This window comes from Dokdonella sp., assembly GCF_041395345.1.
In the GTDB taxonomy this organism is placed as follows: domain Bacteria; phylum Pseudomonadota; class Gammaproteobacteria; order Xanthomonadales; family Rhodanobacteraceae; genus Dokdonella.
Map to the genome: position 1 here is coordinate 1 of NZ_JAWLAR010000018.1, position 95,528 is coordinate 95,528.

Below are 95,528 nucleotides of genomic sequence, written 5' to 3' on the forward strand. Positions count from 1 at the left end.
AGATCGGGGCGGCGAAATTCGCCCGTGAGAATCGCGTGCCGTATTTCGGCATCTGCTACGGAATGCACGCGGCCGTGGTCGAATTCGCGCGCAACGTGGCCGGGCTCGAGGGCGCGAATTCGAGCGAGAACGATCGCGCCTGCAAGGACCCTGTCATTGCCCTGATCACCGAATGGACGACCAGCTCGGGGGATGTCGAGAAGCGCGACGAGAGTTCGGACCTCGGCGGCACCATGCGTCTCGGCGCGCAGGAGTGTCGGCTCAAGGCGGGAACGCTTGCGCGTGAACTGTACGGGCAGGATGTCGTGCGTGAGCGCCATCGTCATCGCTACGAATTCAACAACCGCTATCGGCAGAAGCTCGAGGATCTCGGTCTGGTCATTTCGGGCAAGTCGATGGACGACTTGCTGGTTGAAATGGTCGAGCTGGCCAATCATCCATGGTTCATCGCCTGCCAGGCGCATCCGGAATTCACTTCGACCCCGCGAGACGGGCATCCGCTGTTTGTCGGCTTCATTCGGGCCGCGCGTGAGTACAGGGCCGTACGCGAGGCGCCACCGGTGGACAGCGTTGTAGCGGCGAAGATCGGAGCCACCGCGTGAAACTTTGCGATTTCGAGGTTGGACTCGACAAGCCCCTGTTCCTGATCGCCGGTCCCTGCGTCATCGAATCCGAACAACTGGCTCTGGACACGGCCGGCACCCTCAAGGAGATCACGGCGCGTCTCGGCATTCCGTTCATCTACAAATCCAGTTTCGACAAGGCCAATCGAACCTCGATCAGTGGCCACCGCGGTCCCGGTTTCGAGGAAGGCCTGCGCATTCTTGCCGAGGTCAAGCGCCAGATCGGCGTGCCGGTGCTGACCGACGTGCACGAATACACGCCAATGGAGGAAGTCGCCGAAGTCGTTGACGTGCTGCAGACGCCCGCATTCCTCTGTCGGCAGACCGACTTCATCGTCAAGGCCTGCAGCGTCGGCCGTCCGGTCAACATCAAGAAGGGCCAGTTCCTTTCCCCGTGGGAGATGAAGCACGTCACCGAGAAGGCGAAGACGACCGGCAACCCGCAGCTCATGGTCTGCGAGCGCGGAGCCAGCTTCGGCTACAACAATCTCGTTTCGGACATGCGCTCTCTGGCGGTGATGCGCGACACCGGCTGTCCGGTCGTGTTCGACGTGACGCACTCCGTGCAGTTGCCGGGTGGAGCGGGTGGCAAATCCGGCGGCCAGCGCGAATTCGTGCCGGTACTGGCGCGCGCCGCAGTGGCCGTCGGCATCGCCGGGATCTTCATGGAAACCCATCCCGATCCGGACAAGGCGCTCAGCGATGGTCCGAATGCGTGGCCGCTTGGAAGGATGGAGGCCCTGCTTGAGTCCATCATCAGTCTGGATCGCGTGACGAAGAAGAACGGTTTCATCGAAGGCACCTGAAGATCCATCACATCGAACCGCGGAGAAAACAGCGACTCCATGAGCACGATCAGCAAGATTCACGCACGCGAGATTCTCGATTCACGGGGCAATCCGACTCTCGAAGCCGAAGTTACCCTGGCAGATGGTTCGTTTGGCCGGGCCATGGTTCCGTCCGGCGCATCGACCGGTTCGCGTGAAGCGGTCGAACTTCGCGACGGTGACAAGTCGCGCTATCTCGGCAAGGGCGTAAGGAATGCCGTAGCCAACGTCAACACGACGATTGCCCGAGCGCTGCAGGGCTTCGATGCCGCAGACCAACGCGGACTCGACGAGAAACTGGTCGCGCTGGATGGTTCGCCGAACAAGGGCAAGCTCGGGGCGAATGCACTGCTTGGCGTCTCGATGGCCAATGCGCACGCCGTTGCGGCCTCGCGCAAGCTGCCGCTGTGGAAGCACCTGGCTGGTGATCGCGCGCCGCAGTTGCCGGTGCCGATGATGAATATCGTCAATGGTGGCGCACATGCCGACAACAACGTCGACATGCAGGAGTTCATGGTGCTGCCAGTCGGATTGCCGAGCTTTGCCGAAGCCCTGCGTGCCGGCACCGAGATATTTCATGCGCTCAAGTCCGTGCTCAGGGGCCGCGGCCTGTCGACCGCCGTCGGTGACGAGGGTGGATTCGCGCCAAACCTCAAATCCAACGAGGAAGCGATCGAGACGATCCTCGAAGCCGTGAATCAGGCCGGCTATTCCTTGGGAAAGCACATCTGGCTCGGGCTCGACGTCGCAAGCTCGGAGTTCTTCAGGGATGGCGCCTATCACCTTGAAGGTGAAGGCAAGGTGTTCAGTCCGGAACAACTGATCGAGTTCTATGCAGACTGGTGTGCGAAGTATCCGATCATCACCATCGAGGATGGAATGGCCGAGGGCGACTGGGACGGCTGGAAGGCGTTGACCGAGCGCCTCGGCAAGACCGTGCAACTCGTGGGTGATGACCTGTTCGTGACCAATACCTCGATCTTCAGGGAAGGCATCGACAAGAACATTGCCAACGCGATCCTGATCAAGGTCAACCAGATCGGCACCCTGACCGAGACACTCGATGCGATCGCCATGGCCGAGGCCGCCCACTATGCCTCGGTGATATCGCATCGATCCGGCGAGACCGAAGATACGACCATTGCCGATCTCTCCGTGGCAAGCTCGGCGACGCAAATCAAGACGGGTTCGCTGTGTCGTTCGGATCGCGTGGCGAAGTACAACCAGCTGCTGCGCATCGAGGAGGCGCTTGGCGCTCAGGCGCGCTATGCCGGAGGCAAGGCTTTCCCGAACCTGCCCGACTTCAAGTGCTGATCAAGTCCTGAGCCGGATACCGCGATGCTGCGCTACGTCGCCCTCATTCTGCTGATCCTGCTCATCGCCTTGCAGGTCAAGCTCTGGGTCGGGCAAGGTGGCATGGCGGAAGTATGGCGCCTGGAAAAGGCTGTCGCGGCACAAAAGCGCGAGAACGACGAGCTGAGGGCACGCAACGACGCCCTGATCGCCGAAGTTGCCAACCTGAAGGACGGTGAGGAGGCCATTGAGGAACGCGCCCGATCAGAGCTCGGCTTGATCAAGCCTGGCGAGAAGTTCTACCAGGTCGTCGAACCGGCTGCAGCGAACGGGCAGAACGGCAACGATGAACACTGATGCCGGATTCTGGTGCGTCGTTCCCGCTGCCGGACGCGGCAGCCGCTTCGGTGCCGACCTGCCCAAGCAGTACATGCTCGTGGCCGGAAAGCCCCTGATTCAATGGACGCTGGAGCGACTTGCGGCGCATCCGCGCATCGCGGGCATTCTGGTAACACTTGCGCAATCCGATCCGTGTTGGGACGCCATGGGGCTTCGCTTGGACAAGCCGCTGTTGCGCGTCAACGGAGGCAATCAGCGTGCAGACTCCGTCTTGGCGGGATTGAGAGGCCTGCCCGAGAGCGTCGCCGACGGAGATTTCGTGCTCGTGCATGACGCTGCCCGACCTTGCATTCATCCGGGCGACATCGATGATCTGGTTGAGCGTGGCCTCGAGGCCGGCGGCGCGTTGCTCGCCGCGCCGCTGCGCGACACGTTGAAGCGCGCAGCCGAGGACTCTCGCGTGCAGGAAACCGAATCCCGCGATCACCGCTGGCGGGCAATGACGCCGCAGTTTTTCCGCAGAGGCGAGTTGCAGTCGGCACTCGAATCAGCGCAACGGCGTGGAGTCGCAATCAGCGATGAAGCCATGGCGATGGAGCAGGCAGGATTCAGGCCCATGCTGGTCGAAGGCAGGGAGGACAATATCAAGGTCACTACTCCTGCGGATTTGGCCATTGCGGAGTATCTTTTGCAACGAGAATAGGGAATGGAGAATGGGGAATGGGTCAACAGCCATGTCCCGTGATTTCCAATCTCCTTGCAGCATCGCTCGAGCCGATTTCAGTCAAGGCACAGAGTCGGCACGTAACATGTAATCTAATCATTCCCCATTCCCGGCTTTTCCCCCATGCGCATCGGTCAAGGTTTCGACGTACATGCTTTTGGTCCCGGCAACCATGTCGTGCTGGGTGGCGTGACGATCGCCCATGACCAGGGGCTGGTTGCGCATTCGGATGGTGACGTTGTCATCCATGCACTTTGCGATGCGCTGCTCGGCGCGATGGCGCTCGGCGACATCGGTCGTCATTTTCCGCCATCGGACGAGCGCTGGAGGAATGTCAGCAGTCGACATTTCCTGCTGCATTGCGCCGGATTGATGATCGAGAATGGCTATCTGCTGGCCAATGCGGATGTCACGGTGATCTGCGAGTCCCCAAAGATCGGTCCTCATGCCGTGGCCATGCGCGAAAATCTTGCAGCAGATCTGGGCTGTGTCCCGGGTGATGTCAACATCAAGGCAACAACAACGGAAAAGCTGGGATTCACGGGGCGCGGCGAGGGCATCGGCGCCATGGCCGTGGTACTGCTTGCGCGTCGCGGCAAGACGGCGCTCGAGACTCCCGAAAATCCCGACTTGCGCAGGCTTGTGGCGCGCATGGATCTGGACACGACGGAGTGAGCGAACCGGCTTTCGCACACGGTGGCCCACCGCTGCAGGGCTGCCTGCGCGCCACGGCCGAGGATTTCGAGGTAGAGGAGGTACTCGGATTCGAGCCGGATGGATCGGGCGAACACGTGTACCTGCGCATCGAGAAGCGCCTTGCCAACACCGAGTGGGTTGCTCGCCAGCTTGCCCATGCAGCATCGGTCCCGTTGATGTCGGTGGGATTCTCCGGACTGAAAGACCGTCACGCACTGACCCGGCAGACCTTTTCCGTCCACCTTCCCGGACGTGAGGGGCCGGACTGGACTGCGCTGGGCCTGGAAGGGGTGCGCGTACTCTCGGTCAGTCGACATTCGCGCAAGCTCAAGCGCGGGGTGCACCGGACCAATCGTTTTCGCATTCGTCTGACCGACTTGCAGGGAAGCCGCAGGGAGGCCTTAGCATGCCTGGACAGGATTGCCTTGCAGGGCGTACCCAACTATTTCGGCGAGCAGCGATTCGGTCACGATAATGGCAACCTGCGCGCTGCCACCGCGCTCTTCGCTGGCCAGCGCATGGGCCGCAGCCAGCGCGGTTTCGCCCTGTCCGCCGCGCGAGCCAGCATATTCAACGGCGTACTTTCGGAGAGAGTGGCCGAGGGTTCCTGGAACCGCGCGCTCGACGGCGACGTCTGGATGCTCGGTGGCACCCATTCGATATTCGGGCCTCAAGCCCTGGATCAGGCGCTGCAGCAGCGATTGCAGAGTTTCGACATCCACCCCACCGGCCCGCTTTGGGGGAAGGGACCGCTGCGCAGCACGGGCAAGGTGGCCGAAATCGAACGTGACGTGGCCATGGCGTCCGGCTTTGCCGCCGGTCTGGAGGCCGCCGAGCTACGACAGGAACGGCGCTCCCTGCGCCTCAGACCAGACCTATTCGACCCCAAATGGGAGTCTGACAATGCCCTGTGGTTGGCCTTTTCCCTGCCTTCAGGCTGTTTCGCCACTTCCGTGATCCGCGAGGTCTGCGCGACCTCGAGCCGAGTGAACATGCCCGGGAGTTGAACGCGCTGCAACGAATGCGCGGTCTGCTGCGTCCAATCCTCTGAGCAGACCGCTGGAACGGGTTCAGTGAGCTGACTCAGGGTTCAATTCTTGAGCGGGTGTCCCTGCGGTCCCCCGCTGGCATCTTCTGGAGGACAGCATGAAACAGATTCTCGTGTTGGGTTCAGTGGCCGTATCAGTGCTGTTAATGGCCGGATGTACGAGCAGCAGCAGTCGCTTCGTCAAACAGGACAAGTTCGAGATCGATCACGAATACGTGGCGGCGGTTTCCGAGGCCGGGCGCCAGATGGGCGTTCGCATCACGTGGGTCAATCCGCCGACCAAACGAGTCGTGGACGAGTCCGATATCAGTAACTAGGCATCGCCCGACGTGCTCGGGCAGATGGTCTCGGGATCAGGCAAGAACGGGCGCTCGGCCGGCCAAGGTTCAACCGTGGATCGATGAAGCACTGCCGTGGTTTCAGATCAGGGTTGCGTCTGGCAGGCCAGCGACAGACTCGGTTCGCCACCAACGAAGGGTGTGCAGACCTTCACGGGTAGGCCGCGAGTCCTGAACCTCTGGCTGATCACTTGCCGCGCAGAAGGACCAGGACCGCGCCGGTCCCGCCTTGTGCGGGCTTGGCTGAGGCGAAGGCGAGCACATCATCGCGCCTGCGCAGCAGTTGCTCGGTCATGCGTTTGACGACCGGGCCGCGTGCTGATGACCGTAGGCCCTTGCCGTGCACGATGCGGACGCAGAGTTCACGGTGATCGATCGCTTCGTCGAGGAATCCGGTGACGGCCTGGCGCGCAACGGCGACCGTCATCTGGTGCAGATCGATCTCTGATCGAATACTGAACTGTCCACGCCGAAGCTGTTTGAGCAGACCTTGCGGCTGACCCGGCTTGAGGTAGAGGATTTCATCGCCAAGCTCGACCAGCGCCGGATCGAAATCATGGCTGAGCAATTCATCGCGAACTCGGGCTTCGTCGAGTTCGAATTGATGCGCTCTGGGCAAAGGCCCGGGGATCCCCGGCGCCATTTCGGCCGCTTTCGCGAGCGGTCGCACCTTGCCAATCGCGCCCCTGAAGAGTTCGCGATCCCGATCTGCCACCTCAGCATCGGGTGGCTTGCGTCTGCGCGTAGAGCGCTGGCTGGCCATGGCGTCGTCTGGTCGTCTGGGCTTTCTGGCACGATTGCATGTGCCGCTCCAGCCTGCAAGTCCGCGCAGGCGGCCGTCCGTCCGCGCTGTATTCGACCGCAACTGCCTCAAGTTGTCGGGTCCTGCGCGTTCAGTGGATCGGTCCGATCCGGTATGATTTGCCATTCCCACTGGCTCAGAGCGCCAGCTGTTGCGCGTCGTGCGCGCGGCTTGCACCGGGTCACTCCGCAGGAAACAAGACATGCGTGTTCTGGTCAGCAATGACGACGGTGTCGAAGCGCCCGGCATTCTCGTGCTCGCGCGCCATCTGGCCGCAGTCGGCGAGGTCGTCGTGGTTGCTCCGGACAGGGACCGCTCCGGTGCAAGCAATTCCCTGACCCTGGATCAGCCGATCCGCGTAAAGCGTCTTGACGACGGCCGCTATCGGGTCACCGGCACGCCCAGCGACTGCGTCTACCTGGCCTTGACGGGCTTGCTTGATGCTGTCCCCGATATCGTGGTTTCCGGCATCAACAGCGCGGCCAACCTGGGCGACGATGTCATCTATTCCGGCACGGTATCAGCGGCCATGGAGGGTCGGTTTCTCGGTTTGCCTGCGATCGCCGTGTCGCTGGTCACGCGCGACCACAAGGGCGTCCACTACGAATCCGCCGCAAAGGCCGTCATGTTGCTGATGCGCAAGTTGCTGGTGGATCCGCTGCCTGCCGACACGATCCTCAACGTCAATGTTCCCGATCTGCCCTGGGAAGACATCAGGGGTCTGTCCGTTGCCCGCCTGGGGCGCCGCCATCGGGCACCGGGTTGCATCGAACAGATGGATCCTCGCGGAAGACCGATGTACTGGATTGGTCCGCCAGGGGAGTCCGAAGATGATGGCCCAGGTACCGATTTTCATGCGGTCCGCGACGGCTACGTTTCGATCACGCCCATCCATGTCGACCTCACGCGATACCAGGCGCTCGAGAAAGTCGGCGGCTGGGTCAGTTCGCTGAGCATGGAAAGTCACGCCGCATGAATCCGGGGCGCATATTTTCCAATACGGGTGGGAGTCGATGAGCAGGTTTGCAACCAAATTCCTGAGGCCGGGGTCTCGGCATGACTTCGCAGCGCGCGCGACCGCCTGATCGACCGGTTGGTGGAGGAAGGCATCAAGGACAGGCGCGTGCTTGATGTGTTGCGACAGTTGCCACGCCATCTTTTCATTGACGAGGCTTTGGCCACGCGCGCCTACGAAGACACGGCCTTGCCGATCGGGCAGGGTCAGACGATCTCCCAGCCTTATGTCGTCGCGCGCATGAGCGAAGTACTGATCGAGGGCACGCTGCCCAAACGCGTGCTCGAAGTCGGCACTGGCTCAGGCTACCAGTGCGCGGTTCTGGCCAGTCTGGTGGAGCAGGTCTACACCGTGGAGCGCATCGATGAATTGCTGCGCAATGCGCGCAGGCGCTTTCGCAAACTCGGCATGAGCAATATCCGTTCCCGGCACGACGATGGCCGGCTTGGCTGGCCGGATGAAGCGCCCTTCGACGCCATCATGGTCACGGCGGCTGGTGCGGATCTGGAAGATGCCCTGCTCGGTCAACTCGCGCCGAATGGCGTACTCGTGGCGCCGGTGGGTCCGCCGGGTCGCCAGCAACTCCTGCGCGTTCGCGCCAGTGAGGATGGCTGGCAGCGGGAAATTCTTGCAGCGGTGAGCTTCGTTCCACTTCTCGGAGGTGTTGCTTGATCGGATATCGCGGCAGCGCAGGGAGTACGCACGCTTGAAGTTGTTCAAACCGCTTTATGAGCGCGCACTCAAATGGTCGATGCATCCTCGCGCCGAACCCGTCCTCGCCGGCTTGAGTTTCATCGAGGCGATCATTTTCCCTGTGATGCCCGAGGTGATGCTCGGCCCGATGGTATTGGCGAGACCCGAAAGATGGTTTCGCTTCGCCACGGTCAGTCTCTTTTTTTCCGTGCTCGGAGCCCTGGTGGGCTATGCCCTGGGCCACTACGCGTTTGAACTGGCACGGCCCTTGCTGGATTCTCTGGGCTGGCTGGAGCGCATTGACCGACAGGTGGCCGAATTGCGCGAAATTGCCGCGCAGAGTCCATGGTCGGCATTCTGGTTGCTGGTACTGGCGGGATTCCTTCCGATTCCGCTGAAGATTTTCACCTGGGCGTCAGGCATCGTCGGTGTGCCACTGCTACCCTACGTGGCAAGCATGATCGTCGGACGTGGCAAGCGGGTATATCTGCTTGCAGGTGTCATTCGACTGGCCGGGCCGCGCGCCGAAGCGGCCCTGCATCGCTGGATCGAATGGATAGGCTGGGCTGTGGTCGGCGCCTTGATTCTTGCCATCATCTACTTCAAGTTCATACGATAAGTGATTGAATTAAAAGATACTATGTGCAGGCACGTTTTCCTTGCCCTGATGACCGTGCTGGTCCTTGGCGCCTGCGCATCCACGCCGCCTGCGCCCGTCGACGACCTCAGTGAGGGGCGACGGACGAGCACACATGGATCGACAGGGCGTTCCGTGCCGGCTGGCAGCTACAAGGTCCGACGTGGAGACACTCTGTACAGCATTGCCTTCCGCAATGGTCTGGACTACAGGGATGTCGCCCGTGCAAACGGCATTGGCCCGCCCTACACCATCTATGTTGGCCAGGTGATCCGTCTCGACGGCCGTTCCGGCGCAAGTCGGGCTTCGGCCTCGGCCAGCAAACCGCGCTCCGCTCCGAAATCGCCATCGCCGCAAAGGCCATCAACTTCACCGAAAAAGCCGGCGACATCGGCCGCGGCAGCCAGCAATCCTGCTCCGGCACCAACGCAGACTGCACCGGCACCGGCGGCCCAGGCGCCGAGACCCGTCTCCGCAAGCCCCGCCGCAACCGCGTCGAATGCAGGCATCAGCTGGCGCTGGCCGGCGAGCGGCAGCCTGATCACGGGTTACATCGCGGGAGACCAGACTCGCCAGGGTATCAATATCGCGGGCAAGGCCGGCGATCCGGTGCGTTCGGCCGCCGACGGCGAAGTCGTCTACAGTGGCAACGGACTGATCGGCTATGGTGAGCTCATCATCGTCAAGCACAGCACTACCATGCTGTCCGCCTATGGGCACAATCGGCGCCGCCTTGTGCAAGAGGGAGACACGGTCAAGGCAGGGCAGCAGATCGCCGAAATGGGTTCTTCCAGCGCCAGTCGCGACATGCTGCATTTTGAAATCCGCAAGAATGGAAAGCCTGTCGATCCGCTCGCCTACCTGCCAGGCAAGTAAGGTGGGCGACCGTACCGATCGAGGCGAGGCTCGGATCGCGCGGCACCGCCGTCCTGATGCCTGCCTGCGCGCGGATTCCGGCCGGAGATGTCCCGGGTCCGGTTCGCTGGTGGCTTGATTGACGACCATGAATCCTGAACAGACCACGCTCGCGACCGCCGCTGAACCTGAAGTCGAGGAGGTGCTTGAACTTCTCGATGCGATCGAACCGGTCGACGAGGAGGTTCGAAGCTCGACCGGCGCCTATCTCAACGAGATTGGGCTGATACCGCTGCTTTGCGCCGAAGAGGAATGGGCGCTGGCCGAGCGCATCCAGCGCGGCGACGCTGAGGCCAGGCGCAGCCTGATCGAGTCCAACCTGCGACTGGTAGTGACCGTGGCGCGTGGCTATGTCGGCAGGGGCGTACCGCTGATGGACCTGATAGAAGAGGGCAACATCGGTCTGATCCGTGCCGTGGAGAAATTCGAACCGGAACGCCGCCTGCGCTTCTCGACCTATGCCATGTGGTGGATTCGGCACGGTGTCCAGCATGCACTGTCGCACCAGGGGCGCACGGTGCGGATACCCGTTCATGTACTTCGCGAGCTTGCGCAGATCCTGAAGGCCAATCGCGAAATGACGGCCAGGCTGGGTCGCGCGCCGAGCCTGGACGAGCTGGCTGCGGCAGTCGACAAGCGGACTCAGGATGTCGCGGAACTGTTCCGCGTGAACGAGCACATCAGCTCGCTCGACGCGCCAATGTCGGAGGGAGACGATCGTTCGATGATCGACCAGCTTGTCGATGAAGACGAGCCCGGCACAGCCAGCCCGGCGGAAGGTTTCGGCAACGGCCAGTTGCAGGGTTGGCTGGAAGCGCTGATTCCGCGCCAGAGACTGGTGGTCGAACGTCGGTTCGGCCTGAACGGCGAGCCTGTCCACTCGCTGGCGGATATTGCAGCCGACTTCGGGGTTTCGCGGGAGCGGGTCCGCCAGATTCAGGAGGAAGCACTGAAGCGATTGCGTCAGCTTTCAAAACACGCTCAAGCGTCCTGACTGGCGCTAGGGCAACGCTGATCAAGTGGCGCAATCGTCACGACACCTGTCTGCGTGCAGATCGCGGCGCGCTGACGCAGATGGACTGGACGTCCTTCAAGGCAGCGCAACAAGGAGCTGCGCGCAGACAGGTGTCGCCCAACTGGTTGGTTTTCAATGGAAAGGGTGGTGTGCAGAAGGTCCGCCAGTCGCACCGCGCGGCTCGTCAAGGCCACCAGCCTTCACTTCGCCACGCAGCACGACTGGCGAACCTTCTGCACACCATGACGGTTGTGCCACTTGATCAGCGTTGCCCTAGGATGAAGGCGGCCACTACGCGGCGGCCTTCAGCGGCCAGCAGATTGTAGGTGCGGGCGGCGGCAGCGTTGTCCATCACTTCAACGCCAATACCGTCGCGCAGAAGCGGCAGCAGAACCTTCCGATCTGGGAATCGCTGGCGGTTGCCGGAGCCGAGAATCACGACTTCCGGCCCTGTTGCCCGAATAGCCTGAATGGCTGTCTCGTCGAGGCTGCCCACATCCGCTGCCGACCAGCACTCGATCACCTGATCGGGGGCCAGCACGAAGCTGCTGCGAAGTTCGCGGTCGATGACCACAATGGCGTCGGGCCTGACCGCCCGGACAAAGAAGTAGCCTTCGGGGCGGTCGTGAATCAGTTGCATGAGATGGCCAGGCTACCTGGGAAGTGGCAATTTCGGTTCTTTTTCATTGCGTCTCCAGAGTGTGGCGGTATGTCCGATGATCTGGACCACCTCGGCACTTGAATCCCTTGTCAGGGCGTCGATCTGGGCGGCGCGTTCCGCCTTGTCGCCGCCCGAGAGCCGGACCTTGATCAGCTCGTGATGGTCCAGTGCCTGGCCCAACTCGGTGAGGAGATTGGGTGTGACGCCCTTCTGGCCAAGCATGACCACGGGGCTCAGGGAATGGGCAAGACCGCGCAAATAGCGCTTCTGGAATGAGGTAAGAGGCATGAACGGAGTCCGAATGCGGATGGGTGGCCGGCGGCAATCAGCGGCTTTCAGGGTATTATGCGGTCATTCTCAACGCTGACAAACGCGCAATGCGCGTAGTGACTACGCCGTGGCGCGAAGCAAATCCAGTTCCCGCTGGCTCCAGGAGCATTTCAGCGACCCCTTTGTGAAGCGTGCCCAGGTCGAGGGCTGGCGCTCCAGAGCGGTGTTCAAGCTCGATGAGCTGATCGAGCGCGACAAGCTTCTGAAGCCGGGCATGCTGGTCGTCGACCTGGGCGCTGCTCCCGGCGGATGGTCGCAGATGGTTCGCGAACGACTCGGTGACGCAGGGCGAGTCGTGGCACTGGATATCCTGCCCATGCAGGGAATCGGTGGAGTGGAATTCGTTCTGGGCGATTTTCGCGAGAACAGCGTGCTTGAGCGGCTTGAGGAATTGCTTGCCGGAGCGGCCGTTGATCTTGTGCTTTCCGACATGGCCCCCAACATGAGCGGTGTGGCTGCTGTCGATCAGGACCGATCGATGGCACTGGCCGAACTGGCTGCCGATTTTGCCGGCAACCACCTGAGGCAAGGTGGGTCGTTCCTGACCAAGCTGTTCCAGGGTCAGGGACTCGACGAATACGTACGACGCTTGCGTGAACAGTACGCGCAGGTCAGCATCCGCAAGCCCAAGGCGTCACGGGCGCGCAGCAACGAGGTTTACGCATTGGCAACCGGCAAGAAGCCCTGACCGGACGGCGCATGCACGAGGAATCTGGATTACGATGAATGACATGGCAAAGACTCTGCTGCTCTGGGTGGTTATCGCCGTCGTATTGTTGACGGTGTTTCAGAGCTTCAACCCGCGCGCGGCATCCATAAAGGATGTGCCGTACTCGGAATTCATGCAGGCGGTGCGCGACAACCGCGTCGAGGAAGTCCTCGTGCACAACGATGGACGCACGGTCGAAGCCAAGCTTCAGGACGGCAGCAACGTACGCACGACCCTGATCGTCACCGAGCAATCGATGTCGGATATCGAGAAGGGCGTGACCAAGGTCAAGGTGGAGGCGACCGATCCACCGATGCCGCTGGTCCTGCGCCTGCTGTTCGACTGGCTGCCGATCATCATCTTCATCGGCATTCTCTTCTACTTCATGCGCCAGATGCAGGCCGGCGCAGGTGGCCGCGGGGCCATGTCGTTCGGGCGCTCGCGCGCCAAGCTGCAAGGTGAAGATCAGGTCAAGATCACCTTCGCCGACGTGGCCGGCTGCGACGAGGCCAAGGAGGAGGTCTCGGAACTGGTCGAGTTTCTGCGTGACCCGTCCAAATTCACCAAGCTGGGTGGAAAGATTCCGCGCGGCGTGCTCATGGTCGGTTCGCCCGGTACCGGCAAGACGCTGCTGGCCAAGGCCATCGCTGGCGAAGCCAAGGTGCCGTTCTTCTCGATTTCGGGTTCCGACTTCGTCGAAATGTTTGTCGGCGTTGGTGCAGCTCGCGTGCGCGACATGTTCGAGCAAGCCAAGAAGCATGCGCCCTGCATCATCTTCATCGACGAAATCGACGCCGTCGGTCGCCATCGCGGCGCCGGCCTCGGTGGCGGGCATGACGAGCGCGAGCAGACCCTCAACCAGCTGCTGGTCGAAATGGACGGTTTCGAAGGCAGTGAGGGTGTCATCGTCATCGCTGCCACCAACCGTCCTGACGTGCTCGACCCGGCCCTGCTGCGACCGGGCCGTTTCGATCGCCAGGTGGTCGTGCCCTTGCCGGACCTGAAAGGACGCGAGCAGATCCTCAAGGTGCACATGCGCAAGGTGCCGCTGTCGAGCAATGTCGAGCCGTTGACCATCGCCCGTGGAACCCCGGGTTTCTCGGGCGCCGATCTTGCCAACCTCGTCAACGAGGCGGCCCTGTTCGCTGCGCGAGGCAACTCGCGCGACGTCAGCATGCAGGATTTCGAGCGTGCCAAGGACAAGATCATGATGGGTGCCGAGCGCCGATCGATGATCATGAGCGACGAGGAAAAGAAACTGACTGCCTATCACGAGGCCGGTCATGCCATTGTCGGCTTGTCCGTGCCGGAACACGATCCCGTGCACAAGGTCACGATCATTCCGCGTGGCCGGGCGCTGGGCGTGACCATGTTTCTTCCAGAGACGGATCGCTACAGTCATTCCAAGAGTTCACTCGATAGCCGCCTCGCGAGCCTCTATGGCGGACGTGTCGCCGAGGAGCTGATATTCGGCGACGACAAGGTCACTACCGGTGCCTCGAACGATATCCAGCGTGCAACCCAGCTTGCGCGTGACATGGTGACCAAGTACGGACTGTCCGAGGAACTCGGGCCGATGACCTACACCGATGAGGAGGATGAAGTCTTCCTGGGTCGATCGGTGACCCAGCATAAACACGTATCGGAAGCGACCGCGCGGCGCATTGACGAGGTCGTTCGCGCGGTCATCGACCGTGCCTATGAACGCGCGCGCGAAATCCTTACCCGTGAGAGTTCCAAGCTTGAGTCCATGGCGCAGGCCTTGCTCCAGTACGAAACGATTGACCGCGAGATGATTGCAGCGATCATGGAAGGCCGCGAACCGGATCCGCCGAAGGACTGGACAAGTGATTCCGACAAGCGTGGCAGCGGTGGCGGCGCCAGCAGCGGCGGCAGTGGCGAGAGTCCGATTGGCGGACCGGCAACGCAGTCGCGCAGTACCCCCAATCCCTGACAAACCTGTTCGAACCCTGATAAAAAGGCCGCCTTGAGGGCGGCCTTTTTCTTGTCGGGAGCACGACGATGTTTTCTCCGGTACTCGATTGCAGGGGCAGGGAACTGGTCCTGGACCGCCCGCGCATCTGCGGCATCGTCAATATGACGCCGGACTCGTTCTCGGATGGCGGGAAATTTCTCGATCCGCAAGCCGCGATCGAGCACGCATTGCTGCTCGTGGAGCAGGGCGCCGACCTGATCGATTTCGGCGCGGAATCAACGCGGCCGGGTGCCGTTCCGGTGGCGGCGAAGGAACAGATCGAACGGATCGTTCCGGTCATTGAAGCGGTTGCTGCACGCACCCGTGTCCCCGTGTCGATTGATACTTCGGATGCCGACGTGATGCGCGCCGGCGTGGCCGCCGGCGCCGGCATGATCAACGACGTGCGCGCGTTGCGCGGCGAGGGCGCGCTGGAGGTTGCGGCAGAATCCGGTGCAGTCGTTTGCCTCATGCACATGCAGGGCGAGCCACGCAGCATGCAGGAGGCGCCGCAGTACGATGATGTGGTTGGCGAGGTCCATCGCTTTCTGTCGGACCGCGTATTCGCGTGTCAGTTGGCGGGCATCGACAAGAAGCGCATTGTCGTCGATCCCGGCTTCGGTTTCGGCAAGCTTCTGGCACACAATCTCGCGTTGCTGGCGAGCCTTGAGCGTTTTGCCGAGATCGCACCAGTACTGGCCGGTCTTTCGAGAAAGTCCATGATCGGCGAGATCACCGGTCGCAAGCGGGTGGGGGACCGCCTCCCCGGTTCAGTCGCAGCGGCCCTGATCTCCGTTCAGCGCGGTGCATCCATCGTGCGCGTCCATGACGTTGCCGAGACACGTGATGCGCTCGCTGTCTGGCAGGCGATGCCCGAACAGCCAGTACAAAGGGGCGCAGCCAGGACCCCGGCCAGTGTTTGGGACGATGATTGACCCCGGCCGGGTAGCCAACGCCTTGAAATATCACGAGTTCGAACATGGACGTGGGCACCGGCCGCCGGTTTGCGATTTAATGGGGGCTCGGAATTCTCCGATGGGCCGAGGCTTCGCCCATATTGAGCCGAGGACACAGCGATGAAACTGTTCAATCCATTCCTTGCGACGGTACTACTCGTGGTCGGTTCCGCAGGCAACGCCGCGGAGAACTGGCAACCCTACGTGCAGAACAACGGCACCCTGGCCGGCGTACAGCCGATCGACGCCATGATGGTGGTTGATTGCCTGCTTCCCGGTCAGATGCGTCGATCCGGCGCCATGTCCTACATGGGGCCGCGTCTGCCGGTGAAGACGACTGCCCAGCTCTGCGCGATGCGCGGTGGTGAATATGTCGCCTATGACCGCGCGAGCCTCGAGAACAGCCTTGCCGTGTGGATGGAGAAGGCCAAGGGTGGCGATGCGCAGGCACAGTTCTATGTTGGCCAGATTTACGAGAAGGGCATGGATACGGCGCCCGACTACGCGAAAGCGGCCGAGTGGTACAAGAAGGCCGCCGCTTCCGGATCGAACGAAGCCAAGCTGTCGCTGGCTGCGATGATGGAAAGCGGGCATGGCATGCCCGTCGATACCACGGCCGCCGTCAACCTCTACCGCGAAGCCATGGGTATCAAGGGACAGGACCTGATATCGCAAGAGGAGGCCGACGCGAGGGTCGCCGAGGTCGAACGACGCAATGCGCAGTTGCGCAGCGAGCTGGCCATGCAGCGTTCCGAAGCCGATGCGCAGGTGAACCAGCTGCAAGCGCAGGTGGCTGCGCTGAAGAGCGCCAACGCAAGTCAGCAGAGCGACGCGAAAAAGATGGCTGCGCTCGAACGCTCGCTCAAGGAGGCCATGCAGCAGCGCGCCGAAGTGGACAAGAAGCTCGCCGATGCGGAATCGAGCGTGCAGGACGGCACCGAAAATCTGGCCCAGACGCGCAGCGTTCCGGCGCCGCTTGTCTCCGGCACTTCGGCGGCGCCCATCGCCGCCAGGGGCGTCAAGTTCGGCAAGTACCATGCCCTGATCATCGGCGTTCAGAACTACATCAGCTACGACCCGCTGAAAACGCCGATCAGCGATGCCAAGGCTATCGCGAACGTGCTCGAAGACCGCTATGGATTCGAGACCACGACGCTGCTGGATGCGGATTTCTCTTCCATTGTCGGCGGCATTGTCGATCTGTCGACCAAGATTGGCCCTGACGACAACGTACTCATCTACTTTGCCGGGCACGGCATTCTCAATGCGGCGCAGCGCGGATTCTGGTTGCCGCTGGATGCCCAGCAGAGTGAGCGCAGCCCGGCCCTGCCAACCGAAACGCTGGCGGAATTTCTGGCCATGTTCAAGGCACGCAGTGTGCTGGTCATCGCCGATTCGTGCTTTGGCAGCGCATTGTCGGGTTCGGTGGGCAGCTATACCGGCGGCCCGGCCGAGTACAAGGAGGGCATTCCGAGCGGCTACATGAATCGCAAGGCCCGCTATGTGCTTTCATCCGGCGGCCTGAGCCCGGTGCTCGACCAGGCCGGCGACGGTCACTCGGTGTTCGCCTCGGCACTGCTCAAGGTGCTGCGCGAAAACGACCGCATCCTGACTCAGACCGGACTCGAACGCGCCCTGGTCGGCCCGGTACAGGCCAGTTCGAGAAAGATTGGCATCGCCCAGACACCCGACCTCAAGAAGGTCCGTGAGGCCGGTGATGCCGGCGGCGCCTTTTTCCTGGTACCGCGCAGCGTGCCCGACAAGGGCTAGGGGTATATCCTTCAGACCGACCTGAAAAGAGAGTTGGGTCGCACTATTCGACCAGGGAGCCGCTGACGTGCTCGCCCGTGCAAACCGGCCCACCTGGTCCGGATCCTGCGATCCGAGGCCCGGTTCAGATTGACAGAATGGCCCGGTGCCGAGCAGCGCAAGGCGCCGGGGCCAGACACTATTCACGAAAAGTACAGACGGGGAAAATCATGGAATCTGAGCTCAGGAATTTCAGGCCGACGGCATCGCCAGGCGCCAGAGTCGTCGGAGCGCTGACCACGATTGCGCTGCTTGCTTCCACGACCGCTCTCGCGCAGGTGCCGCCAGCGGCCCGGGTCGGCATCAGCATAAACGCGCCCGCCCGGCCCCTGCAGCCCGAGGGCTCCACCCAGCTTGTCGTCCGGGTTGAAAATTCCGGAGCGGGCCAGCCGGTCGGCAGTCGCCTGCTGGTTCCTGTCGCCAACGGATTGTCCACGCAGACCTGGACCTGCGTGGCCCACGCGGGCGCCAGCTGTGCTTCTCCCTCGGGTAGCGGTGCCGTGGACCAGTCGCTGGACGGACTGCAGGCCGGTGGCTGGATCGAGTACATCCTGGCTGCTGACGTCTCGAACAGCGCTCCGGCCTTCGTCACCATCGAGGCCAGCGCAACCGCTGCAGCCTCGAGCGGCTGTGCCGATGGTCAGACCCAGCCTTGCCGGTCGCTGCTGAGTCTGCCGACCGGTCCGAGCCTGTCGCTCGGGGTCGACTCGGAATCGCTGGCCCTTCAGCCTGGCGGTCAGGTCGGCTACACCATCACTGCGCGCAGCGAGGGCAGTCATTCCAGCACCAGTGGAAGCGTGCTGCGCGTACCGGTGCCGAATGGCCTCAGCAACAGCCGCTGGACTTGCAGCTCGAGTGTGGGGGCCTGCGCTGCCTCCAGTGGCAGTGGTCCGATCGCGCAGCTACTCGGCGATTTTTCGGGCGCCGAGGTCAGCTTTCGGGTCAACGCGACAGTTGCTTCTGCGCCTCCGGTCACGATTGTCCAGGCCGCCGCAATTACGCCTCCGTACGGAGGCAGTTGCGCGCGGACCGACACAGCCGTGCCGACGTTCTCCGCTGCACCCTGTGTTGCGCGCAAGTCGCTGGCCACGAGGGCACTGATCTTCGCCAGTCGTACAGCCGACTACAGTATCGATGGTCTGGCTGTCGAGAATCGATTCGTCCTCGAGAACCGCGGTGCCAACGCCAGTGGTAGCCGGATCATGCTCGACATGCCGAGTGGAGTTGCCGGCCTGACCTGGTCCTGCACCGGGTTCGGGGCGACCTGTCCACAAGCCACGGGCAGTGGTCCGATTGACCAGACGATTGCCTCCTGGCCGGCCTCGGGCATCCTGCACTATGACGTTGTTGCACATCGCCAAAGCACTCAGGAGATTCTTTCCGATCGACGCATTTCGATCATCCCTCCAGCGCTCGGACGCTGTGGCGCGGCCGAACTCGCGCCGCCATGTCAGGCAGTGGACAGAGCAAGAGTCGAGAATGGTTACCTGCGACTCTCGCAGGGCGCGGATCGGGTCGGCGCCTCGTCAGGCGATGAACTGAAACTCACGGTCGTTCTCGGGAATGCGTCGAGCGAGTCGACAGCCCGGGATCTCGTGCTGGACATCCCATTGCCCGTCGGTATCGAGGCGATCACGTCCTGGACCTGCGACGCGGCTGGAACGCCCGCGCAGTGCCCGATTGCATCTGGCAGCGGTGCCATTCATCAGCGCATCGCCGATCTGCCGCCCTCTTCGAGCCTGGTCTATTCGCTGCTGGCTCGTGTTGGCCAGTCGCCGCCAGTGACAATCATCAGCGAGGCGCGTGTTGCCGCGCCGGCCGCGGCGAGTCTTGGTTGCTCGGGTGAAAACGGATCGGCGGGGCCGTGCATTGCGACTGCGGAAATATCCAGCGTACCCGTCCTTGCGCTTGCCCAGTCGAAGCTGGCCGGCACCCTGGCCGCGGGCGGTGCTGCCGCCTACTCTCTGGAAATCTTCAATTTCGGCGCGGACGCGTCGAATGTACGCATCGACAATACTCTTCCGCCCGGATTCGCTTCGGCGTCATGGATCTGCACGGGTCTCGGCGTCGGCTGTCCCATGGCAAGTGGCGAAGGCAAGGTCGCTACGACACTCGCACGGATGCCGGCCAATTCCGGCCTGTCGTATCAGGTCGCCGGGCGCTTCTCCAACAGTCCCCCGGACACGGTTTCCAATTTGCTGATGGCAGCACCCACGTCGGCGGGTCGCTGCCACAACAACGCTTCGGCCCCACTTACCGCGATTCCCTGTGTTGACCGAACGGAAACCGGCACGTTGCCGCTGCTCCAGGTTACGCAGACCTCCGTGGAGCACCAGGGCCTGATCGGTGGGGTCGCCAATTTTCTGGTGACTCTCAAGAATCTGGGCAGTCTCGCCAGCGGCGCGCTGCTGGACTTGCCATTGCCAGCGGGCATCCAGCACTTCGATTGGACCTGCACGGGATTCGCCGGCGCAGTCTGCCCAAGAGAATCTGCAAGCGGTTCTCTCGAGGAGGCGATCGGCGCACTGCCGTCCAACGGTTCCTTGAGCTACGCGATCAGAGCCCAGGTCGAGCAGGGAGCAACGGGCAGCATCAACAGCATTGCCACGGTCACGCCACCGGCCGGCGGTCGCTGTGCCGGAGAGGAATGCGCCGCAGTTGCCGCGCTGCCACTCGCAGCCGTACCTGCCGCCCATCTGGACGTCTCGATGAGCTCGACCAGGGCCTGGGCACCGCCGGGTTCGGCGCCTGTCTGGATCATTGACATCCGCAACCTCGGCACGGAAATCGCCACCGCGTTCCATGTGGGCAATCCGATCCCGGCGGTGGGGCTTTCGATCATCGGCTGGACATGTGCCGGCGTCGAATGTCCGGCTGCCGAGGGCGCCGGTCCCATCAGCCAGGTTGTCGGTTCACTGGCTGTCTACGATCCGGCCAGCGATGACGAGCAAGTAGCACCCGGCCGCATCGTATTCACGGTTACAGGCCAGCTCGGCGGGAGTCCCGGGACCGAGGCGAAACTGGCCGCCGTGCTGACCCCGGCGGATGGCGATACCTGCGCACCCGTCAGCTGTCAGGCCGAGTTGCCCTTGCCGACCGATCTGCGCGGCGGAGCCGAGGTGATCATAGATTTGCAGGCCGATACCTTCACGGCAATACCGAACAGCACGATCAACTACACTTTTTCAATCTCCGTCAACAGCGGCCTCGGCCCGATCGACGTGCCGGCCTTCAGCATCGAATCACCGGAGATCGCCACTTCGACCTGGACCTGTCTGGCAACTGGCGGCGCGACATGTCCTTCGCCGAGTGGCTCGGGACCGATAAACGAACTCCTGACGGGGATGCCGGACGCATCGACGGTTACCTACTCGATCGCCGCGCAGACCGGCAGCAACGTGCAACCTTCGGTCGACTACCAGGTAGGAGTGAACATCACTTCACCGCTCTTGTGCTCGCCACTCAGTTGCACGATTCTGCTGTCCATTCCCGGCGAGGACCAGCTCACACTGACCATGGATGCGGATGTTTCCGCGGTACTACCCGGCTCCGCGGTGCAGTACACCTACCGCGTCGAGAACACCGGCGGTGGCGACCAGTTCGGCATCGAGCTGTTTACGCTTGAGCCACCCGAAGTCGTCTCGTCGACGTGGACCTGCGTGGCCACCGGCGGTGCCAACTGCAGCCCGTCTGGCAATGGCCCGGTGACCGACCTGATCAGTTCCATCCCGATCGGCTCGAGCATTACCTACACCATCGACGCCATCTTCGCTTCCACACTGCCTGCTTCCGTCGACTTCCAGGGTGGTGCGACATTCGGCGGCCAGGGGGACAATGTGGCGGCACCCCAGGGCGTGCTCGGTTGCGTGCCGGTCAGTTGCATCGTCACGCTCTCCCTGCCGACCGGTGGCGCGACACCACCGACCATCAGTTTGAGCAAGACAGCCAACCAGACCAGCCTCGAACCCGGGGGGACGGTCAGGTACAACATCGTCGTGGCGAATACAGGCAGTGTCGATGGCGGGAACTTCCAGCTGACCGATGCCATTCCTGCGGGACTGGATTCCTTCTCGTGGACCTGCACTTCGACCGGTCAGGGGGGGTGTTCGAACCCCGGCGGAACCGGAGCCATCGACGAATATGTCGAGTTCCTGCCGGCTGGCGGGTCGCTCAATTTCGTCGTCGATGCGGTCGTTTCGAACAATGCCTCGGGTACGGTCAGAAACCTCGCTTCGCTGGTTCCTTTCGACCCGATCATCTGCGTGCCGGTCAGTTGTTCGGTGGCATCCTCGCTGCCGGTCGGTCAGCCTGCGAGCCTGGATGTCAGCAAGACCGCCATGCCGGCTTCCGGCATTTCCGTCGGAGCCGGCTTGCCGATCAGCTGGACACTGCGTGCGAACAACTCAGGTGGCGCGACGCTCGGCGAAGTCACGCTCGTTGACCGGATTCCGACCAATGTGAGCAATGTCAGCGTAGTGCCCGGTACCGGAGCAAGCTGCAACTCGCTGAACCCGCAACCGGGTGCCAACCTGATATGCACGATCGCCGCAGGGTTCACCGGCGAGCGCACGGTCGATATCAGTGCGACTGTATCGGCCGACGCGACCGGGACCGTGACCAACACGGTCGATGCCAGTGGATCGGATGGACCCGTCTGCAGTTCCTGCACCGTGGTCAATCCAATCGCGACGGGTATCGATGCCGGCATCGCAAATGCCCGACCGTTCTCCGCGGGCGGTCTGTCGGGCACCCTGATCGACATCGTCAACATGGCAGAAGTCACCGCACAGGCCGCCACGGTCATCGTGACGCCGTCGTCATCGCTCAGCTTCCTGGCACCTTTCGCGAGCGGATGCACAGCCTCGGCGGGAACAGGCGACAGTGTCGTGGTCAACTGCCCGAATCCACCGAGCACGCAAGGCGTGCAGTGCTCGGCCAATCTCTGTGGAATCGACAGCCTGCCGCAGAACACGGCGGTGACGCTGTTCGTGGCAACAATCCCCGGTTCATCAGTGACGGTGCGACTCAGCGTGCCGGGTGACGCCGATCAATCCGACAACACCATTGTCCTTCCGATTGGGGGTACGCCATGAGCAATCTTCTCAATCAGCGCGCGCTGTCGCCGTGGAGTCCACGCCTTGGAGGGGTACTGTTGGCCTTCGCGATTGCGATGCCTGCGCAGGCCTGGGCCTACCAGGAGCTGGTTGTCGTTCGAAAATCCGGCCAGACATCCAGCTACGTCACTGCAGCCAAGAACACCGCCGCGGCCGGCGCTGCCTGCAGCGACCAGAGTGTGGCATTTGCGTTCACGGTAGAGCCGAGGGAAGGATCTACCCTGGAGCTCGAGCGTGGTGCGGACAATTCAGCCGATATTGTCCTCGACGTCACCGTGACCTGCTCGACCCTGGAAGGATCGGCGGTTGTTCCATTCGACGCCCAGGGCGGCACGGCGGTCAGCGGCGTCGATTACATCGCGACACCCGGCGTTGCCTTGCTCAATCTGGGCGACGCAGCGGGAGGCGGATCGGCGGCGCCGGTACCTGCAACCGTCCATGTCGAATTGATAGGCAGCGGTCAGACAGAATCCCAGACCCTGACCGTAGTCCGCACCGAAGGATCTTTCCAGGGAATCTTCCCGGACGGCACGCCGATCGTAGGTTCGATCCCGGGTAGTTCCGCTGCGATCGTGAACATCACGATTTCCGGGCAGGTCACGATCGAGGATGGAGAGAATACCTTGCCCCGTTCCGATACGGCGGCTGACCAGGTGGCGGGTCCAACCACCCAGTTCTGCGGTTCCGGTGGGGGTGGCTCGGGCAGTTCCGGATGTTCGGCAACCCAGGCTGCCGCGGATCTTGTGGCAAATCCCGATGCGCCGCTGGAAGTGCGAACGGCGGCCGGAATTGTCCTGCAGAACAACTTGCTTGCGATCGCGCCGGACGAGACTACCTCGATCGCCTTCGTCGCACCGCTCATGGCCAGCGGGCAGTCCAACAATCTGACCGAGCGCCTGGCGCAACTGCGCAGCTCGGATCAGGGCGGCACGATCAACGCTACCGGCCTCACCTTCATGAACAATGGCCTGCCGGTCTCGGTTGGCAATCTCGCCACGCTATTGACCGTGGATGACGAGGAATCGGCCAGGAACGAGGAGCGGCGCACACTGCTCGGTGGCACCCGGCTGGGGCTTTGGCTGAACGGTACGCTGGGGTCCAGTGAAACCGATCGACGCGAAGGCAACTCGGCATTCGATACCGACACGTGGAACCTGACCGGTGGTGTGGACTACCGATTCACCGATCAGTTCTTCGGTGGTGTCGCACTCGGCTACACGAGCCTCGAAGGGGACTACGCATTCAACCAGGGCAGTCTGGATGCGGACGCCACGACGGTCTATCTGTATTCGGGCTATTCGCTGCCGAACGGGCTCAGCTTTGATGGCTCGTTCAGCTACATGCGGACCGACTACAAGCAGAAGCGCGTGATCGAGCTGTACGAATTGAACGCTGCGGGAACCGGATTCCAGTCCCTGGGACGCGATATCGCCAGTGGTGACCAGACGGTGGACCAATACGGCGTCAATTTCGGCGTGACCTACACGATCATGCGAGGAGCATGGACCATTGCACCGCAAGCGCAGTTCTCGTACTTGCGTACCGAATACGATGCATTCCAGGAAACGGGACCGTCGGACTTCAATCTCAGCTACCTCAGCCGCAGCAACAGCGGCCAGATTTTCTCGATAGGCGGCTATTTCGATCGCACCTTCGCGACAAGTGTCGGTGCCTTCAGGCCCTATCTGCGGGCCTTCTACTACGCGGACAACAGCGGGTCGTCCAAGGATCTGCAAGGCTACTTCGTGGAAGCAGGTGCGGATGGAAGCCTGGTGCCGCTTTCCCTTTCGATGCTGGAGCCGGACACTCGCTACGGAACGGCCGAACTGGGACTCGGGTTCAGCCGACCGATCGGCACACGAACGGTTGATTTCAATTTTGGCTATATGCAGACCTTCAGTTTCCAGGACTTCAACCGCTGGCAGGTGCGACTCGACGTAAGGATTCCGTTGTGAGCCCACAAGTCAAATCGGTTGATTCAGCATGAGCAGCGACAAACCGATCAATCCCGAAGATCAGGAGCACCCTGAGGCCTCGAAAGAGGCGCAGGGGCCAGGCCGGGCAAAGCCATCCGGCGCCAGCGGCGACGAGCCAACCCGACTCATGCCGGAAAGAGGGAAGGGGCGCGATGCGGGGCAGGCCGACACTTCCGATGCGCCCACTCGCATTCTCGACCGTGAGGAGCCCAGGACCGTCCTGGTGGATCGCGCAGAGGCCGACAGGCAAGCGGCCGACGCAACCAGAGTTCTTGATTCCACGAAGTCATCCAAATCGGGCTCCAGCGGGGGTGCGGTTCCGGAGACCAATGTCTCCATGCCGCACTTGGCGCCGCCGGCTGCACCAGCGGAGACATCGGTTTCGGTACCGATGTCTCCCGTGGTCCAGGTGCGCGCGCCGCGCACCGGAGATTCGGCATCGCCTTCCTCGGCTCGCACAGCGGGCAGTGCCGCGGATCGCGACGAATTGCCGAAGGCGGGCGACTACATCAAGGATCGCTTCGAGCTGACCGAAGAACTCGGCCGGGGTGGCATGGGTGCCGTGTTCCGAGCGCGAGACGTGCGCAAGATGGAAGCGCTGGATCCGGATCCGTATGTCGCGATCAAGTTCATTTCCGGCAGCCTTATCGGGTTCGAGAGGGCGTTTGTCGCGCTTCAGAGGGAGGCGAAAAACGCCCAGTCACTCAATCATCCGAACATCGTCAAGGTGTTCGACTTCGATCGCGACCAGAATCTGGTCTACCTGACCATGGAAGTGGTCGAAGGCATCGCGCTGCACTCCAGGATGCGGGCGGCTGCGACCAATCCCATGAGTGCGGAAGAGCGCACCCGACTCGTGCATGGAATGCTGGCCGGCATGGCCTACGCCCATTCGCGCGATTTGTCGCATGCGGATCTCAAACCGTCGAACATGATGATCGACAGCGAAGGCACCTTGAAGATTCTCGACTTCGGAATTGCCCGTCGTCGCGAATACGACAAGGTGTTCGATGCTGATGACCTGTTCGCGCTGACTATCGACTACGCCAGTCCGGAAATGCTCAATCGGCAGCGGCCAACGCCGGCTGATGATGTTTACGCGCTGGGTTGCATCATCTACACGATGTACGCTGGCGCCCACCCGTTCAATCACGTACGAGCCGACCTCGCCAGAAGCGAGAAGATGCGGCCGGAGCGGCCGGCAAACATCAGTCGTGTGCAGTGGCAGGCATTGCGCAAGTCGCTGGCGTTCACGCGTGAGGAGCGCTTTGCCGACGCAGCCGAGTTCCAGCGCGCCTTTGAAGCGCCTGACTGGAGAAAGATCGGCGGTGTCGCGGCTGCGGTTCTTGCCGTACTGTTGGTTTTTGGCTGGTTTCTGGCCGATCCCGTGCAGAGCTGGATGACAGTCTCCGGACTGGATACGGAGCAGGCTGCATCCCTTCAGCGCAGCCTGGACGACGGATCCGAGTATCTTGACGCAGGCTATGCCGAGGATGCCGTGTATGCCTATGCCGAAGCGTTGACGTTGAACCCCTACAGTGCGGATGCGCGCAGCGGCGCGCGCAGTGCTCTGGGCAAGTTGCGCTCCCAGATGTCCACAGACCAGTATCGAAAATACCTGGCCTCACAGCAGCAGGAAGAGCGCAATCCGGCCTGGTTGAAAGATCTGGTCGAAGCAGAGCTGGCCTCGATTCCGCAGCCTTGAGCCGGGTTTCGGCATCGCTGGCTGCATATTCACATTGACGCGAACCAGTGGCGACATTACCATTCCGCGCCTCTCCGGTACGTTACCGAGACGGGCTTGCCCGTGGAGTCGAAGTCGGCGGGGTATAGCGCAGTCTGGTAGCGCGCCTGCTTTGGGAGCAGGATGTCGGGGGTTCGAATCCCTCTACCCCGACCAATCCGATTCCTCGCTGCAGGTTCAATAGTGCCAGTCGGATCGGAATGTCAGCTGGCTTCTGGCAAACTGCTGCAATGTCGATTGAAGATGCGCCCGTAGCTCAACCGGATAGAGCATCGGCCTTCTAAGCCGGCGGTTGCAGGTTCGATTCCTGTCGGGCGCGCCAATCCTGTTCCGTGCGCGGAATGGGTCTGGCAGGCATGGCAGCCGCGAAGTCTGGTTGGGTTGTGCGAATTGAGTGACGTGCGCGCGGCCGGTTGGATCGTTGTTTTTTTGAAATAGCTTCAATGGTGGGCGTAGCTCAGCTGGTTAGAGTCCCGGATTGTGATTCCGGATGTCGGGGGTTCGAGTCCCCTCGCTCACCCCATTTCCATCGCGTCGATGGTTTTCGATCGACGTGTGTTTTGCTAAACTTGTTCGTCTGTTTGGGGTCGTTAGCTCAGTTGGTAGAGCAGTTGACTCTTAATCAATAGGTCGAAGGTTCGAATCCTTCACGACCCACCAAACGGACCTTCATGTCCAACTGCGACAGCCGGTCGCATTCTGGCGCGATTCGGTGCCAGTCCGGGTGGATTCAGCGGCTTCCAGCGATGCGAATGTGGCGGAATTGGTAGACGCGCTGGATTTAGGTTCCAGTGGGGCAACCCGTGAGAGTTCGAGTCTCTCCTTTCGCACCAAATCGAAAGAGCCCGATGCCGAATCTTGAGCGGCAACGAGGGAAAGCGAGCCCGCTTTTCCGTCAGGCAATACTAGAGCCCGATGCCGAATCTTGAGCGGCAACGAGGGAAAGCGAGCCCGCTTTTCCGTCAGGCAATACAAGAGCCCGCTGCCGAATCTTGAGCGGCAACGAGGGGAAACTCCTCCCTTCGACAGCGCCAGCGCGGAGAAGCAGGCACACTTCGGAGACTCGTTCGCCGGATCCGCCAAGAATCGTTCCCGCATCACCCAGTCTCCCCAGCCTCCGGAAGGATGCTGTCAGCGCGCAAGGTGGCGCAAAAACCTGTCCAACCCCTGCGAAATCCTGCCCCGATGCTTTATGATAGCCGGCTAGCCACGCCCGGCATCAGCTCGGGCTCTGTCGTTTCAAGGAGCATCCATGCAAGTTTCGGTTGAGAACGTCGGCAAACTTGGACGCAAGCTGACGGTGCGCATTCCTGCCACTCGCCTCGAGGATACGGTCCGCAATCGGGTCCAGGAGATGGGCCGCAACGCCCGGATCAAGGGATTCCGACCCGGCAAAGTGCCGACCAAGGTCATCGAGCAGCGCTTCGGCGCGCAAATCCGCGGCGAAGCCTTGTCCGAGCTGATTGGCTCGACGTTTCAGGAAGCCGTCAATACGGAAAAACTGCGGCCAGCGATGCAGCCCTCGATTGCCACCAGCGGCAGACCCGAAGAGGGTCAGATCGAGTACGTAGCAACATTCGATGTCATGCCGGAAATCGGCCCAATCGACGTCAGCGGTCTTGAAATCGTGCGCCAGACCTCGGTCGTGGCGGATGCAGACATCGATTCGATGATCGAGACCCTACGCATGCAGCGCCGGACCTGGAACCCCGTGGATCGTGCCGCGATCAATGGCGACATGGTGCTGTTCGAATTCAGCGCGCAGGCTGCCGATTTCCGCTATCCGGAGACCGGTACGGACCGGGTCGGAACGATCGTAGGCTCGGACGCGCTGTTCAAGGACCTGGAGGATCGCCTACTCGGCCACGTGGTCGACGATGCCTTCGAGGCAGACCTCGACTTCCCTGCAGACTTCCGCATTGAAGGGCTCGCCGGCAAGTCGGCACGCGCCAGCTTCAAGATCGTGCGCGTACAGGAGCCCGTGCTACCCGATCTTGACGCCGCTTTCCTGGCCACCTTCGGAGTGGTTGACGGTGGCCTCGAGCAGTTTCGTGAGGATGTCCGTGCCAACCTCGAGCGCGAACTTTCGGCAGCGCTTGCTTCGCGCCTGAAGGCGTCGGCCGTCGAGAAACTGATCGATGCCCATGCCGAGCTGGAGATACCGCCGAGTCTGGTCGACAGCGAGGCGCGTGAACTGGCCCGTCAGGCGCAGGGCGACAAGGCCGGCCAGAAGGAGTCGATCTCGCATGAGCCGTACATGGCCTCGGCACGTCGGCGTGTGGCCGGCGGCATGTTGCTGGCAGAGATAGCCCGTCAAAACGAGATCAGGATCGACATGCGCCGCGTTTCCGAGGCGCTGTCGGCCATCGCGTCGACCTATGAGGAGCCGCAGCAGGTGGTTGAACTTTACTCGAAGGATGCCCAGATGATGAGTGGCCTGCAAAGCCGAGTCCTTGAAGATCAGGTCATCGACTGGATTGCGCAGAATGCCAAGGTCAGCGAAAAAAAGCTGAGCTTCAGTGAAGTGATGCGTCCCGTCGCCTGAGCGCCGGGCTCCAAGGAGATCCAGAATGTCCAGTCATGATCCAGTCCGGGGTCTCAACCTCGTTCCGATGGTTGTCGAGCAGACCTCCCGCGGAGAGCGCGCCTACGACATCTACTCGCGCCTGCTCAAGGAGCGGGTCGTGTTTCTGGTCGGGCCCATCGATGACTATGTCGCCAATGTGGTTGTTGCGCAGCTTCTCTTCCTTGAGTCGGAGAATCCGGACAAGGACATCAATCTGTACATCAACAGCCCCGGTGGATCGGTGACCGCCGGTCTGGCTATTTACGACACCATGCGATTCCTCAAGCCCGATGTCAGCACGATGGTCATCGGCCAGGCTGCGAGCATGGGTGCTTTCCTGCTGGCCGCGGGCCACAAGGGCAAGCGTTACGGGCTGCCGAATTCACGGGTGATGATCCATCAGCCCTCCGGTGGCGCCCAGGGCCAGGCCTCGGACATTGAAATCCAGGCCAAGGAAATCCTCTATCTGCGTCGGCGCCTGAACGAGGAGCTGGCCCAGAACACGGGGCAGGACCTGGAACGGATCGAGCGCGACGTCGAGCGCGATCTGTTCTTCAATGCCGTGGACGCCAAGACCTACGGCCTGATCGACGAAGTCCTCGACCGACGCCCGGCCGAGACCGTTCATCCGGTTTGAAACTCCTGAGGGCGAGCTGGCATCCTGCAATCCCCGACCTGGCCTCACTGGCCTGGATTGGCGAAATGCTGTGCTATGCTCGCCCGGCATCAAGCAAAACCACCCGAGGCGACGCATGACTGAAGAGCGACAAGGCCGATCGGGCGACGGCGGGAAGATCCTCTATTGCTCTTTCTGCGGCAAGAGCCAGCATGAGGTCCGCAAGCTCATTGCTGGTCCATCCGTATTCATCTGCGATGAATGCGTCGAGCTGTGCAATGACATCATCCGGGAAGAGCTCGAGGAGAAGGCCGCCTCGGCGCGCAGTCACCTGCCCAAACCCAGGGAAATTCTGGATGTACTGGATCAGTATGTCATTGGTCAGTCGCGCGCCAAGAAGGTTCTGGCCGTCGCGGTCTACAACCATTACAAGCGTCTTGAATCCCGCAGTCGAAACGACGAAGTCGAGCTGGCCAAGTCGAATATCCTGCTGGTCGGTCCGACCGGCTCGGGCAAGACCCTCCTCGCCGAAACCCTCGCACGGCTGCTCAATGTCCCGTTCACGATCGCTGACGCGACGACCCTGACCGAGGCCGGTTACGTCGGTGAGGATGTCGAGAACATCATCCAGAAGCTGCTGCAGAAGTGCGACTATGATGTCGACAAGGCCCAAAGCGGGATCGTCTATATTGACGAAATCGACAAGATCTCACGCAAGAGCGAGAACCCCTCGATCACGCGAGATGTATCGGGTGAAGGTGTGCAGCAGGCCCTGCTCAAGCTCATCGAGGGAACAGTGGCTTCCGTGCCCCCTCAGGGTGGGCGCAAGCATCCGCAGCAGGAATTCCTGCAAGTCGACACCAAGAACGTGCTGTTCATCGTCGGCGGTGCTTTTTCCGGTCTCGAGAAAATCATCCAGCAACGGTCGGAAACGACCGGAATCGGCTTCAAGTCCGAAATTCGCAGCACCGGCAGCAAGGCCGACACCGGCAAGTTGCTCGGTCAGGTGCAGCCGGGCGATCTGATCAAGTTCGGCCTGATTCCGGAATTCGTCGGTCGCTTGCCTGTGGTGGCCACGCTGGAGGAACTGGACGAGGAAGCGCTGGTCAAGATCTTGACCGAACCCAAGAATGCGATCACCAAGCAGTTCAGACGGCTCTTCGACATGGAAGGCGTCGAACTCGAATTCCGTCCCGATGCGCTGGCGGCCGTTGCCAGGAAGGCTCTGGAACGCAAGACCGGCGCGCGCGGTCTGCGCACCATTCTCGAGCAGGTCCTGCTTGACACGATGTTTGACCTTCCCTCGCTCGAGCATGTGAGCAAGGTTGTCATTGACGAAGCCGTGATCAATGGACAGGCCGAACCGTACCTGATCTACCAGGGCAATATGCAGGCGCGCGCCGCGGCTGCCGAATAGGGGCCCTCGAGCGGTGCCGGCAGCGGCTGCTGACCGGTCGGTCCCTTGCAATGCGGCCTGTCGCCCTCACTTGACCTGACGGCAGCGTGGATTCACGCTGCCGTTCGAGTTTGCCTGCCCCCGAAAGCCCGGATCCAAGAGATGGAAAAAACCAGCAAGTCCCCACCAGGCGCCGCGGATGACGTGATCGAACTGCCGATCCTGCCCCTGCGCGACGTTGTCGTCTATCCGCACATGGTCATCCCGCTGTTCGTAGGTCGGGAAAAGTCCGTGAGCGCGCTTGATGCTGCAATGGAAGACGACAAGCAAATACTTCTGGTGGCACAGCGCAGTCCGGATGTTGACGAACCCGAGGCTGGCGACTTGTACTCGATCGGTACGGTTGCATCGGTACTGCAATTGCTGAAGCTGCCCGACGGCACCATCAAGGTGCTTGTCGAAGGCACTTCACGAGCCGAAATTGCGGGCTTCTCCGAGCGCAACGCCCTGCTGACCGGACGCGCCCGCCGGCTTGAGCCGGTCTATACACGAACCGAACGCGAAGTCGAAGTGATTTCGCGTTCCCTGGTTTCCCTGTTCGAGCAGCTGGTGAAGCTGTCGAGGAAGATCCCGCCGGAGTTGATGGCAACCCTGGCGGGTCTGGAAGATCCGTCGCGCCTGGCCGACACGATCGCAGCACATTTGTCTGTCCGGTTGCAGGACAAGCAGCAGATCCTCGAGACACCCGACGTGGCCGACAGACTGGAGCGTCTGATCGCGCTGGTTGATGGCGAGATCGATGTCCAGCAAATCGAGAAGCGCATTCGCGGCCGGGTCAAGTCGCAAATGGAGAAGAGCCAGCGCGAGTATTACCTCAATGAGCAGATGAAGGCGATCCAGAAGGAGCTCGGTGATTCCGAGGATGCGCCCAGCGAACTCGAGGAACTTGCGCGCAAGATCGAAGCCGCAGGGATGCCCAAGGCGACCCTGAAAAAGGCCCGTGCGGAACTGGGCAAGCTCAAGCAGATGTCACCGATGTCTGCCGAAGCGACGGTGGTCCGCAACTACATCGACTGGATGGTTGCCGCACCGTGGAAGAAGCGGACCAAGGTACGCAAGGATCTTCGCCTTGCCCAGGAAGTGCTCGATGCCGATCACTTCGGCCTGGAGAAGGTCAAGGATCGCATTCTCGAATATCTTGCCGTGCAACAGCGCGTGCACAAGATGAAGGGGCCCATCCTCTGTCTGGTGGGACCGCCCGGTGTCGGCAAGACTTCGCTCGGACAATCCATCGCCAAGGCCACCAACCGCAAGTTCGTGCGCATGTCGCTGGGCGGTGTCAGAGACGAGGCCGAGATTCGCGGGCATCGGCGAACCTACATCGGATCGATGCCGGGAAGGATCATCCAGAACATGTCCAAGGCAGGCACGCGAAACCCGCTTTTCGTGCTCGATGAAATCGACAAGATGTCGATGGACTTTCGAGGCGATCCCGCCTCGGCGTTGCTTGAGGTGCTGGATCCCGAACAGAACAATGCATTCAGTGACCACTATCTGGAGGTCGATTTTGACCTCAGCGAGGTCATGTGGATAGCGACTGCCAATTCGTTGAACATTCCCGGACCCTTGCTGGACCGCATGGAAGTCATCCGCATCCCCGGTTATACCGAGGATGAAAAGGTCAACATTGCCGAGCGCTATCTCATTCCGAAGCAGCTCAAGGCGAACGGACTGAAATCCCATGAGCTGGATATCGAGGAAAGTGCGATCCGCGACGTGATCCGCTACTACACGCGTGAATCCGGCGTGCGAAATCTGGAGCGCGAAATTTCCAAGATTTGCCGCAAGGTCGTCAAGGAACTGAGCCTCGCGGAGCCGGCCAGGTCTGCCAAGGGCAAGGCCGTCGCCAAGAAGGCCGTGGCTCGCAAGTCCGTGCCCAAGCGCAAGCAGGTGCGTGTTTCAGGCAAGAATCTTGACCAGTATCTTGGCGTGCAGAAATTCAACTTCGGTCGCGCCGAGCTGCAAAATGAAGTGGGTCTGGTCACCGGCCTGGCCTGGACAGAGGTCGGAGGCGACCTTCTCAGCATCGAGGCGACCACGGTTCCGGGCAAGGGCAAACTTCAGCATACCGGACAACTTGGCGATGTCATGCAGGAATCCATCCAGGCTGCCCTGAGTGTCGTTCGAGCGCGCGTGGACCGGCTTGGCGTTGATCCCGAGTTCCATCAGAAACTCGACGTGCACATTCATGTTCCCGAAGGCGCAACACCCAAGGACGGGCCCAGTGCCGGTGTGGCGATGTGCACGGCCCTGGTATCCGCGCTGACGCGCATACCGGTGCGTTCGGATGTGGCCATGACCGGAGAAATCACCCTGCGTGGCAGGGTATTGCCGATTGGCGGGCTCAAGGAAAAGTTGCTTGCGGCACACCGGGGCGGTGTTGGAACCGTGATTATTCCCGAAGAAAACCGCAAGGATCTCGCAGACATACCGGCCAACGTTACCGAATCGCTGGAGATACGACCGGTCAAATGGATTGACGAGGTACTCGATATTGCACTGGAGCGTCCGCTCACGCCGGGTTCGCGTACCGAACCGCCAGCCGCTGCGGAAATTCCGGCCAAGGGCAAGCGAAGTTCCGCGGAATCTCCGGTTCGTCCGCATTGAGCCAGTGCCGCCGGATCCGGGCGCGAACCCCGTTCACGCCATGGTGACTCGGCCCCGGGATTGACGCATGCACTCTTTTTTGCGTGTGCCTTCGGGTGCTCAGAGTACTTAAAAATCCGCATAAAACCTTGTGTTGCGCGGTATCAGGGGCACTGGTATAAAGGTCAGGCCACGATTCGCCGATACAAAACGTATCCTGCGGATACGCGGGGGAACATGCATTGCGCGGGAGGTCAGCCCACCTCATTCATGCCGCGCGATCAGTTCGAACCAAACACATCCGGGTTGCTGCTCGAAAGGGAGTTGATAATGAACAAAGCTGAATTTATTGGTGCGGTTGCCGACAAGGCCAACATGTCCAAGGCGGACGCCGAGCGCGCTGTCGAGGCGGTTTTTGGCGTCGTCAAGAGTGCCCTCAAGGCAGGTGATAACATTTCTCTGGTTGGCTTCGGCACGTTTACGGTGCGCACGCGTGCCGCTCGTACCGGCCGCAATCCGCGGACCGGCGAAACGATCGAGATCAAGGCGTCCAATGTACCTGCATTCAAGGCAGGCAAGGGGCTCAAGGACGCGATCAACTGAGTCAAGGACAGGGGGTGCTTAGCTCAGCGGTAGAGCGTCGCCCTTACAAGGCGAGGGTCGGGGGTTCGAAACCCTCAGCACCCACCACTCCATGTTCTGAGCGTCCAGTCGGTTACAATACTGGACTGTCTCGCCGGGGGTAGCGGATCAGGATCCGTTCCGTTTGCTACCTCCCATGCAGGGCGCCCGAGTGGCGCCTTTGCTTTTTCATGCGTGGGTCGATAGCTGGCTCCACGTTGTTCATTGTCGACGGCCAGGCCTGCCGGTTGTCGGCTGCAAACCCACAACATTAGGCGGTTGCATGCTTCAGGATCTACGCGCAAAAACATCCGGTCTGATTGCGAAGATCATTCTTGGCGCGATTGTCGTCGCGTTTTCGTTCTTCGGCATTGAGTCCTATTTCATCGGACGGACGGATACCTTTGTAGCCCGAATCGGCGACAAGGAGATCTCGCAGCAGGAATTCCGTACTCGCTTTGACGAGTTCCGGCAGCAGCAATTGCAGCGTACCAACGGAGCCATCGATGCGCGCATTTTTGATCAGCCTGACATCAAGCGCCGTATTCTCGATCAGATGATCGACGAGCAGGTGCTGCTCAATGCCAACGAGAAATACGGCATAGCGATTCCTGCGGACCGCCTGCGCGAGGAAATCTCGAGTATTCCGGCATTCCAGCGCGACGGCGCATTCGATGCAGCCTTGTATCGCGCGCGTCTGTCGGCTCAGGGCATGACGCCCAACGCATTCGCCGAGCGTGTTGCCGAGGAGCTCGCCGCCAGGGAGATTCCGGTGGATGTTGCAAGCAGCGCGTTTGCAACGGACAAGGAGGTCGATGAACTGCTGCGGCTTCGCGGTCAGCTTCGCGATTTCAGCTTCGTGACCCTGACTGCGCCGGAACCTGCATCGACCGAAATCCCGGAACAGGAACTGACGGAATTCTATGAAGCGCACCAGCAGGACTACATGAACCCCGAGTTGGTTGCGCTGGAGTATGTCGAGGTCAATGCGCAGGATCTTGCCGTGCAGCTGGTTGCAGATGAGGCCACGCTCAAGGACAGGTACGAAAAGGAAAAGTTCCGATTCGTGACCACAGAGCAACGCCTCGCTTCGCATATCCTGATCAAGGTGCAAGGGGATGGCGGGCCTGACGAACAGAAAAAGGCGCTTGAAGCCGCAGAGGCCGTTTCTGCCAGAATCAAGGCCGGTGAAGACTTTGCCGAGCTCGCCAAGACCGAATCCGCGGACCTGGGTTCCCGCGCCCTTGGTGGCGACCTTGGCTGGATGGACAAGGGCATGACGGATCCGGCATTCGAGGAGGCGCTATACGCGCTGGAAAAGGGCCAGGTCTCCGATCCGGTTCTTTCTTCCGAGGGCTACCACATTATCGAGGTCCGGGATATTCGCCCGGGAGCGGCGCGCAGCTTCGAAGAAGTCCGCGAGGAACTGGCATCCGAATATGCCGAGTCTGAACGCGAGCGTGCCTACAACGAACTGTCCGGTCGCCTGATCGACCTGAGCTACGAGGATTCGACATCGCTGGCTCCGGCGGCTGCCGAGCTGGGCCTGAAGGTCGAGAAGACCGAGTTGTTCTCGCGCAGCGGCGGATCCGGTCTTGCCGGCAATCCTGAAGTCGTACGCGCCGCATTCTCGGATCCCGTACTGCTGCAGGGAAACAATTCGGATCAGGTTGAACTGGGTCCCAACCACATGGCTGTCGTTCGCGTCAGCGAACACAAGCCTGCAACGCCAAAGCCGATGGCCGAGGTCAAGGATCAGGTCGAACAGCGAGTTATCGCCGAACGCGTCAGCAAGCAAGCTCAGGAGCGTGCGGATGAACTGTTCGCACGCCTTGAAAAGGGCGAGTCCTTGCCCGCCCTGGCGCAGGAATTGACGCTTGAGGTGCAGGATCAGCAGGGTATCGGGCGCAGTGCCGTCAATGTCGACCAGGCACTCGTATCGGCTGCATTCGCGTTGCCCCGGCCAGCGGGCGGCAAGTCCGAGTTCAGTCTTGTCACGCTCGGTGGCGATTCCTTTGCGTTGCTTGAGCTCAAGGGCGTGACCGACGCTGACCCGGCGGCTGCGGATCAGCCCACGCGGGAGGCTGCCAGAAACACGATCAAGCAAGCCAATGCGGACGCGGCCGCCCGGGAATTCGTGGCAGCACTCAGGGCTGGAATGGAAATAGAGATTTCCGAAGAACGCTGGTAGCAGAAAAGGGCCGCGCTGCGGCCCTTTTCGATGATGACGCATGCAACTGGCGAATGCGTCTGGCGAGAGGCCTTATTCGATGCCGGTCATGCCTACCGTGCTGTAGCCGCAGTCGACATACATGATCTCGCCGGTCACGCCTGAAGCAAGGTCCGAGCACAGGAATGCGCCGACATTGCCGACTTCTTCCGGCGTCACGTTGCGGCGCAACGGTGCACTTGCTTCGACGTGATCGAGCATCTTGCGCAAATTGCCAACGCCCGAGGCGGCCAGAGTCTTGATCGGGCCTGCGGAAATCGCATTCACGCGGGTCCCTTCGGGACCGAGGTTGTAGGCGAGATAACGGACGTTGGACTCGAGGCTGGCCTTGGCGAGGCCCATCACGTTGTAGTTGGCCAGTGCCCGCTCGGCGCCAAGATAGCTCAAGGTGAGAATCGATCCATTGCGCCCCTGCATCATCGGCCTGGCGGCCTTGGCCAGCGCGGCGAGACTGTAGCTCGATATGTCGTGCGCAATGGCGAAACTTTCCCGCGTCAGGTTGTCCAGGAAACCGCCTTGCAGCGTTTCGCGAGGAGCGAACCCGACCGAATGCACGAGGATGTCCAGGCCATCCCAGCGTGCACCGAGATCACTGAAAACCTTTTCGATCTGTGCATCGTCAGCGACATCGAGCGACATGACAATGTCCGAGCCGAATGCCTGCGCAGCTTCATCGACGCGGCTCTTCAATTTTTCGCTCTGATACGTAAGGGCGAGTTGCGCGCCTTCCCGGTGCATCGCTTCAGCAATTCCCCAGGCGATTGAACGCTTGCTGGCGATGCCGATGATCAAGGCGCGCTTGCCGTGCAGAAATCCCATGCTTCCTCCAGTACACCGCGATGAATTGTCACGCGAATGTCCGCGTTGCCGCTTCCAGTCATTCGCGATCATTTCGCGCAGTGTAACCGAGTCACTGGCAAATGGACTTCAATACTGTGGCGCACGGACGCGCAACGGCATGTCCAGTTGCAGGATCGAATTCTTGTCGAGATTGTTCCAGCGAAGCAGCTGGGCAAGCTTGACGCCATGGCGACGTGCAATGGCTGACAGGGTGTCGCCTTGCCTGACCACGTATGTCGCGGGATTCCCGTCGACTTCCCTACCCTGGCCGGGAACGAGTAACCGGGTGCCGCTTGCAGCGAGGGAATCCGGGGCAAGGCCGTTGGCAGAAGCCAGGGCCTGGACGCTCAGACCGAAAGAGCCTGCAAGGGAATCCAGTGTTTCCCCCGGCGCCATGCGATGCGAGTGCCAGTCCGCTAGCAGGCTCTTCGGAAGCAGAACAACGTTCCTTTCAAATTCCGTCATTCGCGTAGCGGGTACGAGCAGGCTGCTGACAGGGCCGATTTGCCCGGGGGAAGCCGTATGTGCGGCATTGAACCTGCGCAGTGCATCGAACGACATGCCCAGCAAGTTTGCAGCCACGCGCATGTCGATCGGTGCTTCCGGGGTGAGCTGCACGAGGAAGTCGTCTTCTTCAGGGGCCGGAAGATCTGCGTCGAATTCTTCGGGTTGCTGGACGATACATGCCATTGCGAGCAGACGGCTGAGGTGCTGAAGAGTGGTCTTGCTGAGATTCAGTTGACTGAGCTCCATGGCATCCAGTTCAGCTATCGAGCGGTTGCCGAGTTGCCGCTTGACCCGAAACTCGCCCGCATTGAATGCCATGGTCGCCAGTCGCCAGTCGCCGAACTCGCGGTCGTAGCGTTCGATGAGATCCAGTGCCACCCGGGTCGATTCGATTGCGTCGAGCCTCTGGTCGTAGTCCTTGCCGATATGAAGCCCGCGGGCGGAGGCGGTCCGGCCCATCAATTGCCACATGCCTGCGGGTCCGCGCCCCTTGGCCGGCAGTGGTCGGTAGCCGCTCTCCACATAGGGCAGGAGCGCGAATTCGCCTGGAAGGTTGCGCCTCTCCAGTTCATCGACCACGAGCAACAGAAATGGCATGGCGTTCCGCAGTGAGCGGGTGAAAATGGCGCCCGACCGCGTATACGACCTGGCTTCCTTGAGAACCGCACTGCTGTGGTTGCAGCTGTCGAGCGCGAATCGGCTGCGCAATCGCGGCCAGGGTGAGAGGTCAGCGATAAGCGCTCTTTCGGGAGGGGCAGGCTGCACTTGTACGGCTGTTGCCGGAGGCTCTGCAATCACCTCTGCTTCGGCCTCGACCGGGGGCGGAGCCTGACGATGTTTTGGAGCCGCGCACGCGGCGAGCACAAGGCACAGGATAACCGATGCGTGCAGGCACGCGATCCGGATCCCGGTAAAACTCATGCGCGAAAGGAATCCTTGAGGGCACGCAACGCTGCGAAGCGTGCCACACGATCGCCATGCGTCGACGTTTTCTGGCCAAGCCCCGCTATGACGCTGTCGGCATCGATGCGCAGGAACGGATTGCAGGCCAGTTCCTCCGATAGGAGCGAAGGCACGCTGGATTGTCCCGATGCGCGCAGTCTTCGAACTTGCTCCATTCTGCTCAACAGGGAAGGATTCCCGGGCTCGATGGTGCATGCAAATGCGCAATTGGCTTGCGTGTATTCGTGTCCGCAGCAGACTCGAGTCTCTCCGGGCAGCCTTGCCAGCTTGTCCAGTGAGCTGAGCATCTGCTCAGGCGTGCCTTCGAACAGGCGCCCGCAGCCCACGCTGAAAAGGGTGTCGCCGCTGAACAGCAGGCCATTGCCGTGATAGGCAACATGACTGAGGGTGTGTCCAGGTACGGCAATGACTTCAAATGCGCATGCGGGCGCCTCCATGACGACACGGTCGCCATCGCCAACGCGATGGGTGGCCTGTTCGATGCGGGGATCCGCCGGCGCGTACACGCCTGTCTGGCCCAGCTTCAGCAACTCCGGTACGCCACCGACATGATCGGGGTGGTGGTGGGTAAGAAGAATCGCCCGCAGACGAAGTTTCTCGCGTGCCAGAACTTCGATCACTGGGCCAGCTTCTCCCGGATCCACCACGAGCGCATTGCCCATCGTATCGGCGAGCAGCCAGATGTAGTTGTCATTCAGTGCCGGTATCGGCTGCAGCCGCAAATTGCTCATGGGTGAACTATAGCCGCGGCATGGGTGGGCCGGGCAAGTGCATGTCCAGCAGCATTCGCAATCGAACTGCCCGGATGCCGGTCCCTTCCATCCATCGCGACGCGTTCACTCGGGCATGCTGTCCAGCCGTGCTTCGCGCGCGGAAGTGCGGAACAACCAGTGTCCTGTTCGATTCTCGCACATGCCCGCGATCGCTCCGCGCCAGCCCGGAACGGATGATCCTCTGCGCCCCTGATGTAAACTCCGAGTCCAGGCAAGAACAGCATTTGCAGGACCCCATTCTTCGTGCAGCACGAATCCATGCAGTTTTTCGAACTCGCCCAGATGCGCAGCCTCCTGTCCCAGGAATGGAGCTTCGCGAGCGAGCTGGCCCGCAAGGCCCCATCCGGGTCCGCTGTCTCGCTTGCTCCCTCCGCGATGGCCGAAGAAGCCGGGATTCGCAGCCATCCTTCAATGATTCGCCTGCATTTCGGAGAGGGCTGCCTGCGGGGTGATCTGCGCTGCCAGCCTGACGCCCTGCCGATCGAAAGCGACAGCATCCAGCTGCTGATTGCACGTCACGTGCTTGACCTGCTGGATCCGGACAGCGGGGTTGAGCAGGAACTGGCACGCGTGCTCGCGCCGGGCGGAACCCTTTGCGTTTTCGGCATGAACGCGCTGAGTCCCTGGCGAATCTGGACCGCGCTCGGTGCGCGAGATGCATCTCCAAGGCCTCGAATGCGCAGTCTTGGTCGCGTCCAGCGCGTGTTCACCAGAGCAAGCTTGCGGCCCGTCAAACGCGGATTTCTCGGCGGTGCCTGGCCAGCAGTTGCCGCAGATGCGGCCAATGTCGGATGTGGTGGCCGCCTCGATGGGGCGTGGATTCTGGTGCTGACCAAGCAGCGCTCCGAGGTTCGCGTGATTCCACTGCGGCGACGTGCGAGTGGCATGGCGCTGGGCCGCGGACTGGTCCAGATGCCAAGCCGGCGCGCCTGTCTGTGAGCGCAGTCGAGTTGTTCACCGATGGAGCGTGTCTGGGCAATCCGGGGCCGGGCGGCTGGGCTGCCCTGTTGCGCCATGCCGGGCGCGAACGGGAGTTGCACGGGGGTGCAGCCCACACGACCAACAACCGCATGGAACTGTTTGCCGTGATAGCCGGACTCGAGGCGCTGCGCAAGCCGTGCACGGTGACCCTGACCACTGATTCGCAATATGTGATGCGGGGAATCAGGGAGTGGATGCCTCGCTGGATCGCCAGGGGCTGGCGCACGGTCGGCGGTGACCCGGTCAAGAACCGCGACCTTTGGGAGCGCCTGGTTGAAGCCTTGAAGCCGCACGCGGTCGAATGGCATTGGGTACGCGGGCACGCTGGCCACGCGGAAAACGAGCGCGTCGACCAGCTCGCGCGCCGCGCAGCGGAAGCCGTGCGCGACAGTCAGGAGGAGGCCTTGTGAGACAAGTCGTCCTCGATACGGAAACGACCGGGCTCGAAGTCAAGAAGGGGCATCGGGTCATCGAGATCGGCTGCGTCGAGTTGCTCGAACGAAGACCCAGCGGGCGCACCTTTCACACATTTCTCAATCCAGACCGCGCCATCGACGAGGGCGCGCGTGCGGTCCATGGCATCGACGACGCCTTTCTGCACGACAAGCCGCGTTTCCGCGACATTGCCAACGAATTTCTCGAGTTTGTCGCCGGAGCGGAAATCATTGCCCACAACGCCGGCTTTGACGAGGGTTTTCTCGACGCGGAATTGCGACTCGCCGGGCCGGAGTTCGGCAGACTGGCTGATCGCTCACGCGTGCTTGATTCCCTGCAACTGGCCAGGGAGAGATTTCCCGGTCAGCAAAACAGTCTGAATGCCTTGTGCAAGCGATTGGGCGTCGACAATCGCCATCGGGAATTGCACGGGGCGTTGATCGACGCCCACCTGCTTGCAGATGTCTATCTGGCGATGACGGCGGGGCAGGGTGATCTGGGACTGGCGGTCGAAATGGTCGAGCAGCCGCAACGCGCCGTGACGACGGGCCCTCTGGCGGGCGACGGCCTCTGCGTACTGCGCGCCAACGAGGCGGAACTGTCTGCCCATGCCCGTCGTATCGAGGCCATTGATGCGGCCAGCAAGGGCGCTTGCGTGTGGAAAATTCCGGGGTAGGATTTGCCCGGGCGGGTTGTGCCGGATCCGTCGGAACGAACCCAGGAAGTCCCGTGCAGAAGGGGGGCAATCCAGCAAATCCGCTGGATAACGGGCATCGGATCGGGTGCCGGATGGATGCACCTTCGTGGGAACTGTCGGCGATGTGGTGCATAATCGATGCGGGGATGATGGCCCGATCGTGAGTCCAACCGGATAGCCACGGGGAGAAAAGCTATGAATCGTTGCAGTACTGCCTTGATCGCCATGCTGATGCTGGCGCTGTTTCCGGCTTTCGTGATCGCAGCGCCGTCGGCGGTCAGTGCGATCGAATCCCACAAGCACATGGGCGTGGCCAGTTGCAGCAACAGTGTCTGCCACGGCGCCTCGCAGCCGTTTCGCGATTCGAACGTGCTGCAGAATGAGTTCGCGATCTGGCAGGAATTCGACCCGCATGCCAAGGCCTGGCAGACCCTCGGAAGCGATGCGTCGAAAGCCATCGCCCGCAATCTCGGCATTGGTGACCCGGCTACCGCAAAGGTCTGCATTGATTGCCATGCCGACTCGATTCCAGAGTCCATGCAGGGCGATCGCTTCCAGCTCTCCGATGGCGTCGGTTGCGAATCCTGCCATGGCGGATCCGAGCTCTGGCTGAACGCCCACGCCGATCGCAGCGTCTCGCACGCGGACAACGTCAAGAACGGTCTCTATCCCACCGATCAGCCCATCGCACGCGCACGTCTGTGCCTCTCCTGCCATATGGGCACGCCGGACCGAATGATTACCCACCGCATCATGGGCGCCGGTCATCCAAGACTTTCCTTCGAGCTGGATACGTTTACCTGGCTCAATCCGCACTACAAGATCGGCGAGGCCTGGGTCGCTCGCAAGGGTGAATGGAATGGCGTGCGCGACTGGGCCGTCGGCCAGGGCGTTGCCTCGGAAAACCTGCTCGATATCCTGACCGACCCCAAGGCAGGCTGGAAAGGAATATTCCCGGAGCTGGTGCTGTTCGACTGCCATGCCTGCCACAAGTTGATGTCCGGCAGGAAATGGGGGCCGCGCCAGGGGACCGGTCTGGGGCCGGGCGTGGTTCGCCTGAATGACGCCAATGCCCTGATGTTCCGCCACGTGCTTGCGCCGGTCGACAAGGCTGCGGCGGCACGGATCCTCGAGCAGACGCGGGCCCTGCACAAGGCAACCACGCAGAGCCAGGATGCCACTCTGGCGGCTGCCCGACGCTTGCGTGCAAGCATCACCGAACTGCTGCCGGCCGTGGCCGCGTTCGACTACGGTCCGGATAGCCTTGATGCGATCCTGGCCAGTATCGAAGCGGATGCCAAGCGTGGCGAGTATCGCGACTACGCGTCGGCCGAACAGGTCGCGATGGCGGCACAGTCGGTCGTCGTGGCTTTCGAGAACGATGGTCAGATCAATGCCGACCAGGCTGCCCTGCTGCGCAGTCGACTCGATGACCTGTATGCCACGATCAAGGACGAGAACGCCTGGTCAGTGCAGCGTTTCAACACGGCACTGTCCGCGCTTCGTGCAGCGGCCCCCTGAGCCGCCCGGCACGCAGCTGGCGGCGATTGTTGTTAGGGAGAACCTTCAGAACCGCTGATTCAGGCCTGGCCTGAATCAGCGGTTGCGGACGAGGATGACGGTAACGTTGTCAGATCCGCCGCCGTCCAGCGCGGCAAGGATCAACTGGTCGACGCATTCCTGGGCCGAGAGTTCCTGGCGGGCCATCAACGCCGCGATTTCGGCGTCGCCCACTTCTTCCGTCAGGCCGTCGCTGCAGAGCAGGATCTGCATGCCGGCATTGAACTCGCCGCGCACCAGTTCCACGCGCAGGGATTGCGGGTCGGTCACTCCGAGTGCCTGGGTTACGACGTTGCGATGCGGGTGGTTGCGAGCCTGCTCGATGGTTATCGCCCCCTGGTCGATCAACTCCTGGACGTAGGAGTGATCCTGGGAAATCTGCTTGAGCGCGCCGTTCCAGAGATAGATGCGGCTGTCGCCGACCCATGCGATTTCGAACTCGTTGTCGCCGACAAGGCGCATTGCCGCGATGGTTGTTCCCATCGGCAAGGCTTCGCTGCGACGATTCGAGTGCCGGATGATCTCCTCGTCGGCAAGCTGTACTGCGCGAACCAGGGGCGTGCCCTTGTTGATTTCGGCGATCAGGGTATCGCGCGCAATCGCGCTGGCGACCTCCCCATGCTCATGTCCGCCCATGCCGTCGGCAACCAGCCATACGCCCATGTCGGCATCGGCATAGTAGGTATCTTCGTTGTGCTCGCGGCGCAAGCCGACGTGCGAACTGTGGCCGAATTCGATCATGCGCGGTCGACGAGCCTGTCTGGATGGTCCCTTTGGATTTTCACCTGTGCAACCTTCCCCTGTTGAGGTTGTCGTTTGACAGGCATGATGCCGCGCCGGTCATGCCGGGCGCAAGCTTGGGAATCCACAGATTTGGTGCCGAAGGCGAGAATCGAACTCGCACTCTGTCGCCAGAACCGGATTTTGAGTCCGGCGCGTCTACCAGTTCCGCCACTTCGGCGCGGGGGCGCGGAGTATACGACAGAACGACACCCCGGATTCAAGTGTGCTGCCTCAATGCGTTCTGTCCAGGGAAAGCTTGCGCTGATCGCGATCGTACCAGTTGTCCCTGACCTGACGAAATACCGAACAGGAAGTCATCGAGCCGCGATAGATGTGCAGGGACACGGCGACCGCGTCGTCGCTTGGATTGCGGATCGTGTGGTATTCATGTGGCGGAATCAGGCTGCCGGCGGATCCCGGCCCGGCCAGCATGGTGCCTCTGGACTCGAATCGATACAGATCGTTGTCGCGTTCGACGAGCTCGTAGGGAGTGACCTCGATCTGGCCGTGCCAGACGCCTTCGACGCACCACATGCCCGAATGGTCGTGAATCGAGGTGCCCTGTCCGGGGCCCCACGTCATTGCGATGACGGAATAGCCGAGGTCCTCGCTGCTGTAGATCTCGCGGCGTGCGTAGTGATCGGCTTCCGCTTCGTACACGCATTTCGGCAGACTGACGGAATCGTCATGCATGAGCCGGCACAGCGTCTGCCGCAGCGCATCGGTGATGGCTGTCGTGCAGTCCTTGCGAATGGCGTTGTCGAGCGCATCGACGAGCCTGCGCGAACCGGGGAAATCAAGTGCAAGCATGGTCCAGCATTCTCCTCACGAGTTTCGACAGCCGGCTTTTCCCGCAAGCCAGCCACCTTCGGTCCGCCGATTCTACAGCGATGCCATGAACGGCGCGATTTTCCCGCCAAAACCGTCGATGTCGACGAGGAAGGCATCGTGTCCCTGCGGGCTGTCCAGGGCAACGAACTCGACATCTGCGCCACCGGCGCGCAAGCCTTCGGCAATTTCCTCCTGTTGCGAGAGGGGAAACAGGATGTCGGTGCTGACACCGATGACAAGGGCGCGTTCCAGTCTGATATTGGCCAGAGCGGATCGTGCATTGCCCTGTCCGTGCTCGCTGATGTCGAACCAGTCGCTGGCCCGTGACAGATACAGGTAGCAGTTCGGATCGAAGCTGCGCACGAATCGGCGAGCATGCGCGGCCAGATACGACTCGACCTGGAACTCGACGGCGAAGGGTTCGTCCTCGCGCTCATCGGAGTCGAGCCGAATTCGCGCGAATCGGCCTACCCATTCCATTGCCGAGCGATAGGTGATCACGCCCAGCTTGCGCGCAATGCTCATGCCGGTTTCCGGGTAGTTTTCGTCGTCGTAGTTGCCCAGGTTCCAATGCGGATCGAGCCGTATCGCTTCGCGCTGCAAGGAACGGATGGCGATCGCGAACGGTTGCGCCTGTGGAGCGGTCGAGATACTCACATGAGCTCGGACGCTGCCCGGATGCAGCGACAGATAGGCGAGTGCGGTCATGCCACCCATGGAGTTCCCGATCAGACAGGCCAGTCGTTCGATGCCGAGGCCACGCACGAGTTCATGGGCCGCGATGGCCGCGTCCTCAAGGCTGAGTTTGGGAAAGTCGATGCGGTAGGTGGCCCCTGTTTCCGGATTGACCGATGCCGGTCCCGTGGATCCCTTGCAGCTCCCCAGCGTATTCACGCAGATGACATGCCAGCGCCTCGTGTCGATGGGTTTCCCGGGTCCGAGCATCTCCTCCCACCAGCCTGGCGTCTGATCCTCGGCGCTGGATGCTGCATGAGCGCTCGGCGACAACCCGGTAAGGATCAGCACCGCATTGTCGCGCTGCGCCGACAGGGTTCCCCAGGTCTCGTAGGCCAGTTGTGCACCTTGCAGTACTCCACCGCGCTTCATCGTGAAGTCTGGACTGAGTTTGAAGTATTGGCGCGCGTCGGACATGTCGATTCAGGGGCTGCGGAGTTCCCGGATCAGGGAACGATGCTGTTGATGACCAGGTCGATCGGTGCCTTGCGATTGACGTCGATGCTCTCGGACAGTACCTGCAAGTCACCGCTTTGCGCGATGGCATTGCCGCTGGCGGAAATTCTGGCCCCGATGATGACTTTTGGAAACATGGACAGCTTCATGGAGGGCAGCATGCCCATGGAATCGTCCAGGGTCACGGTCGCTGGCAGGCTGCTGGCCGAAAGACGCTGGATCGCTAGTGGCATTGGCGGTCCGCTTTCCGCCCGTGCAAACACGAACAGGGTCGCGCCGGGCTCGAGCCTGTCCTTCAGCTTCTCGTCCAGACTGACCTCGACGGTGAGCAGCGGGCCGTCACCCGTTGCAGGCGCCGTCGGCTCGGGAGCGTCGGTGACCGCATTGGCAGGCGAGGAATCCAGGCCTTCCGCTGCAGGAATTGCACCGCCCAGTTGCTGTGCTTCGGCGATCTGCGCACGCACACTGCGGGCAATGTCGCTTTCCGGAGGCAAGGCCGGCAGCAGGCGATTCCAGGCCCGGATCGCGGCATCATAGTCGGCTGCCTGGTAGTCACTGATGCCGATCAGCCAGAGTGCGCGCTGGTGGTCCGGGTCGGCTTCGAGTACGCCTTCGATGAGCTGCCGGGATTGCCCCGCGATGCGTCGTCCTTCGCCGGACAAGGCCAGGGCCTGTGCATATTCGACGGTCAGGTCGGGATTGTCCGGCTCGAGGTCGAATGCTTTTTTCAGCGCATCGCGTGATTCGGCAAACTTGCCCATGGCCTGGTAAGCCCGGCCGAGCAATGCCCAGCCTTCGGCGTTGTCGGGATTGGCTTCCAGTTTTGCCACGAGCCCGGCAATGGCCTGGTCCATTTCGATGCCCTGGGTGGCCGCGGCGTTTGCCATGCCAGCCGGCGCGGCACTGCTGCCCGGCGCGAGGTTGGCCGGGTCCAGTGCGGCGGACTCGCCATTGAACTGGTAGAGAAGGATGGCGGCCGCCGGCAGCAACAGGGCGACCAGCAGCGAGGCAAGCTTCGCCGGACGTCGATTCAACACTGGGGCCGAAGACGTGCCGCCAGTCGCCAGTCCGGCAAGCTTGGCCTTGTACTCCTCGTCGCTGATCACGCCGGCGGCGAGGGCCTCCCTGAGCGCCTTGAGCCGTCTTGGGTCGCTGCCGCCGCTCGAGTCCTGTTGTCCGCGATGCCGCAGCAGAGGCATCAGGCAGAAGGCAAGCGCAACGACGAGCATCGCCGCTGCCAGAATCACGAATAGCGCCATCACCAGTCATCCTCGGGGGTCGTTCCTGCCTGAACCTGTGCCGGTGCCGAAGCGCGGCGTCTGACAATCAGCACGACTGCAGCCAGTCCGCCCAGAAACACGATCAGGGGGCCAAACCAGAGCAGGAAGGTGCCGCCGCGCAAAGGCGGGTTGTAGAGGACGAAATCACTGTATCGCGCGGTCAGGTACTGCTTGATCTCGTCGTCGCTCTTGCCCTGGCGCATTTGATCGAAGACTTCCTGGCGCAGATCCCGGGCAAGATCGGCGCTGGAATCGGCCAGGCTTTCATTCTGACAGACCAGGCAGCGCAACTGTCGCGCAAGATTCTGGAATCGCTGTTCCTCCGCACGATTCTCGAATGGAAGCGCGTCAATCGCGAAGGCGGCGTTTGACAGCAGCAGGGTCAAGCCGAACGCGAGCATGCAGACGTGACGTTTCCATGCACATGCAGTCATTGGCCATTCCCCTTCATTGCTTCCAGCCTCGGTCTGATTTCGAACGCGAGGATTTCCGGAGTGATCGCGCCGATGCGCTTGTATCGAATCACGCCGGTGGCATCGACCAGGAAGGATTCGGGAGCGCCGTATACACCGAAATCGATTGCCACACGTCCGTCCCGATCCGCGACGATCACGCTGTAAGGATTGCCGAAGCGCGCCAGCCAGCGCTTTGCGTCATCGGCTTCGTCCTTGTAGTTGAATCCGACGATGGGAATGCCCAGTCGCCTGGCTTCCTGCATCAGCAGGGGATGCTCGTCGAGACAGGCAAAACACCAGCTCGCGAACACATTGAGCAGATAGGGCTGGCCAAGCAGATCCTTGCCGGTCAAGCGCTTGTCGGGCTCCATCAGCAGTGGCAGATCGAAGGCCGGAGCCGGTTTGTCGATCAGTGGCGATGGCACCTCGTTCATGCGGTTGCTGCGCATCCATGAAATGCCTGCGGCAAGCAGGACCACGAGCAGGGCAAAACCGGCCAGCGGAAGGAATCGCGTATTCATGCACCGGCCTCGACAGAATCGCCCGGTGCCTGCTTCGATGACGGGGCAGGCGCCGGCCCCGGCTTGTCGGCCTTGACCAGCACCCGGAAGCGACGATCGGTGGCGGCCACGAAACCGCCCAGCATCATCAGGATGGCGCCGAGCCAGATCCAGCGAATGAAGGGCTTCAGATAGACGCGAACGGACCAGGCGCCACTCTCGCCCAGCGGTTCACCCAGGGCCACGTAGAGATCGCGGGTAAAGCCGGGATCGATGTCCGATTCGGTCTGGATTTGCGTGGTTTTCGTGTACTGACGTTTCTGCGGATGCAGCACCGCGACTGTCGAGCCTGCGCGGGTAATCGTGATCGTGCCCTGATCAGCCACGAAATTCGGCCCATTGACGCGCTCTACACCGTCGAAGCGGAATGTGTAGTCGCCGAGGACGGCCGTCTCACCCTGGTCCAGTCGCACGTCTTTCTCGATGCTGGTGCCTTCCGTGATGAGCACGCCGGCGAGAAAGACCGCGAAGCCGAAATGGGCGAAGACCATGCCCAGCATTTCCGGATTGAAGCGACGCCCCTTTGGCGCGTTACGCCAGCGCATCAGCGCAAAGGCAAGTATGCCGAGACCGACCCAGAAGGATGCGGAGACGCCAATGAAGGCCTTGATGGATAGCCGGTCGGTCAAGAGCCAGGTCAGTGCGCACGCAACAACGGCAAGTGCAAGGGGTGCGCGCAGGCTGCGTGCGGAATTTCCGAGGTCGCCGCGACTCCATTTCAGCAATGGACCGAATGGAATCAGCAGGACGACCGGCGCCATGAGCAGCACGAACATGAAGCCGAAATAGGGTGGCCCAACCGATATCCGGCCCAGGTCGAAGGCCTCGCCGATCAGCGGGTACAAGGTGCCAAGCAGGACCATGGCAGCCGCGCAGGTGAACAGCAGGTTGTTGGCCAGCAGCAAGGTCTCGCGCGAAACCGCTGCGAACGGTTCGCCACCCGAGACTTTGGGTGCGCGCAATGCGTATATCAGCAGGGAACTGCCGACCGTGGCAGCAAGGAACGCAAGAATGAACAGGCCGCGTTCGGGATCGCTGGCGAACGAGTGTACCGAGGTCAGTACGCCGGAGCGGACCAGGAATGTTCCGAGCAGGGAAAGCGAAAACGCGAAGATGGCCAGCAACAATGTCCAGGCGCGGAAGCTCCCGCGCTTCTCGGTGACCGCCTGAGAATGAATCAGTGCAGTACCGACCAGCCATGGCATGAACGACGCGTTTTCGACCGGATCCCAGAACCACCAGCCACCCCATCCCAGTTCGTAGTAGGCCCACCAGCTACCGAGCGCGATGCCCAGCGTCAATACGCCCCAGGCAGCGTTGGTCCAGGGCCTCGACCAGCGCACCCATTGCTGGTCCAGTTTTCCACCGAGCAGAGCCGCGATGGCGAAGGCAAACGCAACCGAAAAGCCGACGTAGCCCATGTAGAGCATCGGTGGATGGACAATCAGGCCAAAATCCTGAAGTACGGGATTGAGATCATTGCCATCGACCAGCGCGGGCAGATGGCGCGCAAACGGATTGGAAGTGAGCACGGTGAACAGCAGGAATCCCAGGCTGACGAATCCGAGTACGCCCATGACGCGTGCCATGAAGTCCTCGGGCAAGCGGCGACTGGTGACCGCAACGGCCATGGTCCACAGATTGAGGATAAGGATCCACAGCAGCAAGGAACCCTCGTGGGCGCCCCATACGGCGGAAAACCGGTAGTACCACGGCAGTTGCAGGTTCGAGTTCTGTGCCACGTAGGCGACCGAGAAATCCTGGGTCAGAAACGCGTAGGTCAGTACCGCAAACGCAATGACAACAAAGACAAACTGCCCGGTCGCGGTCGGACGCGCCACTGCCATCAGGGCCCGGTTGCCGAGATGCGCACCCAGAAGCGGCAGGATGAACTGCACCGCGCTGAGCAGCAGGGCCAGGATAAGAGCGAATTGTCCGAGTTCTGGGAGCATTGCGGGGCCTGGACTGAGGTGGACGGTGGTCACTTCCCCCCGATGCGCCGAGGGGGGGGAGAATCAGGGTGTCGGTTTATCGGCCGACTCGGGAACGTCGTGCTTGCGATGCGCATTTTCCATGGCTTCGGCCACATCGCGCGGAATGTAGTTCTCATCGTGCTTGGCCAGGACCTCGCTGGCAACGAAGGTGTCGCCCTGCATCGATCCGGTTGCAATGACGGACTGCCTTTCACGAAACAGATCCGGCAGGATGCCCTCATATTCGACGCGCATGTCGCCATCACCATCGGTGACGACAAATGCAACCGTCAGCGATTGCCCGCGCTCGACGGAGTTTTCCTTGACCATGCCGCCAATGCGGATTCGTGCATTCGCAGGCACCTTGCCGGCGAGGATCTCGCTCGGCGTGTACAGGTAGGTCATGTTCTGCTGCAGGGCGAAAACGGTCAGCACGGTCGCAATGCCGACCGCGAGCAGGATCAGGGCAACCAGGATCAACCTGCGTTTGCGGGTGGGGGTCATGGCGCTTTCTCCTGGCGATTCTTCTGGCGTCGGTAACGCCCCTGCAGATGGGCGATGGTCTTGCGGTAGCGAAGCCGCGGCGCAACGTAGTCGATCAGAAGGGCGAAAACGAAGATCGCAAACGAAGACCACACATAGGCGCCATAGCCGCCCATCGCGAAAATCTCATTCATGGCCGGCTCCGGTCTTCATGGCGATCTCGCGCGCCCAATCCTTGCCGGCTTCGAGTTCGAGCGTGCTCGATCGTGCACGCGCCAGAACACTGGCGAAGAACCACAGATGCGCGGCGAGGGCCATCAAGAGCAGCGGCCAGAGCATGCTCGAATCGATTCGTGACGGGCCGAGCAGGCGCACGGTAGATCCCTGGTGCAGGGTGTTCCACCAGCTCACCGAGAAGTGCACGATCGGCACATTGACGATACCGACAAGTGCAAGGAACCCCGCAGCTCTTGCTGCCTGCCGGCGGTCTTCGATCGCGTTGTAGAGGCCGATCACTCCGAGGAAGAGAAAGAGCAGGACGAGCTCCGAAGTCAGGCGCGCATCCCAGGTCCACCAGGTGCCCCACATGGGCTTGCCCCAGATCGACCCGGTTGCCAGCGTGATGGCCGTGAATATCGCGCCGATCGGGGCGCTCGCCATGGCCAGGACTTCGGAAATCTTGATTCGCCAGACCAGCGCGATGAAGGCATTGACGGCCATGAAAACGTAGGCGAACAGACTCATCCACGCGCACGGAACATGGACGAAGATGATCCGGTAGGCGTCGCTCTGCTGGTAATCCGCCGGGGCCACGAAGAGTCCGCCATACATGGCGAGCAAGCCGCCAAGCACCGCCAGCCCGTAAAGCCACGGCATGAGCAGCCCGGCGAGGCGATGGAAGATCGGTGGAGATCCGAATTTGTGAAACCAGAGCGTCAGCGTGTTCATCAGGAAATCGAGATCCGCAGGGCGGCAGCACAGGCCAGCGGTGCGAGCACCATGGACAGCACCAGGGCTGCGCCCAACCACAGAAGTGGAGCCAGATATGGCAGGCCAGCCTGCGCTGCGTCGCACGCGCCAGCCGCGAAAATCAGCACTGGCACATACAGCGGCAGGACGAGCAGAGCCAGAAGCATACCAGAGCGCCGCATGCCTACCGTGAGCGCCACGCAGACCGCGCCAAGCAAGCTCAACAGCGGCGTGGCCAGGGCCAGTGAAGTGATCAGCACAGGCAATACCTGAGGCGGCAGGAACAGCATCTCCGCGAGCAGCGGGGCGACCAGGATCAGGGGCAGGGCGGTCGTCAGCCAGTGCACGAAGATCTTGCTGGCCAGCAGCAAGGGAAGAGGATGCGGGGACAGGACAATCTGCTCGAGCGTGCCGTCTTCCTGGTCGCCCCGGAACAGGCCATCGAGGGCGAGCAGTCCGGCCAGCAGGATGGCGACGAACACGATCCCGGCCGCAATGCGGGCGAGCTGATTCGGCTCCGGCCCCAGGGCCAGCGGGAACATCACCACAACAATCAGAGCGAACAGGGTGGGATTCAGGGCATCGCCGCGTCGCCGCCAGGTCAGCAGCAGGTCGCGCCGGATCAGGGCCCGGCAGGCAGAGCCCGTCGTTCCGTATCTCATGCGGGCGGCCTCAGTGGCAGTCGCCGCGGTGTTCCGGAGGTGAACGCATAAGCCCCGTGTGAAGTCACCAGGGCCGCGCCGCCGCGCCTTGCCTGCGCGTCGAGCAGCCGGTTGACCAGGTCGATGCCCTCCCTGTCGAGATTCGCGTAGGGCTCATCCAGCAACCACAAGGCAGCCGGTACCAGCAGAAGCCGGGCCAGACCCACGCGCTTTTTCTGCCCCGCCGAAAGCATCCTCGTAGGCACATCCTCATAGCCTTCGAGACCGACACTGCTCAAGGCGAGGCGCGTTGTAATGCCGCCACGCAGGCCGAACACGCCAATCGCAAAATCGAGATTTTCCAATGGACTGAGATCGGATTTCAGCCCGGGCAGATGACCGAGCAGTGCGACCTGGTGCGAAAGACGAGCCAGGGTCAGGGCTTCGCCATTCAGTCGAATCGAGCCCATGCTCGGATCAAGCAGACCCGACAGAACCTTGAGCAGGGTCGTCTTGCCCGAGCCATTGTCGCCTTCCACCAGGACGACTTCGCCCGCGCGCAGGCTGAAATCCAGCGGTCCGAATATCGGCTCGTCATTGCGCGTGTAAGCCAGTCCTCTGGCCTCCAGCAACGGGATCGAATTGTCGGTCTCGGCTTTGGTCATTATTGGCCAGGGGTATCCGGCGCGCATCAGCCTGATGGCCAATGCGGGTCCGATCGGAACGCGAATTGTAATGGACATTGCCGGTCAGGGCGGCCTTGTGCGACAACAGCTTCCGATGTCCGGCATGACTGGCCAGCCGGATTTCCCGAGGCGGTTCTCGCCGATTGCGACCGAGGTCTGCGATGATCGGGACCCTAGATCAACTTCCGAGTGGACCCTGTGGCCGACTTTTCAACCGCGCCAATGATGCTGGCCCTTGCTGCGGGCCTGATCGTCGGCGCTGCCATCGTGGCCCTGCTGTCCCGCCGCTGGGTACGCAAGGCCGCCGAAGAAGCCAGCCTGCGCCGAGAACCGGAAATTTCCTCGCTTCGCGAACAGCGCGATGCCAGTGAGCGTCAGGTCGTCGATCTGCACCGGCAGATGGAGCGCGCCCAGCAGGAACGAAGCACGCTGCAGCTGCGGCTCAGTGAGGTCGGCGAGCAAGCCGCCGAGCGGCGCTCCGAGGTTGAACTTCAATCGCGTCAGCTTGGCGAGCTTCAGGCGCGTCTCGATTCGACCATGAGCCAGCTGCTGGCGATGAGCAGCGAGCACTCCGCGCTCAAGGCGAGCTCGCGCGAACAGGCCGAATCGGCCAGGGAGAAGCTGGCCCTGCTCGACCAGGCGGAGCAGCGTCTGCGCGAGTCGTTCCAGAATCTGGCCAATCAGATCCTCGACGCCAAGGCCGAGCGTTTCAAGGAGCAGAACGCCGAACATCTTGGCGGTTTGCTCGATCCGCTCAAGATCCAGCTCAAGGAGTTTCGCGAAGCGGTCACCCAGACCCATGCCAATGAACAGCGCGAGCGCGGCATGCTGGTGCAGGAAATCCGCTCCCTCAAGGACCTGAACCAGCAGATCAGCCAGGACGCAGTCAACCTGACCCGGGCGCTCAAGGGCGACACGCGTGCGCAGGGCGCCTGGGGCGAGATGGTTCTGGAGCGTGTTCTGGAGGCTTCCGGCCTGCAGGCCGGGCGCGAGTACGACACCCAGGGGAGTTTCGAAGGTGCCGACGGCACGCGCCAGCGCCCCGATGTCATCGTGCACCTGCCCGAGGAAAAGGACGTCATCATCGACGCCAAGGTCTCGCTGGTGGCCTGGGAGCGCTCGGTTGCCGTTGATGATGAAGCCGAACGCCAGGCAGCGCTTCGCGATCACCTGATTTCAGTACGCCGTCATATCGACGGCCTTGCCGGCAGGAACTACAGCGACATTCCAGGCATGCGCACGCTCGACTTCGTGCTCCTTTTCGTTCCGGTCGAAGCAGCCTTCATCGAAGCCGTGCGTGCCGACGGCGGCCTCTACAGCTACGCACTGGAGCGCAAGATTTCGCTGGTCAGTCCAAGCACCCTGCTGGCGACCCTGCGCACCGTCGCCTATCTGTGGAGGATCGAGAGTCGCAACAACAATGCAATCGAGATCGCTCGGCGCGCGGCCAACCTGCATGACAACTTCGTCACCCTCGTCAATGAACTCGAGGTACTGGGTTCGCAACTGGACAAGGCGCAGGGTGCGCATGCCAGCGTGGTCAGGCGTCTGACCGAAGGCGGCAAGGGCAGCGTGATCCTGCAGGTGAAAAGCCTCGCCGACATGGGCGCACCGGCCAAGAAATCCCTGCCATCGCGTCTCATCGAATCGGCGGGATTCGACGAGGACGATTCGGCTGAAGGCGAGCCGATCGATGATCAGCAGCACTGAGCCACTCGATGGGAATTGAAGGGGCTGCCACGCGCGAACACGCAGGCAGCGGCCCTTCAGCGCTGCTGGCGCATCGCGTTCAGATCCTCGAGAAACTGTTCGCTGTCCCGCGGCGAGATCATCAATGACTTGCCGTTGCCGTATTCGATCCTGAGCCGGTCCAGCGACAGTGCAGGACTGGACAGAGGATTGCGCGTGGGCTCGACCTGCCGGATCTCCCTGACTGGAATCGACCAGCGGAATGGTCCGCAGCGGATCTTGAGGTGCTCCCGATCAAGCACGTAGTCGGTGCCAAGCAGCAACCAGGCAGGAAGCAGCACTCCCAGCACTACGTTGAGGACGACGATCCAGGGTGACAGTCGGCCATCGACGGCGCCAGCGACGATCACGCCAGCGATGCTGAGCGCCATCGCGGAAACAAGGATCACCAGCAGCCAGGTATCAATCTTTGAACGATAGCGTCTGGCCATTGCCGTCTCCGCGGGTCGTGATCAGTCCGTCACTTCGCCTGGTTTTCGGCGGCCAATTTGCTATGCCGGAAACCGTAGAGAAAATAGATCGCGAATCCGAACAGCGTCCATCCGACCATCAGCAGCCAGTTGTGCAGGTTCATGCTCGAAAGCAGGATCACGCAACTGGCGACACCGGCCAGACAGATCAGCGGTGCGAACGGAATGCGGAACGGGCGCGGTAAATCGGGTTGCGTGCGACGCAAGATCATTACACCCGCACAGACCGCAGCAAATGCAATCAGGGTTCCCATCGAAGTCAGGTCACCGAGCACATCGAGCGGAAACACGGCCGCCAGGAAGGCGATGCTGACGCCCGTGATCACGGTGTTGATGTGCGGCGTGCGGTAGTTCGGATGAATCTTCGTGAATACCGGCGGCAGCAGGCCATCCCGGCCCATGATCATGAAGATGCGCGGTTGAGCGATGACCATGACCAGAACCACGGAGGCAAGGCCAAGGATCGCGCCGATCTCAACCAGCACGCGCAGACTGCTCAGCTCCGGATGACTGGCGACGGCAGTGACCACAGGCTCATCCGTACCGAGCAGGTGGAAGGGGGTGAGGCCGGTCATGACCAGGGCCATGCCGATATACAACACGGTGCAGATCGCAAGTGAAGCGAGCATGCCGATCGGCATGTCGCGCTTGGGATTGTGCGATTCCTGGGCCGCCACCGAGACCGCTTCGAAACCGATATAGGCAAAGAACACCATCGAGGCGCCGCGCAGCACGCCTTCCCAGCCATATTTGCCGGGAGCGACATTTTCGGGAATGAAGGGGTGCCAGTTTGAGGTATCTACGTAGAAGCCTCCCCAGACGATGACCAGCACGATCAGGGCCACCTTGAGAATGACCATGGCCATGTTGACGCCGGACGACTTGCGGATTCCGACGTAGCACAGCCAGGTCAGCAGCAGGACCAGAATGGCTGCAGGAATATTCGCGATCGCGCCGGTCGGATTCAGCTTGTCGTCCAGCGGCGCGCTTGCCAATGCCGCTGGTACGTATATGTCGAAGTGGCTCAGGAAGCTCAGAAAGTAGCCGGTCCAGCTGACCGCAACCGCCGAAGCAGACACGCCATATTCGAGCACCAGCATCCAGCCAATGAACCATGCGGCCATTTCACCGAGAGTCGCGTAGGCGTAGGAATAGGCGCTTCCCGAAACCGGCACCATCGCCGCGAATTCGGCGTAGGCCAGGGCGCAAAACGTGCAGCAGATTGCCGCGAAGATGAAGGACAGGATGATCGCCGGCCCGGCATGTTCAGCCGCCGCGACGCCCGTGATGACGAAGATGCCGCCACCAATGACTGCTCCGATACCGAGTGCGGTCAGTCCCCAGGGGCCCAGTGTCTTTACCAGGCTCAGGCCTTCCGCATCGGTGTGCGCCGCATGCGGATGCTTTGTGGCGAGGAGTTGGTTGGCCATCATGATTCCTGTTCAATGCGAGGTTCGATGACGCAACGGGTTCGCGCGTCAGGCCCAAATGACAAGGCCGGCACGCGAGTGCCGGCCCCGGAATTGCTCAGCCCTGTCGGCGCAAGCGGCTATGCCGATAGCCGTAGAGACCGTAGATCACGAATCCGATGAAGGTCCATCCGGTCATCACAACCCAGTTTTCCGCAAACGGCTGCCAGAACAGGTAGAGGCAGGTAAGCACGCCGAGTGGGCAGATGATGATTGCGAACGGCACGCGGAAGGGGCGCGGCAGGTTGGGCTGGGTCTTGCGCAGGATCAGCACGCCGGCCGATACCGTCGCGAAGGCCAGCAGGGTTCCCATCGAAACAAGATCGCCAAGGAAGCTGATCGGCAGGAAGCCGGCAAGCAGTGCGGCAACCACGCCGACAAAGATCGTGCCCACGTGCGGTGTATGGTGTTTCGGATGCACCTTGGCAAACATCTTCGGGATCAGACCGTCCTGTGCCATGGAGAAGAAGATGCGTGGCTGACCCATGAGCATGACCAGGATCACAGAGCTCAGTCCGGCAATCGCGCCGAGCTCGACGATGTGCTTGAGCCATGTCAGTGCGGGATAGGCTTCAAGCGCGGTTGCTACCGGCTTCGGCGTGCCGAGCAGACCATACGGCATCATGCCGGTCAGCACGGCTGAAACGATGATGTAGACGACGGTACAAATCGCGAGCGAGCCGAGGATGCCTATCGGCATGTCGCGTTGCGGATTCTTCGCTTCGCCGGCTGCAGTCGAGACCGCATCGAATCCTATGTAGGCGAAAAATACCACCGCGGCACCGCGCACGATGCCGTCATAGCCGAACCTGCCCGGGCCTTCGTTTTCCGGAATGAACGGCACCCAGTTGTCCGGATTGACGTATTGAATGCTGAAGGCGACAAACATCAGGATGACGACCACCTTGATCGTGACGATGACGGCATTGGCGACAGCCGATTGCTTGATGCCGTAGTAGCCGATGGTCGCGACGGCAGCGACGATGGCGACTGCGGGCAGATTGAAAAAGCCGCCCGTGTGAACCAGCTTGCCATCGACAACGTTGAGTGGAGCGGTCGCAAGCGAAGCGGGCAGGGCCATGCCGAAGCTGCCGAGGAAGCTGTTGAAGTAACTCGACCAGCCTACTGCAACGGTCGACGCAGCGAACAGATATTCGAGTACCAGGTTCCAGCCGATGAACCAGGCAACGATCTCGCCGAGCGTCGCATAGGAGTAGGAGTAGGCGCTTCCGGAGACGGGCAGCAAGGCCGCAAACTCGGCGTAGCAGAGTCCGGCAAAGGCGCAGGCGACGCCAGCGAAGACGAAACTGAGGACGATGGCCGGGCCTGCGTGTGCAGCGGCTGCGTGGCCGGTCAGAACGAAAATGCCCGCACCAATGACTGCGCCAATGCCCAGCAACACCAGTTGGGTTGCCGTCAGCGTTCGCTTGAGCGAGGCCTCGCCCTGCAGTGACCCCTCAACCGGTTCGCCGGCATCCACATGTGGCGAAGGCTCCACCGGCTTCGTGACAAAAAGTCCCACTGACATTGAATTCTCCCCGGAAGTGTTGCGGAACGGCGTTGAAGCCGGCTTGTTGGATGCCGGTAGCCTGCACCAGCGGCTCCGTACGATGCCAAACGGCGCTGGCGAGCACAAGCGGCATCAGTGTCTTCCGCCCTGCGACTGGAAATCTTGTGCAGTGCAGCTTGGGGCTGGCGCCTGCATCAGCGCGGGGAATGGAGAATCGGGTATGGGGAAGCATTGGAGCGTGGTCGCAAGAGTCGCACGCCGCACGGAGTTTGCGCAGTCGGTGAGAGCCAGCGCCGCCGACTCTCCATGGCCTGTTCCCGGTTTTCGACCCTCAGGCCCTTCCGCCAAACTCTCCAGTCAGTGTGCTGACATGGATCTTTTCGCCAGTGCGGACGTACTCGGGCACCTGGATCTCGATGCCGGTCGAGAGTCTGGCCGGCTTGGAGCGCTTGGTCGCGGTGGCACCCTTCATTTCCGGAGCGGTTTCGACGACTTCAAGAATCACCGAAGAGGGCAGCTGAACCGCGACGGGCACGTCATCGATGATCTGCACGAAGCAACCCTCGATGCCATCGACGATGTAGCCGGCGGCATCACCGACGACGTCGGCGTCGAGGGTGTACTGGGTGTAGTCCTCGCTGTCCATGAACACGAACGCCTCGCCATCCTTGTAGGAATAGCTGACCGGGCGACGCGTCACCTCCGTTTCCTTGATCTCGTCGTCGGAGCGAAGCGAAAGATCGCATTTCACGCCGCCAGGGACGCTGTACATGATGAATCGAAACGTGACATTGCCGCTGCGGCCCTGCGCCGAGCTGCGCTCGATATCACGGATCTGGTAGACCTTGCCGTCGTGTTCGACAACATTGCCGCGCTTTGCATCGGAAGCTTTCATGGTGAAGGGCCGGGAATGGAGAATGGGGAATAGGGAATGGGTAGTGCATGAGCGGCGGGATTCGGGGTAGAGGCCGGAGGCTGGATCTGAGGTGGAGTGCTGTTCCGATTCTCCATTCTCTATTCCCCATTCCCTCTTACTTGGGTGCCAACCGCACCGCGCCGTCAAGGCGAATCGTTTCGCCATTCAGATAGCGGTTGCCGAGGATGCTGCCTACAAGTTCGGCGAATTCGGCGGAAGTGCCGAGACGGGACGGGAACGGGATCGAGGCGCTGAGCGATTCCTGCACGGCCGGCGGCATGCCGTCGACCATCGGAGTCCAGAAAATGCCCGGCGCAATCGTCATCACGCGAATGCCGAAACGGGCCAGTTCGCGCGCCATCGGCAAGGTCATTCCGACCACGCCCCCCTTCGATGCCGAATAGGCCGCCTGGCCAATCTGGCCGTCGAATGCGGCAACCGAGGCGGTGTGGATGATGACGCCACGCTCGCCATCTTCACCGGCTTCGTTGTTCTGCATGATTTCGGCTGCTGCCTTGGCCACGTTGAACGAGCCAACCAGGTTGACCATCACGGTGCCGGCAAAATTCTTCAGCGGCATCGCGCCTTCTCTGCCCAGCATGCGTCCGGCGCCGAGGATGCCGGCGCAATTGACGGCGACGTTCAGTCCGCCCAGAAATTCGCTCGCGGCGGCGACGTTGGCGCGGACGCCATCCTCATTCGTCACGTCGGTACGCAAGAACGTGGCCTTGCCGCTGCCAAGTCGGGCAACGGCCTCGGCACCCTTGTCGTCGTTGACGTCAAACAGGGCCACCTTGCCGCCACCGGCGACCAGGAACTCTGCGACGCTCAGGCCCAGCCCCGAAACTCCTCCGGTGATGATGGCTCTGCTATCGGTGATTTTCATGAATTCTCCGTGCCGCGACGGGCTGCCGGTTGCGCAAAGGCGCGCATTCTACAACGTCAGGCGGCTTTCGAAGTGTCGTTCGCTGCCGCTGATCGGGTCAATGAACGCGAGGCTGCGGGCCAGCAGTTTCAGCGGTCGGTCGAAATCATCCGCCACCTCGGGACTCAGCTCGGGGTAAACCGGGTCGTTGATGATGGGCGCACCCAGCGCGGCCATGTGCACGCGCAACTGGTGCTTGCGACCGGTTACCGGAGACAGCTCATAGCGCCAGCAATGCGGAAGCTTCTCGGTGACATCGACGAAGGTCTCGCTGTTGGGCGGGCCCGCCGACTCCTGCATGCGAAAAAACGGTTCGCTGCGGACAATGCAGCTGCGCCGGATGAGCGGGAACTCCAGCTCCGGCAAGGGCGCGGCCAATGCCTCGTAGCGCTTTTCGATGCGGCGATCCCTGAACAACGACTGGTATGCATTGCGACTGGCGGGGCGGACCGAGAACAGCACGAGCCCTGCGGTCGCGCGATCTATCCTGTGCAGCGGAACCAGGTCCCGGTGGCCGAGCTCGACGCCGAGTCTCCGCAGCAGCGTTTCGTCGACAAAACGGCCGGCGGGTTGTACTGCGAGGAAGTGCGGCTTGTCGGCGACGACCAGATCGTCGTCCGCGTGCAGGATGGTTGCCTCGAACGGCACACGCGTTTCATCGAGGACCTCCCGGAAGTAGTGCACCGTCATGCCGACGCGATACGGCGCGCTCACGGCCATTGTTCTTCCGTGGCCATCCTGCACGCGTCCACGCTCGAATCGATCCAGCCAGCGCGTGCGCGATATGCCGGGGAATCGCTCGCACAGGAAATCGGCAACAGTCGCCCATTGACCGGGAGGAAGCTGGACCCTGCTTGGCGCTTCGTTCAGGGAAACATCGGGAATATCCTTCATGCTCAGCACGCTATCATGCGTCGGCATGACAATCAGGATCCCGGACAAGCATGTTTCAGGAAGTGGCATCTGCCGTAGCCAGTGAATTTTCCGATGTGCCGGACCTCGCCGAGCTGACTCGTCTTGGTGTCCGGCTGCTGCTGGCAGCAGCGCTGGGCGCGGCCCTTGGCTACGACCGTGAAGTGAAGGGCAAGGCGGCAGGCATCAAGACGCACATCCTGGTTGCTGTGGGTTCGGCCATCTTCATGATCATTCCGTTGCAGATAGGCGTGGAAGTGGGCGACCTGACCCGAGTCATGCAGGGCATGGTGACCGGGGTCGGCTTTCTTGGCGCGGGGACCATCCTGAAAGGTTCCAGCGAAGACAACGTCAAGGGACTGACGACAGCCGCCGGCTTGTGGATGACTTCGGCCATTGGCATGACTGCGGGTCTGGGTCAGGAACTTTCAGCTGTGTTGTGTACCGTGCTTGCTCTGGTTGTCTTCTCGCTGATCCCGCGCCTGATGCGTTTGCTCGGCAAGAGCTGAGCAACTCGAACCGGAGAACACCTGATGCGCCACCAGCTACTCAACCTTCGCCATGTGCCAGACGACGAGGCCCGCGAAGTGCGCGAACTGCTGGATGCCAACCAGATTCCGTTCTACGAAACCGAGCCCAATCGCTGGGGAATCTCCGCGGGTGCCATCTGGATCGCGGACGACCAGGATGCACTGAAGGCCAGGGAACTGATGGCTGACTACCAGGCCGGGCGCAGGACTCGCGCCCGAGCCGAACGGGAAGCCGCGCGCCTTGAGGGAACCGTGGAAACGTTCTGGTTGCAGGCGCGAAGGCAGCCATTGCGCCTGATCATGATCCTGATCGGCATCGTATTCCTTGTCGCCCTGAGCCTCTGGCCGCTGCTGCTGGCGGGTAGCCGGTAGCGAAAACCGTGCAATCGGCAGCAACGGGCTGCCGATCTGCAATGCCCGGGTTCAGACGCCGCCAATGAAATCCTGCTTGCCCAGGGCAACTCCGCCATGGCGGAGAATGTCGTAGGCCGTTGCGGTATGGAAAAACAGGTTCGGAAGGACGAAATGCAGCAGGTAGGGCAGGCCGGTGAAATGCATTTCATTTCCGCCAATAGTGAGGGTAATGGCCTTTTCCTCGCTGCCGTCGATCTGTTCGGGCTTGATCGACTTCAGAAACGCAAGCGTCTTTTCGATGCGTGCCTGCAATTGCTCGAAACTCGTTTCCGTGTCCTCGTGAACCGGGCGCTCTAGCCCGGCCAGGCGCGCGCCGCCGCCGTTGGCCAGATCCGTGGCGATCTGCACCTGACGCGTCAACGCGAACATGTTCGGGTACAGGCGCATGGCCAGCAACACGGAGGGATCGATCTTGTGCTGTTCGGCATGGTCGGCAGCCTTCTTCAGGATGCCGGACAGATTGGCAAGCGCTCGGGCAAAGACGGGGATGGAAGCCTGGTACATCGAAATGCTCATGATTGTTTCCATGCTGGGTAGGGGAGGATCGTGCCGCGGGCAGTGAGCTTGCAGGCCGTGCAGACAGTGGAGACGATTCGCCTGGCCACAAGGGCACGGGTTGACACCGCGGCATGCGATCATGGCGCATGAACGCATTCTCCAGTCTCCAGCTTGATCCGCAGTTGCTCAGCGCCCTGGCTGCGCTTGACTACACCGAAATGACCGAGGTCCAGGCGCGCAGCCTGCCGTCCATCCTCGAAGGCAGGGATGTCATTGCCCAGGCCCCAACCGGCAGTGGCAAGACCGCGGCGTTTGGTCTGGGCCTGATTTCGCGACTGGACCCGGCCAGGTCTGCAGTGCAGGCCCTGGTTCTGTGTCCAACCCGTGAACTGGCAGACCAGGTCAGCAAGGAGATACGGCGCCTTGCCAGTTTCGTTCCGAACGTCAAGTTGCTGACCCTTTGCGGGGGCATACCCCTGCGCCCGCAACTGGCATCCCTGGCCCATCCGCCGCATGTCGTGGTGGGTACGCCGGGCCGCATCCAGGAACTGCTCGATCAGGCCGCTATGAGCCTGGACGACGTGCGTGTCGTTGTTCTCGACGAAGTCGACCGCATGCTCGACATGGGCTTTCTGGATGCCATCAGGGCCCTGCTCAAGCAAAGCCCGAAATCCCGCCAGACCCTGTTGTTTTCAGCGACGGTCCCCGACGAAATTCGAAAGATCAGCCGCAGCCTGCAGTGCGATCCGGTGGATGTGGCAGCGGATTCCGGGGAAGCCCCGCCGGAAATCGAGGAGCAGTACTTCGAAATCGATGCGACACGTCGCTTCGAAGGTCTCGAGCGCCTGCTGACAACGCATCGTCCCGAATCGACGCTGGTGTTCTGCAACACGCGCAGGGACACGCAGGAGCTCGCGGACGGACTGGTGGCACGCGGTTTCTCCGCCCTGGCGCTGCACGGCGATCTCGAGCAACGCGATCGGGATGAGGTGCTGATGCGCTTCGCCAACCGCAGTTGCGCGATCCTGGTCGCCACCGATGTTGCCGCGCGTGGGCTTGATATCGAAGACTTGCCCGCCGTAGTCAATTGGGAACTGTCGCCGGATCCCGACGTACATGTGCACCGCATCGGGCGCACGGGACGCGCTGGACGCAAGGGGCAGGCCTGGAGTCTGGTTGCCGCGGCGGAGATGCCAAGAGTGGCGCCCATCGAAACGCGGACCGCGCAGGCGCTGCGCTGGTCAAGGCTGCCTCCTGCGGGCAGCTCGGCGGCTCCGATCAAGGCAACGATGAGTACCTTGTGCATTGATGGCGGCCGTCAGGAAAAGGTGCGCCCGGGTGACATTCTTGGCGCCTTGACCGGAGAAGCAGGCATTGCAGCCGACGCGGTCGGCAAGATCGGCATTTTCGCGACGCGGTCCTATGTTGCGATACGGCGCGATCAGGCCCCGATCGCGCTCAAGCGTCTGCGTGAGGGCAAGATCAAGGGACGCAAGTTTCGCGTCCGGACCCTCGACTGATCAGGTTGCGCTCAACATCTGCACGCTGGCGTAGCCCAGTGCAAATGCGAGCATCAGCAATACCAGCGCGGTTGCCTGGAATACCTGGGTGACTTGTCTCGCGGCGTTGCCGCGACGGATCGGGGTGTCGCGGATGACCCGTGTGCCTGGTGTCGGCCACTGGCCTGTTGCCTTGACCCTGGATGCCTGATGCACGGCGTACCAGGCCAGCAGGGCCAGGCAGATCGCGCTGCCGGTCAGTCCGATGCCGATCATTTGACGCAAGCGAAGAATCTGCAGATCAGTGCCCGGGATCGCACCGATGCCGGACAACCAGCGCTGGAAGAAAAAGAGAGCCACAACGGCTACGGCCGAGGCCAGACCCAGCGCAATCAGGGTCTGGCGGCGCAGTCGTGCGTCCGCGCGAAGCATGTCTTCACTCAAGAGTCTCTCCCTCGGCTGTGGCGTGGAGCATACCCATGTCCAGGCCAATTGCCGCTGCCGTATATCGCCGAATCCCTGCGCCGGTCTATCCTAGTGGGATGAAGAATCCCATTTCGACATGTCTGTTGGCCTTACTCGTTGTTTCGCTGTCTGCCTGCCAGACCTCGCCTTCGCGCGGCGGCGCCCCCGTGGCCGTGGGCGATGGCCAGCGGGCCTGGTTCGACGGAACCTACGACAACCATGAGCAGGTCGCGCAATCGACGGGCATCGCCGTGCCGCCGGTGCGCTTCGAGATCACGCCTCTGAACATCGCGGGCTGGTACGCATGGAAGGTTCGCCAAACCGGCGAGACGACGCTGGAAGCGACATGGGTGATGCGAACACTCAAATCGCTGGATGGATCCCTGGTGATGACGCCCTGGAGAGCCCTGGTTGCCGACCCCGGACTCGGCAAGGATTTCGATCCCGAACAGTGGGTGGCGCTGGATGCCTGCACGCTGCGAGGGGCCATTGCCTCCAGTGGCCTGAAGGTCCGGGCCGACCTGCCATCGTGTACAACGATTGCTCCGGGCGTCGGTGCTTCCGTGGCCTTGCTGCCGATCGAGATCGAGCATATCGGCGACGCCTTGCGCGTGCGCCTCTATGCAGATCAGGTGCGCGGGCCGGACGCCTCTACTGATGCACGCCTGATCCGCTGGTATACGGGTTGGGCGGCGATCAATGGTGCCGGGCCGAAGGCCAGGGAGGAGAGCTCCGACTGGCACATGAACCGTGATTTGCGGATCGGCAACGAAGGCGGGCGCGCGAACGTGAAGTGGCGTGATGGCCAGCCATCCGGGTATTCGCTGAAACTTGAGCGCGCGAGCTATCGAGAGGGAAGCACCCAGGTACTCAAGTTGTCCGTCATCGAGGATGCCAGCGGACGCGCCATCGCCTACGCCTGGGCCAATCCCGAGGCCACCGCGATTGGTATCAATCTTGGCTGGATCCAGGTGGGTCTGGACAGCGCTGCACCTGCACCTGCACCTGCACCTGCGCGCTGAAGCGATGATCTTCGATGGCTGAAGAATCTCTCAGCTGGTGCGAGTTCGAGCGTGTCGTGATGGTTGCGGGCACGGTAATCCGCGTCGAGGCCTTCCTCGAAGCGCGCAAGCCGGCGCTCAAGGTCTGGGCCGATTTCGGTCCCTACGGCGAGCGCAAGACCAGCGCACAGATCGCCGGCATGTACACGGCGCAGGAACTGCTGGGGCGGCAAATTGTCGGCGTGGTCAATTTTCCGGAAAAGCAGATCGGCCCATTCCGCTCGCAATTCCTGCTGACCGGTTTCCCTACCGAGGAAGGCGTTGTCATCACGACCGTAGAACGACCCGTACCCAACGGTACGCGCCTGGCCTGATGTGCTGACCGTGAGCGCACGGGGCATCACGCTTTTCCCGCCAACCGCTTGCTGCGAACGGCTCAACCGAACGATCAAAGCGCCTCGAAAATCCCGGCGGCGCCCATGCCGGTGCCGATGCACATGGTGACCATGCCGTACTTCTGCTGACGCCGACGCAGGCCGTGGATCAGGGTTGCCGCTCGCACCGCGCCGGTCGCGCCGAGTGGATGACCGAGCGCGATCGCGCCACCCAGAGGATTGACCTTGCTGGCGTCAAGACCGACATCGCGGATCACCGCGAGTGCCTGTGCGGCGAAGGCTTCGTTGAGTTCGATCCAGTCCATCTGCTCCTTGCTCAAGCCGGCCAGCCTGAGTGCCTTCGGAATCGCTTCGATCGGGCCGATGCCCATCACTTCGGGGCGCACGCCGGCAACCGCAAATGATACAAAGCGCGCAATCGGGGTCAGGTTGTATTCCTTGATGGCCTTCTCGCTGGCCAGCATCAGGGCGCCGGCGCCATCCGACATCTGTGAGGAATTGCCTGCAGTCACGCTGCCACCGGCCTTGAATACGGTGCGCAACTTCGCCAATCCGGCAGCGCTGGTGTCGGGGCGCGGACCTTCGTCGGTGTCGATGACGCGGCTGTCGGTCTGGATCGATCGTCCGACCAGATCGGGGTAGTGGTCGTCGAGCGTGAACGGCACGATCTCGTCCTTGAATTCGCCGGCCGCAATCGCAGCGAGGGCCTTCTGATGGGAGGCGAGGGCAAAGGCATCCTGGTCTTCGCGGCTGACTTTCCATTCGCTGGCCACGTTCTCCGCCGTGATACCCATGCCGTAGGCAATCGCAACGTTCTCGTCCTGGAATGCGGCAGGATTCATCGCAATCTTGTGCCCCATCATCGGCACCATGCTCATGCTTTCGGTGCCACCCGCCAGCATCAAGTCGGCATCTCCGGTTCGGATTCGATCAGCGGCCAGCGCGATGGCCTGTACGCCCGAAGAACAGAACCGGTTGATCGTCTGCGCCGGCACCGAATTCGGCAAGCCGGCCAGCAGCACGCCGATGCGCGCCACGTTCATGCCTTGCTCCGCTTCGGGCATGGCACAGCCGATCACGGCGTCGTCAATGCGAGAAGGGTCGATACCTGGCGCGCCGGCTACTGCGGCCCGGATCACATGGGCGAGCAGGTCATCAGGGCGAGTATTGCGAAAGACACCGCGCGGCGCCTTGCCGACCGGTGTGCGCACGGCGGAGACGATGTAGGCGTCCTGTATCTGTTTGGTCATTTGCTTTCTCCGAAAGCGGGAATGGGGAATGGGGAGCAGGGAATGGGAAAGCGAGCCTTGGGGCAGGAATGTGTGCGGAATTCAGGATCCGCAGGAACCGGCTCTACCGATTCCCCATTCTCAGTTTCTGAGGGGCTTCCCCGTGGTCAGCGTGTGCATGATGCGTTCCTGTGTCTTCGGCATCTGCGCGAGTTCGACAAAGTGCCTGCGCTCGAGATCGAGCAGCCAGGCCTCGTCTACCTGCGAGCCGCGCTCGACACTGCCGCCGCACAGGGTGTCGGCAATTCGGCTACCGACTTCGAAGTCGTGCGGCGAGATGAATCGTCCTTCCAGCATGTTGACCAGCATCATCTTGATCGAGGCCGTACCGACATCGCCGGCAACCGCGATGTCGCGCGCAGGCAACGGTGGACGCCAGCCGGTTTCGGCCAGCGACGCAGCAACCTTCTTCGCCACGTACAGGAGCTCGAAGCTGTTGAAGACGATCACGTCATCGGCGCGCAGCAGTCCAAGCTGTTTCGCTTCCAGGGCACTGGTGGAGACCTTGGCCATGGCAGCGGCCTCGAACGATTTCTTGATCATGTTGAACGCGTCGCCATCGACGCTGTCGCGCGCGGCGCGAAGGGCAAACTCCTTGAGTCCGCCGCCAGCCGGCAGCAGGCCCACTCCGGCCTCGACCAGTCCAATGTAGCTTTCCAGCGCGGCAACCGTGCGTGCCGAATGCATCTGGAATTCACAACCGCCGCCGAACGCCATGCCACGCACGGCCGAAACCACGGGTATCAGCGAATACTTGATGCGCATGCTGGTGGCCTGGAAATTCGCGACCATGGCCTCGAACTCCTTGATCTTGCCCTCCTTGATCAGGCCCATGGCGCCCTTGAGGTCGGCGCCCGCCGAGAACGGCTCGCTGGTCTGCCAGATGACCATGGCCTTGAACTGCTTCTCGCATTCCTCGACACAGCGCTGCAGGCCATCAAGCACCGCATCGTTGACCGTATTCATCTTGGTCTTGAACGAGACGATGCCGATGTCATCGCCGAGATGCCAGAGGCGCACGCCCTCGTTTTCCCAGACCGTGGTGCCGGTATCGAATGTTTCGCCCAGCAAGGGGTCGGGAAACAGCTGGCGCTGATAGACCGCGGCGTCCGAACGCGGGACATTGCGGCCCAGGCTGGGCGAATACGATCCATCCTTGCCGTGTACGCCGTCGCGGCCGTCGCTGACCCATGCTGGAAGGGGTGCATCGCTCATGGCCTTGCCCGCGGCAATGTCTTCGGCAATCCATTCGGCAACCTGCTTCCAGCCCGCGGCCTGCCAGGTCTCGAACGGGCCGAGCTTCCAGCCGTAGCCCCAGCGAATCGCAAGGTCGACGTGTCGCGCGGTATCCGCGATATCGCCGAGGTGGTATGCGGTGTAGTGGAACAGGTCGCGGAACATGGCCCAGAGGAACTGGGCCTGGCTGTCCGATGAGGCGCGCAAGGCGGCGAACTTTTCGGCCGGATTCCTGATGCCCAGAATCTTGCCCATTTCCTCACTGGCGCCTTCGCTGGCTGGTCGGTACTCCTGGCTGGTCAGATCGAGTACCTGGATTTCCTTGCCGACCTTGCGGAAGAAGCCGGCTCCGGATTTCTGCCCGAGCGCACCCTTCTCGATCAATGCATTCAGCCAGGCCGGGGCCTTGTAGTACTTGTGCCAGGGATCATTTGGCAGCGTGTCGTCCATGGTCTTGATGACATGCGCCATCGTGTCGAGGCCGACCACGTCCGAGGTCCGATAGGTCGCGCTTTTCGGTCGTCCGATCGCCGGGCCGGTAATCGCGTCGACAACGTCGAAGCCCAGCTTGAACTGTTCGGTGTGATGCATCGTGGCGAGGATCGAGAACACGCCGATGCGGTTGCCGATGAAGTTTGGCGTGTCCCTGGCGTGGACAACGCCCTTGCCCAGCGTCGTGGTCAGAAAGGCCTCGAGGCCCGAGAGCAGGGCGGGGTCTGTCTGGTGGTCGGGAATCAGCTCGACAAGGTGCATGTAGCGTGGCGGATTGAAGAAATGGATGCCGGAAAAGCGGGGTCGCATTGCTGCCGGCAAGGCCTCGGCCAGCGCATTGATGGAAAGACCCGAGGTATTGCTGGCAACGAAAGCAGAATCAGAGACATGCGGCGCAATCTTCTTGTAAAGGTCGAGCTTCCAATCGAGCCTTTCCGCGATCGCTTCAATGATCAGGTCACAGCCCTTGAGCAGGTCGAGGTGCTCATCGTAATTGGCTGGCGTGATGGCCGAGGCACGAGATTTTTCAGCGAGTGGGGCCGGGGACAGCTTGCCCAGGTTGGCGATTGCCTTGATTGCGATGCCGCTCTTCGGTCCTTCCCTGGCCGGCAGGTCGAAAAGAATCGTTTCAACGTCGGCATTGACCAGGTGTGCGGCGATCTGGGCGCCCATGACGCCTGCACCGAGGACGGCAACCTTGCGGATGCGGAGTGGGGAATGGTTCATGCGCTACCTCGCAGGAAAGTCGAAAAGTGGGGCCGGGCGGGCAATCCGCGCGACGCGAATCGGTGTGGAGTGGGTCGAACTACTCGGCGCGCAGGCCGGCGGCGGCGAAACGGATCAGGTGTTCGGCCGCGCGTTCACGATGAATCTTCTCGGACATCGCCGCGCGGCGCTTGATAACCCCGAAATCGGCCATTGCGTAGGTCAGGGCGCCGGCGATGATGTCGATACGCCAATAGAGCTCTTCCTTGTCGAGGTGCGGGAGCTGCGCGCCAAACGCAGCGGCAAACTCCTTGAGTACGTAACCGTAGTTTTCGGAAAGGTATTTGCGCAGCCGTTCATTGTGTTCTGCATAGGCGCGCGCGAGCACGCGCACGAAGGTGTTGCCTCCCGACTTGTCCAGCGAAAGCAGCAGGGCCGGATGAATGAAGGCGGCCAGGATGTCCTCGAGGCTCGCTTCAGGACTGGCCTGCACGGCCTTGAGTGCGTCCAGCCGCTGCGCGCTGAGTTCATCCAGTCGACGGCGGAACACCTCGTTGACGAGATTGTCCTTCGAGCCGAAATGGTAGTTGACGGCGGCCAGATTGACCTTGGCCGTCGAGGTCAGTTCGCGCAGGGACGCGCCCGCAAATCCGTTTCGGGCGAAGAGCTCCTCGGCGGCGCCGAGGATGCGTTCCTTGGTTGAAAAGTGCGGGGAATTCACGAGCGAGGGTCCAATCGGTGTGCAATAACCAAACGAGCGTTTGAATGATAAGCGCGCAAGCCTTGTGGATCAACGTCAGGAATGGGCTGATCATCACGTCTTTGGGGTGATATTCCGGTTCAGAATTAGCTAGAATATGGGGTCGGATAGTGCGCTAACTATCCGGATTGTCATGGGTTTGCCCTCATGGCAGGCACCCACCCTGTCTTTCCCTCATCAACAAGGTCAAATAACAATGGCGCTGGAGCGCACCCTTTCCATCATCAAGCCCGACGCGGTCGCCAAGAACGTGATCGGCGAAATTTATTCCCGATTCGAGAAAGCCGGTCTGAAAATCATTGCCGCGCGCATGAAACAGCTGTCGCGCCGCGAAGCCGAGGGTTTTTATGCGGTTCACCGCGAGCGTCCCTTCTTCAAGGCGCTGGTGGACTTCATGATCTCGGGCCCGGTCATCATCCAGGCCCTCGAAGGCGAGAATGCCATTTCAGTTCATCGTGATCTCATGGGCGCAACCGATCCGAAGAAAGCCGAGCCTGGAACCATTCGCGCGGATTTCGCCGATTCGATCGATGCCAATGCCGTGCACGGTTCCGATGCGCCGGAAACTGCAGCGGTGGAAATCGCCTACTTCTTCGCCAGTTCCGAAGTCACGGCGCGCTGAACTCGATGGACGCGACGCAGACCAGGACCAACCTGTTCGGCCTAGATCGCAAGGGCTTGCGCGACTGGTTCGCGCAAGCCGGCGAAAAGCCGTACCGGGCGGATCAGGTCATGAAGTGGATGTACCACCGTCACGTCACCGATTTTTCGCAGATGACCGACGTCGGCAAGCAGCTGCGCGGCAAGCTCGAAGCGGTCGCTGAAATCGTTCCACCGAATGTGCTGCTCGAAAAGCAGTCGACCGACGGCACGCACAAGTGGCTGCTCGGCATGGATCCGCGCAATGCCATCGAGGCCGTGTTCATTCCGGAAAATTCCCGGGGAACGCTTTGTGTTTCATCGCAAGTGGGATGTGGCCTGAATTGCACGTTCTGTTCGACCGGCACGCAGGGCTTCAACCGCAATCTATCCACGGCCGAGATCATTGGCCAGGTCTGGGTCGCGGCAAGGCATCTCGGCAACGTGCCGCATCACCAGCGCAAGCTGACCAACGTCGTGATGATGGGCATGGGCGAGCCGCTGCTCAATTTCGATAATGTCGTGCGCGCCATGAGCATCATGCGTGACGACCTCGGGTTCGGGCTGGCCAACAAGCGCGTGACGCTCTCGACTGCCGGCCTCGTGCCGATGATCGACCGACTGTCCGAAGAAAGTGACGTGTCGCTGGCGGTTTCCCTGCATGCGCCCAATGACGAACTGCGAACCCGGCTGGTTCCGCTCAACAAGAAGTACCCGATTGCCGAACTGATGGACGCTTGCCTGCGCTATACCCGACGCGCGCCGCGCACGACTGTCACCTTCGAATACACGATGATGAAGGGCATCAACGACAGCCCTGAACTGGCACGCCAGTTGGTCAAGCTGGTTCGCAAGGTGCCGAGCAAGATCAACCTCATCCCGTTCAATCCGTTCACGGGAACGCAGTACGAGCGTTCCGACGAGTCGGTGATCCGCGACTTCCAGACCATCCTGCTCGATGCCGGTGTGCTGACCATGGTCCGGCGCACGCGCGGGGATGACATTGATGCCGCCTGCGGTCAGCTGAAGGGCCAGGTCATGGACCGGACCCGACGCCAGGCCGAATTTCGCAAGAAGATCGAGGAGGGTGTAGCCAGTGCGGCTTGACCGGATATTCTTTGCAGTCCTGGGGTTGTCGCTGCTTGCGGCGTGTGCCTCCAGCGGTGGTGTGCGCAGCACGGCCGAGGGCGGAACCGATCCCGAAAATCCGGCCACCAAGGCGGCGGCGCTGTATACCGACCTCGGTCAGAAATATCTGGCCCAGGGCAAGTACGAAAATTCGCTGGAAAACCTGAAAAAGGCGCTCGCGGCGGACCCCAACTATGTCGACGCGCATACCGTCATTGGCCTGCTCTACGAGCAGATCGGCGAGAACACCAAGGCCGAGCAGAATTATCGCAAGGCCGCGCAGCTTATGCCGAAATCCGGCAACGAGAACAACAACTACGGCGCCTTCCTTTGCAAACTCGGTCGGTATGATGAAGCAGCCAGGTATTTTCAGATTGCCGTGGCCGATCCGTTCTACCAGACACCTGCCGTGGCCTTGACCAATGCCGGCACTTGTGCGATCAAGGGGGGCAAGTACGACCTCGCTGAACGGGATCTCCGCTCGGCGCTGGAATACGACCCGGACAATACCGAGGCCCTGTTCCAGATGGCCACGGTGTTGTACCGCAAGGAAGACTTCTTTCGGGCACGAGCCTTTTTCCAACGTTACGAATCAGTGGGGAGGCAGAGCGCGGATGCACTGCTGCTGGGTCGTAATATCGAGTTGCGTCTGGGGAACGCAAAGGCGGCCATGGAATACACGCAACGCCTGCGTACCCAGTTTCCGGATTCGGAGCAATCTCGATCACTCGATGCGTCGAGTTCCTCCCCGAGTTCGTCCTGATGAACAGGACAGGCAGGATTTCGTTCCTTTGGTTGTTGGCAAGTTCCCGGAACCACGGTTGTGACATCCACTGAACATCGTCAGCTCAATTTGCTGTTATCTCCGGAGATCGAAACTGTGAGCAAAACAGGCGTCGAAAAACAGAATCTGCAGGCCACACCCGCGGAGGGCATGGTTGACATGGATTCGGGCGCAGAAATGGTTTTGCCGGACGTGGAGGCAACTGACAGTCCAGACTCGTCCATGGGTGCGCGGCTCAGGCTCGAGCGGGAAAAGCGCGGCTGGAGCTGCGAGGATGTCGCCTCGCGCCTGAAGCTGCAGGCCAGCCTGATTCGGCGCATCGAGCAGGACGACTACAACGGCATTGCACATGCGGTCTATCTTCGTGGATATCTGAGCAGCTATGCGCGATTGCTGGGTCTTCCGGTTGTTCTCGCGGAACGCGTTGTTGCCGAAAGGAGTGAGCCTGCTCCCCTGATTTCAACCGGTACGGTGTCGCGTTCGCGCTATCTGCTCGACCGCTACTCCGTCAGCGCGACCTATCTGATCCTGACTGGTCTGGTCATTGGCCCTGCCGTGTGGCTGGCCACGCATGGCGGCCTCGAGCAGAATCTTGCGAGGACCGTGATGCTGGATGGGCCTTCAGCCACAATGGAGACCGTATCCTCGGATGTTCAGCTGGCTGGGCAGGAGTTGACGGCAGAGGTCGCCGGACAACCGGAGCCTGTCCGTGACGGATCCGGTGCCGATACAGCCAAGCCCGGGGCAATCGCTCCCGCGGTCAGCACCGATGCCCCGCCCATTGTCGCCTCGATGGCGCCCTTCGCCTCCGCATCCACTCCCGTGGTGCCCGCGCCAGCGCCAGCGCCCGCCGCTCCCGCCGGCAAGCACTCGCTGACACTCAAGCTCAGCCAGGCAAGCTGGGTGGAGATCACCGACTCAAGCGGGGAAAAACTTGAATACGGTCTGCTCGAGGCTGGAATCGAACGCCAGTACTCGAGTGAGGGAGCCATGTCCGTGCGAATCGGCAATGCCCAGGGTGCGGAGATTGTTGCCGACGGCAAGGTCGTCGACCTGGCGCCGTTTCGCCGGGCCAATGTCGCCCACCTCAAGGTGTTTGCCGAAGCGGGGCTGGCCACGCGCGTCGACTCCTGAATTGCTCGCCCGCGCCGCCGTTCATTTGCGGTCGCGGGCTGATTTCCTGTTACCCTAGCGCCCCCCGCGCCGCCCCTGCCGGTCCCCGGCAATTCCTGTCCAGCGGTGTCCTATCTGGTGATGCGTATGGCTTTTGAAGTTCTTGACGAGCACGAACAAGGTGAATTGGTGCGCAAGTGGTTGCGTTCCAACGCCCTGTCCATAGCAATCGGTATCGGCATTGGACTATTGCTCATTTTCGGTTACCAGCAATGGCAGGCGCGCGAGGCGCGTACCAATGGCGAAGCGGCCATGCAGTTCGCCGCCTTTACCGACGCTCTGGACGGCAAGCGAGATGACGACGCTGCCCGCATTGCCGAGACGTTGCGTACGGACTACGCAAAAAGTTCATACGCCGTCTTTGCCGCATTGCGCCTGGCTGAAACGGCGGTCGTGGCCGGAGACCTCGACAAGGCCGATTCGGAGCTCGACTGGGCTGAACAGGCCGCGTCGGAACCCACCCTGAAATCACTGATCGCCCTGCGCAAGGCCAGGATCAGCCTCGCCCGTGGCGAGGCCGAAAAAGCCCTGAGTCAGCTCGACAAGGTTGCCAAGGACGATTTTTCGGCCCTGGCCAGCGAGTTGCGCGGCGATACGTTTGCAAGTCTCGGACGCACCGATGATGCGCGCGCCGCCTACGCCGATGCGCTCACTCACCTTGATCCCCAATCGCCAAATCGCAATTTCGTTGAAATGAAGTTGAATGACTTGCCCGCAGCGGCGGAGAAGCAGAAATCATGAAGCGAGCGCTACTGGCCGTAGTCATTCTGTCGCTGGGTCTGGGCGGCTGCAACTGGATCAAGAGTCTCGGAGGCAAGAAAGACAATGTCGTGCCACCGACACCGCTGGTCGAAATTGCGCCGAGCGCCAGCACACAAAAGCTCTGGTCGGCATCGATCGGCAAGGGCGCCGGCAAGTCCGGTGCGCACATGAATCCCGCACTCGATGGAGATCGGCTCTATGTGGCCAGCGTCGGAGGCGAAATCGCTGCCCTGGATGCGGCCACTGGACGCAAGCTGTGGTCGACCAGTGTCAAGAAGATGCAATGGGCCGGAGGTCCGGCAGCACGCGGCGATCTGCTCGTTGTGGGCGCGCTCAATGGCCAGGTGCGAGGGTTTTCCACCCAGGATGGCAGCGAGCTTTGGCAGGTCCAGCTGAGTTCGGAAATCATTTGCGCGCCAACGATCACCGATGGTCTGATTGCCGTACGTTCGCAGGACGGCCGTCTGTTCGGGCTCGATCCGTCGGACGGCACCCGTTTGTGGGTCTATGAGCAGGCTGTACCTGTTCTCAGTTTGCGCGGGAATGCATCGCCGGTCATCGGCAATGGCCTGGTCTACGATGGCTACGACAGCGGTCGAGTGGTGGCCGTGCGCCAGACGGATGGCGCGCCGGCATGGACCCAGACCCTGTCCACAGGCGAAGGGCGTACCGAAGTGGAACGCCTGGCCGATTCCGATGGCCCGATCGTGCTCGATCAGAACCAGCTTTTTGCAACCGCGTATCGAGGCCAGATTGCAGCGCTGGATGCCGGCAGCGGGCGCCCCGGCTGGAGTCGCGAGCTCTCGAGTTTTGCGGGTTTGACGGTCTCGGCCAACTCGGTGGTCGTCAGTGATGCCGAAGGCAATGTCTGGGCTTTCGATCGCCAGACCGGGTCCAACCTCTGGAAGCAGGAAGCCTTGCTGCATCGTTGGCTGAGTCCACCTGCCATTGTCGGCAACTACGCGGTCGTCGGCGACCTGGAAGGCTATGTGCATTGGCTCAGCCTTTCCGATGGTTCCTTCGTTGCCCGCGAGCGAATGAGCAAGAATCCTGTCGAAAGCGCCCCGATTGTTTCTGGCGACGTCGTCTATGTCGAAGACGTCTCAGGCAACATCGTCGCCTATCGCACCCAGTAGTAACTGTCCCGATTCAATGCCTGCAGACAGTTTGCAGGCCCGAGTCGGGTTGATGGCAGCACCAGTCGACATGGCCCGTGGCCCGGCTGTTGGCTGCGCCTGAAACGGAGCGCCCGCGATGCTTCCTGTCGTCGCCCTGGTCGGACGCCCGAATGTCGGCAAGTCGACCCTTTTCAACGTGCTAACACGTTCGCGCGATGCGCTCGTGGCGGACATGCCAGGAGTGACGCGCGACCGACACTATGGTTACTGTCGGGTCGGAGAGCGTCATTTTGTACTCGTCGATACCGGCGGGCTGGCAGACAACGAGGAAGGTCTGGCGGGGCTGACGGCGCGGCAGGTGGAACTCGCCATTGCCGAAGCCGATGTGGTGATCTTCGTTGTCGATGCGCGTGATGGCCTTTTGCCTACGGACCAGGCCATCCTGGAGCGCTTGCGACGAACCTCCAAGCCGATTGTACTTGCGGTCAACAAGACCGACGGGCTCGACGAGTCGGTCGCACTGGCCGATTTTGCGCGACTCGGAATGGCCGCGCCATTGCCGCTGGCAGCCTCGCACAATCATGGCACCTTGCAGCTTGTGCATGCCATCGAGGCATTGCTTCCCGAACGCGAGGAAGAACCGTCCAGTGGCGAAGACGAGGGTGGTGTACGTGTTGCCATCGTGGGTCGCCCGAACGTCGGCAAGTCGACCCTGGTCAATCGCTTGCTGGGCGAGGACAGGGTCATTGTCTCGGACGTGGCGGGCACGACCCGCGATTCGATACGGATACCGCTGGAACGGGACGGCCGCAAATACACCCTGATCGATACCGCCGGCGTGCGACGACGCTCGCGCGTCGACGATGCGGTCGAGAAGTTCAGTGTCATCAAGACTCTGCAATCGATCGACGCGGCCAACGTCGTGGTCATGCTGCTCGATGCCAACGAAGGCGTGACCGACCAGGACGCCGGACTGATCGGCCACGCACTCGACGCCGGGCGTGCGCTTGTGGTGGCCGTGAACAAGTGGGACGGCCTCAAAACCTATGATCGGGATCAGTGCAAGTCCTCAATGCAGCGAAAACTGACCTTCGTCGCCTGGGCCCCGCAAGTGACGATCTCAGCGCTGCATGGAACGGGTATTGGCGAGCTCATGAAGCTGGTCAACCGGGTTCATCTTGCGGCCAACAGGAAACTGACGGCCTCGGATCTTACCCGTGCCCTGGAGGCAGCCTATGCCGCCTACCAGCCGCCGTTGGTACGGGGGCATGCGCCGAAATTGCGCTATGCGCACCCCGGTGGCTCGAACCCTCCGACCATTGTGATCCACGGCTCCCGTACCAAGCACCTGGCGGAATCCTACCGGCGCTATCTCGAGAACTTCTTTCGCAAGCGCTACAAGCTTGACGGCACTCCTGTTCGCATTGATTTTCGGGAAGGCGAGAATCCCTATGCCGGCAAGAAGAAAGTCCTCACCGAAGAGCAGCAGAAAGATCGCCAGCGATCGATTCGCAATGCCAGGCGCGGAAAGCGCTAACCTGCCCATCCGCACCGAGCCATCATCATGTCGGGCAATCAGCCAGGTCCCCATGCTGCAACGACTGCCGTTCTTGCGGGCGGCGCCGCAAGTCGGATGGGTGGCCAGGACAAGGGTTTGCTCGAACTGAAGGGTCGTCCTCTGGTCGACTGGGTCATCGAAACATTGAAGCGGGAATCGAATGGACCGATCCTGATCGTCGCCAACCGCAATGTGTCCCGCTACGCGCAATTTGCGCAGACCGTATCGGATACCGTGCCGGGTTACGCCGGCCCACTGGCTGGCATCTGCGCCGCGATGGCCGCATGCCGAACGCCATGGTTGTTTACCGTGCCGGTCGATTGCGTGATTCCTCCGCCGGGTCTCCTGCGTGAATTGCAACGGGCGGCACGACTGCACGGTGCAAGGGCGGTGGTCGCTCACGACGGACGCCGAAGGCAGCCCTTGTTTGCCTTGTACTCGACGGAGCTTGGCAATTCCTGCACCCTCGCTCTGGAACGGGCCCAGGGAGTCAGTCGCTGGCAGGATTCGCTTGGCATTGTCGAAGTCGGTCTTGCCAATTCGCAGGCGGAGTGGGTCAATCTGAACTCCGCAGAGGAGTTTTCGGCCTACGAGAAAGCGCTGGATGGCTAGCAATCCCGATATTCGCCCCATTTCTCTCGACCAGGCACAGCAGAAGATCCTTTCAGTCTGTGCCGATCGCCGCAGCCCGTCCGAGCGGGTCGGCCTCGAACGTGCGCAGGGAAGGATACTTGCCACCGATCTCGAGACGCCGCGAGACCTGCCGCCATTCGACAATTCCGCGATGGATGGGTTTGCGCTGAACAGCGCCGATCTGCCTGCAAACGGCGAGGCCCGGTTGCGGATCGCCGGAATCCGATTCGCCGGCGACGCTGAAACAGCGTCGATTGGACCGGGGGCGTGCCTGCGCATAACCACCGGTGCGCCACTGCCTGTCGGCGCCGATACCGTCATCATCAAGGAACGTGTGCGCGTCGATGGTGAAGAAGCCATCATTCCCGCCGGCGAACTGGCAGGGTCGAACGTACGCCGCGCAGGCGAGGATTTCGCCGCAGGTGACGTGGTCATGCGCAAGGGGCAGCGCATCACCTCAACCCGGATTGGCGGCCTTGCCAGCCTCGGGCAGGACACTCTGGATGTTGCATGCCAGCCGCGAGTCAGCGTAGTGACGACCGGCAGTGAGCTGGTCATGCCCGGCATGCAGTCCCGGCCCGGAACGATCTACAACAGCAATGGCTACAGCCTGGCTGCGTTGCTGCGCGCGAGCGGACTCGAGCCGAAAGCCCCGGAGAACGGCGGCCAAGGACCATCATTCCTGCACTTGCCGGACGACCGCGAGAAGATCGGGAGTGCTCTGCGCGACCTGGCTGGACGCTCCGAGGTGATCATCACCTCGGGTGGCGCATCAGCGGGAGAAGCGGACTGGCTTCCGACCCTGGTAGGCGAGCTGGGCGTCATCCATTTCTGGAAGGTGCGCATGCGTCCCGGCATGCCATTCCTGTTCGGGGAAATCGGGTCGTGCCTGATTTTCTGCCTGCCCGGCAATCCGGTCTCGACAATCGCTACATTTCTCTGCCTCGTGCAACCGGCACTTCAGGCCCTGCAGGGAGCCGAGTGCCCCATGCCCGAACTGCCGCACGCGAGACTTACCAGAGCCGTAACCAAGCGCCATGAACGGGCGGAGTTCTTGCGAGCGCGCTGCGAAGTGCGCAACGACGGTACACTCTGGGTTGATCCATTGACTCGCCAGGGCTCGGCCATGCAGCGCGGAATCATCGAGGCGAATGCACTGATCCTTGTGCCCGAAGCCGTGCACACTCTTGAAGCAGGCGCCCTGGTCCGGATCATGCGGCTGCCGGAACAGGCCTGACAAGCGATGATGCCCGACACTCCCCGAGTTGAGACTGCGGTCACTGCCGAAATCGATCCCGCCGATGCCATCCGGCGCATGCGCAAGGGGGCGATTCTTCTTGATGTGCGCGATGATGACGAGCGGGCTTCGGGCATGCCGAAACAGGCTCTCGGCATCTCGCTCCTGGCACTGGAGCAGGATATCGGTGCGTTGGTCGAATCACGTTGCGCAGAGCTTCTGACCATCTGTGCGACTGGGCGACGTTCGCTGCTGGCACGCGATCAACTGCTCGAACTGGGTTATTCCAATGTCCTCTCCGTGCGTGGCGGTTTTTCGCGCTGGTGCGAAGAGGGGCTGCCGACCGAGGCGGGCACGATGGATGCGGATTCGGCCGAGCGCTATTCGCGCCATTTGCTGCTGCCCGAAGTCGGGGTCAGTGGCCAGCTCAAGCTGGGATCTGCCCGGGTTGCGATGGTTGGTGCAGGCGGGCTTGGGTCCCCGGCTGCCTTGTATCTGGCTGCGGCAGGCGTGGGTCATCTGACCCTGATCGACGATGATCGCGTGGAGCGTTCGAATCTGCAGCGGCAGGTGATTCACGCCGATGCGCGTGTCGGCATGGCCAAGACCGCTTCGGCAGGCATCACGCTTGCTGGCCTGAATCCTGCCTTGCAGCTCGAATTGCGCGAGGAACGGCTGCGGGCAGGCAATGTCGAGGCCTTGCTCGCGGGACACGACCTGATCATCGATGGGGCCGACAACTTTCCGACGCGCTATCTGCTCGATGCGGCCTCGCGAAACCTGAACATCCCGCTTGTATACGGCGCAGTTCACCGATTTACCGGCCAGGTCAGCGTTTTCGACCCGCGTCGCGACGACTCCCCCTGTTACCGATGCCTGTTTCCCGAGCCTCCTTCTGCGGAAGAGGCTCCGAATTGCAGCGAGGCCGGTGTTCTTGGTGTGCTGCCTGGAATCATCGGTCTGCTCCAGTGCAGTGAGGCGATCAAGCTCATCATCGGCATGGGACGCCCCCTGGTGGGTCGCCTGCTCTGTTTTGACGCACTCAACGCCAGCTTCCGGGAACTGACTCTTGCGCGCGACCCGCGCTGCCCCGGTTGTTCGAGGGGCGAGGGCAGGGTGGCCTATGAAGACATCGAAGGGTTTTGCAGCACCATCTGACCCACGGAATCCGGACACGAGCCAGCCGATCCGAAGCAGCGACTGCGAGAACGTCTCAGCCCTGACAAGTCCCTTGGCAACGCGCGCTGGCCGGCCAGGCTGCCCAAGGCTCCGGCCTCCCGCCGATTGGACCATTCAGGCACGGTCTGCTATGCTTGCGGCAGAAGAAAGTATGAATTTCCTTTTTAATATCAGTATGTTACTGATGAAAGTTCCTCTACTTTCTGCCCGCTGCAGGAACGAGACATCCGCAAGGCTTGGCGAGTTCCGCTTGAGTTGGGTTGCCCTTACCGAATTGCCCTGCGCGGCTCGCGCCGCCCGGGTGCTCTAATCGACTTTCTTCCTCCGGGCATGCTCGAGTGAACCCAGGTCACCCCGTTCCAGTCGAGAGGAGTGCATGCCCGCAACGCTTGACGACATGAATACAGGTGCCGACTCCATCCATTGCGATGTGGGTCGCGGGCAGCAAATGTCGAAACAGGTGGGTAGAGCCCTGGATTGGGTCAAGGCGACGCTTCAAACGCGAAACCTGCGCATGCGGGACAGGCAGGATGCCGGTTCGCGCGTCGAGAGTTCTTGCGATTCCATTCCTCGCAATGTCTTGAATGCCCGTTGTGAACTCGTGCAGGACCTTGCCGGTAGATCGGGTGCAGGTTCAGCGAGCCGTTCAATCGGCCCGGTCGCGAATGAAACGAATACAAGGACTGCAAGCCAGCCTGGCCGCTTTCCGCTTCGGTCGACCGAACCCATGCCGTATTCCGGCACTCATCCGGCAAGCGTGCCGGTTGGAACCTACCAGGAACAAACCCATCCATGACCATTCCCTTTGCGATCGCAGGCGTGCAGATGCATGTCCCGGCCTTGGCCAGCAATCTTGCAGCCATGCTGCACCGCATGGATGTCGTCATGGCCCGTTTCCCCTGGACACAGATGATCCTGTTCAGCGAACTGGCCCAGTGCGGTCCGGTTCCGAACGCGCCGGTCAGTCTGCCGGGGCCTGAAGAAGAGACCTTGCAAGCGGCCGCGGCAAGACACGGAGTCTGGTTGATTCCCGGTTCGGTTTTCGAGCGCGGCGCAGACGGCAAGTTGTACAACACGGCATCGGTCATCGATCCGGGCGGAACCGTGGTCAAGCGCTATCGCAAGATGTTTCCGTTCCGCCCCTACGAGCACGACGTGACCGCCGGCAGCGAGTTCTGCGTATTCGACGTTCCCGACGTCGGTCGTTTCGGTCTGTCCATCTGCTATGACATGTGGCTGCCGGAGACGACGCGAACGCTGACTGCGATGGGCGCGGAAGTTCTCCTGCATCCGGTACTGACGGGAACCATCGACCGCGACGTCGAACTCGCCATCGCGCGGGCCACGGCAGCGCAATTCCAGTGTTATGTGTTCGACATCAACGGCCTGGATTCGGGAGGAATCGGTCGGTCCTGCGTAGTCGATCCCAGCGGGACGGTGCTGGCCCATGCCGGGGGTTCCAGCGAGACCCTGCCGCTCGAAGTCGATCTCGCTCGCGTGCGTCGCCAGCGTGAAGCGGGTGTCAATGGACTGGGCCAGCCGCTGAAGAGTTTCCGCGATCGCGAAATCGACTTTTCCGTCTACCAGCGTGGCTCGGGTGTGGATGCCTATCTGCATACGCTCGGGCCGCTTTCGATGACTGCCAAGGGCGGACAGGCCGGCATTGGCATGGGGGCCCCGGCAGAAGTGCTTCCGTTGCCGCCAGCGCCTGATGAGTCAACCTGAAGGAGCGCGACATTCCAGGCAGCGAAGCCCGAGCGAAACCCGGATCCGAGGAGCAAGCCTTGAACAAGAACGAATCCATTCAGAGTACAGCCGGAACATCCCGGGATGATCTCCGCAGTCATGCAACCGGCGCGAGCAGCGACATCGGTTCGGGCGATAGTGCAAAGCGACCTTCCGGAATGACTTCATCGCTGAGCGACTACTATTCGGCGTCGCAGCTGCGCAATGACCGCTGGACAGCGTTGAAGAGTCTCGCGGTTCAGCTCGCTGGCGTTAAGACCGAGACGCAACGCTCACGGCTGACCGGCAAGGTCGAGGCCCTTCTGCACTGGCTGGATCCGATAGAGGCCTACTGGGCCTTTCCGGGCCGGCGCGGACTGGATCAACTGCAGAAGATGATGACCCGGCACGATTACCAGGATCTTGCCCGCGCCGTGACGCGCATGGTCAGGGCGTTGCAGAGCGGCACCTACCGGCGCCGGCTGGGCGACTACTTTGGTGATACCGATCGGGATATCAACGAAGAGGAGGAAATCGTCGAGACGCAGGAACAGCGCACTCGATCGCGTCCGTTCTTCGAGATACTCATCGTCGATGATCTGAGCCCGGCCCAGCAGGATGCTCAATGCGTCGCGCTGCGCAGCCAGCGCCGGGATGACGACCGTTTTGTCTACGAGCCCGTGTTCGTGACCAGCTTCGAAGATGCATTGATCGGAGTCCTGTTCAACACGAATATCCAGTCGGTCGTGGTCCGTCATGATTTCGCGTTCGCATCCGAGAACCGGATGGAAATCCTCAAGCGATACCTGCGCAGGGTCGGTGACGAGGAACTGGAGTCGATTGATCCGGAAGACTACGGCCCCGAATTGTGCCGCGTGATCCGCAAGATCCGTCCGGAGCTCGATGTATTCCTCGTCACGGATCGCTCAGTCGAGGAAATCGCCGGTCGTGACCTCGGTGGATGTGCGCGGGTTTTCTACAATCAGGAAGACTTCACCGAGCTGCATCTGAATATTCTTCGAGGCGTCAATTCACGCTACAACACGCCGTTCTTCAATGCCCTGAAGGAATATTCGAAACAGCCAACCGGTGTTTTCCACGCCATGCCCATCAGTCGTGGAAAGTCGCTGATCCGTTCGAACTGGATTCGCGACATGGCCGAGTTCTACGGCATGAACATTTTCCTGGCCGAGACCTCTGCCACATCCGGGGGACTCGATTCCCTGCTTGAGCCGGTCGGGCCGATCAAGCGGGCGCAGGAGCTGGCAGCAAGGGCATTCGGAGCACGCCAGACGTTCTTCGCCACCAATGGTACCTCGACCTGCAACAAGATCGTGGTCCAGGCGATCGTGCGTCCTGGCGATATCGTCCTGGTGGATCGCGACTGCCACAAGTCGCATCACTACGGGATGGTGCTGGCGGGCGCGAATGTCGTCTATCTCGACAGCTACCCGCTCAGCGAATACTCCATGTACGGTGCGGTGCCGCTGCGCGAGATCAAGCATGCGCTGCTGAAACTCAGACAAGTCGGCAAGTTGCATCGCGTGCGCATGCTGTTGCTGACGAATTGCACCTTCGATGGCATCGTCTACAACGTGGAGCGGGTGATGGAAGAGTGCCTGGCCATCAAGCCCGATCTGGTCTTTCTCTGGGATGAAGCCTGGTTCGCGTTTGCACGCTTCTCGCCGACTTACCGCCAGCGTACCGCCATGAATACAGCACAGGTGCTGCGTGCGCGCTTTCGCGATCCGCTGTATGCGGAACAGTACGCGAGCCATCTCAACGAAATCGAGGGCCTGAGCGACGAGCAGTTGCTGGACACGCGCCTGCTGCCCGATCCCGCGACGGCACGTGTGCGTGCCTATGCTACCCAGTCCACGCACAAGACACTGACTTCGCTAAGGCAGGGCTCGATGATTCACGTGCACGATCAGGACTTCAAGGGCGAAGTGGAACAGGCATTCCATGAGGCCTATATGACGCATACGTCCACATCGCCAAACTACCAGATCATCGCCTCGCTGGATGTTGGTCGCCGTCAGGTCGAACTCGAAGGGTTCGAACTCGTGCAAAAGCAGATCGAGGCTGCCATGGCGATGCGCAAGGCAATCGATTCGCATCCGATGCTGAGAAAATATTTCAAGGTGCTCTCGGTCAAGGAACTGATCCCCTCGTCCCACCGCGAATCAGGAATCGAAGCCTACTGGGATCAGGAGAAAGGATGGAACGACACCTGGAATGCATTCGCCAACGACGAGTTTGCCCTCGATGCCTCTCGCGTGACGCTTTCAGTGGGTCATGCCGGTTTTGACGGCGACACGTTCAAGAATGAAGTGCTGATGAACAAGCACGGCATCCAGATCAACAAGACCTCGCGCAACACGGTCCTGTTCATGACCAACATCGGCACGACGCGCTCATCAGTGGCCTATCTCATCGAGGTCCTCGTGCGAGTAGCGCAGGATCTCGACTCGCAACTGGAAGATGCCAGCGGCATGGAGGTTCGTGCGTTCGAGCGCAGGGTCATGTCTCTGACACATGACTATCCGCCACTGCCCGATTTCTCGCGATTCCACGACAGGTTCCGAACCGGTCGCTCGGAAGGAACCGGCGAGGGCGACATCCGCACGGCCTACTTCATGGCCTACGACGAATCGAACTGCGACTATTTCCAGATCGAGGACGGTTCAATGGAGGCCGCGATGGATGCCGGACGTGAACTGGTCTCCACGGCATTCATCATTCCGTATCCGCCGGGCTTTCCGATTCTCGTTCCGGGCCAGGTGATCTCGAAAGAAATTCTCCACTTCATGCGCGCGCTGGACGTGAAGGAGATCCATGGCTATCGACCGGATCTTGGCCTGCGCGTGTTTACCGACAAGGCACTGAAAGACAGCGAATCCCATTCCAGAAACTCACAGGAGAACTAAAGCATGGCTGCACGCAAAAAGCTCAAGAACATTTCCGAAATCAGGCGCTTCTTCCATCGCTTCGAAGAACCGATCTACTTCGTGAGCGCCACCAATTTCAACCTGCTCGGACTCGACGAGTGGGTCAAGAATTTCAAGTACGTCAGTTATATCGACTGCTATGACGGACAACACCCGAACGTGTTCTGCCCGAGCGAGCAGCCGCACGACGAATTCCAGTCAATCGAAGACATCAACAACTATTTGCTCCAGCACAAGGAAGTCATCGATCACATCGAAGGACGTGGCGGCAAGCCCAAATTCATCTTCCTCATGTTCGACGAGAAAACCGAAGCCCTGGCCAGGGAATTGGGCGCCAAGGTCTGGTTTCCGAAGGCCAAGTTGCGCAATCGCATCGACAACAAGATCGAGACCGTTCGCATCGGCAACAAGGCCAGGGTGCCGAGCGTGCCGAACGCGCTTTCCATCATAGAAGACTACGCGCAACTGACCAGGGTGGCCGAGAAAGCCAAACTCGGCAAGGACCTGGTCCTGCAGTCGGCTTATGGCGACTCGGGTCACACGACTTTCTTCATCAAGTCCGAGGCGGATTTCCGCAAGCACCAGCACGACATTGTCGGGCATGGCGAAATCAAGGTCATGAAGCGGATCAACTGCCGTGGCGCTGCCATTGAAGCCTGCGCAACCAAGCAGGGAACCATCGTTGGACCCCTGATGACCGAGCTGGTCGGATTCGGCGAACTGACGCCGTACAGAGGCGGCTGGTGCGGCAACGAAATTTTCGCCAATGCATTCTCTACCAAGGTGCGCGACAAGGCGCGCGACTACACGTTCGCATTCGGTGAGCAATTGCGCAAGGAGGGTTATCGTGGCTATTTCGAACTCGACTTCCTGGTAGATACCAAGACCCGCGACATCTATCTCGGCGAGCTGAACCCGCGCATTACCGGTGCCAGTTCGATGACCAATCACGCGGCCTTTGCGCATGCCGATGCGCCACTGGCCCTGTTCCATCTGCTCGAGTTTTCCGACGTGCCATTCGATATCGATATTGCCGAGCTCAACGCGCGCTGGGCCGATCCCGAGAACATCGATTCCTGGTGCCAGATGGTGGTCAAGCACACGGATGACTCCATCGATCGCATTACCCAGGCGCCCGAGACCGGTATCTGGCGCATGCGCGATGACGGCAGCATCGAGTTCGATCGCTTCGACTACCATCGTCGAGCGGTCAGCAGCGATCGTGAAGCATTCTTCCTGCGCATCCTGAAGAAGGGCGATTACCGATATGAAGGAGCCGATCTCGGCATACTGGTCACCCGCGGCCGCGCGATGACGGATCGCTTCTCGTTGACCGAACGATCGCGTCGCTGGATCGACGGTATCCGCGCGCACTACTCCGCCGAGCCACTCGCGGGACCCGTGCCCGCGGAACTCCCCGACCACGCGTTCAAGTTCCTCTAGCCGCACAACAGGAAGACAGTCGCTCCATGCATCTGACCTTTCATGCCTTGTCTGACGACGGGTCGGGTGCCGTATGGCAAGCCCTGTTTGATCGACTGTGGCCTGCCTACAGGCGCTGGTACCTGCGTGACGGCCATCTGGCCCGACCAAGCTTTCTGGAGTGCCGGCGCGCGCTTGAATTGCACATGCCGGAGTTCGTGCCACGCTGGAAGCGATTGTGCGAATTGGCCGGTGGCGGCGACGTGGAAGCGCGCTTCCTCAGTCTGTGGTGTCCGCCTGCATACGACAGCGCCTGTTCGCAAGCGGTCTGGCCGGGTGATGAACCCCTGCTGGTGCGCAACTACGACTATTCCGCACATTACTTCGATGCCGTTGCGCTGCACACAAGGTGGTCCGGGCAACAAGTTCTCGGAACCAGCGATTGCCTGGTAGGTCTCGTCGACGGCATCAACGAGTCCGGTCTGGCGCTCTCGCTGACCTTTGGAGGACGCAGTGTGGTCGGACAGGGATTCGGGGTGCCGATCGTGCTTCGCTATGTACTAGAAACCTGTTCGACCGTTGCGCAGGCTTGTGCAGCCCTGGCGCGTATTCCGACCCATATGGCTTACAACGTGACCGCGCTCGACAGCAATGGTCACCGTGCCACGGCCTATCTGGCTCCTGATTTCCCTGCGCAGATCACGAGTGCTCCGGTGGCGACCAATCACCAGCCCGGACGGTTGTCTGCAGGAGACGCTTATCGCACTGCGACCGTCGAGCGCGAACGCTATCTGCTGGGTCGCCTGATGCTTCACGAAGATACGCCCGAGCGATTCATTGGTGCCTTTCTGCGGCCGCCGCTGTTTTCGCTGGCCTACGAGCAGCAGCGCGGCACCTTGTACACGGCCGCGCTCTGGCCTCGCCGGCGCGAGTTCAGCTACCGCTGGCCGCATGCAGAGTGGAATCTGAGTGTTGAGAATTTCGTGCCGGGCAGCCGCCGCATCGCGCATTGCGCAGCCGGTCGGATGGCCGTCTGAGTACGGCATGGAGACAGCAGGCATGAGTTCAAACAGGAGGTTCAGCGACAGCGAGCACACTGCGGTTTCGTCGCATCGACCGGCTCTGCGCAAGGTGCTGAGCCGCTTCGGCTTCTTTGCCCTGGCTTTCGGATCGATGATCGGTGTTGGCTGGGTGACTTCGATCGGCAGTTGGCTGGAGCAGGCCGGTCCGGGCGGCGCGGTACTTGCCTTTGTCATCGGCGGCGCGGTGATGCTCTGTATCGGCCTGTGCTATGCCGAATTGACGCCAATGATTCCCGTGGCCGGTGGAGAAGTAGCCTATGCCTACAAGGCGTTCGGTACTTTCAAGGCGTTTCTGGTCGGCTGGGCGCTGGCCTTCGGCTACGTCAGCATCTCGGGATTCGAAGCCATCTCGATCGGACGCGTGCTCAGTTTCCTTGTCCCCTCCATCGACCGATGGCCAATATACGAATTCGCGGGTTCCACGGTTTACGCCAGTCATCTGATCCTGGCCCTTGTATGCACCGGCGCAATCACCTGGATCAACTGGCTCGGTGCCCGTTCCGCAGCACGCCTGCAAGTCTGGCTGACCGTCCTTTTCGTTGCCATCACACTGGTTTTCGTCGTGGCCGGATTCGCCGAGGGCAGGGCGGAAAACCTTAAGCCGGTATTTGCTGCAGCCGACGCGGGGCTGGGTGCGCTCGCAGGCCTGCTTGCCGTCATGGTGACCATTCCGTTCTGGTTCGTCGGTTTCGACACGATCCCCCAGGCCGCCGAGGAGGCATCAGTGGCCGTCAAGCCGCGCATGCTGGCCCTGCTGATCGTCGGTTCAATCGCAGCGGCCGTCCTGTTCTACGTATTGCTGATTCTCAGCATATCGATGCTGGGGCCGTGGCAGGAACTGTCGCAGGCGGATCTGCCAGCTGCGCACGCCTTTGAAGCGGCTTTCGCTTCGCCTTGGCTGCGCGACCTCGTCCTGATTGCAGCGCTGCTTGGGCTGTTCACGAGCTGGAACGGCTTCTTCCTGGCCGGATCGCGCGTCATCTTCGCGCTGGGACGCGGTCGCATCATTGCGAAGGTTTTCGGTGAAACCCATCCGCGCCATGGAACGCCGCATCGGGCGATCCTGCTGGTCGGCGGTCTGACCCTGTTGGCACCGTTGCTGGGACGTGATGCCCTGCTTGCACTGGTCAACGCAGGCTCGTTCTCGATCGCGCTGGCATTCTTCGGGGTATCACTGTCCCTGTTGAGGCTGCGCAAGGACTATCCGCAGATTGAACGTCCCTTTCGGCTGCATGCGGCGCCCCTGGTCGCCGGCATTGCCGCAGCGGGGTCCCTGTTGATGCTGGCCGCCATGCTGATTCCTGCCAGTCCGGCCGCATTGAGCTGGCCACACGAGCACATCGTCCTGATGGTCATGGTAGGAGTGGGCGGCATGCTCTGGCTGGCGGCTGCCAGCGGCCGCAAGGGCATAGGCGAAGAGGCGCGAGACGCCCTTGTTCTTGATCAGGCGAGCTGAGTACAAGCCGGCCGCCCTTCTTACCTTGCCGATCAGCTCACCAGGCGTGAGCTGACCGAGTTCGAGTCGCAATCAGGAGGGACGTGAGGCCGCCGGACTACCGCGCCATGGGCGACGCTTCTTGTTGCCGGCAGCATGTTCGCCGGTACCGCGAGACTGCTGGGCATGCGGGCGACGCGCATGCTGCTGGCGACCGCTCTGCGGGCGCGCACCGCCCGGTCCTTCGAGACGCAGCGGCTGCGAGGGTTCGAATCCCTCCACGTCAACGATCGCGATGTCCTGTTTCAGCAACTTGCGAATGTCGCGCAGCAGGCCTTCTTCGGCACGACTGACCAGCGAGATGGCGAGGCCTTCCGCGCCGGCACGGCCCGTGCGGCCTATGCGATGCACATAGTCTTCGGCGACCATCGGCAAGTCGAAATTGATGACCATCGGCAGCTGGTCGATATCCAGACCACGGGCCGCGATATCGGTGGCAACCAGCACATTGACGCGGCCGCTCTTGAAATCGGCAAGCGCGCGGGTGCGCTGATTCTGGCTCTTGTTGCCATGAATTGCCGCCGCGCGAATGCCGGATTTCTCCAGCTGCTTGGTCAGCTTGTCGCAGCCGTGCTTGGTGCGGCCAAACACGAGGGTCTGGCTGCCGTCGAGACTGAGCAGATGCAGCAGCAGGTCGCGCTTGGCTTCGAGGTTGACCGGATGCACGCGATGGGTAACGGTCGAGGCCACGCTGTTCGGCTTGGCGATCTGGATTTCCTGCGGTTCATGCATGAACTGGTTGGCCAGAGCCTTGATCTCTGACGAGAACGTGGCCGAGAACAGCAGTGTCTGGCGAGCCTTCGGCAAGGCGCTGAGCACGCGCTTCATCGCGGGCAGAAAGCCCATGTCGAGCATGCGATCCGCTTCGTCGAGAATCAGTACTTCAATGGCTGAGAGATCGACGGTACGGCGCTGCATGTGATCGAGCAGTCGACCCGGCGTCGCCACCACGATGTCGACGCCACGACGCAGCGCGTCGATTTGCGGGCCCATGCCGACGCCGCCAAAGATCGTCGCCGACTTGACGCCGATGTGCTTGCTGTAGGTGCGGACGCTTTCCTGCACCTGGGCCGCCAGTTCGCGGGTCGGGGTGAGGATGAGGGCGCGCGGCCTGCGTGCCAGAGGCAGGCGTTTGCCTTCCGGATACAGGCGCTCGAGCAGCGGCAGGGCGAAAGCTGCCGTCTTGCCGGTGCCGGTCTGTGCGCCGGCCATCAGATCCTGGCCAGCCAGGACGACCGGAATGGCCGCCAGCTGCACGGGTGTGGGCTGCGTATAGCCCTGTTCTTCAAGCGCGCGCAGCAGTGCCGGCGACAGCCCGAGGGTGTCGAAACTCATGGGTATTACTCCTTGATGTAACCCGGAGCGTCCCTGATGAACCGCGCTGCAGGTTTGAATTTTTCGGCTGCCGGCCAACATGGCGGGCATTCCGGTTCTGGGCGTCGGGACCGCGAGCGGTGTGGTTCGAGACTGGCCAGCTTGCTGGCAGGTGCTCGATGAACCGGAAGGGAGCGGGGGGTCAACGCGACTAAACCAGTCTATGCTACAGGAAATCGCAGTATTCAGCCAGCACTTGTTGTGAGGCCGGTCCACGGGTTTCACTAGGGTGCGCGCGTTCTCCGGTGGCGCGCCCTGCAGCCAGGGGTCAATCGCGCCATGCGGATCACGTTCGAGCTCGAATCCGAGGATATCGAGTACTTCCAGAAGGCCTTCGAGCGATTTCGACGCATGGCGAACGAAGTCGACGAGGTCCACATCATCGATGCGGCCAAGCACACGCTGGACAACCTGTGCATCGCACGGATCCCCAACTATGTGCGCAAGCGCCTTGTCCATGTGCAGCGGCTGATTCTGTTGCTGGAAGATGCCGACTGGAGCCTGTCGGCGCCGGAACGCACCGAAGCTCTGGCCGCATTGGCCTACTTCGGGGACCCGGATGACCTGATTCCGGATCACATCGAGATCATCGGGCTGATCGATGACGCGATCATGCTTGAACTGCTTGCCAGACGCATGCGTCATGTCCTGCAGGCCTATGGCAAGTTCTGCGCATTCCGCGAATCGCTGGGGGATCGGTCAGGCCAGGAACACGCGCGCGTGGGACGAGCACGGGCGCTGGCCTCGCGCAGGGCCGAACTCATGGATGAACTGCAAAGTCGCCGTGAGCGCGTGGATTCACGCATCCACGAGGCTGACTGAGCGGAGAGCCCTGAAAAGGCGCTGCATCAGCCAACGCGAACTGGTAATCTCGCGCGCCATTTCACACGCACGCGCCGGAGAAGATCATGCAGGTGGCAAAGGACACGGTCGTTTCGTTGCACTACACGCTCCATGCCGACGATGGTCTCAAGATCGAGAGCTCACGCGATGGTGGCGAGCCCGTGCATATCCTGGTGGGCCACGGCGGCATCATTCCCGGACTCGAAAAGGCCTTGATAGGCCACGATGTCGGCGAACAGTTTTCGGTGGATGTGGAACCCCGGGAAGCGTACGGCGAACGCCAGCCAGGCAATGTCCAGCGTGTACCGAAGAAGTATTTCAAGGCTGCATCTCGCCTGCGCCCCGGCATGACTGCCATGCTGTCAATGAAGGATGGCGGCAATCGTTCGGTAACCGTTCTCAAGGTTGGCTCCAGCGTTATCGACGTGGATCTGAATCATCCGCTGGCCGGCAGAAAGCTGCGCTTCGACGTCGACATCGTCGACGTGAGAGAAGCAACCTCGGAAGAGATCTCGCACCGGCACGTGCATGGCCCGGGCGGCGTCGAGCATTCCTGAACCCATCGGCGAAGTCGGGATAGCGGGACGGGAAAACCCCGGCCGCCCTTGCGTCATTCCGGTACTCGTGGCGACGACGCAGAGCCGGGTCCGCTCAGCGCAAGACGCGCTTTCCGGTTCGAAATGTCTCGCGCCAGCCCGGAGCATCGAGGCTGTCCAGGCGCACCGTGCCGCCCTTGTTGGGTGCGTGGACGAAGCGGCCTTCGCCTACATAGATGCCGACATGGCTGATCTTGCGGCCTGAAGCGAACAGCACCAGATCGCCGCTTTCGAGCCGGCCCTTGGGGACATCCGGATCGTCCAGGGCGCCCATGGCGGCAGATGTTCGCGGTAACTGGATGCCAGCGGCATCGCGGAACACATAGCCGACCAGGCCGCTGCAGTCGAAGCCGCTTTCCGGCGTGTTGCCGCCGTAGCGATAGGGCGTTCCGACCAGGGCCAGGGCCCTAAACAGGACCGCATTGGCGGCCTCGGTCGTCTCGGTCGCAGATTGCCGACGGCTGGATGCCGCGCTCGACGAATCCGGGCGAGCGCTGTCCTTCCCGCAAGCGCAGAGTAGAAACGGCAGAAGAATTGCGAGGCGCAGAAAGCACATCGCCCGACCTTGTGCGAGGCCGGGCGACATGTCAATCGGGGGAAGAAAAAAAGTCGTCGCCCGCGGATTCGGTGACGGACGACGATCTTGGAAAACTAGGCTGCAGAAGCACAGAGCTTCAGTTGCGGGCGGGCCTCCACCACATCGGCCGCGGTTTCGTCGTCGCCAACCAGGGCTTCATGCAGGGTCTGCACCGCCTCTTCGAAGCGCTGCAAGCGCTCTTGCGAAGCGGCTGCGACGTTTGCCGGAACCTGACCGGCATCGAGCAGGCTGCGCAGCATGTCACGATGCTGTTCGCTGAAATCCGGATCGAGCAGGGCTTCGTCAAGCGCGCAGATGACGGCGGCGAGCCAGCCGGAGGTCGGAGCACGCAGAGCCAGCAGCAGTTCGTTGGTCGAAACGTTCATCAGGATTCCCCGCTATGGATTGGGTCACGCCACAATCGATGCATAGTCTGTGCCAATTGTGCCAATGGGTCTGAAGTGTCGGGTTCCCGGGCAGGCGGTTGCGTCCGGGCAAACGTCGAGGACTGCAACGATATGGCCCGAAATGGAGGTCAGGGCACCCTTCCACGTCAGTCGGGCATCAGGCCGGCTCTGGTGGGCCGCTCAGTCGCGTCCCCGTGCTTGTGCATTGGGTCCGGCAAAAACCCATTCCCGGTTTCGTCACTTGCTGACAATGATCGCGCGCCTGCGGCCTGCGGCCTGTGGGTCTGGCGATGCGCTTTGCGCCAGGCAGCGCTGGAACTCGAGAATCCGCCGAAATCCTGCCCTGCGGGGCTCTGTCGCCGCTCAATGCCGTTTGTGTCGATGCCGGCCGATCGGCAAGCGCTCCATTCCGCTGCCGGAGACCTTTCGCGGTTGCCGAGCCGGGCGCGCGGTCCCGTAGAATCTCCAGCCATGAATTCTCGAGACTCGGATGTACTCATTCTTGGCGCAGGCGTGATTGGCCTGAGTTGCGCCTGGTACCTGCTCGAATCGGGACGCAGCGTCACCGTGATCGACCAGGGGCGCCTGGGCCGGGGCAGCTCGCACGGCAATTGCGGAACCCTGACCCCCAGCCACGCGATGCCGCTGGCCATGCCGGGTGTGGTCGGGACGGCGCTCAAGTGGCTGCTTCGGGCCGATGCGCCGTTGCGCATCAAGCCGCGTCTCGACCCGGGCCTGATGCGCTGGCTGGCTTCCTTCGTCCGGCTCAGCAACTGGGAGCAGTTCGGCCGGACAACAGCGATCAAGGCACCGTTCTTGACGCGCTCGCTGGAGCTGATTGCCGGGTTGGTGGAGAGCGAGCAGCTCGATTGCGAATTCCGAAAATCCGGCACCCTGCATGTGTATCGCGACGAAAAATCGCTTGCAGCCGCGAGCTGGTACCTGCGGGTGCTCAGCGAGGTCGGCATCGACGTCGAGGCGCTTGATGGTGCTCAGGTCGAGGCTCTGGAACCGGCTCTCAATCCTGGTGTCGCGGGCGGATTCCTGAATCCGGGGGATGCGCAGCTGCGGCCCGATCGCTATGTCGCTGAACTTGCACGTCGCGTACGCGAGCGCGGCGGCCAGATCGAGGAAGACGTCGCCGTCGAATCGCTGCTCAGGGAGCGCGGGCGTCTGTCGGCCATCCAGACCAGCAGGGGCACCTGGCGGGCACGCGACGTCGTATTTGCGCTGGGCGCCTGGTCGCCCCTGCTTGGCCGGACCATTGGCGTGCGCCTGCCCATCCAGCCGGGCAAGGGCTATTCGATAACCTATTCGCGCCCGGACCCGTGCCCTCGTATCCCGATGACGCTCAGGGAAGCCAGTGTCTGCGTGACTGCATGGAGTTCCGGTTACCGACTGGGCAGCACGATGGAATTTGCCGGCTATGACAGTACACTCAATCCGACCCGATTGAATGCCCTGCGCCGGGCTGCAGCGCTCTATCTGCGCGACCCTGAGGGCGCGCAGACTCAGGAGGAATGGTACGGATGGAGACCGATGACGCCGGACGACCTGCCGGTTATCGGCCGCGTGCCGGGCATCGACAATCTGTGCATGGCTACCGGCCACGGCATGCTTGGGGTAAGCATGTCGGCAATGACCGGATTGCTGGTCAGCGAGATTCTTGCCGACCAGCCGACATCACTGGACTGCGCGCCCTTCAGCGTGACGCGCTTCGCCTGAAGCAATCGGGAGTGCGTCGGCTACGGCATCGAATCGCGAAATGCCAATTCGGACATGCGCGCGCAGCGCCTCAGTGATCGCGCACGATCATCAGGCGCAGCTCGGTCATGTCCTCGATGGCATAACGAATGCCTTCGCGGCCCAGACCTGAATCCTTGACCCCTCCGTAGGGCATGTTGTCGACACGGAAGCTGGGAACATCGCCCACTACCACGCCTCCGACATCGAGTCGGTCCCATGCGCGCATGGCCTGATTGATGTCATTGGTAAAGACGCCTGCCTGCAGGCCGAACTCGCTGTCGTCGACGATGCGCAATGCCTCGTCGAAATCCCTGTAGGGTTGCAGGGTGGCCACAGGTCCGAAGGCTTCCATGCAGTTGACCTTCTGCCTTGCATTGACGCCTTCGAGCACGCTGGCTTCGAGCATCGCGCCATCGCGCTTGCCGCCACACAGCAATTTCGCGCCGGACTTGACTGCTTCCTGGATCCATTCGTCCAGGCGCTGCGCTTCCTTGACATCGATCATGGGACCAATGAAGGTGTTCTCGTCCTTCGGATCGCCCGCGACAAGTTTCCCGGCTGCAGCGACGAATTTCTCGCGGAACTCATCGTAGATGTCTGCATGCACGAGTATGCGCTGGACTCCGATGCAACTCTGCCCGGATTGGTAGAAGGCGCCGAAAATCACGCGCTCGACCACCTTGTCGAGTCGGTCGCGCTGATCGGGCTCGATGATGCAGGCGGCATTGCCGCCAAGTTCCAGTACGACCTTCTTCTTGCCTGCCTTGGCCTTGAGGTCCCAGCCCACGCCGGGAGATCCGGTGAATGAAAGCAGCTTGAGGCGATCGTCGGTGGTGAACAGATCAGCGCCGTCGCGATGGGCCGGCAATACGGAAAACGCCCCCTTGGGCAGATCGGTCTCGGCCAGGATTTCGCCAATGATCAGCGCGCCGATCGGGGTGC

At 61.6% G+C, this 95,528-nt stretch carries 84 protein-coding genes, 7 tRNA genes and 3 pseudogenes; 60 read left to right on the forward strand and 34 right to left on the reverse strand.

The genetic code is table 11. The features are described 5' to 3' along the window. From pyrG to R3F00_RS15010, 8 genes and pseudogenes are all read left to right on the forward strand, one after another. Window positions 1–602: pseudogene (gene pyrG, locus R3F00_RS14975) on the forward strand (CTP synthetase); the annotation flags it as partial. After that, window positions 599–1,429, forward strand: a complete 831-nt coding sequence (kdsA, locus tag R3F00_RS14980) for a 3-deoxy-8-phosphooctulonate synthase (protein ID WP_371282610.1) — start codon at window positions 599–601, stop codon at window positions 1,427–1,429. The pseudogene pyrG and the gene kdsA, both read left to right, overlap by 4 nt. Window positions 1,430–1,468: 39 nt before the next feature. Then, entirely contained in the window at window positions 1,469–2,764 is a 1,296-nt protein-coding gene (gene eno, locus R3F00_RS14985) for a phosphopyruvate hydratase (protein ID WP_371282611.1), read from the forward strand. Between the two features lie 24 nt (window positions 2,765–2,788). Next, window positions 2,789–3,100: a cell division protein FtsB gene (ftsB, locus tag R3F00_RS14990; protein WP_371282612.1), complete on the forward strand. Its 312-nt coding sequence runs from the start codon at window positions 2,789–2,791 to the stop codon at window positions 3,098–3,100. Beyond that, window positions 3,090–3,785 (forward strand): 2-C-methyl-D-erythritol 4-phosphate cytidylyltransferase, encoded by a 696-nt coding sequence (ispD, locus tag R3F00_RS14995; RefSeq protein ID WP_371282613.1) that lies wholly within the window; start codon window positions 3,090–3,092, stop codon window positions 3,783–3,785. Before ftsB ends, ispD begins: the two co-directional genes overlap by 11 nt. 144 nt (window positions 3,786–3,929) lie before the next feature. Next, window positions 3,930–4,397 (forward strand): annotated as a pseudogene (gene ispF / locus R3F00_RS15000) (2-C-methyl-D-erythritol 2,4-cyclodiphosphate synthase); the annotation flags it as partial. A gap of 80 nt (window positions 4,398–4,477) precedes the next feature. Then, entirely contained in the window at window positions 4,478–5,509 is a 1,032-nt protein-coding gene (gene truD, locus R3F00_RS15005; protein WP_371282614.1) for a tRNA pseudouridine(13) synthase TruD, read from the forward strand. Window positions 5,510–5,648: 139 nt separating this feature from the next. Beyond that, entirely contained in the window at window positions 5,649–5,867 is a 219-nt protein-coding gene (locus R3F00_RS15010; RefSeq protein ID WP_371282615.1) for a hypothetical protein, read from the forward strand. 208 nt (window positions 5,868–6,075) lie between these two features. On the opposite strand, the gene R3F00_RS15015 is transcribed toward R3F00_RS15010, so the two are convergent. Next, the gene (locus R3F00_RS15015; RefSeq protein WP_371282616.1) at window positions 6,076–6,651 is read right to left on the reverse strand and encodes a Smr/MutS family protein; all 576 of its coding nucleotides are present in this window, start codon (window positions 6,649–6,651) and stop codon (window positions 6,076–6,078) included. Window positions 6,652–6,892: 241 nt separating this feature from the next. Here R3F00_RS15015 and surE point away from each other — a divergent pair, with 241 nt between their 5' ends. The 5 genes and pseudogenes from surE (at window position 6,893) to R3F00_RS15040 (ending at window position 10,944) form a co-directional block, all read left to right on the forward strand. Then, window positions 6,893–7,666 carry a 5'/3'-nucleotidase SurE gene (surE, locus tag R3F00_RS15020; protein WP_371282617.1) on the forward strand — a complete coding sequence of 258 codons (774 nt, stop codon included), beginning with the start codon at window positions 6,893–6,895 and terminating at the stop codon, window positions 7,664–7,666. An 80-nt stretch (window positions 7,667–7,746) separates the two neighbouring features. Continuing rightward, window positions 7,747–8,377: pseudogene (locus R3F00_RS15025) on the forward strand (protein-L-isoaspartate(D-aspartate) O-methyltransferase). A 34-nt stretch (window positions 8,378–8,411) separates the two neighbouring features. Next, entirely contained in the window at window positions 8,412–9,017 is a 606-nt protein-coding gene (locus R3F00_RS15030) for a YqaA family protein (protein WP_371282618.1), read from the forward strand. A 21-nt stretch (window positions 9,018–9,038) separates the two neighbouring features. Beyond that, window positions 9,039–9,911 (forward strand): peptidoglycan DD-metalloendopeptidase family protein, encoded by an 873-nt coding sequence (locus R3F00_RS15035; RefSeq protein ID WP_371282619.1) that lies wholly within the window; start codon window positions 9,039–9,041, stop codon window positions 9,909–9,911. A 127-nt stretch (window positions 9,912–10,038) separates the two neighbouring features. Further along, window positions 10,039–10,944 (forward strand): RNA polymerase sigma factor RpoD/SigA, encoded by a 906-nt coding sequence (locus tag R3F00_RS15040; RefSeq protein ID WP_371282620.1) that lies wholly within the window; start codon window positions 10,039–10,041, stop codon window positions 10,942–10,944. Between the two features lie 283 nt (window positions 10,945–11,227). Here R3F00_RS15040 and R3F00_RS15045 read toward each other — a convergent pair whose 3' ends face one another. Then, window positions 11,228–11,605 (reverse strand): Mth938-like domain-containing protein, encoded by a 378-nt coding sequence (locus tag R3F00_RS15045; RefSeq protein ID WP_371282621.1) that lies wholly within the window; start codon window positions 11,603–11,605, stop codon window positions 11,228–11,230. 12 nt (window positions 11,606–11,617) lie between these two features. After that, window positions 11,618–11,914 (reverse strand): ribosome assembly RNA-binding protein YhbY, encoded by a 297-nt coding sequence (yhbY, locus tag R3F00_RS15050; protein ID WP_371282622.1) that lies wholly within the window; start codon window positions 11,912–11,914, stop codon window positions 11,618–11,620. A 109-nt stretch (window positions 11,915–12,023) separates the two neighbouring features. Between yhbY and rlmE the strand changes: the two genes are divergently transcribed. The 19 genes from rlmE to R3F00_RS15145 all read left to right on the forward strand — a co-directional run bounded on the left by rlmE (window position 12,024) and on the right by R3F00_RS15145 (window position 36,275). Beyond that, the gene (gene rlmE / locus R3F00_RS15055; RefSeq protein ID WP_371282623.1) at window positions 12,024–12,644 is read left to right on the forward strand and encodes a 23S rRNA (uridine(2552)-2'-O)-methyltransferase RlmE; all 621 of its coding nucleotides are present in this window, start codon (window positions 12,024–12,026) and stop codon (window positions 12,642–12,644) included. Between the two features lie 34 nt (window positions 12,645–12,678). Continuing rightward, window positions 12,679–14,619, forward strand: a complete 1,941-nt coding sequence (ftsH, locus tag R3F00_RS15060; protein ID WP_371282624.1) for an ATP-dependent zinc metalloprotease FtsH — start codon at window positions 12,679–12,681, stop codon at window positions 14,617–14,619. A gap of 68 nt (window positions 14,620–14,687) precedes the next feature. Further along, window positions 14,688–15,575 carry a dihydropteroate synthase gene (folP, locus tag R3F00_RS15065; protein WP_371282625.1) on the forward strand — a complete coding sequence of 296 codons (888 nt, stop codon included), beginning with the start codon at window positions 14,688–14,690 and terminating at the stop codon, window positions 15,573–15,575. Window positions 15,576–15,716: 141 nt separating this feature from the next. Then, window positions 15,717–17,366, forward strand: a complete 1,650-nt coding sequence (locus R3F00_RS15070; protein ID WP_371282626.1) for a caspase family protein — start codon at window positions 15,717–15,719, stop codon at window positions 17,364–17,366. Window positions 17,367–17,575: 209 nt separating this feature from the next. Continuing rightward, complete coding sequence (locus tag R3F00_RS15075; protein WP_371282627.1) at window positions 17,576–22,498, forward strand: hypothetical protein; 4,923 nt, start codon at window positions 17,576–17,578, stop codon at window positions 22,496–22,498. Further along, a complete protein-coding gene (locus tag R3F00_RS15080; RefSeq protein ID WP_371282628.1) occupies window positions 22,495–24,474 on the forward strand; it encodes an autotransporter outer membrane beta-barrel domain-containing protein in 1,980 nt (659 codons plus the stop codon). The genes R3F00_RS15075 and R3F00_RS15080 overlap by 4 nt, the downstream gene beginning before the upstream one ends. Window positions 24,475–24,502: 28 nt before the next feature. Beyond that, entirely contained in the window at window positions 24,503–26,200 is a 1,698-nt protein-coding gene (locus tag R3F00_RS15085) for a serine/threonine-protein kinase (RefSeq protein ID WP_371282629.1), read from the forward strand. Window positions 26,201–26,318: 118 nt separating this feature from the next. Beyond that, a tRNA-Pro gene (locus R3F00_RS15090) sits at window positions 26,319–26,395 on the forward strand. Window positions 26,396–26,484: 89 nt separating this feature from the next. Further along, window positions 26,485–26,561, forward strand: a tRNA-Arg gene (locus R3F00_RS15095). 124 nt (window positions 26,562–26,685) lie between these two features. Continuing rightward, window positions 26,686–26,762: transfer RNA gene (locus R3F00_RS15100), tRNA-His, on the forward strand. A gap of 61 nt (window positions 26,763–26,823) precedes the next feature. Beyond that, window positions 26,824–26,899, forward strand: a tRNA-Lys gene (locus R3F00_RS15105). Window positions 26,900–26,987: 88 nt separating this feature from the next. Beyond that, window positions 26,988–27,072: transfer RNA gene (locus tag R3F00_RS15110), tRNA-Leu, on the forward strand. Window positions 27,073–27,491: 419 nt separating this feature from the next. Then, complete coding sequence (gene tig / locus R3F00_RS15115) at window positions 27,492–28,784, forward strand: trigger factor (protein ID WP_371282630.1); 1,293 nt, start codon at window positions 27,492–27,494, stop codon at window positions 28,782–28,784. 25 nt (window positions 28,785–28,809) lie between these two features. Further along, complete coding sequence (gene clpP / locus R3F00_RS15120) at window positions 28,810–29,442, forward strand: ATP-dependent Clp endopeptidase proteolytic subunit ClpP (protein WP_371282632.1); 633 nt, start codon at window positions 28,810–28,812, stop codon at window positions 29,440–29,442. A gap of 115 nt (window positions 29,443–29,557) precedes the next feature. Continuing rightward, window positions 29,558–30,838: an ATP-dependent Clp protease ATP-binding subunit ClpX gene (gene clpX, locus R3F00_RS15125; protein ID WP_371282633.1), complete on the forward strand. Its 1,281-nt coding sequence runs from the start codon at window positions 29,558–29,560 to the stop codon at window positions 30,836–30,838. 141 nt (window positions 30,839–30,979) lie between these two features. Then, the gene (gene lon / locus R3F00_RS15130; protein ID WP_371282634.1) at window positions 30,980–33,484 is read left to right on the forward strand and encodes an endopeptidase La; all 2,505 of its coding nucleotides are present in this window, start codon (window positions 30,980–30,982) and stop codon (window positions 33,482–33,484) included. Between the two features lie 309 nt (window positions 33,485–33,793). Then, window positions 33,794–34,066: an HU family DNA-binding protein gene (locus R3F00_RS15135; protein WP_371282635.1), complete on the forward strand. Its 273-nt coding sequence runs from the start codon at window positions 33,794–33,796 to the stop codon at window positions 34,064–34,066. Between the two features lie 12 nt (window positions 34,067–34,078). Next, window positions 34,079–34,153 (forward strand) — tRNA-Val (locus R3F00_RS15140). Between the two features lie 214 nt (window positions 34,154–34,367). Next, entirely contained in the window at window positions 34,368–36,275 is a 1,908-nt protein-coding gene (locus R3F00_RS15145; protein WP_371282636.1) for a SurA N-terminal domain-containing protein, read from the forward strand. Between the two features lie 72 nt (window positions 36,276–36,347). Here the strand turns inward: R3F00_RS15145 and R3F00_RS15150 are convergent, their stop codons facing one another. The 3 genes from R3F00_RS15150 to gloB form a co-directional block, all read right to left on the reverse strand. Then, window positions 36,348–37,133: an enoyl-ACP reductase gene (locus R3F00_RS15150; RefSeq protein ID WP_371282637.1), complete on the reverse strand. Its 786-nt coding sequence runs from the start codon at window positions 37,131–37,133 to the stop codon at window positions 36,348–36,350. Window positions 37,134–37,241: 108 nt separating this feature from the next. Further along, complete coding sequence (locus R3F00_RS15155) at window positions 37,242–38,258, reverse strand: LysM peptidoglycan-binding domain-containing protein (RefSeq protein ID WP_371282638.1); 1,017 nt, start codon at window positions 38,256–38,258, stop codon at window positions 37,242–37,244. A 320-nt stretch (window positions 38,259–38,578) separates the two neighbouring features. Then, window positions 38,579–39,355 (reverse strand): hydroxyacylglutathione hydrolase, encoded by a 777-nt coding sequence (gloB, locus tag R3F00_RS15160; RefSeq protein ID WP_371282639.1) that lies wholly within the window; start codon window positions 39,353–39,355, stop codon window positions 38,579–38,581. Between the two features lie 300 nt (window positions 39,356–39,655). On the opposite strand from gloB, the gene R3F00_RS15165 reads away from it, so the two are divergent. From R3F00_RS15165 to R3F00_RS15180, 4 genes are all read left to right on the forward strand, one after another. Beyond that, window positions 39,656–40,336, forward strand: a complete 681-nt coding sequence (locus R3F00_RS15165) for a class I SAM-dependent methyltransferase (protein WP_371282640.1) — start codon at window positions 39,656–39,658, stop codon at window positions 40,334–40,336. Then, window positions 40,333–40,788, forward strand: a complete 456-nt coding sequence (rnhA, locus tag R3F00_RS15170) for a ribonuclease HI (RefSeq protein ID WP_371282641.1) — start codon at window positions 40,333–40,335, stop codon at window positions 40,786–40,788. Before R3F00_RS15165 ends, rnhA begins: the two co-directional genes overlap by 4 nt. Next, on the forward strand, window positions 40,785–41,489 hold the full coding sequence (gene dnaQ / locus R3F00_RS15175; RefSeq protein WP_371282642.1) for a DNA polymerase III subunit epsilon: 705 nt from the start codon (window positions 40,785–40,787) through the stop codon (window positions 41,487–41,489). The genes rnhA and dnaQ overlap by 4 nt, the downstream gene beginning before the upstream one ends. A gap of 216 nt (window positions 41,490–41,705) precedes the next feature. Beyond that, entirely contained in the window at window positions 41,706–43,031 is a 1,326-nt protein-coding gene (locus tag R3F00_RS15180; protein ID WP_371282643.1) for a multiheme c-type cytochrome, read from the forward strand. 75 nt (window positions 43,032–43,106) lie between these two features. On the opposite strand, the gene R3F00_RS15185 is transcribed toward R3F00_RS15180, so the two are convergent. The 13 genes from R3F00_RS15185 to ccmA all read right to left on the reverse strand — a co-directional run bounded on the left by R3F00_RS15185 (window position 43,107) and on the right by ccmA (window position 52,901). Beyond that, window positions 43,107–43,811 (reverse strand): PP2C family serine/threonine-protein phosphatase, encoded by a 705-nt coding sequence (locus R3F00_RS15185; RefSeq protein WP_371282644.1) that lies wholly within the window; start codon window positions 43,809–43,811, stop codon window positions 43,107–43,109. A gap of 133 nt (window positions 43,812–43,944) precedes the next feature. Next, a tRNA-Leu gene (locus R3F00_RS15190) sits at window positions 43,945–44,031 on the reverse strand. Between the two features lie 53 nt (window positions 44,032–44,084). Then, a complete protein-coding gene (locus R3F00_RS15195) occupies window positions 44,085–44,663 on the reverse strand; it encodes a cysteine dioxygenase (RefSeq protein WP_371282645.1) in 579 nt (192 codons plus the stop codon). Window positions 44,664–44,735: 72 nt separating this feature from the next. After that, a complete protein-coding gene (locus R3F00_RS15200) occupies window positions 44,736–45,836 on the reverse strand; it encodes a homoserine O-acetyltransferase (protein WP_371282646.1) in 1,101 nt (366 codons plus the stop codon). Window positions 45,837–45,865: 29 nt separating this feature from the next. Beyond that, a complete protein-coding gene (ccmI, locus tag R3F00_RS15205; RefSeq protein ID WP_371282694.1) occupies window positions 45,866–47,134 on the reverse strand; it encodes a c-type cytochrome biogenesis protein CcmI in 1,269 nt (422 codons plus the stop codon). Further along, window positions 47,134–47,589 carry a cytochrome c-type biogenesis protein gene (locus tag R3F00_RS15210; protein WP_371282647.1) on the reverse strand — a complete coding sequence of 152 codons (456 nt, stop codon included), beginning with the start codon at window positions 47,587–47,589 and terminating at the stop codon, window positions 47,134–47,136. The genes ccmI and R3F00_RS15210 overlap by 1 nt, the downstream gene beginning before the upstream one ends. Beyond that, a complete protein-coding gene (locus R3F00_RS15215; RefSeq protein ID WP_371282648.1) occupies window positions 47,586–48,131 on the reverse strand; it encodes a DsbE family thiol:disulfide interchange protein in 546 nt (181 codons plus the stop codon). Before R3F00_RS15215 ends, R3F00_RS15210 begins: the two co-directional genes overlap by 4 nt. Beyond that, window positions 48,128–50,122, reverse strand: a complete 1,995-nt coding sequence (locus R3F00_RS15220; RefSeq protein ID WP_371282649.1) for a heme lyase CcmF/NrfE family subunit — start codon at window positions 50,120–50,122, stop codon at window positions 48,128–48,130. Before R3F00_RS15220 ends, R3F00_RS15215 begins: the two co-directional genes overlap by 4 nt. 63 nt (window positions 50,123–50,185) lie before the next feature. Next, window positions 50,186–50,647: a cytochrome c maturation protein CcmE gene (gene ccmE / locus R3F00_RS15225; protein WP_371282650.1), complete on the reverse strand. Its 462-nt coding sequence runs from the start codon at window positions 50,645–50,647 to the stop codon at window positions 50,186–50,188. Continuing rightward, window positions 50,644–50,820 (reverse strand): heme exporter protein CcmD, encoded by a 177-nt coding sequence (gene ccmD, locus R3F00_RS15230; protein WP_371282651.1) that lies wholly within the window; start codon window positions 50,818–50,820, stop codon window positions 50,644–50,646. Before ccmD ends, ccmE begins: the two co-directional genes overlap by 4 nt. Then, window positions 50,813–51,574 (reverse strand): heme ABC transporter permease CcmC, encoded by a 762-nt coding sequence (gene ccmC, locus R3F00_RS15235; protein WP_371282652.1) that lies wholly within the window; start codon window positions 51,572–51,574, stop codon window positions 50,813–50,815. Before ccmC ends, ccmD begins: the two co-directional genes overlap by 8 nt. After that, window positions 51,574–52,257 (reverse strand): heme exporter protein CcmB, encoded by a 684-nt coding sequence (gene ccmB / locus R3F00_RS15240; protein ID WP_371282653.1) that lies wholly within the window; start codon window positions 52,255–52,257, stop codon window positions 51,574–51,576. Before ccmB ends, ccmC begins: the two co-directional genes overlap by 1 nt. Next, window positions 52,254–52,901 (reverse strand): heme ABC exporter ATP-binding protein CcmA, encoded by a 648-nt coding sequence (gene ccmA / locus R3F00_RS15245; protein WP_371282654.1) that lies wholly within the window; start codon window positions 52,899–52,901, stop codon window positions 52,254–52,256. Before ccmA ends, ccmB begins: the two co-directional genes overlap by 4 nt. Window positions 52,902–53,120: 219 nt before the next feature. Between ccmA and rmuC the strand changes: the two genes are divergently transcribed. After that, window positions 53,121–54,632 carry a DNA recombination protein RmuC gene (rmuC, locus tag R3F00_RS15250; protein ID WP_371282655.1) on the forward strand — a complete coding sequence of 504 codons (1,512 nt, stop codon included), beginning with the start codon at window positions 53,121–53,123 and terminating at the stop codon, window positions 54,630–54,632. A 56-nt stretch (window positions 54,633–54,688) separates the two neighbouring features. Here rmuC and R3F00_RS15255 read toward each other — a convergent pair whose 3' ends face one another. The 6 genes from R3F00_RS15255 to R3F00_RS15280 form a co-directional block, all read right to left on the reverse strand. Continuing rightward, the gene (locus tag R3F00_RS15255; RefSeq protein ID WP_371282656.1) at window positions 54,689–55,102 is read right to left on the reverse strand and encodes a PH domain-containing protein; all 414 of its coding nucleotides are present in this window, start codon (window positions 55,100–55,102) and stop codon (window positions 54,689–54,691) included. Between the two features lie 29 nt (window positions 55,103–55,131). Then, a complete protein-coding gene (locus R3F00_RS15260) occupies window positions 55,132–56,571 on the reverse strand; it encodes an amino acid permease (protein WP_371282657.1) in 1,440 nt (479 codons plus the stop codon). A 97-nt stretch (window positions 56,572–56,668) separates the two neighbouring features. Then, a complete protein-coding gene (locus tag R3F00_RS15265) occupies window positions 56,669–58,138 on the reverse strand; it encodes an amino acid permease (protein WP_371282659.1) in 1,470 nt (489 codons plus the stop codon). 313 nt (window positions 58,139–58,451) lie between these two features. Further along, on the reverse strand, window positions 58,452–59,015 hold the full coding sequence (gene yeiP / locus R3F00_RS15270) for an elongation factor P-like protein YeiP (RefSeq protein ID WP_371282661.1): 564 nt from the start codon (window positions 59,013–59,015) through the stop codon (window positions 58,452–58,454). A 136-nt stretch (window positions 59,016–59,151) separates the two neighbouring features. Then, the gene (locus tag R3F00_RS15275) at window positions 59,152–59,922 is read right to left on the reverse strand and encodes an SDR family NAD(P)-dependent oxidoreductase (protein ID WP_371282662.1); all 771 of its coding nucleotides are present in this window, start codon (window positions 59,920–59,922) and stop codon (window positions 59,152–59,154) included. 48 nt (window positions 59,923–59,970) lie between these two features. Then, entirely contained in the window at window positions 59,971–60,855 is an 885-nt protein-coding gene (locus tag R3F00_RS15280) for a pseudouridine synthase (RefSeq protein WP_371282695.1), read from the reverse strand. Between the two features lie 50 nt (window positions 60,856–60,905). On the opposite strand from R3F00_RS15280, the gene R3F00_RS15285 reads away from it, so the two are divergent. Both R3F00_RS15285 and R3F00_RS15290 read left to right on the forward strand, forming a co-directional pair. Further along, window positions 60,906–61,382, forward strand: a complete 477-nt coding sequence (locus R3F00_RS15285) for an MgtC/SapB family protein (protein ID WP_371282663.1) — start codon at window positions 60,906–60,908, stop codon at window positions 61,380–61,382. Window positions 61,383–61,406: 24 nt separating this feature from the next. Then, complete coding sequence (locus tag R3F00_RS15290; RefSeq protein ID WP_371282664.1) at window positions 61,407–61,775, forward strand: DUF6164 family protein; 369 nt, start codon at window positions 61,407–61,409, stop codon at window positions 61,773–61,775. 51 nt (window positions 61,776–61,826) lie between these two features. On the opposite strand, the gene R3F00_RS15295 is transcribed toward R3F00_RS15290, so the two are convergent. Then, window positions 61,827–62,333 (reverse strand): DUF1993 family protein, encoded by a 507-nt coding sequence (locus R3F00_RS15295; RefSeq protein ID WP_371282665.1) that lies wholly within the window; start codon window positions 62,331–62,333, stop codon window positions 61,827–61,829. Between the two features lie 128 nt (window positions 62,334–62,461). On the opposite strand from R3F00_RS15295, the gene dbpA reads away from it, so the two are divergent. Then, window positions 62,462–63,835 (forward strand): ATP-dependent RNA helicase DbpA, encoded by a 1,374-nt coding sequence (gene dbpA, locus R3F00_RS15300; protein WP_371282666.1) that lies wholly within the window; start codon window positions 62,462–62,464, stop codon window positions 63,833–63,835. Here the strand turns inward: dbpA and R3F00_RS15305 are convergent, their stop codons facing one another. After that, window positions 63,836–64,258, reverse strand: coding sequence for a hypothetical protein (locus tag R3F00_RS15305; protein WP_371282667.1), 423 nt, complete (start codon window positions 64,256–64,258; stop codon window positions 63,836–63,838). Between the two features lie 98 nt (window positions 64,259–64,356). Here R3F00_RS15305 and R3F00_RS15310 point away from each other — a divergent pair, with 98 nt between their 5' ends. Together R3F00_RS15310 and R3F00_RS15315 are read left to right on the forward strand one after the other, a co-directional pair. Next, a complete protein-coding gene (locus tag R3F00_RS15310; RefSeq protein ID WP_371282668.1) occupies window positions 64,357–65,301 on the forward strand; it encodes a hypothetical protein in 945 nt (314 codons plus the stop codon). Window positions 65,302–65,315: 14 nt separating this feature from the next. Beyond that, on the forward strand, window positions 65,316–65,654 hold the full coding sequence (locus tag R3F00_RS15315; protein ID WP_371282669.1) for a tRNA-binding protein: 339 nt from the start codon (window positions 65,316–65,318) through the stop codon (window positions 65,652–65,654). A 74-nt stretch (window positions 65,655–65,728) separates the two neighbouring features. On the opposite strand, the gene R3F00_RS15320 is transcribed toward R3F00_RS15315, so the two are convergent. The 3 genes from R3F00_RS15320 to R3F00_RS15330 all read right to left on the reverse strand — a co-directional run bounded on the left by R3F00_RS15320 (window position 65,729) and on the right by R3F00_RS15330 (window position 70,118). Continuing rightward, window positions 65,729–66,925 (reverse strand): acetyl-CoA C-acyltransferase, encoded by a 1,197-nt coding sequence (locus R3F00_RS15320; RefSeq protein ID WP_371282670.1) that lies wholly within the window; start codon window positions 66,923–66,925, stop codon window positions 65,729–65,731. Window positions 66,926–67,045: 120 nt separating this feature from the next. Further along, window positions 67,046–69,418: a 3-hydroxyacyl-CoA dehydrogenase/enoyl-CoA hydratase family protein gene (locus R3F00_RS15325; protein ID WP_371282671.1), complete on the reverse strand. Its 2,373-nt coding sequence runs from the start codon at window positions 69,416–69,418 to the stop codon at window positions 67,046–67,048. 79 nt (window positions 69,419–69,497) lie between these two features. Then, complete coding sequence (locus R3F00_RS15330; RefSeq protein WP_371282672.1) at window positions 69,498–70,118, reverse strand: TetR/AcrR family transcriptional regulator; 621 nt, start codon at window positions 70,116–70,118, stop codon at window positions 69,498–69,500. A 235-nt stretch (window positions 70,119–70,353) separates the two neighbouring features. On the opposite strand from R3F00_RS15330, the gene ndk reads away from it, so the two are divergent. The 15 genes from ndk to R3F00_RS15405 all read left to right on the forward strand — a co-directional run bounded on the left by ndk (window position 70,354) and on the right by R3F00_RS15405 (window position 89,004). After that, window positions 70,354–70,779, forward strand: coding sequence for a nucleoside-diphosphate kinase (ndk, locus tag R3F00_RS15335; protein WP_371282673.1), 426 nt, complete (start codon window positions 70,354–70,356; stop codon window positions 70,777–70,779). Window positions 70,780–70,784: 5 nt separating this feature from the next. Continuing rightward, entirely contained in the window at window positions 70,785–71,903 is a 1,119-nt protein-coding gene (gene rlmN, locus R3F00_RS15340) for a 23S rRNA (adenine(2503)-C(2))-methyltransferase RlmN (protein WP_371282674.1), read from the forward strand. Next, window positions 71,893–72,687, forward strand: coding sequence for a type IV pilus biogenesis/stability protein PilW (gene pilW, locus R3F00_RS15345; RefSeq protein WP_371282675.1), 795 nt, complete (start codon window positions 71,893–71,895; stop codon window positions 72,685–72,687). The genes rlmN and pilW overlap by 11 nt, the downstream gene beginning before the upstream one ends. Before the next feature lie 117 nt (window positions 72,688–72,804). Then, the gene (locus R3F00_RS15350; RefSeq protein WP_371282676.1) at window positions 72,805–73,842 is read left to right on the forward strand and encodes a RodZ domain-containing protein; all 1,038 of its coding nucleotides are present in this window, start codon (window positions 72,805–72,807) and stop codon (window positions 73,840–73,842) included. Window positions 73,843–73,968: 126 nt separating this feature from the next. Next, a complete protein-coding gene (locus R3F00_RS15355) occupies window positions 73,969–74,622 on the forward strand; it encodes a YfgM family protein (RefSeq protein WP_371282677.1) in 654 nt (217 codons plus the stop codon). Then, window positions 74,619–75,779, forward strand: a complete 1,161-nt coding sequence (bamB, locus tag R3F00_RS15360; RefSeq protein ID WP_371282678.1) for an outer membrane protein assembly factor BamB — start codon at window positions 74,619–74,621, stop codon at window positions 75,777–75,779. Before R3F00_RS15355 ends, bamB begins: the two co-directional genes overlap by 4 nt. Before the next feature lie 118 nt (window positions 75,780–75,897). After that, entirely contained in the window at window positions 75,898–77,298 is a 1,401-nt protein-coding gene (gene der, locus R3F00_RS15365) for a ribosome biogenesis GTPase Der (protein ID WP_371282679.1), read from the forward strand. A 27-nt stretch (window positions 77,299–77,325) separates the two neighbouring features. After that, on the forward strand, window positions 77,326–77,931 hold the full coding sequence (gene mobA / locus R3F00_RS15370; protein ID WP_371282680.1) for a molybdenum cofactor guanylyltransferase: 606 nt from the start codon (window positions 77,326–77,328) through the stop codon (window positions 77,929–77,931). Then, window positions 77,924–79,189, forward strand: a complete 1,266-nt coding sequence (gene glp / locus R3F00_RS15375; RefSeq protein WP_371282681.1) for a gephyrin-like molybdotransferase Glp — start codon at window positions 77,924–77,926, stop codon at window positions 79,187–79,189. The genes mobA and glp overlap by 8 nt, the downstream gene beginning before the upstream one ends. A gap of 9 nt (window positions 79,190–79,198) precedes the next feature. Next, window positions 79,199–80,347: a molybdopterin-synthase adenylyltransferase MoeB gene (gene moeB / locus R3F00_RS15380; protein ID WP_371282682.1), complete on the forward strand. Its 1,149-nt coding sequence runs from the start codon at window positions 79,199–79,201 to the stop codon at window positions 80,345–80,347. Window positions 80,348–81,160: 813 nt separating this feature from the next. Beyond that, window positions 81,161–82,093, forward strand: coding sequence for a carbon-nitrogen hydrolase family protein (locus R3F00_RS15385; protein ID WP_371282683.1), 933 nt, complete (start codon window positions 81,161–81,163; stop codon window positions 82,091–82,093). 179 nt (window positions 82,094–82,272) lie between these two features. Beyond that, complete coding sequence (locus R3F00_RS15390) at window positions 82,273–85,023, forward strand: aminotransferase class I/II-fold pyridoxal phosphate-dependent enzyme (protein WP_371282684.1); 2,751 nt, start codon at window positions 82,273–82,275, stop codon at window positions 85,021–85,023. Window positions 85,024–85,026: 3 nt separating this feature from the next. Next, window positions 85,027–86,487, forward strand: a complete 1,461-nt coding sequence (locus tag R3F00_RS15395) for a biotin carboxylase (protein WP_371282685.1) — start codon at window positions 85,027–85,029, stop codon at window positions 86,485–86,487. 26 nt (window positions 86,488–86,513) lie between these two features. After that, on the forward strand, window positions 86,514–87,503 hold the full coding sequence (locus R3F00_RS15400) for a C45 family autoproteolytic acyltransferase/hydolase (RefSeq protein ID WP_371282686.1): 990 nt from the start codon (window positions 86,514–86,516) through the stop codon (window positions 87,501–87,503). 22 nt (window positions 87,504–87,525) lie between these two features. Continuing rightward, the gene (locus tag R3F00_RS15405) at window positions 87,526–89,004 is read left to right on the forward strand and encodes an APC family permease (RefSeq protein ID WP_371282687.1); all 1,479 of its coding nucleotides are present in this window, start codon (window positions 87,526–87,528) and stop codon (window positions 89,002–89,004) included. Between the two features lie 72 nt (window positions 89,005–89,076). Here the strand turns inward: R3F00_RS15405 and R3F00_RS15410 are convergent, their stop codons facing one another. Then, window positions 89,077–90,378 carry a DEAD/DEAH box helicase gene (locus R3F00_RS15410; RefSeq protein ID WP_371282688.1) on the reverse strand — a complete coding sequence of 434 codons (1,302 nt, stop codon included), beginning with the start codon at window positions 90,376–90,378 and terminating at the stop codon, window positions 89,077–89,079. Window positions 90,379–90,696: 318 nt separating this feature from the next. On the opposite strand from R3F00_RS15410, the gene R3F00_RS15415 reads away from it, so the two are divergent. Further along, window positions 90,697–91,239: a YkvA family protein gene (locus R3F00_RS15415; protein WP_371282689.1), complete on the forward strand. Its 543-nt coding sequence runs from the start codon at window positions 90,697–90,699 to the stop codon at window positions 91,237–91,239. A gap of 86 nt (window positions 91,240–91,325) precedes the next feature. Next, window positions 91,326–91,817, forward strand: coding sequence for a peptidylprolyl isomerase (locus R3F00_RS15420; protein ID WP_371282690.1), 492 nt, complete (start codon window positions 91,326–91,328; stop codon window positions 91,815–91,817). 94 nt (window positions 91,818–91,911) lie between these two features. Here R3F00_RS15420 and R3F00_RS15425 read toward each other — a convergent pair whose 3' ends face one another. Then, window positions 91,912–92,448, reverse strand: coding sequence for a C40 family peptidase (locus R3F00_RS15425; RefSeq protein WP_371282696.1), 537 nt, complete (start codon window positions 92,446–92,448; stop codon window positions 91,912–91,914). Window positions 92,449–92,507: 59 nt separating this feature from the next. Further along, window positions 92,508–92,819, reverse strand: coding sequence for a hypothetical protein (locus R3F00_RS15430; protein WP_371282691.1), 312 nt, complete (start codon window positions 92,817–92,819; stop codon window positions 92,508–92,510). A 492-nt stretch (window positions 92,820–93,311) separates the two neighbouring features. Between R3F00_RS15430 and R3F00_RS15435 the strand changes: the two genes are divergently transcribed. Beyond that, window positions 93,312–94,565: an NAD(P)/FAD-dependent oxidoreductase gene (locus tag R3F00_RS15435; RefSeq protein WP_371282692.1), complete on the forward strand. Its 1,254-nt coding sequence runs from the start codon at window positions 93,312–93,314 to the stop codon at window positions 94,563–94,565. Between the two features lie 70 nt (window positions 94,566–94,635). On the opposite strand, the gene R3F00_RS15440 is transcribed toward R3F00_RS15435, so the two are convergent. Beyond that, window positions 94,636–95,528, reverse strand: an 893-nt coding sequence (locus R3F00_RS15440) for an aldehyde dehydrogenase family protein (protein WP_371282693.1), incomplete at its 5' end; no start/stop codon positions are given.

Coding starts and splice junctions, on each gene's coding strand:
- eno (WP_371282611.1), top strand. CDS start 1,469: ATGAGCACGATCAGCAAGATTCACGCACGCGAGATTCTCGATTCACGG.
- ftsB (WP_371282612.1), top strand. CDS start 2,789: ATGCTGCGCTACGTCGCCCTCATTCTGCTGATCCTGCTCATCGCCTTG.
- ispD (WP_371282613.1), top strand. CDS start 3,090: ATGAACACTGATGCCGGATTCTGGTGCGTCGTTCCCGCTGCCGGACGC.
- R3F00_RS15010 (WP_371282615.1), top strand. CDS start 5,649: ATGAAACAGATTCTCGTGTTGGGTTCAGTGGCCGTATCAGTGCTGTTA.
- R3F00_RS15015 (WP_371282616.1), bottom strand. CDS start 6,651: ATGGCCAGCCAGCGCTCTACGCGCAGACGCAAGCCACCCGATGCTGAG.
- surE (WP_371282617.1), top strand. CDS start 6,893: ATGCGTGTTCTGGTCAGCAATGACGACGGTGTCGAAGCGCCCGGCATT.
- R3F00_RS15035 (WP_371282619.1), top strand. CDS start 9,039: ATGTGCAGGCACGTTTTCCTTGCCCTGATGACCGTGCTGGTCCTTGGC.
- R3F00_RS15040 (WP_371282620.1), top strand. CDS start 10,039: ATGAATCCTGAACAGACCACGCTCGCGACCGCCGCTGAACCTGAAGTC.
- R3F00_RS15045 (WP_371282621.1), bottom strand. CDS start 11,605: ATGCAACTGATTCACGACCGCCCCGAAGGCTACTTCTTTGTCCGGGCG.
- yhbY (WP_371282622.1), bottom strand. CDS start 11,914: ATGCCTCTTACCTCATTCCAGAAGCGCTATTTGCGCGGTCTTGCCCAT.
- ftsH (WP_371282624.1), top strand. CDS start 12,679: ATGAATGACATGGCAAAGACTCTGCTGCTCTGGGTGGTTATCGCCGTC.
- folP (WP_371282625.1), top strand. CDS start 14,688: ATGTTTTCTCCGGTACTCGATTGCAGGGGCAGGGAACTGGTCCTGGAC.
- R3F00_RS15070 (WP_371282626.1), top strand. CDS start 15,717: ATGAAACTGTTCAATCCATTCCTTGCGACGGTACTACTCGTGGTCGGT.
- R3F00_RS15075 (WP_371282627.1), top strand. CDS start 17,576: ATGGAATCTGAGCTCAGGAATTTCAGGCCGACGGCATCGCCAGGCGCC.
- R3F00_RS15080 (WP_371282628.1), top strand. CDS start 22,495: ATGAGCAATCTTCTCAATCAGCGCGCGCTGTCGCCGTGGAGTCCACGC.
- R3F00_RS15085 (WP_371282629.1), top strand. CDS start 24,503: ATGAGCAGCGACAAACCGATCAATCCCGAAGATCAGGAGCACCCTGAG.
- tig (WP_371282630.1), top strand. CDS start 27,492: ATGCAAGTTTCGGTTGAGAACGTCGGCAAACTTGGACGCAAGCTGACG.
- clpP (WP_371282632.1), top strand. CDS start 28,810: ATGTCCAGTCATGATCCAGTCCGGGGTCTCAACCTCGTTCCGATGGTT.
- clpX (WP_371282633.1), top strand. CDS start 29,558: ATGACTGAAGAGCGACAAGGCCGATCGGGCGACGGCGGGAAGATCCTC.
- lon (WP_371282634.1), top strand. CDS start 30,980: ATGGAAAAAACCAGCAAGTCCCCACCAGGCGCCGCGGATGACGTGATC.
- R3F00_RS15135 (WP_371282635.1), top strand. CDS start 33,794: ATGAACAAAGCTGAATTTATTGGTGCGGTTGCCGACAAGGCCAACATG.
- R3F00_RS15145 (WP_371282636.1), top strand. CDS start 34,368: ATGCTTCAGGATCTACGCGCAAAAACATCCGGTCTGATTGCGAAGATC.
- R3F00_RS15150 (WP_371282637.1), bottom strand. CDS start 37,133: ATGGGATTTCTGCACGGCAAGCGCGCCTTGATCATCGGCATCGCCAGC.
- R3F00_RS15155 (WP_371282638.1), bottom strand. CDS start 38,258: ATGCCATTTCTGTTGCTCGTGGTCGATGAACTGGAGAGGCGCAACCTT.
- gloB (WP_371282639.1), bottom strand. CDS start 39,355: ATGAGCAATTTGCGGCTGCAGCCGATACCGGCACTGAATGACAACTAC.
- R3F00_RS15165 (WP_371282640.1), top strand. CDS start 39,656: ATGCAGTTTTTCGAACTCGCCCAGATGCGCAGCCTCCTGTCCCAGGAA.
- R3F00_RS15180 (WP_371282643.1), top strand. CDS start 41,706: ATGAATCGTTGCAGTACTGCCTTGATCGCCATGCTGATGCTGGCGCTG.
- R3F00_RS15185 (WP_371282644.1), bottom strand. CDS start 43,811: ATGATCGAATTCGGCCACAGTTCGCACGTCGGCTTGCGCCGCGAGCAC.
- R3F00_RS15195 (WP_371282645.1), bottom strand. CDS start 44,663: ATGCTTGCACTTGATTTCCCCGGTTCGCGCAGGCTCGTCGATGCGCTC.
- R3F00_RS15200 (WP_371282646.1), bottom strand. CDS start 45,836: ATGTCCGACGCGCGCCAATACTTCAAACTCAGTCCAGACTTCACGATG.
- ccmI (WP_371282694.1), bottom strand. CDS start 47,134: ATGGCGCTATTCGTGATTCTGGCAGCGGCGATGCTCGTCGTTGCGCTT.
- R3F00_RS15210 (WP_371282647.1), bottom strand. CDS start 47,589: ATGACTGCATGTGCATGGAAACGTCACGTCTGCATGCTCGCGTTCGGC.
- R3F00_RS15215 (WP_371282648.1), bottom strand. CDS start 48,131: ATGAATACGCGATTCCTTCCGCTGGCCGGTTTTGCCCTGCTCGTGGTC.
- R3F00_RS15220 (WP_371282649.1), bottom strand. CDS start 50,122: ATGCTCCCAGAACTCGGACAATTCGCTCTTATCCTGGCCCTGCTGCTC.
- ccmE (WP_371282650.1), bottom strand. CDS start 50,647: ATGACCCCCACCCGCAAACGCAGGTTGATCCTGGTTGCCCTGATCCTG.
- ccmD (WP_371282651.1), bottom strand. CDS start 50,820: ATGAATGAGATTTTCGCGATGGGCGGCTATGGCGCCTATGTGTGGTCT.
- ccmC (WP_371282652.1), bottom strand. CDS start 51,574: ATGAACACGCTGACGCTCTGGTTTCACAAATTCGGATCTCCACCGATC.
- ccmB (WP_371282653.1), bottom strand. CDS start 52,257: ATGAGATACGGAACGACGGGCTCTGCCTGCCGGGCCCTGATCCGGCGC.
- ccmA (WP_371282654.1), bottom strand. CDS start 52,901: ATGACCAAAGCCGAGACCGACAATTCGATCCCGTTGCTGGAGGCCAGA.
- R3F00_RS15255 (WP_371282656.1), bottom strand. CDS start 55,102: ATGGCCAGACGCTATCGTTCAAAGATTGATACCTGGCTGCTGGTGATC.
- R3F00_RS15260 (WP_371282657.1), bottom strand. CDS start 56,571: ATGGCCAACCAACTCCTCGCCACAAAGCATCCGCATGCGGCGCACACC.
- R3F00_RS15265 (WP_371282659.1), bottom strand. CDS start 58,138: ATGTCAGTGGGACTTTTTGTCACGAAGCCGGTGGAGCCTTCGCCACAT.
- yeiP (WP_371282661.1), bottom strand. CDS start 59,015: ATGAAAGCTTCCGATGCAAAGCGCGGCAATGTTGTCGAACACGACGGC.
- R3F00_RS15275 (WP_371282662.1), bottom strand. CDS start 59,922: ATGAAAATCACCGATAGCAGAGCCATCATCACCGGAGGAGTTTCGGGG.
- R3F00_RS15280 (WP_371282695.1), bottom strand. CDS start 60,855: ATGAAGGATATTCCCGATGTTTCCCTGAACGAAGCGCCAAGCAGGGTC.
- R3F00_RS15285 (WP_371282663.1), top strand. CDS start 60,906: ATGTTTCAGGAAGTGGCATCTGCCGTAGCCAGTGAATTTTCCGATGTG.
- R3F00_RS15290 (WP_371282664.1), top strand. CDS start 61,407: ATGCGCCACCAGCTACTCAACCTTCGCCATGTGCCAGACGACGAGGCC.
- R3F00_RS15295 (WP_371282665.1), bottom strand. CDS start 62,333: ATGAGCATTTCGATGTACCAGGCTTCCATCCCCGTCTTTGCCCGAGCG.
- dbpA (WP_371282666.1), top strand. CDS start 62,462: ATGAACGCATTCTCCAGTCTCCAGCTTGATCCGCAGTTGCTCAGCGCC.
- R3F00_RS15310 (WP_371282668.1), top strand. CDS start 64,357: ATGAAGAATCCCATTTCGACATGTCTGTTGGCCTTACTCGTTGTTTCG.
- R3F00_RS15315 (WP_371282669.1), top strand. CDS start 65,316: ATGGCTGAAGAATCTCTCAGCTGGTGCGAGTTCGAGCGTGTCGTGATG.
- R3F00_RS15320 (WP_371282670.1), bottom strand. CDS start 66,925: ATGACCAAACAGATACAGGACGCCTACATCGTCTCCGCCGTGCGCACA.
- R3F00_RS15325 (WP_371282671.1), bottom strand. CDS start 69,418: ATGAACCATTCCCCACTCCGCATCCGCAAGGTTGCCGTCCTCGGTGCA.
- ndk (WP_371282673.1), top strand. CDS start 70,354: ATGGCGCTGGAGCGCACCCTTTCCATCATCAAGCCCGACGCGGTCGCC.
- rlmN (WP_371282674.1), top strand. CDS start 70,785: ATGGACGCGACGCAGACCAGGACCAACCTGTTCGGCCTAGATCGCAAG.
- R3F00_RS15355 (WP_371282677.1), top strand. CDS start 73,969: ATGGCTTTTGAAGTTCTTGACGAGCACGAACAAGGTGAATTGGTGCGC.
- bamB (WP_371282678.1), top strand. CDS start 74,619: ATGAAGCGAGCGCTACTGGCCGTAGTCATTCTGTCGCTGGGTCTGGGC.
- der (WP_371282679.1), top strand. CDS start 75,898: ATGCTTCCTGTCGTCGCCCTGGTCGGACGCCCGAATGTCGGCAAGTCG.
- mobA (WP_371282680.1), top strand. CDS start 77,326: ATGTCGGGCAATCAGCCAGGTCCCCATGCTGCAACGACTGCCGTTCTT.
- glp (WP_371282681.1), top strand. CDS start 77,924: ATGGCTAGCAATCCCGATATTCGCCCCATTTCTCTCGACCAGGCACAG.
- moeB (WP_371282682.1), top strand. CDS start 79,199: ATGCCCGACACTCCCCGAGTTGAGACTGCGGTCACTGCCGAAATCGAT.
- R3F00_RS15385 (WP_371282683.1), top strand. CDS start 81,161: ATGACCATTCCCTTTGCGATCGCAGGCGTGCAGATGCATGTCCCGGCC.
- R3F00_RS15390 (WP_371282684.1), top strand. CDS start 82,273: ATGACTTCATCGCTGAGCGACTACTATTCGGCGTCGCAGCTGCGCAAT.
- R3F00_RS15395 (WP_371282685.1), top strand. CDS start 85,027: ATGGCTGCACGCAAAAAGCTCAAGAACATTTCCGAAATCAGGCGCTTC.
- R3F00_RS15400 (WP_371282686.1), top strand. CDS start 86,514: ATGCATCTGACCTTTCATGCCTTGTCTGACGACGGGTCGGGTGCCGTA.
- R3F00_RS15405 (WP_371282687.1), top strand. CDS start 87,526: ATGAGTTCAAACAGGAGGTTCAGCGACAGCGAGCACACTGCGGTTTCG.
- R3F00_RS15410 (WP_371282688.1), bottom strand. CDS start 90,378: ATGAGTTTCGACACCCTCGGGCTGTCGCCGGCACTGCTGCGCGCGCTT.
- R3F00_RS15415 (WP_371282689.1), top strand. CDS start 90,697: ATGCGGATCACGTTCGAGCTCGAATCCGAGGATATCGAGTACTTCCAG.
- R3F00_RS15420 (WP_371282690.1), top strand. CDS start 91,326: ATGCAGGTGGCAAAGGACACGGTCGTTTCGTTGCACTACACGCTCCAT.
- R3F00_RS15430 (WP_371282691.1), bottom strand. CDS start 92,819: ATGAACGTTTCGACCAACGAACTGCTGCTGGCTCTGCGTGCTCCGACC.
- R3F00_RS15435 (WP_371282692.1), top strand. CDS start 93,312: ATGAATTCTCGAGACTCGGATGTACTCATTCTTGGCGCAGGCGTGATT.